This is a genomic window from Nocardia exalbida NBRC 100660, from assembly GCF_000308575.1.
Lineage (GTDB): Bacteria > Actinomycetota > Actinomycetes > Mycobacteriales > Mycobacteriaceae > Nocardia > Nocardia exalbida.
In genome coordinates this window covers 1-115343 of the sequence record NZ_BAFZ01000025.1, presented here as the reverse complement: position 1 = coordinate 115343, position 115343 = coordinate 1, and the positions used below count along the sequence as shown (strand labels likewise).

89 protein-coding genes, 2 pseudogenes and 1 riboswitch (1 of these 92 running past the window's edge) are annotated in these 115343 nt (G+C 68.6%); of the genes and pseudogenes, 37 read left to right on the top strand and 54 right to left on the bottom strand.

The genetic code is table 11. The features are described from left to right. The 6 genes from ON29_RS05395 to ON29_RS05370 all read left to right on the top strand — a co-directional run. Window positions 1-112, top strand: the end of a protein-coding gene (locus tag ON29_RS05395) for a RelB antitoxin-like protein (protein WP_040865017.1). The gene continues 305 nt to the left of window position 1, outside the view; 112 of the gene's 417 nt are visible here — the last part of the coding sequence; its start codon lies off the left edge, out of view; it ends in the stop codon at window positions 110-112. Continuing rightward, window positions 109-534: a hypothetical protein gene (locus ON29_RS05390; protein WP_040865016.1), complete on the top strand. Its 426-nt coding sequence runs from the start codon at window positions 109-111 to the stop codon at window positions 532-534. Before ON29_RS05395 ends, ON29_RS05390 begins: the two co-directional genes overlap by 4 nt. A gap of 205 nt (window positions 535-739) precedes the next feature. After that, entirely contained in the window at window positions 740-2413 is a 1674-nt protein-coding gene (locus ON29_RS05385) for a WXG100 family type VII secretion target (protein ID WP_040865015.1), read from the top strand. A 155-nt stretch (window positions 2414-2568) separates the two neighbouring features. After that, the gene (locus ON29_RS05380; RefSeq protein WP_157172659.1) at window positions 2569-3003 is read left to right on the top strand and encodes a YbaB/EbfC family nucleoid-associated protein; all 435 of its coding nucleotides are present in this window, start codon (window positions 2569-2571) and stop codon (window positions 3001-3003) included. Window positions 3004-3166: 163 nt separating this feature from the next. After that, window positions 3167-30517 (top strand): LuxR C-terminal-related transcriptional regulator, encoded by a 27351-nt coding sequence (locus ON29_RS05375; RefSeq protein ID WP_040865013.1) that lies wholly within the window; start codon window positions 3167-3169, stop codon window positions 30515-30517. Window positions 30518-30556: 39 nt separating this feature from the next. After that, complete coding sequence (locus tag ON29_RS05370) at window positions 30557-31336, top strand: hypothetical protein (protein WP_040865012.1); 780 nt, start codon at window positions 30557-30559, stop codon at window positions 31334-31336. A gap of 36 nt (window positions 31337-31372) precedes the next feature. On the opposite strand, the pseudogene ON29_RS05365 reads toward ON29_RS05370, so the two are convergent. After that, window positions 31373-31513: pseudogene (locus ON29_RS05365) on the bottom strand (DUF397 domain-containing protein); the annotation flags it as partial. Window positions 31514-31770: 257 nt separating this feature from the next. Then, window positions 31771-32454 carry a RadC family protein gene (radC, locus tag ON29_RS05360; RefSeq protein ID WP_040865011.1) on the bottom strand — a complete coding sequence of 228 codons (684 nt, stop codon included), beginning with the start codon at window positions 32452-32454 and terminating at the stop codon, window positions 31771-31773. A gap of 127 nt (window positions 32455-32581) precedes the next feature. Here radC and ON29_RS05355 point away from each other — a divergent pair, with 127 nt between their 5' ends. Further along, window positions 32582-32881, top strand: coding sequence for a DUF6881 domain-containing protein (locus ON29_RS05355; RefSeq protein WP_040865010.1), 300 nt, complete (start codon window positions 32582-32584; stop codon window positions 32879-32881). A 25-nt stretch (window positions 32882-32906) separates the two neighbouring features. Here ON29_RS05355 and ON29_RS05350 read toward each other — a convergent pair whose 3' ends face one another. Further along, window positions 32907-33104, bottom strand: coding sequence for a type II toxin-antitoxin system VapB family antitoxin (locus ON29_RS05350; RefSeq protein ID WP_040865009.1), 198 nt, complete (start codon window positions 33102-33104; stop codon window positions 32907-32909). A 107-nt stretch (window positions 33105-33211) separates the two neighbouring features. Between ON29_RS05350 and ON29_RS05345 the strand changes: the two genes are divergently transcribed. After that, window positions 33212-33745, top strand: coding sequence for a DUF4396 domain-containing protein (locus ON29_RS05345; protein WP_040865008.1), 534 nt, complete (start codon window positions 33212-33214; stop codon window positions 33743-33745). A 128-nt stretch (window positions 33746-33873) separates the two neighbouring features. Beyond that, a complete protein-coding gene (locus tag ON29_RS05340; protein WP_040865007.1) occupies window positions 33874-34770 on the top strand; it encodes a phenylalanine 4-monooxygenase in 897 nt (298 codons plus the stop codon). A 20-nt stretch (window positions 34771-34790) separates the two neighbouring features. Here ON29_RS05340 and ON29_RS05335 read toward each other — a convergent pair whose 3' ends face one another. Together ON29_RS05335 and ON29_RS05330 are read right to left on the bottom strand one after the other, a co-directional pair. After that, entirely contained in the window at window positions 34791-35402 is a 612-nt protein-coding gene (locus tag ON29_RS05335; RefSeq protein ID WP_040865006.1) for a TetR family transcriptional regulator, read from the bottom strand. Further along, a complete protein-coding gene (locus tag ON29_RS05330; protein ID WP_040865005.1) occupies window positions 35392-36906 on the bottom strand; it encodes an MFS transporter in 1515 nt (504 codons plus the stop codon). The genes ON29_RS05335 and ON29_RS05330 overlap by 11 nt, the downstream gene beginning before the upstream one ends. Window positions 36907-37035: 129 nt before the next feature. Here ON29_RS05330 and ON29_RS05325 point away from each other — a divergent pair, with 129 nt between their 5' ends. Then, window positions 37036-38337, top strand: a complete 1302-nt coding sequence (locus tag ON29_RS05325) for a D-alanyl-D-alanine carboxypeptidase family protein (protein ID WP_040865004.1) — start codon at window positions 37036-37038, stop codon at window positions 38335-38337. Between the two features lie 8 nt (window positions 38338-38345). Here ON29_RS05325 and yhjD read toward each other — a convergent pair whose 3' ends face one another. From yhjD to ON29_RS05310, 3 genes are all read right to left on the bottom strand, one after another. Beyond that, window positions 38346-39377 carry an inner membrane protein YhjD gene (gene yhjD / locus ON29_RS05320; RefSeq protein WP_083863256.1) on the bottom strand — a complete coding sequence of 344 codons (1032 nt, stop codon included), beginning with the start codon at window positions 39375-39377 and terminating at the stop codon, window positions 38346-38348. Between the two features lie 67 nt (window positions 39378-39444). After that, window positions 39445-40476 carry a tryptophan--tRNA ligase gene (trpS, locus tag ON29_RS05315; RefSeq protein ID WP_040865002.1) on the bottom strand — a complete coding sequence of 344 codons (1032 nt, stop codon included), beginning with the start codon at window positions 40474-40476 and terminating at the stop codon, window positions 39445-39447. Between the two features lie 21 nt (window positions 40477-40497). Continuing rightward, on the bottom strand, window positions 40498-41430 hold the full coding sequence (locus tag ON29_RS05310) for an oxygenase MpaB family protein (RefSeq protein ID WP_040865055.1): 933 nt from the start codon (window positions 41428-41430) through the stop codon (window positions 40498-40500). Between the two features lie 130 nt (window positions 41431-41560). Between ON29_RS05310 and ON29_RS05305 the strand changes: the two genes are divergently transcribed. After that, window positions 41561-42196, top strand: coding sequence for a TetR/AcrR family transcriptional regulator (locus ON29_RS05305; protein WP_040865001.1), 636 nt, complete (start codon window positions 41561-41563; stop codon window positions 42194-42196). A 9-nt stretch (window positions 42197-42205) separates the two neighbouring features. Here the strand turns inward: ON29_RS05305 and ON29_RS05300 are convergent, their stop codons facing one another. From ON29_RS05300 to ON29_RS05290, 3 genes are all read right to left on the bottom strand, one after another. Continuing rightward, the gene (locus ON29_RS05300; protein WP_040865000.1) at window positions 42206-42700 is read right to left on the bottom strand and encodes a barstar family protein; all 495 of its coding nucleotides are present in this window, start codon (window positions 42698-42700) and stop codon (window positions 42206-42208) included. Then, complete coding sequence (locus ON29_RS05295) at window positions 42700-43188, bottom strand: guanyl-specific ribonuclease (RefSeq protein ID WP_040864999.1); 489 nt, start codon at window positions 43186-43188, stop codon at window positions 42700-42702. The genes ON29_RS05300 and ON29_RS05295 overlap by 1 nt, the downstream gene beginning before the upstream one ends. A 153-nt stretch (window positions 43189-43341) precedes the next feature. Next, entirely contained in the window at window positions 43342-43590 is a 249-nt protein-coding gene (locus ON29_RS05290; protein ID WP_040864998.1) for a hypothetical protein, read from the bottom strand. A gap of 617 nt (window positions 43591-44207) precedes the next feature. Between ON29_RS05290 and ON29_RS05285 the strand changes: the two genes are divergently transcribed. From ON29_RS05285 to ON29_RS05275, 3 genes are read left to right on the top strand one after another with little or no spacing between them, the layout of a single operon-like run. Further along, window positions 44208-44483: a hypothetical protein gene (locus ON29_RS05285; RefSeq protein ID WP_240679458.1), complete on the top strand. Its 276-nt coding sequence runs from the start codon at window positions 44208-44210 to the stop codon at window positions 44481-44483. Beyond that, complete coding sequence (locus ON29_RS05280; protein WP_040864996.1) at window positions 44464-44973, top strand: DUF6879 family protein; 510 nt, start codon at window positions 44464-44466, stop codon at window positions 44971-44973. The genes ON29_RS05285 and ON29_RS05280 overlap by 20 nt, the downstream gene beginning before the upstream one ends. Next, complete coding sequence (locus ON29_RS05275; RefSeq protein ID WP_051174887.1) at window positions 44970-45812, top strand: helix-turn-helix domain-containing protein; 843 nt, start codon at window positions 44970-44972, stop codon at window positions 45810-45812. The genes ON29_RS05280 and ON29_RS05275 overlap by 4 nt, the downstream gene beginning before the upstream one ends. Window positions 45813-45865: 53 nt before the next feature. On the opposite strand, the pseudogene ON29_RS05270 reads toward ON29_RS05275, so the two are convergent. After that, window positions 45866-46651 (bottom strand): annotated as a pseudogene (locus ON29_RS05270) (exodeoxyribonuclease III); the annotation flags it as partial. A 54-nt stretch (window positions 46652-46705) separates the two neighbouring features. On the opposite strand from ON29_RS05270, the gene ephH reads away from it, so the two are divergent. Beyond that, entirely contained in the window at window positions 46706-47590 is an 885-nt protein-coding gene (gene ephH / locus ON29_RS05265) for an epoxide hydrolase EphH (protein WP_051174895.1), read from the top strand. Between the two features lie 502 nt (window positions 47591-48092). On the opposite strand, the gene ON29_RS05260 is transcribed toward ephH, so the two are convergent. The 5 genes from ON29_RS05260 to ON29_RS05240 all read right to left on the bottom strand — a co-directional run bounded on the left by ON29_RS05260 (window position 48093) and on the right by ON29_RS05240 (window position 53036). Next, complete coding sequence (locus ON29_RS05260) at window positions 48093-49349, bottom strand: acyl-CoA dehydrogenase family protein (protein ID WP_040864995.1); 1257 nt, start codon at window positions 49347-49349, stop codon at window positions 48093-48095. A gap of 26 nt (window positions 49350-49375) precedes the next feature. Then, complete coding sequence (locus tag ON29_RS05255) at window positions 49376-50251, bottom strand: SDR family oxidoreductase (RefSeq protein ID WP_040864994.1); 876 nt, start codon at window positions 50249-50251, stop codon at window positions 49376-49378. 74 nt (window positions 50252-50325) lie between these two features. Further along, window positions 50326-51195 (bottom strand): MaoC/PaaZ C-terminal domain-containing protein, encoded by an 870-nt coding sequence (locus tag ON29_RS05250; RefSeq protein ID WP_040864993.1) that lies wholly within the window; start codon window positions 51193-51195, stop codon window positions 50326-50328. Between the two features lie 145 nt (window positions 51196-51340). Then, window positions 51341-51778, bottom strand: coding sequence for a type II toxin-antitoxin system Rv0910 family toxin (locus ON29_RS05245; RefSeq protein WP_040864992.1), 438 nt, complete (start codon window positions 51776-51778; stop codon window positions 51341-51343). 40 nt (window positions 51779-51818) lie between these two features. Beyond that, entirely contained in the window at window positions 51819-53036 is a 1218-nt protein-coding gene (locus ON29_RS05240) for a lipid-transfer protein (RefSeq protein WP_040864991.1), read from the bottom strand. 330 nt (window positions 53037-53366) lie between these two features. Between ON29_RS05240 and ON29_RS05235 the strand changes: the two genes are divergently transcribed. Then, on the top strand, window positions 53367-54008 hold the full coding sequence (locus tag ON29_RS05235; protein WP_040864990.1) for a TetR/AcrR family transcriptional regulator: 642 nt from the start codon (window positions 53367-53369) through the stop codon (window positions 54006-54008). A 55-nt stretch (window positions 54009-54063) separates the two neighbouring features. Here ON29_RS05235 and ON29_RS05230 read toward each other — a convergent pair whose 3' ends face one another. The 4 genes from ON29_RS05230 to ON29_RS05215 all read right to left on the bottom strand — a co-directional run bounded on the left by ON29_RS05230 (window position 54064) and on the right by ON29_RS05215 (window position 59649). Next, window positions 54064-54831, bottom strand: a complete 768-nt coding sequence (locus ON29_RS05230) for a toxin glutamine deamidase domain-containing protein (protein ID WP_157172658.1) — start codon at window positions 54829-54831, stop codon at window positions 54064-54066. A 161-nt stretch (window positions 54832-54992) separates the two neighbouring features. Further along, a complete protein-coding gene (locus tag ON29_RS05225) occupies window positions 54993-56165 on the bottom strand; it encodes an MFS transporter (protein WP_051174894.1) in 1173 nt (390 codons plus the stop codon). A gap of 414 nt (window positions 56166-56579) precedes the next feature. Further along, window positions 56580-57797 (bottom strand): NADP-dependent isocitrate dehydrogenase, encoded by a 1218-nt coding sequence (locus ON29_RS05220; protein ID WP_040864988.1) that lies wholly within the window; start codon window positions 57795-57797, stop codon window positions 56580-56582. A 358-nt stretch (window positions 57798-58155) separates the two neighbouring features. Further along, window positions 58156-59649 carry an MFS transporter gene (locus ON29_RS05215; RefSeq protein ID WP_051174886.1) on the bottom strand — a complete coding sequence of 498 codons (1494 nt, stop codon included), beginning with the start codon at window positions 59647-59649 and terminating at the stop codon, window positions 58156-58158. A 133-nt stretch (window positions 59650-59782) separates the two neighbouring features. Here ON29_RS05215 and ON29_RS05210 point away from each other — a divergent pair, with 133 nt between their 5' ends. Beyond that, the gene (locus ON29_RS05210; RefSeq protein ID WP_083863250.1) at window positions 59783-60496 is read left to right on the top strand and encodes a TetR family transcriptional regulator; all 714 of its coding nucleotides are present in this window, start codon (window positions 59783-59785) and stop codon (window positions 60494-60496) included. Between the two features lie 52 nt (window positions 60497-60548). After that, window positions 60549-60659: riboswitch (SAM riboswitch) on the top strand. Window positions 60660-60860: 201 nt separating this feature from the next. Next, window positions 60861-62018 carry a homoserine O-acetyltransferase MetX gene (metX, locus tag ON29_RS05205; protein ID WP_083863249.1) on the top strand — a complete coding sequence of 386 codons (1158 nt, stop codon included), beginning with the start codon at window positions 60861-60863 and terminating at the stop codon, window positions 62016-62018. A 57-nt stretch (window positions 62019-62075) separates the two neighbouring features. Here metX and ON29_RS05200 read toward each other — a convergent pair whose 3' ends face one another. Beyond that, window positions 62076-62453 (bottom strand): winged helix-turn-helix transcriptional regulator, encoded by a 378-nt coding sequence (locus ON29_RS05200; protein ID WP_040864986.1) that lies wholly within the window; start codon window positions 62451-62453, stop codon window positions 62076-62078. A 69-nt stretch (window positions 62454-62522) separates the two neighbouring features. On the opposite strand from ON29_RS05200, the gene ON29_RS05195 reads away from it, so the two are divergent. Beyond that, on the top strand, window positions 62523-63170 hold the full coding sequence (locus ON29_RS05195) for a nitroreductase family protein (RefSeq protein WP_040864985.1): 648 nt from the start codon (window positions 62523-62525) through the stop codon (window positions 63168-63170). A gap of 41 nt (window positions 63171-63211) precedes the next feature. On the opposite strand, the gene ON29_RS05190 is transcribed toward ON29_RS05195, so the two are convergent. Then, window positions 63212-63457 (bottom strand): DUF3017 domain-containing protein, encoded by a 246-nt coding sequence (locus ON29_RS05190; protein ID WP_051174893.1) that lies wholly within the window; start codon window positions 63455-63457, stop codon window positions 63212-63214. A gap of 282 nt (window positions 63458-63739) precedes the next feature. Here ON29_RS05190 and ON29_RS05185 point away from each other — a divergent pair, with 282 nt between their 5' ends. Continuing rightward, on the top strand, window positions 63740-64378 hold the full coding sequence (locus ON29_RS05185) for a DUF4352 domain-containing protein (RefSeq protein WP_063825243.1): 639 nt from the start codon (window positions 63740-63742) through the stop codon (window positions 64376-64378). A gap of 385 nt (window positions 64379-64763) precedes the next feature. After that, entirely contained in the window at window positions 64764-65228 is a 465-nt protein-coding gene (locus ON29_RS05180) for a tRNA (cytidine(34)-2'-O)-methyltransferase (protein ID WP_040864984.1), read from the top strand. Window positions 65229-65274: 46 nt separating this feature from the next. Here ON29_RS05180 and ON29_RS05175 read toward each other — a convergent pair whose 3' ends face one another. The 4 genes from ON29_RS05175 to ON29_RS05160 form a co-directional block, all read right to left on the bottom strand. Beyond that, window positions 65275-65508, bottom strand: coding sequence for a DUF167 domain-containing protein (locus tag ON29_RS05175; RefSeq protein ID WP_040864983.1), 234 nt, complete (start codon window positions 65506-65508; stop codon window positions 65275-65277). Next, window positions 65465-66457: a DUF4349 domain-containing protein gene (locus ON29_RS05170; RefSeq protein ID WP_083863248.1), complete on the bottom strand. Its 993-nt coding sequence runs from the start codon at window positions 66455-66457 to the stop codon at window positions 65465-65467. The genes ON29_RS05175 and ON29_RS05170 overlap by 44 nt, the downstream gene beginning before the upstream one ends. An 87-nt stretch (window positions 66458-66544) precedes the next feature. Then, complete coding sequence (locus tag ON29_RS05165) at window positions 66545-69907, bottom strand: error-prone DNA polymerase (RefSeq protein WP_040864982.1); 3363 nt, start codon at window positions 69905-69907, stop codon at window positions 66545-66547. A 54-nt stretch (window positions 69908-69961) separates the two neighbouring features. Next, entirely contained in the window at window positions 69962-70417 is a 456-nt protein-coding gene (locus ON29_RS05160; protein WP_040864981.1) for a hypothetical protein, read from the bottom strand. Window positions 70418-70639: 222 nt separating this feature from the next. Here ON29_RS05160 and ON29_RS05155 point away from each other — a divergent pair, with 222 nt between their 5' ends. Then, window positions 70640-71608 carry an SDR family NAD(P)-dependent oxidoreductase gene (locus tag ON29_RS05155; protein ID WP_040864980.1) on the top strand — a complete coding sequence of 323 codons (969 nt, stop codon included), beginning with the start codon at window positions 70640-70642 and terminating at the stop codon, window positions 71606-71608. A gap of 3 nt (window positions 71609-71611) precedes the next feature. On the opposite strand, the gene ON29_RS05150 is transcribed toward ON29_RS05155, so the two are convergent. Further along, a complete protein-coding gene (locus tag ON29_RS05150; RefSeq protein WP_051174883.1) occupies window positions 71612-72367 on the bottom strand; it encodes an alpha/beta fold hydrolase in 756 nt (251 codons plus the stop codon). 183 nt (window positions 72368-72550) lie between these two features. On the opposite strand from ON29_RS05150, the gene ON29_RS05145 reads away from it, so the two are divergent. After that, entirely contained in the window at window positions 72551-73249 is a 699-nt protein-coding gene (locus ON29_RS05145) for a class I SAM-dependent DNA methyltransferase (protein ID WP_040864979.1), read from the top strand. Window positions 73250-73376: 127 nt separating this feature from the next. On the opposite strand, the gene ON29_RS05140 is transcribed toward ON29_RS05145, so the two are convergent. Beyond that, window positions 73377-74963 carry a DNA polymerase Y family protein gene (locus ON29_RS05140; protein WP_245548827.1) on the bottom strand — a complete coding sequence of 529 codons (1587 nt, stop codon included), beginning with the start codon at window positions 74961-74963 and terminating at the stop codon, window positions 73377-73379. A 34-nt stretch (window positions 74964-74997) separates the two neighbouring features. Then, window positions 74998-75684 carry a DnaE2-dependent mutagenesis accessory factor ImuA' gene (gene imuA' / locus ON29_RS05135; RefSeq protein ID WP_245548830.1) on the bottom strand — a complete coding sequence of 229 codons (687 nt, stop codon included), beginning with the start codon at window positions 75682-75684 and terminating at the stop codon, window positions 74998-75000. A 561-nt stretch (window positions 75685-76245) separates the two neighbouring features. Between imuA' and ON29_RS05130 the strand changes: the two genes are divergently transcribed. After that, the gene (locus tag ON29_RS05130; protein ID WP_040864977.1) at window positions 76246-77367 is read left to right on the top strand and encodes a serine/threonine-protein kinase; all 1122 of its coding nucleotides are present in this window, start codon (window positions 76246-76248) and stop codon (window positions 77365-77367) included. 33 nt (window positions 77368-77400) lie between these two features. Here ON29_RS05130 and ON29_RS05125 read toward each other — a convergent pair whose 3' ends face one another. Next, entirely contained in the window at window positions 77401-78036 is a 636-nt protein-coding gene (locus tag ON29_RS05125) for a response regulator (RefSeq protein WP_040865043.1), read from the bottom strand. A gap of 121 nt (window positions 78037-78157) precedes the next feature. Next, the gene (locus tag ON29_RS05120; protein ID WP_083863254.1) at window positions 78158-79486 is read right to left on the bottom strand and encodes a PspC domain-containing protein; all 1329 of its coding nucleotides are present in this window, start codon (window positions 79484-79486) and stop codon (window positions 78158-78160) included. Window positions 79487-79695: 209 nt separating this feature from the next. Between ON29_RS05120 and ON29_RS05115 the strand changes: the two genes are divergently transcribed. From ON29_RS05115 to ON29_RS37440, 3 genes are all read left to right on the top strand, one after another. Further along, entirely contained in the window at window positions 79696-81288 is a 1593-nt protein-coding gene (locus ON29_RS05115) for a PspC domain-containing protein (protein ID WP_040864976.1), read from the top strand. Then, window positions 81281-81493 (top strand): hypothetical protein, encoded by a 213-nt coding sequence (locus ON29_RS05110; RefSeq protein WP_040864975.1) that lies wholly within the window; start codon window positions 81281-81283, stop codon window positions 81491-81493. The genes ON29_RS05115 and ON29_RS05110 overlap by 8 nt, the downstream gene beginning before the upstream one ends. Before the next feature lie 95 nt (window positions 81494-81588). Continuing rightward, the gene (locus tag ON29_RS37440) at window positions 81589-81723 is read left to right on the top strand and encodes a hypothetical protein (RefSeq protein WP_281032503.1); all 135 of its coding nucleotides are present in this window, start codon (window positions 81589-81591) and stop codon (window positions 81721-81723) included. A 48-nt stretch (window positions 81724-81771) separates the two neighbouring features. Here ON29_RS37440 and guaA read toward each other — a convergent pair whose 3' ends face one another. Then, window positions 81772-83346 (bottom strand): glutamine-hydrolyzing GMP synthase, encoded by a 1575-nt coding sequence (gene guaA / locus ON29_RS05105; RefSeq protein ID WP_040864974.1) that lies wholly within the window; start codon window positions 83344-83346, stop codon window positions 81772-81774. Window positions 83347-83465: 119 nt separating this feature from the next. Here guaA and ON29_RS05100 point away from each other — a divergent pair, with 119 nt between their 5' ends. Further along, window positions 83466-84266, top strand: a complete 801-nt coding sequence (locus ON29_RS05100) for an alpha/beta fold hydrolase (protein ID WP_040864973.1) — start codon at window positions 83466-83468, stop codon at window positions 84264-84266. Window positions 84267-84511: 245 nt separating this feature from the next. Here the strand turns inward: ON29_RS05100 and ON29_RS05095 are convergent, their stop codons facing one another. After that, window positions 84512-85675 (bottom strand): GuaB3 family IMP dehydrogenase-related protein, encoded by a 1164-nt coding sequence (locus tag ON29_RS05095; protein WP_040864972.1) that lies wholly within the window; start codon window positions 85673-85675, stop codon window positions 84512-84514. Window positions 85676-85971: 296 nt separating this feature from the next. Next, window positions 85972-87516 carry an IMP dehydrogenase gene (gene guaB / locus ON29_RS05090; protein WP_281032502.1) on the bottom strand — a complete coding sequence of 515 codons (1545 nt, stop codon included), beginning with the start codon at window positions 87514-87516 and terminating at the stop codon, window positions 85972-85974. Between the two features lie 224 nt (window positions 87517-87740). Between guaB and ON29_RS05085 the strand changes: the two genes are divergently transcribed. Further along, window positions 87741-88154, top strand: a complete 414-nt coding sequence (locus ON29_RS05085) for a DUF5319 domain-containing protein (RefSeq protein WP_039795739.1) — start codon at window positions 87741-87743, stop codon at window positions 88152-88154. A 232-nt stretch (window positions 88155-88386) separates the two neighbouring features. Here ON29_RS05085 and ON29_RS05080 read toward each other — a convergent pair whose 3' ends face one another. From ON29_RS05080 to ON29_RS05070, 3 genes are all read right to left on the bottom strand, one after another. After that, complete coding sequence (locus ON29_RS05080) at window positions 88387-89565, bottom strand: anti-sigma-D factor RsdA (RefSeq protein WP_063825241.1); 1179 nt, start codon at window positions 89563-89565, stop codon at window positions 88387-88389. Continuing rightward, window positions 89558-90136 (bottom strand): sigma-70 family RNA polymerase sigma factor, encoded by a 579-nt coding sequence (locus ON29_RS05075; RefSeq protein ID WP_040864971.1) that lies wholly within the window; start codon window positions 90134-90136, stop codon window positions 89558-89560. Before ON29_RS05075 ends, ON29_RS05080 begins: the two co-directional genes overlap by 8 nt. Window positions 90137-90269: 133 nt before the next feature. Beyond that, the gene (locus tag ON29_RS05070) at window positions 90270-91151 is read right to left on the bottom strand and encodes a hypothetical protein (protein ID WP_040864970.1); all 882 of its coding nucleotides are present in this window, start codon (window positions 91149-91151) and stop codon (window positions 90270-90272) included. Between the two features lie 625 nt (window positions 91152-91776). On the opposite strand from ON29_RS05070, the gene ON29_RS05065 reads away from it, so the two are divergent. From ON29_RS05065 to ON29_RS05055, 3 genes are all read left to right on the top strand, one after another. Further along, window positions 91777-92070, top strand: a complete 294-nt coding sequence (locus ON29_RS05065; protein ID WP_040865039.1) for a WhiB family transcriptional regulator — start codon at window positions 91777-91779, stop codon at window positions 92068-92070. A 434-nt stretch (window positions 92071-92504) separates the two neighbouring features. Further along, window positions 92505-93080 carry a sigma-70 family RNA polymerase sigma factor gene (locus ON29_RS05060; RefSeq protein ID WP_040864969.1) on the top strand — a complete coding sequence of 192 codons (576 nt, stop codon included), beginning with the start codon at window positions 92505-92507 and terminating at the stop codon, window positions 93078-93080. A gap of 1 nt (window position 93081) precedes the next feature. Then, a complete protein-coding gene (locus tag ON29_RS05055) occupies window positions 93082-93333 on the top strand; it encodes an RskA family anti-sigma factor (protein WP_040864968.1) in 252 nt (83 codons plus the stop codon). Between the two features lie 212 nt (window positions 93334-93545). On the opposite strand, the gene groL is transcribed toward ON29_RS05055, so the two are convergent. After that, window positions 93546-95156, bottom strand: a complete 1611-nt coding sequence (groL, locus tag ON29_RS05050) for a chaperonin GroEL (protein ID WP_040864967.1) — start codon at window positions 95154-95156, stop codon at window positions 93546-93548. 219 nt (window positions 95157-95375) lie between these two features. Continuing rightward, complete coding sequence (gene groES, locus ON29_RS05045; protein WP_028479292.1) at window positions 95376-95678, bottom strand: co-chaperone GroES; 303 nt, start codon at window positions 95676-95678, stop codon at window positions 95376-95378. Window positions 95679-96263: 585 nt separating this feature from the next. Between groES and ON29_RS05040 the strand changes: the two genes are divergently transcribed. Then, window positions 96264-97784, top strand: a complete 1521-nt coding sequence (locus ON29_RS05040) for a DUF7159 family protein (protein WP_040864966.1) — start codon at window positions 96264-96266, stop codon at window positions 97782-97784. A 176-nt stretch (window positions 97785-97960) separates the two neighbouring features. On the opposite strand, the gene tsaD is transcribed toward ON29_RS05040, so the two are convergent. From tsaD to ON29_RS05005, 7 genes are all read right to left on the bottom strand, one after another. After that, window positions 97961-99004: a tRNA (adenosine(37)-N6)-threonylcarbamoyltransferase complex transferase subunit TsaD gene (tsaD, locus tag ON29_RS05035; protein WP_040864965.1), complete on the bottom strand. Its 1044-nt coding sequence runs from the start codon at window positions 99002-99004 to the stop codon at window positions 97961-97963. Further along, window positions 99001-99504, bottom strand: a complete 504-nt coding sequence (rimI, locus tag ON29_RS05030; RefSeq protein ID WP_040864964.1) for a ribosomal protein S18-alanine N-acetyltransferase — start codon at window positions 99502-99504, stop codon at window positions 99001-99003. The genes tsaD and rimI overlap by 4 nt, the downstream gene beginning before the upstream one ends. A 5-nt stretch (window positions 99505-99509) precedes the next feature. Next, window positions 99510-100226: a tRNA (adenosine(37)-N6)-threonylcarbamoyltransferase complex dimerization subunit type 1 TsaB gene (gene tsaB, locus ON29_RS05025; RefSeq protein ID WP_040864963.1), complete on the bottom strand. Its 717-nt coding sequence runs from the start codon at window positions 100224-100226 to the stop codon at window positions 99510-99512. Window positions 100227-100281: 55 nt separating this feature from the next. Further along, window positions 100282-100734 carry a tRNA (adenosine(37)-N6)-threonylcarbamoyltransferase complex ATPase subunit type 1 TsaE gene (gene tsaE, locus ON29_RS05020; RefSeq protein WP_040864962.1) on the bottom strand — a complete coding sequence of 151 codons (453 nt, stop codon included), beginning with the start codon at window positions 100732-100734 and terminating at the stop codon, window positions 100282-100284. Then, a complete protein-coding gene (locus ON29_RS05015) occupies window positions 100727-101791 on the bottom strand; it encodes an alpha/beta fold hydrolase (RefSeq protein WP_040864961.1) in 1065 nt (354 codons plus the stop codon). Before ON29_RS05015 ends, tsaE begins: the two co-directional genes overlap by 8 nt. Before the next feature lie 11 nt (window positions 101792-101802). Then, window positions 101803-102918: an alanine racemase gene (gene alr / locus ON29_RS05010; protein WP_040864960.1), complete on the bottom strand. Its 1116-nt coding sequence runs from the start codon at window positions 102916-102918 to the stop codon at window positions 101803-101805. Window positions 102919-103175: 257 nt separating this feature from the next. Then, on the bottom strand, window positions 103176-104621 hold the full coding sequence (locus tag ON29_RS05005) for an NAD(P)H-hydrate dehydratase (RefSeq protein WP_040864959.1): 1446 nt from the start codon (window positions 104619-104621) through the stop codon (window positions 103176-103178). A 42-nt stretch (window positions 104622-104663) separates the two neighbouring features. Here ON29_RS05005 and ON29_RS05000 point away from each other — a divergent pair, with 42 nt between their 5' ends. After that, complete coding sequence (locus tag ON29_RS05000; protein WP_051174881.1) at window positions 104664-105095, top strand: cupredoxin domain-containing protein; 432 nt, start codon at window positions 104664-104666, stop codon at window positions 105093-105095. Between the two features lie 68 nt (window positions 105096-105163). Here ON29_RS05000 and ON29_RS04995 read toward each other — a convergent pair whose 3' ends face one another. Beyond that, complete coding sequence (locus tag ON29_RS04995; protein WP_040864958.1) at window positions 105164-105655, bottom strand: MarR family winged helix-turn-helix transcriptional regulator; 492 nt, start codon at window positions 105653-105655, stop codon at window positions 105164-105166. 139 nt (window positions 105656-105794) lie between these two features. Between ON29_RS04995 and ON29_RS04990 the strand changes: the two genes are divergently transcribed. Next, window positions 105795-106982: an MFS transporter gene (locus ON29_RS04990; RefSeq protein WP_040864957.1), complete on the top strand. Its 1188-nt coding sequence runs from the start codon at window positions 105795-105797 to the stop codon at window positions 106980-106982. 49 nt (window positions 106983-107031) lie between these two features. On the opposite strand, the gene glmS is transcribed toward ON29_RS04990, so the two are convergent. After that, the gene (gene glmS, locus ON29_RS04985) at window positions 107032-108915 is read right to left on the bottom strand and encodes a glutamine--fructose-6-phosphate transaminase (isomerizing) (protein ID WP_040864956.1); all 1884 of its coding nucleotides are present in this window, start codon (window positions 108913-108915) and stop codon (window positions 107032-107034) included. A 36-nt stretch (window positions 108916-108951) separates the two neighbouring features. Between glmS and ON29_RS04980 the strand changes: the two genes are divergently transcribed. Further along, a complete protein-coding gene (locus ON29_RS04980) occupies window positions 108952-109812 on the top strand; it encodes a poly(ethylene terephthalate) hydrolase family protein (RefSeq protein ID WP_040864955.1) in 861 nt (286 codons plus the stop codon). Window positions 109813-109840: 28 nt separating this feature from the next. Here ON29_RS04980 and ON29_RS04975 read toward each other — a convergent pair whose 3' ends face one another. The 5 genes from ON29_RS04975 to ON29_RS04955 all read right to left on the bottom strand — a co-directional run bounded on the left by ON29_RS04975 (window position 109841) and on the right by ON29_RS04955 (window position 113149). Continuing rightward, window positions 109841-110191: a hypothetical protein gene (locus ON29_RS04975; RefSeq protein ID WP_040864954.1), complete on the bottom strand. Its 351-nt coding sequence runs from the start codon at window positions 110189-110191 to the stop codon at window positions 109841-109843. 47 nt (window positions 110192-110238) lie between these two features. Continuing rightward, the gene (locus ON29_RS36595) at window positions 110239-112056 is read right to left on the bottom strand and encodes a hypothetical protein (RefSeq protein ID WP_040864953.1); all 1818 of its coding nucleotides are present in this window, start codon (window positions 112054-112056) and stop codon (window positions 110239-110241) included. Between the two features lie 58 nt (window positions 112057-112114). Continuing rightward, window positions 112115-112426 carry a hypothetical protein gene (locus tag ON29_RS04965; RefSeq protein WP_157114143.1) on the bottom strand — a complete coding sequence of 104 codons (312 nt, stop codon included), beginning with the start codon at window positions 112424-112426 and terminating at the stop codon, window positions 112115-112117. 127 nt (window positions 112427-112553) lie between these two features. Next, window positions 112554-112862: a DUF6802 family protein gene (locus ON29_RS04960; RefSeq protein ID WP_040864951.1), complete on the bottom strand. Its 309-nt coding sequence runs from the start codon at window positions 112860-112862 to the stop codon at window positions 112554-112556. A gap of 95 nt (window positions 112863-112957) precedes the next feature. Further along, window positions 112958-113149 (bottom strand): PspC domain-containing protein, encoded by a 192-nt coding sequence (locus ON29_RS04955; protein WP_040864950.1) that lies wholly within the window; start codon window positions 113147-113149, stop codon window positions 112958-112960. 147 nt (window positions 113150-113296) lie between these two features. Between ON29_RS04955 and ON29_RS04950 the strand changes: the two genes are divergently transcribed. Next, on the top strand, window positions 113297-114952 hold the full coding sequence (locus tag ON29_RS04950) for an ABC-F family ATP-binding cassette domain-containing protein (protein WP_040865037.1): 1656 nt from the start codon (window positions 113297-113299) through the stop codon (window positions 114950-114952). Window positions 114953-115343 lie beyond the last annotated feature (391 nt).

The following is a 115343-nucleotide window of genomic DNA, read 5'->3' as shown; positions in this document are numbered from 1 at the left end:
AACCAGACTGCGGGATGCGCCGAACCATCGGGACAACTGGGGCCTCATTCAGCTGATCGGCCTCAGCGACGACGATCAACTTCGAGAATGGCTGGTCGGAGCCACGAAGTGACCTGGCCGCAGCCGACTCGCAAACGCCACGAACAGTTTTGCGAGATCGAGGGGTGGGAGCGGATACGGGACGCGCGAGGCCGCACTGGAGCGCACCACGTCACGTACGAATTGGGCCTACCGGATGGCAGGATTCTGCGCACACGCATCTCCCATCCAGTCCACCGCACAAGTTACGGCGCATCACTGTGGGCGCACATTCTGCGGGATCAACTCGACGTCACCGCGGATTCGTTCTGGGAGTGTGTCTTGAATGATGTGCTGCCGAACCGCGGTTTCCCAGAACTGCCCAAGGCATCGCTGCCCATCGATCTCGTGCACCTGCTGATTCATCGGGTGGGTCTCACCGAGGACGAAATCGCCCAGATGAGCAGGGAAGAAGCGATCGCTCGCATAGAGCGGTTCTGGACCGAAGGACGGTGATCCCACCTTTTCGAAGAAGGCTCCAGGCTGCGGCCGACGAGCCATCCGCCGCCCTCGGGCCACGTTCCCACCGACGGGAAAACCAGCGAACCTCGCTTATGCTTCGGCTCCGGCCGGCCTGGCGCGTGGCGGTTCGCCGATGCGTGACGTCCCGTTCAGCAGCCGACGACGGCCGGGCCGTCTCGATATCGACCCAGGGGGTTGCGTGGCCGAATCACTGTCGGTCGACCCGGCCCAGCTGCGCGAATCGGCGGCGGAGCTGCGGCAGGCGGCCGAAGACGCCGAACGGGTGGCGAACGAACTGAAGGCGGCACTCGCCGACGAGGGTGAGTTCTGGGGTGACGACGAAGCAGGCGAGACGTTCGCACACACCTATAGGCCCGGTGCCGACCGTACGTTGGAGGGGTTCGACGATCTCGTCGCGGACATTCGGGCGATGAGTTCCGCGATGAAGCATGCGGCCGATGCGTTCGAGGACGGGGACCACTACGGGCGGCAGAACATCCGGAACTCGGCCGACGATGGCATCCCGTACACGACCGCACCGAGCCAGAATCGGCCGGCGGGACCCATTCCGCAGGCGACGTCCAGCGAACCCCTCCGCCACACAAACGATTCCGCACGGCCGTCGGGCACGCCCGATCGCCCGGCGAACGGAGACTCCGCCCGTCCGCAGCCGGACGCCCCGAACGACCGCGGCAGTATCGATACACAGCAACCCCTGGCCTCCGGCCGGCAACCCGCAGCGTCCGGCGAGCAGCCCACGGAGTCCGGCCGGCAACCTCCGGAATCCGGACAGCCGGACGATTCGACGAGCAATTCCCCACAAACCGAATCGCCCGAGGACGAATCCGGCGACCAACCCCCGGCAACCGAGACCGGATCGCCGACGACGCCCGGTATCGGCACAGAGCGACAGGGAGCGCAGGCGAATACACCCACCGGGAAGCAGGCGGGTCCGCAGCCGACACCGAGCGGCCCTAACGACTCCGGCAAGCCGTCGGCGAATACGCCGTGGACGCGGAACGGGCCGGGCGCCCCTTGGGCGAAGGCTCCGAGCCCCTCGGGCGCGCCGGCGAACGAAACCCCGCCTCGGGTATCTCCTCCACGCACCCCGGACCGCCCGCCCGCGGGCAAGAAGCCGGAGCCGGCTCCGAAACGTCGCGAGCAGAAGCGGGCCCCGAAGCCCGCAGGCGTGCGTGCGCACCGAGCGACCGATGCCGAGGCCATGCGGATCGCTCGGGAGATGGCCGCTCGGCACAACATCGAGATCGTCGGATTCGACGCGGCGGGTATCGCCGCGGCGACGGTCCAGGACATCGCCGATGCTGTCGACACCGTCCTCCCGCGGATGCCGGCCGCGCTGCGCGGAATCGAGATCCGGGATGTGACGGGTTCGCTATCCGCCGTCGAGAATCGCAGTACGGCGAAGCGGTCGGGGGAGGTGGCGCCGTGGATCGTGCTGGCTCACACCGCTGTGCTCGATCCCAGGAGTTTGGCCGGCCGTTCCCGGGCGACGACCCGATCCGGTCCTGCGCGGCGACCGATGTATGCCGCGATCCTGCGGGAACTCGGCGCCGCGATCGACCTCATCGGCGGGTTCCGGGCACACAAGGAGGCGCAACGCGCGCTCATCACCGAATACGTGCGGATCAACGACCCCCGGGGCGAGACGCTGAGCCGGGTGGTCGCCGGCTACAAGCGATGGCGGGCGCAGCTCGGCGACAACTGCTTCGAACAGGGTCTGTTCCTTCCGGGCAGGGCGCTGGCCGAGGGATTCGCCGCGGTCGAATCGAGTGAGGACGCGGCCAACGGCCCGCAGAAGGTGCTGGGTCGGCTGCTGGTGACGATGTCGCGTGCGGCACTGCCGGACCGGTGATGAGACCCCCTGCCGCCTGAGCGGACGGCGTCTGGTTCTTCCCCTTCCCACCAGCGGTGAAAGTCGCCACGCACCTCTGGGTCATCATTGTGGGCACGTTCGGAGGTCCGCGGTCGTCGCTGCCCGCTGACGATTTCGAGTCGGAAGGTTGTGGCATGGATCGATGGGAGCGCGAAGGCCTACGCTCGGCCAACAGCGGCATGCGCAACCAGCTCGAACATCTCCTCGACTCCTTCGAACGTCAGCAGGGCCGGCTCACCGAGGTGTTCAGGGAATTGGAAAACGCTCGCACGCAGGCGAGTTCTCCCGACCAATCGGTAGAGGTGACCGTGGATGCCGCAGGCGTGCTGACGGACCTGCGCCTCACCGCCGCGGCGATGCGCCAGACACCGGAGCAGTTGAGCAGAGCGATCGTGGACGCTACTCGGGCCGCGGCGTGCCGGGCGCAGCAGCATGCCGAAGCCCTCGCCGCACCCCTCGACGACGACTTGAACGACCTGCCCGACCTGCCCGATATCTCCCCGGGTGCCCCCAGCCTCAACGAGATTCGCGCCTTCTTCCGCGGGGACAACGAAGGTTCCCCGAGATAGCACCTGGCCGCGTAGTGCAGACGATGCTGCGTACCTGCCGACAACCGGAGAGGAATTCCCCGCCGGCGGAAGGGCCTGGGATTCGGACGCGGCCGTGCGATGTCGGCAGCGGTAGCGTTCACGGAGCCGCTTGCCGGATACGCATCGATGAACGCGAGCGCACATGACGCTGCGTTTGCCGGACTGGCTCCCCCCGGCCGTAGTGATGTGTGTCGCCGGGCACTTCCCACTGGGCGACGAGGACGCGGAACGACGCGCCGCCGATGCCTGGTCGGATAAGGCCGAATGGTGTCGTGCGCAGGCCGAATATCACGAAGCCAAGGCAAGGCCGCCCGAGGGCTCACACGGCGAAACCGTCGCCGCGATCGCCGAGAAGCACCGGCACATGGCCGAACGCTTCCGACAGCAGGCCACCGATTGCGACAGCCTCGCCAGGCAGCTCTACGAGAGCGCCAACGCCACCGAGCTGCAGAAGATGGTCATCATCAGCATGGCCGTGATCCTGGCCATCCAGCTGGCCCGGTGCGCACTGATGTTCGCGGCGGGTGGTCCGATCCAGGCCGCCATAGCACAGATGGCGACCCGAACCGCGGCGCAGCGCGCGTGGATGAGATTCGTGGCATTCCTTTCCGGACGCGGTGCGGAACTGGCCGCGGAACGCGGCTCGATGGTGCTGCTGCGCAACGGAGTCGTGATCGGTGTAGCGCTGGGCGGCGGCACCCAAGCCGGCGCCCAGGCGATTCAGGTTGCCAAGGGTGACCGCGAACAGATGGATTGGAAATCGGTCGGCGTGGCAACGGCCGCCGGCGCTGTCGGTGGCCTTTTCGGCATGCTGTTCGGACTCTGGGCAGGCCCGAAGGTCGCCACCATCGGCGCGAACGCCAACAGCACCGCGGGACGGGTGGCCCTGCAGCTCGCCGGCACCACCATGGTCGGCGCCGGAGCCGGAGCCGTCGGCGCTGTCGGCGGCACCGCCGTCTCGCTTGTGCTGTCGGACCAGCCGTTCAGCCGCAAGGCGTTCACCGAGGGCCTGATCCCCGGTATGGGTAGCGGATTCATCGGCGCGGCGGCCTTCGCGGCCCAGGGGATGCGCGGCCGGGCACCACTTCCCGAGACGACTGCCGGCCCCGCTGCCGCACCGGATGTCACCCCGGCCGAACCGTCGCCTGGTTCGCTCGTCGACGCACTGCGCTCGCATGGCATAGTCACCGCTGACTTCGATCCGAACAACCCCTCGCCCACCCATCAGCAACAACAGATCGACAATCTTGTGGCGCTGCTGCGCCGAACCGGCGCCACCGTGGACGACGCGGCTCGTCCCCCGCTCCCCTTGAACAATGCCGATTGGCAGCCCGCGAATCTGTCGAATGCGTTGCCCGACAACCTCAACCCGGTCAAGTCGGCCAAGCCACCCTCCGGCGCCGTTGCCACACCGGCGGAGCCGGTCCCCGCAACCCCCGCAGGGACAACGCCGAAGGCTGACGGAGGCCATCAACTCCCCGACGTGTCGCCGCCGAAAGAGTACAAACCGCGCCCGGAGCAGCCCTTCTCCGTGCCGAACAACAGCATGGACTGGGAAGCGCCCGCAGGCATGCCCGGCGCCCTGATCGACAACGTCAATCCCGTCAAGACCGTCACCTACCCCGCAGCCGCCATAGCGTCCACCGTCAACCCGGTCGGCGTGCCGAGCGTCGGGACGGATCCGACATCGGCGGAGGCGCCCGGGCCACGGAACGGTCCTGCCGCACGACCGGATTCCGAGGCCGTCGGCGCCGCTGAGGCTCCTGTCGACGGGGAACTGCGTCCAGCACCCCACGACTCGGATAACAGCACCGCCGAGAATGCGGGCACAGCACGGCAGATCACCGAACATGATCACCCGGAGGCCGGGCCCGACCACTCGGTGCGGCCGCACCCCGCGGATACCGGCGAAGGCAGCGCTCGACCGGCCGATGCCGCGCCCGGCCACTCGGTGCGGCCACACCCCACGGATACCGGCGAAGGCAGCGCTCGGCCGGCCGATGCCGCGCCCGGGCAGGCTCACGGTAACCGGGTCGGCTCCGAAAACACCTCGTCGGCAACGCATTCCACGCCGGAGCACGCCGCGGTGCCGGACAACGCCGCCGCCACGGCCCGGCCGCACCCCGGCGGCCGGGACACGGCGAGCGAGGGGCAGGCCGGGCGAGGCCGCGCCGTCGCGGATGCCCGCGGCGCCGATCCGGCGGCCGGGCCGTCGTCATCGGTTCGGCAACGAGGTGTCGCAGCGGACGAGGACGCCGGTCCGCGCCCCGTCACGGCCGACCCGCACGACGCTTCGCAGCAACAGAGCCCGACCGTGTCGGCGACCGAGAGTGCGGGGGCACAGCGGGTTCCTGACGGCGCCACCGATCCCGAACCGGCCGTGCCCGAGCTGGTACCGGCTGCGGCGCACAAGGATTCGGCCGACGGCCTGTCATCGGACCACGACATGTCCCCGAGCATGACGATCACTACCGACCCGTCACCCGCTCCCAGACGCGGTGATTCCGGCCCGCGCTCCCCCGGCGGGGACAGGTTCGCGGACGCGGCCGGGCAGCGGCAGGCCGTGCAGCCGTCGGGCGGCCCGGCGCGACCGGCCGCAGGCGTCCAGCCCGGCACACCCGCCGCCGGTGGTTCGCCCGCTGCTGCCGGAGGCAATCGTCCGCCACGTGTGTCGGCCCCGAAGAATGCCGCCACGGAGCGCCCTCCGGCCGTCGAACCGGTCGAAGGAGCTCGCGGGCAGGCCCAGGACGGCCATGCCCCCTCCGGGTCGGCGGCCGCCCACGCCACCGACAATGACAACCGGAACACACCGCCCGCGGCCGCCGAGCCGGATTCGGAGCACGGTCGCACGGCCGACGGCGCCACCGGCGACGAGACCGCGCGAGCCACGCATCCGGAGGAGGCGAATACACCGGAGCACGCACGCGCGGCCGACGACAGCGCGAATGGGCAACACGCCAAGGGCAATCCCGATGTAGTCGACGAGGCGGGACCATCGCAACCGAAGCCCGGTGAGTCCGATACGAGCGGAGACGATGCCCTCGGCGGTCGTGCGGGCGACGATGGTGCGAGTGAGCAGCAAGCGAAGACGAAAACCGATAACCCCGACGACGCGGATACGCCACCACCCGAGTCCGAACACACTCGCGCACAGAATGATTCGGATGGGCCACTTGCAGTTCGCGATGAAGACCCCGCTGCGGACGGGCATGCGAGGGCGAGAGCCGAAGTAGAGCAGCGTATCGCCGCCGAGCGGCAGCAGAACGAGCTGGTGCGCGAACACCACCGGCAGCGTGTCGAAGCGGCGGCCGAGCGCGAACGGGCCGCCCATGCCGAGCTGCGGCGGCAGGAGAAGGCCGTACGGGTGGCGGAGGAGCACGAGCGGGCCACCCGCGTCGGCTTCGGCGACAAGATGCGCGATCTGGTCGGGCGGGGCACGGCGGAGGATCGGGTGGCCGTCGAAGCCGCGCGGGCCGCTCAGGAACAGCTCCGGCAGGCTCGGGCGACGTTGGCCGAGTGCCGGGACGCGTACGAGGCGGCGGTGGCCCAGCACGACGCCGCAGCCCAGGCCAGAGCCCGTGACCTGGTCGAAATCTCGGACAACGCGGGCGTTTCGCTGATGAACGACTACGAGGCCGGGGTGCTCACCGATCGCGACGCCGTGTTCGAGGTGGTTGCCCAGGAGCGGGTACGCACGGCCCTGGATGCCGGTCGCGCGATCGGGGAGTTGCGGGAGCCGGGCAGCACGGCCGACGGTACGAGCCCGTTCGCGAACGCGTCACCGGAGTCGCTGGCCGACACGATGGTGCGGGGATCCAGGGAGGAGCGCGTCGCGGCGATGACGGAATGGATTCGCCGTGGCGACGACCGGCATCGGCTGGTGCGTGAGACGCAGGCCGCGGCGTTCCTGCTGCTCGAGCACGGTCCGGTCGATATGAAGACCGGTGAGGGCAAGACCATCGTCATGGTGATGAAGAAGGTGTCCGACGCCATCGATCACGGCACCGCGCATGCGTGGACCAGTAGTGATCTGCTCGCCGGTGAGCTGGCCGGTGAGTTGCACGCATTCGTGGCGCGTCCGGAGTCGGATACCGGGATCGACGTGGTCCGGATGGATCAGGACGGTCCGCTGCCTGATCCGGTACCTGGCCGTAGCCGGATCGTCGTCGGCACGAAGGAGGACTACCTGTTCCGCGCGTTGAAGGTCGCGGATTCGATGATCAACGAGCTCGCGGCCGGTGGCATGTCGCACCAGGAGGTGACGGCACTGCGAGACTTCCTCAACACGAAACCGTCGATCGATCTGATCAAGGAAAGGCTGGATACCGCGGCATCCGACCACGGTCTCGACCTCCGGTACGACCCGTTCCCGGCGGGCAAGCTCACCGTCGACGAATTCGACACCATCTTCGACGGCAATTCCGAATGCGTACTCTCCCCCGGGGCGGCGGAGGAGGCCACACCCGAGGTGGTCGCCGAACTGCAGGGGATCTGGGATCGGCTGACGACCGCGGAGCGCGAACACGGGTTGACGGCAGCGGATTTCAAGAGGCCGGAGAACACCCGGGGAATGTGGGCCGCGGAAACGACCCCGGCGGCGGTCGCCAAGCTGGAGAAGGTGGCGGGTGGACCGGTCACCGGCTCGGAGCTGAAGCTGTACGCCGATGCCGCCAACGCCCGCTGGGGGCTGGAGAAGGGCACACACTACATAACCCGGGCGGACGAAGGCGAGGGCGCGAAGATCGGCATCCTCGCGCACGAAACCAACGACAAGGCGATGTGGGACAGGACCAAGTCGACCGAGGTGCGCTGGCAGGACGTCGGTCAGTTCGTCGACCTCAAGGAAGGGCTGCCGGTCCGGGCGAATCAGGAACATTCGCTGCGCATGTCGGATCAGCAGTTGATCGGCAGCAAATTGCTGTTCGAGCCGTCTGGTTTGTCCGGGACCATGAAGGGCGTCGAGGGCATCACCTACGACCTGTACGGCGTGGGGCCGGTGCCGGAGCTTCCGACGTTCTATACATCGCAACGGGTCGTGGAACCGCCGAAATTCTACGAGAACACCCATTCGAAACTCACTCAGCTGGCCCGTGACATCGTGCGGGACGCACATGTTGTCGACGGGGAGCAAACGGGCCGTGCGCAGTGGGTCGTGTGCATGGACAACGGCGAAATCCGGGGTGATCCGGACGCCGGGCGGATCGGACTGATCGACCTGCTCCGCACCGCGGCGAAGGACGAACACGGCGCGGACTTCGAGCTGAAATTCGAGGTGGTCGATGCGGATTTCTACGCCGAGCACGGCGGTAGCAATGCCGACGCCGAGGCCCTGGTCAGGCAGAAGATCGAGGAATTCGGGGACAAGGGCACCATCTATATCACCAACAAGGACGGAGGCCGCGGCGCCGACCCGACACCGTCGCAGGAGGTGATCGATCTCGGCGGTGTCGACGTCAAGGTCAGCGGCGGGCCGTCGTACTCCGAGCGGGTGAACGACCAGGTCGATGGTCGTGGCGCCCGTGGCGGATCCGGCGACGACCGGGAGCACGGCGGCACCCCGGGTTCGGCGGTGCACTACGTCTCCCCCGAGGACTTTCTTGGCCGGGTCACCGACCACGGCGTCACACAGCAGATCGTCCAGTACACGGAAGCCGTCAAGGCCCACCGGGCCGCCCAGGAACAGCACGAAGCCCTCAACACCGAGGCGACGCGCATCGAACTCAACAGGACCGAAACGGCGCTGCGAAACGCCGAGTCCGATCTCTGGAAGCATGCCGTCCCGGCGATGAAGGACGCCGTCGAGCAGCATCAGCTCGCCTCCAAGTACGCGAGCGCCAACCAAGCCAACGCCCCACCCACGGACGCACATGGCACCGCGCCCCAGCAACCCCAGCAACCCCCTCCCCGATCCGCAGGGACCACGGCTCCGCATGCGACCGCGCACACACCTGCCGCCACTCACAACGGCACCCCCGCCCCGACCGTCGCCGGCCTCGCCGCCGAGGCGGCATCCAACCTGGCTTCCGGTAACCCACCGGTCGCACCCGGCCTGCGTGACGAGCACGGCGACAGCACCCTCCGCCACCTCCTGCGGGTGCTGGACGCACCCGGCGGACAGGCGGCCGCGCCGTTGCTGCCGATCGCGCAGGCCGTCCGCGACGCGGCATTCGATCAGGTCGAGTCGCAAGGGATCCCCATCGGCGCCGACGTCGCCGACCACGTGCGCGAGACCGCACGAAATCTTCTGCACACCAGCCTGAATCAACTCGATCCGGCGCAGCGCCAACTCGTCACCGACGCCGGGACGGTGCTGCAGCAAGGACACCGGCTCGAAGACGCGCACACCGCGGCCGTCGCCCAGTTGGTCGCGCAGGTGCCGACCGCCCAGCCCGTCATGGCGGCCGCTGCGGGCACCACCGTCCCGTTCGACCAGCTGCCTCCCGGCGACCGCACCGACACGCTGCAGCGGGCGCAGCAGGGCGACCGGTCCGCCGCGCAGGCCTTGGACCGCCATTTCGGCCCAGCCACCGCCCAGGCCATGTGTGCCGTACTCAGCGGGGATTCGGAGCACGGCACCCCACCCACGCGGATCCAGCTCCTGGCGCACGCCGTCGCCCGGGCCACACTCGGCGCCGCCGACGCCGGTGGCTGGCAAGTCCCCCCGGGCATCGACATCGGCGACTGGCTGCTCAGCGAAGCGCGAAACACGTGGCTCGACAGCCTCAATCACCTGAATCCCGCCGTACGCCGACTCGTCAACGAAGCGCTCGATCCCAGATCCCGCAGCGACGACCTCACCGACGCTCAGGTCACCCTCTTCGGATGGGTCGCGCAGGAGATCGCAGTGCGGGCGGCCGATTCGACGGCCCGGCAACGGGAACCCTCGGCCGTGAACCGCGACCGTGCGGACTCCGCGCGGACGGCCGAGGCCGATCGAAAGACCAAGCAGGCCATTGCCCGGAAGTTGTTCGAGAAGTTCGACATCGAGGTGCTCGGTCTGGACAAGCCGGAGATCTCCGTCGACACGGCTCTGTCGATCAGGAATGCGATTGTCGACGGTTTCGCGGCAGGGCAGGAGATCAAGCTCGACGTCGTACTGGTCGCCGCCATGGCCGGCAATACCGGTGCCTGTATCTGGACTCCAGAAGGCATCGAAAAGGACGCCCCGACCTTCATGGTCCTGAACGAGAACCTCTTCGGTGACCCGGAGAGATTCCGGAACACCATGCGGAAGGAGGTGCAGGCAGGCCGCCTGATGGCCCCGACCGGCGATCCAGCGTACGACGCCGTCAGTCACGAGATGGGCCATCTGCAGGATCGAGCCGCGCGGAAGGGGCTCTACGACGAGAAGCCGATTGCCCACCTACGAGACGGAGCCGTCCAGGGGAAGGACTACGAAGACTCCAAAGAGGCACGGGCATTCGGATTCCTGTACACGCATTTCGCCGAGTTCAAAAAGGCCGGCATGCTGGCGCCGGACCTCGATTTCGACGATTGGCTGGGGCAGCTCGATTCGTACAGCCGCGTCAAGCAGACGCGGCGCGATGGAGACCGCCTGTTCGCAGCATTCGACATCTGGTTGAACGAATTCAAGAGTCGAGCGGCTTTCGATGAATGGCTACGACAGTCCGGACTCTCCCGGAGAGACGATGGCGGGGCTGCCAGCGCGCGGCGGCGGACCCACCAGGGTCCATGGGATGCGGAAACCGAAGACACGGGCTGGGTCGACCTGAAGTCCGTATACGACGCCTGGCTCGACCAACTCGACAGCGATACCCGTAGCCGGATCGTTGCGGGCGAGGAATACAACCGAATACGTGCGGGCGAAGAGGCGCAGGGGCCGGAAATGGGCACCTACGAGCCCAAAATGGGTGACCTCGCGGTATTCAATCCGGCGGAAGCACTGGCCGAGGCGAACAATGCGTTCGGCAGGACCGCACCCGCCGAACGCACACATCCCGCCTACGTCCTGCAGGCTCTGCTTCGTGACATTCCGTATTTCCAGGTGTTGCAGGAAGCCGAACAGCGCAATGCCCTGGTGCAGGCGGACTATCGCGGTCCGGTCCCGGCTGCATCGGAGTTCGGCACGAGCATCGCCTCGAACGGCCCGTCCGCATCCCTGGCCGCGAGATGGCGCGCTATGTCCCCCACCGCGCGCGCCGACTACGCGGAACAGCAAATCGCATATTTGAATCCGGACACCGGTTTCGTGCTCGACGAGTTGGACCGGCTCCAGGCGGAGCATCGCGCCACGGTCACATCGACCCCGGACGGCACCGCGCAGAAGCCCGAACCGCGACCTGACGACAGGTGGGCGTTGCCACCGGAGTTCTGGCAGCAGCACAGTCGGTCCCACGCGCGGGCAGCTGTCCCGGCCCCGATCCACCTCGGCGACCCCGACAATGTGCAGCCGGACCCGACGCAACCCGTTCCGGACTTGCCTCGCTCAGCCCAGACGTCGGGGCGTGCTGCTTTCGACAGCTTCCGGGGGCAGATCTTGGCGATCTACGTCGCCGGCCCGTCGATCGAACGGAGCGATGCGGTAGCTCGCGCCCTGGCCGATGCCGACCCCGAGGATCTGCGGCGCGCTCTCCGCGAGGCCGGGCTCGACCCGAACCAGCAGCGGGTACTGCGCCAGTTCTGGCCGGGCCAGTCGGACCGGACAGCCGCAGCGGTGCTACCGGATCCCGGCGAGGACATGGACCCTCTGCTATGGGCTGCGATTCGCAGATTCGCCTCGGCAGTCGCTCGCGTCCGGACATCCGGGGAATCTCCCGAACGGGTTGTTACCCAGCCAGATCAGACCGAATCCGACGCTCCGATCCCCGACAGAGGCGGGCTGACCCCCCGGGAGCTCGAGGTGTTGCGCCTGAGTGCGCGCGGCCTGTTGTACCCCGAAATCGGCCCGCTTATGGGCATCTCGCACAAAACCGTCCAGAGTTATGCCCGCCGTGCGTGCGCCAAACTCCGCTGCCCGAGCCTGATTCCCGCGGTCCTCGCGGCAGATCGGGAGGGATGGCTGGACGAACCATCCGGCCCGCACATCGACGTCGAATTCTCTCCGGACGAGGTCGCCATTCTCCAGCTGGCGGCGAACGGCCTGGACAATCGCGAAATCGCTACCGAGCTGGCGACGACGCGGTATCGAGTGCGGACGTTCATGGCCGCGCTCCCCGGCCGGTTGGGTGTCGAGGGCAGGCTGCCCGGTCTGCTGGCGGCACAGCGGCAGGGGGCCTTCCAGCCCGGCGATCCCCACTCCGCGGCAACGCGGAAGCACGTCGACTTGTCTCCCCGCGAACGCGAGGTTCTCGACCTGGTTGCGGCCGGTCTCACGGATCAGGCGATCGGTGACCAGCTGGGAGTTACCGCGACTACGGCACGGGGCTATCGGGTCCATATCCAGGCCAAGCTGGGCACCTCGGATCACGAGGAACTCGCCGCCCGGGCGCGTAGCCTCCAGTCGCCTCGCGCAGAGGCGAGGACCGTCGAACTGAGCGAAGTCGAGGCGCTCCTGCTCCACCTGGTCACCGAGGGAGCGCCACCCGACGCCCTCGCCACCGCACTCGGCATGCCGGAGAGCCGGTTGGATCCCTTGCTGGTGCAACTGGCCGACAAGCTCGGTGCGCGCGGCCGGATTCGGGTGTCGGCGCGGCGACGAGAACCGTCATCGCAGCGCGAGAGGCTCGAGGCGCTCGCCGAGTCGCTGCCGGGGACGAGCCATGATCCGGCAGCGGTGTCCTGGACCACGGTGCGCGCCTTCCGATCTCGGATCGCCACCCGCCCCTCCGAACTGACCGGGCGTGAACCCGAGGTGCTACGGCTGGCCGCACAAGGCTTGTCGCTCAATGCGATCGCTCGCACGTTGGGCGGATCGCACGCCACGGTGATCAATGAACTCGACAGCATCGCGGTGAAGCTCGGAACCCCTGATCGGGCCGTGCTCCTGATGGCGGCGCAGCGGGCATGGTCGGCCGACCACCCGGAATCGATACCCGAACCAACGGCCGACGTCGGTCTGACACCGCAGGAAACCAGGGTCCTGCGCCTGGTGGCCCAGCGGTTCACGAACCCGGCTATCGCGGCAGAGCTGAGCATCTCGGTGCCGTTAATGAAATACATCCGGCGCGGCCTACGCGCCAAACTCGGTATCGACGACACCGCCGGGCTGGTCGCCTGGGCACTGCACAGCGGTCTCGCCGTCGACGATCCCGCCGACGCCCCGGACCCGGAGTTGCAAGCGAGCGTCACGGACGCTCTGCGGCGGGCAACGGCGACGGATACCGGCGACGACCGAGACGAGTCGACACCCGGCTCCCACGAGGCCTCGCCCATCCCCGCCGACACCGACGGATCCGGCGAGGCACAATCGGCCAAGCCCGCCGAAGCGGCCTCGGACCCGGCCCAGATCGCGCTGGCCGAGCACCTCGGGCTGCCACCCGGTGCGGTGACGCGGGGAGCTGTACGTCAGGCCCTCGCCCTCGTCGCGGAACAGACACAGGCCATGCCCGCCGCCGTGACCGTCGACGCTCAGGCGCTGAGTCGATGGATCCGGTTCCAGCTCGAACTGCACGCGGATCAGGAAGCGGCCACTCACGAGGGGGCGCTCGCCGAGCTGGAGCGGCGCGACGGCGAAGAATCCGGTCTCCGGGATGCGGCCGATCCTGAGGCCGATCCGTTGGACCAGAACGGTTTCGACAACCGGCGCCGGGCCCTCGACCAAGAATTGCGGGCACTGCTGGGGTCGCAAGACCTGAGCCCACCCCAGCCGATGACCACGGGCGAGGTGCTGGCCGAGCTGTACTGGATCACGAGCCTGACGGACTCGCCGGAGCTGGAACACCTCGTCGCCGCGAGTGAGGCCTTCCTGTGCGCCACTCTCGAACCGCCGGCGGCAGTCCCGCTGGACACGGTCCAGATCCACACGCTGCGCAACCAACTGGCGCAGCAGGTGGGCGTCGCCGACGACGAACTGACCCGCACGCACGCCGAAGTGCTGGCCGCCGACGAGAACGTTGCGCCACAGACGCGCCGTCTGGCGGAGCGCTACCTCTCCCTGCGCCGGATCGAAGCCGCGCAGAAAGCCACGCGGGCCGATATCGCCCGGCTGGCGGGTGTGGGCGAGTCGTATGTCAGCAGTGTGTTCAACGGACGGTTCGGCGCGAAAAAGCCGTGGCACGGCGAGACTACGCAACGCGTCCTGGCTGCGGCTCACCGGTTGGGTGTACCGCCGGACCGCGCGGACATCGCGGCCCTCACCGATCCGAACTTCGTGACGCGTCGCGTTCGCCCGGCACGTTGGGTCGGTGACGAGTTCGTTCCGGCGCGGATCAAGCCGCAGCCATCTCGCGAGACGTTGGCCGAAGCGGCGGGCACGGCCAAGGCCACGGTCCGTGATGTGGTGAAAGGTTCGGGCACGCCCGATGACATGCGGCTGGTGCGCGGTGCGGCCGACGAGATCGGGTTCTGGTATCACCCGGACGGCCCGATGGGGACGGTCGACGCGATCACACTGTCGGAGGGCGAATTCCACGTTCTGCGATTGATCGCCGACGGCATCGCCGAAGATTCCCTCGCCGCCCTGCTCGGGATGACGCCGGACCAGTCGAACCGGCTGCTCGTCCGACTGGCCGAGCGGGTGGGACTCGAGGGGCCCGTCCGCATGCCCACGGACGCACGATCGAGCGGTTTGCCCGACGGCGCCGTGCCGTCGTCCCCAAAGCAGACCGGTCTGTCACCTCAGCAGGTCCGGACTCTGCGACTGGTGGCGGCGGACATGCCGTATACCCCCATCACGGGCACGGTCCCCGCGGACACCGTTCAAGCCTTCCGTTCCGCCCTCGCGGAGCGGCACCCCACCGCACTCACCGGCAGGGAAAGGGAAGTACTCGCGCTACTCGCCGAGGGCCTGACTTCCGGACAGATCGCGACCAGGCTGGGATTGTCCCGCAACACGGTGAACGGGTACATCGCGCGCGCGGAAATCAAGCTGCATACCGACGGCCTGCGTCGTACCGTGCGGGCGGCACAACAGGCAGAGCGATCACAAGCGGCCAGTGAACAGCAGCCGACCAGCGATCGTGAGGCGACATCCGGCACCCGCATCGATCCTGTCGCGATCGATCTCGGCGATTCCGACGAGCCGGACACCGCTGTGCAGCGCGCGCGGCAGGGGGATACGACGGCGTTCAACGAGCTGCGCGAGCGATACGGCCGGGCCTCACTCCGGGAAGTGCTTGCCCGGTTCGGGGTTCCGGCTTCGCCGGTCGGCCGCGACTTGCGGCCGCTCCTGCAGGTGGCACAGGAGCTCAACCGCATGGCATTTCGGATCGCGGAGGCGCACCGATGGCGTGCCGACGCGGGCACGGATCCCAGCGAATGGCTGCACAGCATCGTGAGAGGTCTGGTAGACGGCTGGTTCGAACTGAATGCCACGCAGCGCAAACACGTCACCGAGGCGGTGGACGCAATGCGGCGTGGTGCAGCGATCAATTTGGTGCAAAGAGGTGCGCTCAACAGATTGGTCGACGCCGGCGAGCAGGTTATAACAGACGCCGAAACGCACGCGACCGACACGTCACAGCAGACGGATAGTGGGCTCACCAACCGTCAGTTCACGGTGCTCGAGTTGATGGCCGCGGGAATGACCAGCCCTGAGATCGCGGAGGAGCTGGGGTTGTCCCCGGGGACCGTGAGCATCTACGCGACCCAGGTTCGCCAAAAACTCGGTGCCCGTACCCGGGCGGAAGCGGTGTACATCGCACTGAGCACAGGCATCCTCCCCGGCGGTCCCCGCGCCGACGGCGAGACACGTGGTCGCGAAGATCTCCCACTGACCAGTCGCGAAATCCATGTACTCGGGCGGATCGCGAACGGAGACACCAGCGACGACGTCGCTCAAGACCTGGAGATCTCTCCGAGAAGCGTGGACCGGTTGGTGAGTCGAGTCGGCCGCAAGCTGGGCGCGCGCAACCGTCCGGAAATCGTGGCTGCCGCCGTGAGAACCGGCGACCTCCCGCTCGCCGACCCTGCCGACGCCGTCCCGGGCACCGGCCGAATATGGCTGGCCGATTACGAAACCAACGTGGTCACGCGGATCGCGAACGGTGAGACCAGCAAAGACATCGCGCAGGCGCTGGGCATGTCCTCGCTCACCGTGGACGAGTACCTGATGCGTGTCTGCCGAAAACTCCGCGTGCACAACCGGGCGGCGATGATAGCCGTCGCCATCCGCACCGGACTCCTGCCTGGGACCACCCGAACCGCTGTGGAAGTTCCCGAATCGACCGCCGCCGATATCGATCTGCTCGCGCGGATCGCGAACGGCGATACGAACGCCGATATCGCGGAGGACCTCCAGATTTCGCCGAGCGCGGTCGACAAGGCGCTCGCCCGTATTCGCGAGAAACTCGGCACCCGTAACCGGCCGCAGACGGTGGCAGTGGCTATCCGTGCCGGCATCCTGCCCGGCGCAGACACGGTCGAAGCGGCTCCCGCCCCTCCCGCAAACCCGGCGGAACTGAGGGAACAGTACGGGCTCGACACGTTCGGACACGTGCTATCGCTGCTCGGGGTATCAGCGAGGGGCGGGCGGCGAAGCGAACGGCTTGCGCGCGCCGTGCAGCTGGCATTGGAGATCAATGACGATGTATTCCGGCTCTCGGACTCGAGATCGGACGGCGACGTCGCTCGACGGTTGCGCGAAGTTGCGCGAGAACTACTGGAGCAAAGATGGTTCCGCCCTCTCCGCGCGAAGATGCTGGCAGTGCTGCGTTCCGATGGCATCACCGAATCAGACCCCAGGTACAGCCGCCTCGCCGAGTTGACCGTCACCGAACTCCGGGATTACCTCGACCAGATCGGTGTCACGACGCGATGGGTGTTTCTCGAGCTGGCGGACGGTCTGCATCACGGCCGGGACATAGGTTCGTTGTCGCGGCAGGAAAAGAACAGCGTGCTGCGGATCGCAAAAATAACGCGTGCGGAGGAAGTCTCGCCACCGCTGCTGGACGCCTCGCCGCACACCGTCTCCGGAGCCTCGCGGACCGGTGAGGAGGAACCCGAACCGGCGACCGCGACCGATCACACCACCTCTGATACAACGCATCCCGGCATGACCGAACACGAGATCGCCGTGCTCGCCCTCGTTGCCAAAGGTCGTTCCCACCGCGACATCGCCACCATGCTGGCACTTTCGGATCGCCAGGTCGGCGCAGCCGTCCGTTCGATCGCAGTGAAGTTGGAGACCCCTCACTGGGCGGAAATGCTGGAGGTGGCCCGGCGCAGAGGGATCGATGTATATGCCGACAGCCCGGCCACTCCAGGGCGTGACCGGCCCCGCGACGACGCTGCCGCCCGATTCAACGCCTACCGCTCCGCACTGGCGCATGCCTTGGCGGCAAGGACCGGCGAGCTGGGTTCTGCCGCGGTGCTGGCCGAGGCCACCGCCGAACAGATCGCGCAAGCCAGTCGCCAGCTATCCTCCGCCGAGCGGGAAATTCTGGCGGAACTCCGCTCGAGACAACCAATTCCGCGCGATTCGGCCGTCCGTCCGGCCGTCGCCGCAGCTCGACGTCTGACTTCGATTCTCGTCGTCGAGCAACACACGTTGGACATCCAACTTGCACAGGTGCTCGCCGAAGCTACCCCCGACCAACTGGAGGAAGCACTCGGCACGCTCACGGACCGGCAACGGAAGATCATCCGCGCTGTCTTCACGCGCAGGCTGTCCGTCGAAACCATGGTGTCCGGGCTCGGCTATCGGGATGAGGCGACAGCCAAGTCGTTCGTGATGAACACAGTCCGGCAACTCGGCGAGCACCTGGCCGGAATACCCGTCTCCGCACCGCTGAGTGACGCACACTCGGGTGGCGCGATGCCATTCGGGTCCGAGCGGCATATGGCTGGACGCAGCGCAGTCGCCCAGGCACCACCCGGCGAAACCGCCTTCGAGCGCGGTCGTCGTGAGGCCGAGGAGGAACGAAGGGCCGCCGCCTCAGGTATCAGCGAAGCCGAAATCGACCTGCTCAACCAGCTTTTGTCCCGTCTGGATCTACTCGCCCCCACCACCGATAGCGCGTCCGGCCCCGATCCTGTCGCGATCGACCTCGGTGATTCCGACGCACTCGACCCGGAATCGGTGGAATCCCGGGCAGGCAGGCACGGCGTCACCGAATCCTCCACGCAACGGTCGAGCCGGGATTCGGCAAGTGGGATCGACGAAGAAGCGACGGCCGCAACGCATACCCCCGCGGATGTGACCGCAGCCCTGCGGAACAGTCTCCCCGGCGCGGTCAAGCAGGTACTCGACCAGATCGATGTCGAACTGCGATCGATGACCGACACCGAGCGCCGCGACGCCGCCGACCGAGCCGACCTCACCCGGCTCCCCGGCTGGGTGGTCGACCGCCTCGCCCACGAAGCCAAGGCTCAGGAGCTCGCTCGCGGCACAACCACCCCCGAGCAGCGCGCCGAATGGCAAGACCGGGCAGCGCGATTCGACCACGAACTCGCTCATATCCTCGGTTTGCCCGAGCCGGGAACCGGATGGACCGACCGCATCAGCAGCGATCCGCTGCACCACCTCCGCGCACTCGCGCGGCGCCCGGACGCCCCCGCCGAACTCCGTCACCTCGTCGACACCGCCACCCGACGCCTGAATCTCGAGGACGTCGCCGCGGCCGTCGAACCGCTGCACCGGGCGCTGGCCGACTGGCCCATCGCCGAACACACCGACCGGGCCGCCGCCATCGCCTGGGAACTCGCGTCGCAAGCCCGCGCCGACGGCGGCGGGACACCCGAAATCTCCGCAGCCATCCATGGACAACCAGGTCAACGGTGGATCGAGATCCACGTCAGCGACGACGGCCGCACCCTGCCTGCGCGCGAGAGCGGTGACCGGCCCGGGTGGCGCGCCGTCGACCTCCTCGACACGCACACCGAAACCTGGGGATGGGTGCTCCCTCGCAACAGCGGAAAACAGATCTGGTTCAAGCTTTTCGAAACCGCCGACACCAGCGACCCCTCGCAACCACCCCACGAACTCATCCTCGATCTGCCCATACCGCAGGACTACTTGCAACAGGGCCCGGGCCTCGCGCGGCGAGCAGTACGACAGCGCTTGCGGCAGGCCGGCCACCCTGATCCCTACGACCTGACCGTCCTCGTATCCGACCTCGTCCAAAACGTCTACCGCTATGCCGACCAAGGCGACGCCCGGGTACGAATCCGGCTCGACGGAGACACAATTCGCATCGGGATCACCGATACCAGCCGTGGCCTACCCGCACGACAAGAGGCAACCACCCAGGGCACCGTCAGCGCCGCCGCCTTCACCGATGACCAAGCCGCCGAATGGGCGGAAACCGGGATCGTCGCCGACACCCACGGCTTCTTCCTCGGCATGCTCGAAGCGATGGCCTCGGCGTGGGGCGTGACCCTGGAACGCGCCGGCGGCAAGACCATCTGGTTCGAAGTGCCGATGCCGCCACCTACGGCACCCGACACCACCACCGATCAACCACCGATCACACCCGCATCCGATCCGGACACCCCCGCATCGATCGGCATCGACCGCAGCGCCGGCGACCGGACCGGACTCGGCCAGGACCCTTCGACCATTAGCTCGGACCCCGATCCCACCCACCCGAACGATGGGACGCGGAACCGGTCGACCTCACCCACCGACACCGACGGCCAGCGCCCGCCCACGCCCGGCAACCGAATCGACCCGGTCGCACTCGCCCTCGAACCCGACGAACCGGAAACGCCCGAATCGACGGCTTCTACCCACCGGGCACCGACCGACCCGAACGAACACGCCCCCGCCCCGCTACCAACAACCCGGGAACTGGTCACGGATCAGGGAAAACTGAAGATTTTGCGGCAGGAAGTCGACGCACTGCGGCGGCAACTGCTCGAACTCAGCAACGGGCGCGCGGATCTGTCGAGCGCAGCAGCGGTGGACAGGCTGCTCGGGGCGCTGCTGCAACTCGAGCGAGAAGACAAGCTGAACCCGCGCCAGGCCCGCGCACTCCCGCTGGTCGAGGAATATCGCGAAAAGTCCGGTCTCCTCGACGACGCCGAGCGAGTCCGCGGCGAATACCGAGAACACAAAGCCAATGCCGCTCGCCGGACCGATCAGCCGGAAGACGCCAGGCCGACCACCTCCCGCGGACCCGACCCCGTCGCTATCGACCTCGACCCCGACGAAAACGCGCCCGCGGACCGGCAGGACAATGCGGAATCCGATGACACCGAACAGCTGCGGACGCTGCGTGCCGCGGTCGCCGCGAGACTGGCAGGCACGGCGGAGACTTCGAACGATCCCGTGCTGAATCGCGCCCCCGCTCTGATCGATGAACTGGTGGCCGCGCGGAGCCGACCGGATGCGCAGGTCCCGGCGGATCGGCTGCGGTTGCTGGAGCAGTTCGCGCACCAGATGTCGGCATGGTTGGCCGGCGCGGACGAAGCCGCCGAGGCGAACGCCGCCTACGAGCAGGGGCTGCGGGAAGGGACGCCGGCCGTCCTGGGGGCCCGGCAGGACGCCGCGGAGATCCGGCTCGGATCGGCTCTCGCCGCCGTCGCGGAGGTCTGGGCACAGACCCGCCCCGGAACAGACACGCCGATCATGACCCGACCCGCGGACCATCTCCGACCAGGAGAGACGGAACGGCTGCGCGACGTGGCCGAAACGATCTTCGTGGAGATGGTGGCCGCGGGGGCAGCGGTCGATGCGGTGAGCACCACCGACCGCCAACAGCTCGACGAGGCCACGCAGCGCTATAACGCGCTGCGAGATATGTCGCAGTGGCTCGAGGAACTGCTGACCTTCGCGGAGCAATGGGATACGACACGGATAGGCCGGGAGCGCCTCTCGTTCTTGCTCGACCACTTCCGCGCGACCTCAGAACTGCTGGCGGCGACCGTCATTCGCGATACCGCGGCCAGCGCCCTGGCCGGTGCCACCGATCGAGAACGACGACGCGCGCAAGCCGCCGAGAACTACGGCATGGCCGACCGCGCGGTCCGCAATATCGCGGAGATGCTGGGCGAACCGCGGCATCGCGTGACGGCCACTCCCCCGGCGGCGCAACCCGGCGCACCCGTCGTCTGGCCCGGCGCGGACGGACAACCCGACTTCATCGCACAGACCCAGCCCTCGCAGCACCATCTCACCGAGCCCGGCCTCGTCGAGTCGGCGTCGCCCGATCGAACCCCCGAGGACCGCGCAGCGCAGCCCGGATCGAAACACGCACGGGGACACCACGTCGATGAACCCCGCGGCTCCGAGGAAACCGCACCGCGGCGCTATGTCGAACAGAACCTGACGGTGGAGGATCTGGGTTCGGTCGCGGCAGCGAGCGATCGGGGCCTGCACGCGCACAACGAGGACGCCTTCGCCCTGATCCGAGTCAGTGTCGGTGGCGAAGAGGCCACCGCACTGATCGTGAACGACGGTCTCTCCCGGCCGAAGGGCGGTCACCGCGCCTCCGCGGCCGCCAGGGCAGCCGCCCACGATTTCGTGGTCGCGGCACTGCGGCGGGCCGACCGCGACGGCCGGATCGATCCGGTGGCCGTAGTCGAGGGCGCCGTGGCCGCCGCCCAGGAGGCGGTACTCGCCTTGCCTCCGGAGTCTCCCGCGGACAACCCGCCCGCCACCACGATCGTGGTCGCGCTGATGGAGTCGGGACGGCTCACCGTCGACTGGGTGGGCGACAGCCGCGCGTACTGGATTCCGCTGGACGGCAGCCCGCCGATACAGCTGACCAGGGACGACTCGAAGGTCCAGGATGTGCTGGACGTCTTCGAGGACACCACTCGTGAAGAAGCCGAACACTCGCCGATCGGCGGCCCGGGTCTCACCCACAACCTGGGCCGGTCTCTGGACGGGCTGAAACCGCGCGAGAAGACCCGAGACATACGCGGCAACGGGGTCGTCCTGGCGCTGACGGACGGTGTGTGGGAACCGATCAGCCCCGACGACCCCGAACCCGTCGCGGCCATCGTCCTGCGGTCGCTCGCCGAAGCCCCGGGCGATCTCGGCGCCGTCACCCGCGCACTGGTACGGGCAGGCATCGAAGCGGGCACAGCCGACGACGTGACCGCCGCGGCGGGATTCCTGTCGGCCGCGAACATCGACACCCCCGCGGATACGGCGACGGACCACGACGGGCCCGCGACCCCGGCCGATGGCGGCGCCGACCCCGTCGCGATCGACCTCGATCCGGAGGAACCTGACACACCGGCGGACCAATCAGCGCAGGGCACCGCGACGCCCGGCGCCACCCCGTGGGCTCGGCCCGCGCAGAGCGAGACACCGCGGGGAACGTCGGCGCTCGATATGAGCGTTTCGCGGCCCGGTTCTCTGCTGCATCGAGTCCAAGAGGCGGAGCTGGCCCGGTACCTCTACGGTCGGCCGGAGGTCAAGACTGCGGCGGTGGCGGTGCTGGACCGGCTGGAGACGGTGATCAAGGGCCTGTTCCAGGACGTGCTCGAGGATCTGCCCCCGACGGAGCGAGACGAGCGGATCCGAGCGGTTTTCGACGCGTCCGCGAGGCCGCGGTGGGGCGGCATGGTGCTGCCGTCGGTGCCGATGGACGAGCTGAAGCGCGACGGAAACCTGCGCGAACTGTTGTCGGCCATGCTCAACGCCATGATTCGCAACGCCGAGCTGGGCGAAGCGGGCGCGGGTCTGACATTGGACCAGGGCATCGCCCGGTACATGAATCAGACGCGGGAGTGGCGACGGAGCAAAGCGCGCGAACTGGGGCTGGACTTCGACGCGCTGGAGGCGGTTCGCGCGGCCGTCCTCGGGGACAAGCAGCCCGGAGAACCGGTCACCTGGAAAGACCTCAATCCGGTCGAGTATGTGCGCAGGCACGACGACGTGGCCGATCGGGCCTACGCGGAGTACGAGCGGCGAAATGCGGCATTCCCCGCACGAAATTCGGACACGCCGCATCTCATTCCAACCTCCCGGGATGCCGCCGCGCTGGGTATGCCGCTGTCGCTGCGCGAATTCGCCGCACTGCCGGAGCGGAGAGTGCTGCGGATCGGCAAACTCGACCTCGGGGGCAGCATGGCGATTCCCCGTCTCGACGACGGGCGCGTCGATACCGCCCGCTTGGAAGCCCAGCTGCGAGAACACGACGACTCTGTCGCCCATGTCGCGCCCAGGTATTTGCTCGACCCGCGCGGACATCGAATCGTCGACTCCGAGGGTTGCCGCATCGCATCGATCAGCGTCTACCACGATGAGGGCACTGTCGGTCCGGAGGAAGCCTTCGCCCTCGACCACAACGAACGGGTCATTCAGCTCCCGTGGCGACCGGGTTACGTCTACGTCGACCCCGATACCAGCAACGACGACATCCGCAGGCTGGCCGAACGGCAAATTTCCTCGAACGCAGGCATTTCCGGCACCGCCACCCGGATGCTCGCCCGCTTCGACTGGCTGCGACCGCCCGGCGTCTCCCGGCACGATTTCATTGCGGCGTTGATCGCCTTCATGCTTCCCCACCAGCACACGGTGTACGAGATCGTGCGAGGCTTCGAGATGGCGGGCGAGCGGATGGGCGACGACGCGGAGTCGATGTACCGCACGATCATCGAACAGTTCGGCCCCGGGCGGCTGTCCGACCGCCCGCCGCATGCCGAGCGGAGTGATACCGAACGGCAGCCGGCCCGGACACCGTGGCAGCCATCCGAATCCCCATCCACCGCTCGGCCGGATCCGGCCGCATCGGATCCTCGAACAGACGGCTGGACACCCTGGAAGGACAGAGCGTCCCTCGCCGAGGCCGCGCGCAACGCAGGCAGCACATGGAAAGAGGTGGTGCCACAAGCTCTGTCGGGCCCTCAGGCGCGGCCGACCACCGCGCGCACCAATTCGTTCGACGAATGGATCCAGGAGCTTCGGGACCTGGGAATCGACACCGAACAGATCACGTCGGATCTGACCGAAATCTGGGACCACCTGCGCCTGGACCCGAAAGCCCACGCGACGATTTCGCTCCGCTACGCCCCGCCGGACATGCCTGAACGGGAACTCGTGTCCGCCATCGCGCACGAGGTGCGAGGACTCATCGAGACATCGGCGCTGGGACACATCGTCGAGCAAGGAGTACCTCATAACGTACGCGTCGCTTACCAGAACGTGGCCGGGACGCTCGAACTCGCCCGAATCGGGTCGACCCGACAAGAGTTCCGGGTGCTCACGCGGCTTGTGCAAGGCAAGACCTATAAAGAAACCGCAGCGGAACTCGAAATAACGCCGTGGGCGGTGCAGAGACACGCCACGTCGATCTACGCCAAATTCGGCATCGGGGGGCGCAACGAGCTGGAAGCAGCGATCCGAGCCCGCCACGCCGGCAGCACCGCCGCGGCCGCCCCGAGCAATCCGGCCGCGCCGACCGAGACCGCCGATCAGACACCGCAGAACGACAAATCAGCGCGCCGCCCCGGTGGCATCGACCCCGTAGCGATCGACCTCGACGATCCGGACGAGCCCGCCGAGGGGCTCGCCCCCGCCCACCGCGCCCGGCCCGATTTCCCGCACCGCAAACACCCGGTGAAGCTCCCTGGCCGACCCGAGGACGTCGGCGGGGACGCGGTATCGCGGTTGAGCCCGGCGGAGGTCGGTATATGGCTGCGCGACGAACTGCGCCGACTGACGAACAATCCCGACGTCGAGGTCCACGAATTCGACCGGCCCGATCTCGACCCGGAGACTATCCGTGAGATCGCCCGGGCTCTGGTCGACATGGCCACGCAGCACCCGCAGGTCGATATCGGCATCATCGACATCGGCCGGCTCTCGCCGAAGACGGGCGCGGCGGCGATGTCGAAGACCGATCCCGTCACCGGTCTCGTCACAACCGAATACATGACATTCAACGTCGACCTGGCCACGAGTCCGGACAAACTCCATCGGTGGATTCAGGACCGAATCGCCTCTGGGAAAGCGCATCCCAGCATGGCACGCCGTCCCGCGTATGCGATCGTCGTGCACGAGTTCGGCCACATGCTCGACTACGCGGGACGGACGGATGCTCGATACCGTGCCGAAGACATGCTGTTCGATCACTACAAGGCAAATCGCCTGGGAGAGAACACTTACGCGGCGTTCACAGCCTGGCTGCGCCGCTACCTGACCGTCTACAGCTTCGACAAGAACCGCTATTTCAATCCGACCGAGGCGTTGGCCGAGGCCTTCGTCGATGTCGTGCTCAACGGCCGCGACAGGGTCAGCGAGCCGGTGGGGCTGCTCTATGACCTGCTGGTGGACTCCGTCGCCGCACCCCGGACAACGGCCGACAGCGGCGAGGTGGACCACTCACCGGCTCCCGAGCCCGAGCAGGAGGTCACGCAGGTCATCGGCCAGATGCGCGACCTGGAGAGTGCGCTCGGGCAACTGGCCGACGGCGCCGGAATGATCGACCTGCCCGTGCTGCTTCGCATCCGCGCCGAATTGGACGCCCTCGTGGACGACCGGCTGGCAGCCCGCCCGGATACCGCGCGGCGGCACGATCAGACGATTGCCACGCTGCGGGATTTGACCTCTCGTTCGGACCTCGCCGAGAGCGATATTCGAACGCTCGCCGAGATCGTTCCGATGAAACGCAGCCGAATGTCAGGGTTGTTGCCCGGGGCGAATGATCGCTACGTCCAAGCGCTGCTTTCGGCCGCCCGTTCGCTGCTCGCGGATCTCGACGCCGACCGGCCCCCGCGCGTGATCGTGGACATGGCTATCAGCGAATTCTTCCATGGCCTCCGTGCCGCGGTCGATGATGTGACGCGAAAGTTGTACTCGGGCAGTGGCTCCGCGTGGACCGTACAGCGCTTGCTCGACAACAGCCGTTCGATGCTGTCCGCTGCCGAGGCCGCTCGGCAGGCCATCACCGACGCGTGGCGCCGCATCCCTGAGGATCGGCTGCTGCCGCTGTTGTCGGAACTCGCCCGAGGCCGGCTCAGCCGAGATGACGTCATCGATGCCGTCATCGCCAGATTCCCCGCACCGCCGGGTGTGTCGGGCGGCGCGCGGGAAGCACTGCGCCGGGCAGAGAATGCGGTGTTGCGCAGTTACACCGAAGCCGCGGTACGCGGGTACGTGTTCGGGGAGCAAGACGCGCGGACGATAACGGCCTTCGAAGAGGCCACAGCGAGGGTGCGCGCCGCGGTGGGACTGTCAGCGACCGATCGGGACCTGTCCGCCGAGGTGCGCGACGCCGTCGCGATCCGGCCCGACTCTCCGAACACCGCACATCCGTCGACGCACACAGGAACGACCCCGGGCAACAGCGCAGACCCCGTCGCGATCGACCTCGGCGACAGCGAGCACGAACCCGAACCACTGATCGACAACGCCGGACCCGAGCCGCATCGGTCCGAGACTGATACGCCGGGGGATCCGGAACAGCAGCCGGGAGCAGACGGCAGCGCGACGCCGGGGCGGTCCAGCGACATACCAACAAAACACTTCCGAATGCAGCTGGAACAGCTTGTCGCGCAGGGACGTACAGAGCAGGCGGTAGTCATGCTTCGAGAACGGTTCGCGCGCAACGTATTCCCTTGGATACAGGCGAATCTGCGAACACCGAGAGTAGCTCGGGAAGTCTTCGACGAGGCGTGTGCACATGCGGTGGCACAGTTCGGCCGGATCGGGCAGCGCGACGTCGAGGAATGGGTTGTCCTCAACGCCAGAAATCTCATGGCCCAGCATCGTGAGATCGCCGAAATGTGGCACCGTATCGGAGATTTCGTGGCCCGCGGTGCGCGGTTGCGCGCTTCGGATCCACTGGCCACTGTGTTGGCCGCGGCGGATACCGTGCGGGTGCGCCAGCACATGCGCGCGCTCACCTCGACCCAGCAGCAGGCGCTACGCCGATTCGCGTCGAGGCGTTCGGGTCGCGATGCACAGTTCGAGATGCCCGGCGACCCGGCCGCCGAGTCCCTCGTGCTGTGGCATGCGGTCTGCGAACTGGCCACTGCGGTTGCCGACGAGGGCGGCGTGCAGGCATCACTCCCGGACGAACCGAGGCCGCAGCGTGCGAAATCCAGCAGCACCCCCGGGCCGACCCCCGCGCCCCGGGCCGAACCTGGAAACGCTTCGCCCATATCGGACTCTCGTGCAGAGCGGACGGACACTGCTGCCCCGCCGGATATCCCCGCCGAACCGACGGCCGCGGAGCTGGTGGTGGCGCTGGCCCGGAACGCAAACGCCCGGCTCCTGCCACCGATCGTTCGGGAGGCACTGAACACCGACCGGCTGGCGCTGCAGGGCTGCATCGAACAACTTGCCCCGTCGCAGCGACGGATTCTCCAACTTCGCTTCGGACTCGAGATGTCACCCGACCGGACCGCGGATTTGCTGGATCGCAGCCCAGGGGCAGTCCGCACCGCACAGCACGCCACCTTCGCTCGTCTCGCTCGCCTGTTGCAGGAGCATGCGGGCAATCAAGCCTCGGCGGTGGTCGAGGAGGCCCGGGAACAAGATCCCGACGCATTCCACCGCTGTCTGGCCGCCCTCGGTGAGAAGCAGCGTGCCGTCGTCAGGGACCGGCTCGTACTCGGGCATGCCGGTCCCGAACTGGCCGAAGCGCACGGAAGGGACCACCGCAGTATCTTTTATCGTGGCATTCAACGTCTTTCGGCGCTGCTGCTCGGCGATGCCCAAGCGCGTCCAGGGGCAGAAGCCGATCGGGAACTGGTTGAGCAGACCACGCAGGAAGCACTCATACTCGCCCTCCCCGGACTCACCAACGACACGCATCGCCAGACGCTGATATTGCGGTTCGTGCGCAGCCTGCCACGCGCGGAGGCCGCGGAGGCGGCCGGCGTCGGTGGTCATGCGTTCGAGATGCGGGAGTTCCGCGCGATCCGTGCCGTCGCCGGACTACTGCGCACAACCACCGACGTACCGGCAACGACCGAGCCGCCGCCACGCTCGGCGGTGCTGTCCGATCGCGAGACAGAGATCCTCCGAATGCTCTCGGCGGACATGTACTCCACGGAGATCGCCGCAGCGCTGGCGATCACTCCGGCAGCCGTCCGCACGCACGCCCAACACATCTACCGCAAGCTTCGGGTAGGCAACCGGGCACAGCTCGCGCAGGCGGCACGGTCCGCCGGAATAGATCTCCGCTTCCCCAACGAGCAACCGGAAGCAGCCGAGAGCGACGACCGTCCGGCAACGAGATCCACGGCATCGGAGGCGACTCCGCCATCATCCGGCAACCACATCGACCCTGTGGCCATCTACCTCGACGACGGCGATGAGTCCGAGCTGAGGACAGCCTCATCCTCGGGGACGAGCCGATCCACCTACGACACAATGCCATTGCCGGAAATTCCGCTCGAGCCTGCGGACGACATCGAACTGGTATGGCCTGAGGTGGATTCGCGCGGCTGGTTCATGGTGCCCGGAACGGCACCCGACAAGCAGCCTTATCACACCAGCGACCCCGAAATCGGCGACCCTTTCATCCTGCTCGCCAGCGGAAGGTTCGTAACCGCCGACGCGTCGCACGAGGATCTGCTCAGCGCACTCCTCGCGCGGGGCGTATCGCTGGATGAGATCAGCGGCTTCGGATGGTGGCGGGTCGGCGGCCGGGTGAAGGGTCTCGATGCGTTCAGCCAAGGTTTCGAGGAATGGAACGGGGATCCGATGAACCCCGCGCAGGTCCTCGACGCCTTGGAGAACAGCGGAGCCGATCTCGGCGTGTGTGAATTCGACGCACAGTTCGGTTCCGAGCACCAGGGCCTGATGTGGCGAGACGCGGCTGCCGAGATGCCTGTCGGGCAGATACTCAGCTACGAAGGCGACGCGTACAAGCTGCTGTCCGGCTACTCGTCCGCCGACGACGGCGCGGGTAACCGTGTTGTCTTCTGGACCGACCTTGTCGCCTGGGACGCTACCGCCGAGGGCCAGTCGTTCACCATCCGGGTCAACGCGGCCCGAAGTGAACCCGCCGAGTTCACGATCACCGTGCGCCCCGACGGTGGCTCTGTCACAGCGCATTACACTGCCGTCCGGTTCGGACAGGATCGAGCGCGAGCAGCGGCCGCGTCGTCGGTCGTGCACGACAAGTTCACCTCCTGGCTCACCGAATCCGGCGCGTCCTGGGCGATGGGCAGCGAAACGGCTCCGACCGAGGATATTTCCGTCGCGGCCACCCGACCCGCGACAGTGGCGGAGTCGGCCCAACGGTCCGAGCGAATCATTCGTGCCGAGCCGGAGGGCCGATACAGCCCGAACGCGGCCTCGGAAGCCGCGTCCTGGCTGGCCGGACAGCTCGACGGCTGGCCCACCGAACGAGTGAACCTCGCGTGCGCCGAACTCACGGCCATGGTGACCGACGCCGCCGAACACCGCCGCGGCAGGATCCATCTGGTGGTGCAGACAACCGATGACCGGCTGCGCGTGACGCTGCTCGACACGCACGCCGCCTCGATGCCGCGGAACGCGCGAGGCGGTATCCCGACCCGCTCCGGTCTCGCCGTCCTCCCCGGACGCGCTGTGGCAGCGGATGATCCGACGCCGATACGCTCCGGCGTCGAGCTGTTCAAACGCCATGAGCACGGCTGGCACCAAGCCGTATGGTTCGAACTGCGTAAGCCTCACCCGGACCGGTCCGCACCGACGAACAACCCGCCGGTCGGCAACCGCACCGACCCAGTCGCAATCGACTTGCTCCCCGAGCCCCAGCCGGACGGCCCGGCGGGTGACGGGCATCGAGCCGACGCGGATGCACTGCAAGCGAGGCTGGAGTGGTTCCGGCGCAATGCTGCCGAAGGCGATGTGGCCCTCACGCGCATCCGGAACGGCATGGGCCGGGTGCATCTGGCCCATGACCCGACGGGAAATCGGGCGGACGAGATCATCGACGCGTTCCGGGAATACACCAAATTCGCCGGGCCCAACATGCCATTACGCGCCATGGGCCGAAACCTGACGCCGCAACAGCGAATCGAACTAGCACGACGGGAGGTGACTCGGGAGGAGGTGCTCGCGGCCGGAGTCGGCCTCGGCTGGCCGGAAGCTCGGTTCCGGGAGGAAGCCGGCATCATTGCCGCTCAGATCAACCGGATGGACTGGGCATTCCGGAACGCCCTTCCATCCACCGGGCCGGTCACCATGATCCGAAAGCTGGACGATCTCGTGCGGGTCTTCGGTCGCACCGACAACTTGCTCGGTCACCGATCGATCAACTCCGGTTACACGTCGCTTTCCCTGGGGGATGACGTGTTCGCGGACCACGATGTCGAGGTCATCGTCTACGCGGATACCGGATCGGCGCTGATCGCCGTGGAGTCGGTTTCGGCAATGGACACCGCGGGCGAGGGTGAGTACCGCGAACGAGAAATCATCGCCCCGCGTGGATCGACTCTCGTACTGCTCACCGAGCCAACCGCAGTCGACGGCAAAATAAGACTCGAAGCCGAACTCGTCACCGGGTTGCACGAGGATGCAGCCTCTCCAGACCCCACCCGGTAGGAGAAGCGCAGCGAGGGCCGAGCGCTGGGGCAGAGGCTCGTGGCCCACCTGCCCGATCGCTCGCTGTCGAGCCACGGCAGCGGAAACACCCGCGATAACAGGAAGACCCCCGGCAACGGCATCGACCCTGTTGCGATCGACCTCGGCGACGAAGACGCCGACAATTCTGCCGAAGGTCCGCTGACCGACGCTCCTGTGCATCCGCTCGACGGCGCTCAGGTGGTACGGCTGATCCTCGACAGCCAGTCGGTACCGGTGCAATGGCAACCGGCCGCGCAACTGCCGGATAGTGTGCTGCTCGCCTCGGCCGCCGAGCAGGATGTCGACCTCGACGCGATCCGTCGCGGTTGGGAAGCACTCCAGGAGGACTATCCGGAATCGGGGTGGCGTATCGGCGGAGGGCTGTTGTTCCGTGGCGACACGCGTCCGCGCAGCGTCCTGTGGGCGGACGGGTTCCGCCCGCTGTCACAGCGCGACGGCAGGGTTGTCTACACGACGGTGCGGGTGAATCGAGCGGCTGATCACAGCCAATCGGTGATGATGGACGACGAGACCTCGGAGTTGACCCTCGTCCATCAGATCTACGTCATCGACGCGCCCGGCGGATTCGGAGTGGTGGAGAAAGGCGGCGTCATCTCCGTGCACTGGCCGGGTGGCCTGCGCAGCGACCGCGTCATGGGCTGTTTCGAGATTCCCGCGCATATCTGGCGAGGCGATTTCGCCGCCCAGGCCGACGAGTTACCGCGGTACTGGCGCCCCAACCCCGGATACTCGCGGGACGTGCCCACCGATACAGGGAAAACACCCGGCACCCCCTGAGACATCGGTACCCCGACTGGGGTTGCGCAACTGCCGTCAGCAGTCGAAGCCGTCGCGGCGCGCCGCGGCGGTGAAAGCCGCCCACACCCGCGAGGAGAAGACCAGCGCGGTGCCGCAGGGGTTCTTCGAATCACGCACCCCCACAAGCTCGTTGGAGAAGAACGCGACTTCGACACATACACCACCCCCGGCTCACCCCGACCCGCCATGCCGGATTTTCCTTTGAATTTCGGATAACCGCAGGAAGAAACCCACCCGGCACTGTCGCCGCACGGCAGATCAAATGGTCCGGCAAGTCACCTGCTCCTGATCAGCAACTCTCGAAACTGTGCGTTGTCGACGAGACAACCGAGTGGATCAGGCCGCAGTTTTCACGATGGCCCGGTGCATCGTGCAGCCGTGCCTGCCAGTCGCCAGGCGTAGTCGCGGAGCGTTCACCTTTCAGCCGCTTGCCACCCCGGGGCGCTGGCCCATCTCTCCCCGGCGAGCACGACGTGGTCGAGAAAGCGCAGACCTACGGTTCGCGCCGCTTCGGTAAGGAGGGTGGTGGTGCGGCGGTCGTCGGGGCTGGGGGTGGGGTCGCCGGAGGGGTGATTGTGGACGATGGCGAAGGCTCGGCCGTCGTGGCGCAGGACGGTGTTGAGGATTTCCCGGACCGGAACGGCTACTTGGTCGATGGCTCCTTCGGCGACGAAGACCTTTTGACGCAGGCGGTTCTGCGCGTCGCACACGAGGACGAGCAGGCGCTCGACTCTGGACCCGGCGAAATGCGGGCGCGCGGCGGCAGCCACGTCGGCGGGGCTGGTCAGCCGGATCGAGATGTCCGGCCTACTGCGTGCTCGCGCGCCGAGGTGGAAAGCGGCGATGATGGCGGCGGCCTTCGCGATGCCGACGCCGGCTCGGCGCGACAACTCCTCCGGGCGCGCCGACGACAGCCCGGCGAGCCCGCCGTGCTCGACCAAGAGTTCCACCGCGAGGTCCAGCGCGCTCGCGCCGCGCCTGCCCTGCCCCAGCAGCAGGGCCAGCAACTCCGCGTCGCTCAGCGCGTGCGGACCGAGTGCCAGCAACCGCTCACGCGGCCGCTGCGTCACCGGCACGTCGACTAGAGAGACCGCCATGACTCCCACCCCTCGGTCACGCCAACAGTGCCCGGGATTCTGCCAGGGGCCACCGACACATCACGCATATGCTGGCTGGTGTGCGGTTCGGTAGCCGAGGGGTCACGAACTGGGGAGCTGATGTGCGATGTGGTATCTGAAGGCGCAATGGCACCACGACTTCGATGACGAGCCGGTCGAGCTGTTCAGCGAGATCGGCGACGACGGTTTCGAGGTGCGCAAGGTCGAGGTGTTCCGCGACGGGCACGCCGACTGGGCCGATTCCGGCAGCGGCACCGGTACGACCGAGCTGGGGCAGATTCCGGTTCCGACCCCGGAGGAAATCAATGCCGAGACCGAGTTCACCGCGCTCCAGATCGACGCTCACGAGTTCGAGGCGGTCTGGCAGCGCGCTCTCGACGAGCAGCGGCCCGTATCGCCCAGGTAGCCGAAAGGGCGTCCGCGGAAAGCGCCTAGCGGTCCACCACCGCGACGTCCGGTAGCCCGACGAACGCCTTCGCGGCCAGCCGTTGCAGATTGTGCAGCTGACGCTCGTGCACGACGATCCGGCGCAAGGCCTCGTTGATGGTGGCGTAGCTCGTCGACGTGCCCATGATGGCGGCGGCCGCGGCGAGCAAGTCCTGGTCGAGATCGATCCGCACGGATTTCATGCGCCCTCCTTCGTACTTTCGCCATCTTGCGGCATAACCCGGGTTCATGTCCGGCAAATCACGAACTACGGGTTGCACTAATACCCTACGGGGGTATAGTTCCTCGCATGGAACACAGGCACGACCCGTCGGACGAGCACACCTCGCACACCGCGCACGCGACGAAGGACGCCGGTCAGCACACCGCGCACCACTCCCCCGCAACCTGGCGGATGGCGGCCATGGCCACGCTGCACTGCCTCACCGGCTGCGCCATCGGCGAGATCCTCGGCATGGTGATCGGCACCGCGCTGGGCTGGAACAACGCCTCGACGATGGTGCTGGCCATCGTGCTGGCGTTCGTGTTCGGTTACGCGTTCACCATGCGCGGCGTGCTACGGGCGGGCCTGCCGTTGGCGGCCGCCGTCGGCACCGCGCTGGCAGCCGACACGGTGTCCATCACGGTCATGGAGATCGTGGACAACGCCGTGATCCTGGTGGTCCCGGGGGCGATGGACGCCCACCTGGACACCGTGCTGTTCTGGACCACGCTCGCCCTCGCCTTCGCCGTGGCGTTCGTGGTGACCACGCCGGTCAACAAGTGGCTGATCGGACGCGGCAAAGGCCACGCGGTGGTGCACGCACTGCACGGCGCGCACTGATCAGAACGACGCCCTATTCGCGCCTTCCACTCCCGGATTTGCCCGGAATAAGCCCGTTCGGCTAGGCAGATTGTCCAGCTGAACGGGCTTTTGTTGTCGCCGGGTCCCGGTGGTGCTTGCATCGAGATATGTTCACCGAGGCGCAGTTGTACTCGCCGGTGACCCGCACCGGCGACGGCGACGTGACCGTGCACCTGAGCGACCAGCACCCCGGCGTGCACGATCCGGCATACCGGGCCCGGCGCAACGCCATCGCCGCGCTGGCGCTGGACTACGCGCCGGGCAAGCCGCTGCCCCACATCGCCTATACCGACGAGGAGCAGCGGGTCTGGCAGATCGTGTCGGCCGAGCTCGCCCGCAAACATCGCAGCCATGCCAGCGCGGAGGTACTCGCGGCCGCCGAGGCGCTGTCCTTGCCCACCGATCACATCCCGCAACTGGACGAGGTCTCCGCCGCGCTGGCACCGCTGACCGGATTCCGCTACGCACCGGCCGCGGGCCTGGTGCCGCTGCGCGAGTTCTTCGGCTCCTTCGCGGATCGGATCTTCCACTCCACGCAGTACATCCGGCATCATTCCGCGCCGCTGTACACCCCCGAACCGGACGCCATCCACGAGATCATCGGGCATGCCAACCAGATCGCGAGCCCCCGCTTCGCGGCAATCTACGCGACGGTCGGCGCGGCGGTCGCGCGGCTGAGCACCGACCGCGCATTGAAATTCCTGGCCGACGTCTTCTGGTTCTCGATGGAATTCGGCGTCGTCCGGGAACACGGGGAGATCCGCTGCTACGGCGCGGGCCTGCTGTCGTCCTACGGCGAGATCGAGGAGTTCCGGCACGCCGAACTGCGCCCGCTCGACATCGCCCAGATGGGTACCGCGACCTACGACATCACCCACTACCAGCCGATTCTCTACTGCGCGGACTCGATCGCCGAGATCGAGGACGTGATCGGCGGCTTCTTCGCGACCATGGACGACGACACCCCGGATCGGTTCCGGCAGGCCAGCACCGCCGGGGCATAGGCCGGTCCGGGGCTCGGCCGTCAGGGCCGGCGATCCGGCCCGAGCGGGAGTCCGGCGTCCAGGAAATCCATCGTGCGCGCGATGTTGTCGAGGTTCATCGGCGCCATCGCTTGGACCGCCAGCCCGGCGCCCGTCATCGCGCCTGCCGCCACTCGCACCTCGAAGTCGTCGGGCGAGCGGCCGAGGTGATCGGCCAGCAATCCGGACAGCAGATCGATGCTGCGCATCATCTCCAAGCCGATCGCGGAGCGCAGTTCCGGCACGTGGAACAGCAGCGCTTGGCGCTCCTGCTCGAACGCCAGCTCGGCGGCGGGCAGGTTGGCGAAGACCTCGCGCACCGCCTCGCGGAAGGCGGCCATCGGGCGGACGTCGCGCGGCTGACGGCGCAGCGCCTCGATGATCACCGGATCGAGATCGTCGGCCAGTACCAGCTGTTCCTTGGACGGGAAGTAGCGGAAGAAGGTGCTCGGCGAGACATCGGCGGCCGCGGCGATCTGCTCGACGGTCGTCTCGCCGTACCCCTGCTCGCGGAACAGCCGGAAAGCCTCGAGGCGAATCGTCCGCCGGGTCCGTTCCTTCTTCCGCTCGCGCAGACCTCGCGCCGTCCCGTTCGCGGGTAGCTCAACCGACATGAATCGATTCTGCCGCACCCGGCTCCCGCGCCCGGTCGGGTTGCCGCACGCGGATGAACGTCGCCGTGAGCACGGCCGCCAGCAGGCACAGCGCGGCGCAGGCCCAGAGCATCGCGCTCATGCCACCGAGGAAGGCGACCTGCACCTGGTGCAGCATCGACTGATCACCCAGGCGCCGCGCCGTGGCGACGCCCGCGTTCACGCCGTCGTCGATCGGTTCGCGGTTCAGCGCGCCGAGCTCGGACCGATACCGGGTGGCCAGCACGGTGCCGAGCACCGCGACGCCGATGGTGCCGCCTGCCTGACGCAGCGCCTGCAACAGCGCGGAACCGGAGCCGGAGCGCTCCGCGTCCAGTTCGCCCATCGCCATGCCCATCGCGGCGGGCATGACCAAACCCATCCCCGCGCCCAGCAGCGTCAGCCACAGGGCGGTGAAGCCGTAGCCGCTGTCCACGGTGGTGAGCGCGCCCAGCACCAGGGAACCGGCCAAGACGGTGAACCCGGCGGTGATCACGACGCGGATGCCCAGTTTCGGCAGCACCTTGTCGACCAACCTGCTGCCGACCAGCAACCCGCCGATCAGCGGAAGCAACCGCAGGCCGCTGCCGAGCGCGTCCACGCCGAGCACCGCCTGGAAGTACTGCGGAACGGTGAAGAACATGCCGAACATGGCGAAGTTCACCACGATGGAAAACCCCGTGCCCCAGCGGAATCCGTCGGCGGCGAACAGGCCGAGATCGACCAGCGGATGCGTCGTCCTGCGTTGCCAGGCCAGGAAAGCGCCGAACAGGAGCACACCCGCCGCGACGATGCCCCAAGCCACACCGTCGCCCCAGCCTTTCTCCCCGATGCGGATGAAGCCATACGTCAGTCCGAGCATGCCCGCGGCCGACAGCACCACCCCGGGCAGGTCGAGCCGGAAGCGTCGCGTGCTGCGCGATTCCGGTACCAACGCGGCGACGGCGAGCGCGCCGATCACGACCATCGGCACGTTGATCAGGAACACCGAACCCCACCAGAAGTTGCGCAGCAGCCAGCCGCCCACGATCGGGCCCAGCGGAAGACCGATCGCGGTGGAGGTGATCCAGATCGTGAGCGCCCGCTGGAGATCGGCCGGTTCGGGGAACATCGCGGGCAGCACCGACATCGACAGCGGCATCATCACCGCCGCCGCGAGCCCGAGGACGACGCGCGCCGCGATGAGCTCGCCGGGCGAGGTGGCCACGGCGCAGGCGACGGACGCGACACCGAACAGCACCAAGGCGGCCAGCAGGAACTTCTTGCGGCCGTAGCGGTCGCCGAGCGCGCCCGCGGGCAGCATCACCGCGGCCAGCGCCAGCGTGTAGGCGCTGCTGAACCATTGCAGCGCGGCGGTATTCGCGTTCAGGTCGACCGCGAGCGTGGGCAGCGCCACGGTCAGCACGGTGACATCGAGCCCGATGGTCAGCATCGCCACGGCCAGCGCGCCGAGGGCGAGCCAGCGGCGGGTCGAGTCATTCTTCATGACGCCTCCGAAAGTGGTAGATACAACTTTTTGATAGTAGCTGTCATTTGGTAGTAGATGTCAATATTGGTGCCCGGAGGGCTGAGTGTGTGCGGCCGATCACCGACTCGCTCGCTAGGCTCGTCGGCGATGAAGATCACTCGCCGTGCCCTGCTCTGCGTGGGCGCCGTGCTGGCCGTCGCCGCGATCGCAACGACGGCCGCGCCGTCCCTCGCCGAGCCCAGCACCTCTACGCCGTTCACCACCCCGAACACCGACGGCTGCCCGCAGAAGACGGTGCCGCCCGCGCCGATCGACGCCTCCGAGGTGCCCGCGCCCGGACAGTCGGCTCCCGCACCGCTGCCGATCCCTTCCCCGCCGATCGGCGGGCCCCGCCTCGGCGAGTGCGGGGTCGTGCTTCCCAAAGCCGCACCGCCTGCCCCGCAGGAGATTTCGGCGACGGCCTGGTTGGTGGCGGATCTGGACACCGGCGAAGTGCTCGCGGCGAAGGACCCGCACGGGCGCTACCGGCCCGCCAGCACGATCAAAGTGCTGCTGGCCACGCTGGCGCTGCGCACGCTGAATCTCGACAAGGTGGTGGTCGGCACGCAGGCCGACGCCGATGCCGACGGCACCCGGGTGGGCATCGGCCCCGGCGGCCGCTACACGAACCGGCAGCTCATGCAGGCGTTGATCATGGCCTCGGGCAACGACGCCGCGCATGCCATCGCCACGCAGCTGGGCGGCGACGCCGCGACCGTCGCGAAGATGAACGACCTCGCGAAATCATTGCGCGCCATGGACACTCGCACGGCCACACCGTCCGGGCTGGACGGGCCCGGGATGAGCACTTCGGCCTATGACCTCGCCGTGCTGTTCCGCGAGGCCATGACCATCCCGCTGTTCGCGGAGCTGATCCACACCGAGCAGGCCGACTTCCCTGGCTACCCCGCCGACCCGGCGGTTCCCGGCGACACCGACCGCCCCGGCTACCCGATCGGCAACGACAACCAACTGCTCTACAACTACGACGGCGCCCTCGGCGGAAAAACCGGCTTCACCGACGACGCGCGCCAGACCTTCGTCGCCGCCGCCCAGCGCAACGGCCGCAGGCTCGCCGTCACCCTGCTCAAGGCCGACGTGCGGCCGATCCGGCCGTGGGAACAGGCCGCCCGCCTGCTCGACTACGGATTCGCGTTGCCCCGCGGCGCCTCGATCGGCAACTTGCCCGGCGCGGTGGTAGCCCAGCGCGACCAGAGCGCGGTCACCCTGGCCGCGCCGCCCACGGCGGGCAGCGACCGGGCCACGCCTTCGGTGCCGGGCAGCGACCCGTCAGCCATGCCCGCGGCCGAGGACCGCCGCACCGGCGCCAGGACCATGCTGATCATCGGCGGTGTCCTCTTGGTCGCCGCGCTGCTGCTCGGCGCACGTCAGGCCAACCGGCGACGCTGATCGAACGTTCACCGACGGCCCGGCAACCTGCGCAATCCGGAAAGCGCGAGTGCCGCGAGCGCGCCCGCACCGAAGTAGGTGGCACCCACGCCCACCGATATATCGCGTGCGCTGACCCGCGGCGCGATCACGGCGGGTCCGGGTGCGGGAATCTCCGCTTCCGGCTCGTTCTCCGCGGCGGTGGCGGCCCATGCGGTGGCGAACAGGACGATGCGATAGGTGATGTAACTGAACACCATCAGGCCGATGATCGAGCCGAAGGTGGCGCCCGCCGGGCTGCTCAGCACCGATCGCAGATAGATCGACGCGACGATTTTGAACACTTCGAACACCAGCGCGGCCAGCGCGGCCGCCTTGACGGCGCTGGCCAGCGTCACCGGCTCCCGAGGCAACCTCGCGATGACCCACGCGAACACCGCCCAGGAGGCGAGGAACCCGAGCAAGGTCGACGACAGCCACAGCAGCACGCCCGCCCCGGGCGCTTCGCCGAGGCCGAGGCTTTCGAGTAGCCGCGAACCGAGGGTGCTCGAGGCCAGCGCCGACAACCCCAGCGATACCGCGAAGGCGAGACCGAGACCGACGAGTGCCCCCAGATCGGAGAGCTTGGTCATCAGCCAATTGCCGTCCGGAGACTTCTGCTCCCACTGCTCGGTGAGCGCGGCCCGCAGGTTGGACATCCAGCCCAGCCCGCTGTAGACGCCGGTGAACAGACCCAGGACACCGACCGTGCCCCGCGACTCGACCGCCTGATCGACCAGGTCGTTCACTTGGGTGCCGAACGAGCCCGGAATGTTCTCGATGATCTTGGCGCGCAACTCCTCGAGCAGATCCGGATTGCTGGACAAGACCAGGCCCGCGACCGAGAAAGCGATCATCAGCAGCGGGAACAGCGACAGCACAGTGAAATACGTGATGCCCGCCGCGTAGTAGTCACCCCGTTGCCGCTGGTAGCGCCCCGCCGCACGGACCAGATGGTCCAGCCACGGCTGTCCCTGGACCCGGCGTTCGATCCCGGCCTTGACATTGTCGATCACCTGCACCATTCGCCCCTTCGACCAAGAGACCTCGCACGACGCCTGACGGGGCGCACGAAGGTGAAGTAGCCGTTCAGCGACTCAGCAAACCGACCCGGTCGTAGACCTGTGCGAGGGTGTTGCCGGCGATCTCTCGCGCACGCTCGGCCCCGGCGGCGAGTATGCGGTCGAGCTCACCTTGATCCGACATGTACTCTTGCACCTTCGCACGCAACGGCGTGACGAATTCGACCAGCGCGTCGGCCACGTCGGCTTTCAGCTCGCCGTAACCCTTCCCCTCGAAATCCTTCTCCAGCGTGACGATCGGCGCGCCGGTGAGCGAACTCAGGATCACCAGCAGGTTGCTGACGCCCGGCTTGCGTTCCGGGTCGTAGCGGATCTCGCGTTCGGTGTCGGTGACCGCGGACTTCACCTTCTTCGCGGTGACCTTCGGGTCGTCGAGCAGATTGATCAGGCCCGCGTCGGTGGAGGCGGACTTGCTCATCTTGGCGGTGGGATCCTGCAAGTCGTAGATCTTCGCCGTGCCCTTGACGATGTGCGCTTCCGGCACCACGAACGTCTTCTTGAACCGGCTATTGAAGCGCTGGGCCAGGTTTCGGGTCAGCTCCAGATGCTGGCGCTGGTCCTCGCCGACCGGCACCTGATGGGCGCGGTAGAGCAGGATGTCGGCGGCCATCAGCACCGGGTAGGTGAACAGGCCCACGGTCGCGTTCTCCGCACCCTGCTTCACCGACTTGTCCTTGAACTGGGTCATCCGGCCGGCCTCGCCGAAACCGGTGAGACAGCTGAGCACCCAGGCCAGCTCGGCATGCTCGGGCACCTGGCTCTGCACGAACAGGGTGGACTTCTTCGGGTCGATGCCGAGTGCGAGCAGCTGGGCGGCGGCGGCCTTCGTGCGCGCCTTCAGCTCCTTGGGATCCTGCGGCACGGTGATCGCGTGCATGTTCGGGATGAAATACAGCGCGTCGTAGTCGTCCTGCATGGTCACCCAGTACTGCAGCGCGCCAAGGTAGTTCCCGAGATGAAACGAGGAGCTGGTCGGCTGGATCCCGGAAAGAACCCGCTGCTTGCGTTCGGCGGCCGGGCTGGGCGCAGGACTGGACATACTCCGATCTTCCCATGCGGCTCAAGCGGAATTTCGCTGCACCCAGTTGCGCGCGTCCACCCCCGGCATACTCGGCCGTCCGCCGCTGACCAGTTCGTGTTCGCGCTGGGACAGCCTCTTGTAGACCGGCGCGCTCGGCCCGGCGAGCGTGCCACGCAACACCGGTGGCACCAGCGGAACCGATATGTGCGCGGTGCGGACCGCCCGGGACAGCCCCTGGTAGGCGACCTCCTCGGCCACGCCCCACCGCATCCCGTACATCCGGCGGATCCGCGGCGGCAGGCTGCCCTGCACCAGCAGGTAGAACGCGGAGGTGACCTGCTGCAACGGCACGCCCTGCGCGTAGGGGACGCGCTGTCCGGCCAGGTAGGAGCCGACCAACCGCGCCTCGTCGGTGAGGAACAGCTCGTCGGAGGCCAGGTAGCCGTCGAAGTACGCGCGGAACTCGCGGTAGCTGCCCGGCGCCGCGTCCGCGGGCATGCCGAACAGCTCGCCCCAGCGCACGTAGTCCTGGTAGAGCCCCTCGCGCTCGCCCTCGGTCATGGTGCGCACCAGCAGGTCGTACATCACCTCGGCCGAGTCGAAGGTGAAGGCCATCGTCATGAACATCAGGTGCGGATCGAGCGCGGAGTACCCGGTGCCCGCGGGGTGGTGGGCTCCGGCATCCTCCGGCAGCGCGCCACGCACGCTGACGTGCCGTTTCCTGGTGAACGCCAGGGCGCGGTCGGCCTCGGACCTGCTGCCGAGGAAGACCGCCTCGAACAGGCGGCCGGTCAGCGCGAGCCGGGTGTAGGGCGTCATCCGATGCTCGGTGTTCTCCGCTGTGCCGACATAGAGCAGCGGGTGCACCGCGCCGATCACCAGTGCGCGCAAGCCGTAGGTCAGACCCACCGCGCGCTTGCTCATCACCCGCCGGACCATCGAGTGGTCACTGAAATAGCCGGGCTCGGACATCGTTGCCTCCTCGTCGAGCGCATCTGGCAACAGCATCCCCCAGAATTCGCATTTCTGGCAAGACTCTCTGCCAGAATGTTGCCTTGTCGGCACCCGGCGTGGGCTCCAGCGCACCTGTAAGAATCGAGGGGTGACGGCGCAACGGACGTACGGGGGCATCTCCGCCGAGGAGCGCCGGGCGCAGCGGCGTGCGGCGCTGCTGGAGGCAGCTCTGGAGATCATCGGCACGGAAGGGCTCGAGAAGCTGACCGTGTCGGGGCTGTGCGCGCGGGCCGGCCTCAACGAGCGGTACTACTACGAGAACTTCGACAGCCGTGACAGCGTGCTCATCGCCCTGACCGACGGAATCGCGGAGGAACTGGCGGCGGCCATCCTCGCCGCGGTGCGCACCGCCGCGCCGGACACGCGCGCGACCGCGCACGCCGCGATCACCGCGGGCGTGCACCTGCTCACCGACGACCCGCGCAAGGCGAAAGCAGCCCTGATCGCGGGCATGGCGACACCGGAGCTACGCGCCCGCACCACCGAGACGGTGCGCGCGTTCGCGCACATGGTGGCCTCGGAGGGCACCGACTTCTACCGGATGTCCGATTCGGCCCCGGCCTCCGCGATCGACTTCCGCGCCCTGTACCTGGTCGGCGGGCTGGTGCAGACGCTGACCGCCTGGTTGCAAGGCGATCTGAACCTCACCCGCGACGAATTGATCGAGCACACGGTCGACGTGTTCGTCCTGCTCGGCGAGGACCTGGCGGAAAAACTGCGGTAACGGTCCCGCTCACAGCCGCAGGGACACGTCCTCGAGGTCGGGCGCGTCGCCTTGCAGGACGACCCGGAAGAGCACGTCGCGCCGCGACCAGTAGGCCGCGCAGTCGCGCATGGCCTCGGCGAACCAGTCACGCTCGATCGGCTCGTCGGCGAGCAACCCGGCCGAGTCACGCACCACGGCAACGTATCCGGCCCCTTCACCGAGGAAATCATCCAGATCACGCAGGCATTCGTCGAACGCGTCCTTGTTCTCGCCGAAGTAGTACGGGAATTGGAACGCGGCGGCGAACTCGTCGAAGAGTCGGGCGGTGGTGGGCATCTTCGCGCCACGCAGCTCGCGCACCAGGTAACCGGGGGGCGCCTTGTCCCGCACACCGCTGAACTCGGCGGCATCGACGGCGAGGGCGCCGAACGTGACACGCGGCGGGGCGAGTTCCGACCTCGGCGGCGCGTCGTCCACGTCGGGACGGGCAAGGAACCGCGACAGCGTGACGGTCTTTGTCATCAGCGCATCCTCGTGAAGGTCTTGTAGTGGTCACCGGTGTACCAGGCCGAGCCGTCGCTGCCGGTGACGATGCGTTCGGCGTCGCGGGATCGGCCGGACTGCTTGGGATTGACGTCCCATTCCTGATAGGTGATCGGCTTGCCGGAACCGTCCGCGGCGGGCAGGTTGCCGCCGCGGTTCTGCCATCGCTCGCCCCCCTTGGTGCCCGGGGCATTCGCCGAGCCAGGCCACCGGCCCGCGTCGATCTCCCGCAGCGTGACGTACGCGCGCTCCGGCACGCCGGACGCCTGGGTGACCGGCGACGCGCTGTCTCCGCCCCGCGGGACGGCGGCGGTTGGCGTCACCGTGACGGTCGCGACGGTGGTCGCGCGGCTCGCCGGAGTCGATGTGGTGGTATCGCCGCCGTCGTACAACGCGAGCACCGCAGCCAACACCACCAAAGCCACCGCGCAGAGCAGTCCGAGGCCGCGCTTGATCGACCGGTTCATCGGTACTGCACCGTGACGGGCGCGTGGTCGGACCTACGAGAGTCACCCTGGAACAGTGAAGGAACCGGAATACAGACCCCGTTACGCCCCTTGCTGGTGGCGCGGCTATCCGTCATGACTGACGAATCTACGTCACCTGCCCCACAGTTGGGCTCACTCGTCTGGCGTGTACTCGGCGTACCGCCCCGACTTGGGGAAGGTGACTACCGCCAACTCCTCCGCAGCTTTGGGCAGTGCGGCTATGGCCCGGTGGTCGGGACCGAGATACGGGTTCACTTCCTCGGCGATCTTCTGCAACCGATCACGGACCACCACCGAAAGCTCTCGGAGCAGCTTCCCGGGGAACTCCGGCGGGTTATCAGGAAAGTCCGATCTTGCGCCGGGGTCACGTTCCGGAATCATCTATGAACCGCCTTCACGTTCGATTCGTTGCTGAATCGCCCGTACGGACTTCTCTTTCGGTATCCGCTGAGGCCAGAACACCACCGCGAAGAAGGCGACCAGCGGGACAGCGAACGCCACGAACAACCCCATCACGCGGACTCCGTCTCGTCGTCCACCAAACCGAGTCGTTCCGCTTCACCACGGCCGAACGTCCGAGCTTCGTTACACGACTCCCCGGGGTGATGGAACTCGACATACACGCCCGGCTCTGCGTCTTCGGTGTCATCCCACCGTTCGAACACACCACCGGGGAACGGGTAAAGCGCTGCGCCCCTGCGTTGTTGGTCTCCGTCTGCGGTCATTTCAACCCCTGTAGTAGGCCAGTGGTAGGCACCCCGTGACCGGTTGGCGTCACATGTCACGGGGGCCGACTCCGACGGTACGAACCGTCTACCGAGCCGGTCCACGATCGTGCTCAATCGTGCACGAGTCAAAGATTTCCAGTGCTTACCTGGTATCTCTGAGCCACAATCGGATCTGTACGTGCAATCTCGTGCACGACATAATCCGGAGGTACACAGATGCCGTTACGTTTCCTAGGCAAAGGCGGAAGCACCAACAATGGATGCCCTACCTTGCTGGCGAACGACCCCGGCGGGTACGTCGTCCAAGCATGGAAGACAGACCGGGCCGACACCGTCGAGTTGCCACACCTGCTACTCGGGTTCTTGGAACCGGATACGTTCATCGGTGCGACGTTGACCGACACCGGCCGGGGAACATTTCGGCTCACCGGTCGGCCGGTCACCGAACCGGAACTACTCGCACAGCTCGACATTGCCGACGACGAAACCGCTATCGAGGTTCCGAAGCTAGAAAGGACGTTCTACGGTGCTGCTAGTGCCCGATGAAGGGTTCCCGGACCTACTCCGGACCTGCAAGCGGGAAGCGTTTCACCTCGAAGTGCTCGACTCGTACGCCGAACCGAACGAGCATGAACCGTTCCGGCGATTCCTGGCAGACGAGCCGGATGACTACGCATGGTTCCAGCCGTGGACCGAGCTAGTACAGGAGGCGACCAGCCGGGGCGTAGCGGTTACACGGGTACGAATCGTCACCGAACCCCACACCGACTACACCCGGTTCGCGCTTGCCGTGGCAGCGCTCAACGTACGGGCAGGCGAAGACATTCGATATCTGCCCCGGCATCGTGCCGGGGAAGTCCCTTCGGATGACTATTGGCTACTTGATGACGAAACAGTGGTCTTCTCAGCGTTCGGGGAGTCCGGAGGTTGGTCCGGTGCGGTAACCAGCGACCCGCACATTGCCGCGTACTGTCGCGGGCTCCGAGTCCGGTTCTGGTCTCTCGCCACTCCGTTTCCGGAGTACGTCACACAGTGACCGGTTCCGTTGACCAGCAGCGCGAATATCTCGGGGCGCAACTCCGGGGTATTCGTGTTGCCGCTGGGTTGTCCGGTGCGGAGTTGGCACGCCGTAGCGGATGGGACGCCAGCAAGGTCTCCAAGATCGAATACGGACGGATACGGCCGTCTCTGGAGGACATCTCGGCGTACTGCCGACACTGCAACGCGGGTGACCAACTAGCAGACCTCCACGCGGCGCGGCAGAGCATAGATACCGCGTACCTCGAATGGCGGAAGATTCTCGGTACCGGAACGAAGCGCAGGCAGCAAGCGTCGATCAAGTGGGAATCCGAAGCTCGGATCATCCGATCGTTTGAACCGGTCTTGGTTCCCGGTCTTCTACAGACCGCCGACTACGCGGCGGGCATCCTGCGGAAGGTAATCGAGTTCCAGCAGATTCCGAACGATCTGGACGCGGGTGTATCCAAGCGGATGCAGCGGCAACAAGTCTTGTATCAGCGGGATCACTTGTTCCACTTCGTCCTTGGTGAACAAGCGTTGTACACCACCGTTGGCGACGATCAGACGATGGTCGGCCAGCTCGACCGGCTCTTAGCTGTCCAAGGTATGCCACGTGTGACGCTCGGAATCGTGCCGATGCTGGCACCGTTCGAGACGGCTACCACGTCGTTTCTGATGTTCGATTCGAGTCGTGTCCTGGTCGAAAACATCACGGCAGAGCTGTCGATCACGCAGCCGCGAGAGATCGCGGTATATCACCGGACGTTCGATGTTCTGGCCGGTCAGTCCGTGACCGGTGAAGCAGCACGGGAGCTGATCCGCAAGGCGCTGGATGCTCGTACGCCCCGCCCGTGACCGTGACCGTGTAGGGGGTATTCGTTGGTCAGCGGTGCGGGAACCTTCTCCGCGAACTCCACCGTGACCGGAGCATGGTCAGACCAACGCTCGGCGTACGTCGCCGCACGCTCCACCCGTGCCGACACAGCGCGGGAGGCGACCCCCTCTCTTGCGTAAACCGCGTCGATGCGCCAACCGCTGTCGTTGTCGAACGCGCGGCCCCGGTAGGACCACCAGCTGTACGGGCCGTCGACCCCGGGATGCAGGTGGCGCACCACGTCGACGTAGCCCGCGGCCAGCAGGTCATCGATCCACGCCCGCTCCTGCGGCAGGAAGCCGGCCGACTTCAGGTTGCCTTTCCAGTTCTTCAAGTCCCGCTCGGTGTGCGCGATGTTCCAGTCCCCGGCGACCACGAAGTCCCCGGTTCGCGCGGTGAGATAGGCGCCGAGTTCGGCCATGAAGCGGTACTTCTCGTCTTGGCGCACCGTGCCCGCGTCGCCGGAGTGCACGTAGACGCTGGCCACGGTGACGTCCTCGAAGTCGGCCTCCAGATAGCGTCCCGCGGCGGCGAACTCGCTGCTGCCGAAGCCGACTCGCACGGCGCAGGGCGTCCGCCGGGACAGGATGCCGACACCGGCGCGGCCCTTCGACTCCGGCTCGGCGTGCGACAGTTGCCATCCCGCGTCGAGCGCGGGAGCCAGCGCGGCCCGGACCTGCGCGTCGGTCGCGCGGGTCTCCTGCACGCACACGACGTCGGCTTCGGTGACCGCGAGCCAGGCGAGCAGCCCCTTGCCCGCGGCGGCGCGGACACCGTTCACGTTCACTGTCGAGATATACGGCACCTCACGACCGTACAATGCTGGTCAGATGAAGTCCCCCCGGACACTGCCGTCCAGGAAGGGGTGAAGACGATGTCGTCCGATACCTCCCAGTCCTCCTCCGCCGCCGCGCGCGGCTCCACCCCGGCGAAACAGCCACAGCCGATCAAGGCACTGCATGTAGGTTCCGGCGATCCCCTGCTGTTGCTGCACGGATTCATGATGTCGCCGCACTGCTGGGAGCAGACCGCCGCGCGGCTGTCGACGCACTGCGAAGTGTTCGCGCCCGCGTTCGCGGGGCACTGGGGCGGTGCGCCCACCGAGGGCCCGGCGGTGAACGTCTCGACGCTGGCCGACGGGATCTGTGATCAGCTCGACGAACTGGGCTGGCGCACCTGCCATATCGCGGGCAACTCCCTCGGCGGGCTGGTCGGCGTCGAACTCGCCCGCCGCGGACGCGCCCGCACCTTGACGCTCATCGCGCCCGCGGGCGGCTGGCACGCGCCCTCGCTGACCCAGTGGCGGATCAACCTGAAATTCCTCTCGCTGGTGCCGATCGTCCAGATCGGCAAGCGCCTGGGCGGATTCGCGATCGGCAACCCCCTCGCCCAGCGGATCGCGCTGCTCGCACTGAGCAAGCAGGCCTCCGCGGTCTCCCGCCGCGACGCCGCCGCCGCCCTCGCCGCCGCACTGCACTGCCCGGCGATGGTGCCGATGATCCTCGGCGCGATGCGAGCGCCGGCCCAGGAGGACCTGTCCTCCCTGCGGACGCCGGTCCGGCTGCTGCTCGCGGAGTACGACCGGGTCATCCCCAACCGCGTCTACGCACGCCGCTACCTGAAGGAACTGCCCGAATCCGCCGACCGCATCCTGGTCAACGGCGTCGGCCACGTGCCGATGCTGGAAGCGCCCGACCGCATCGCCACCCTCATCGCCGAGCACGTGTACGCCAGCCGCACGCGGTTGCGCGCTGTGTAGTTTTTCCAGCGCCTTCGGCGCTGGGTGTTCGCGGCCCCTTTGTGGCTCGCGACCGGGAGTCGGGGTTGAGCTGGGCTCGTTGACGATCGAGCTCTCGATAGCGGGCCCGCGGCTCGTGGGGCGGGTGGGCAGTGCCAGTTCGCTTCGGTCGAGACCCCTGGTTGGGGTCAACTGGACGCGTCGGCAGCTCAGGGCCACATGCACACGGTCAGAGCGGCCCGACTCGATTGCCGGCAGGGTCGCGCCTCGAAGACACGAGCCCCGGACAGGACACGGTGAAGGTCGCCCGGCTCGACCGGCGGTAGGGCCGATGTGGTCGTGCGCAGCAGTGTTCATAGGACTGAAGGCGGCCGAGCCGTGATCACACGGCGGCCGTCGAATGACCGCCGTCCGCCCGTGCGCTGAGACGGCAGACAGCCCGGTCACAAACGGCCGAAGCTCGGCTGTTTCGCTCGAATCCATGAGCGCCGAGCAAGTTGCCGAGCGAGTCGGCCGCTCGAAACTACTGCGCCAGAAGGCCCTTCGCGATGTGGGTCACCTGGATCTCGTTGCTGCCCGCGTAGATCATCAGCGACTTGGCGTCGCGCGCGAGTTGCTCCACGTGGTACTCGGTCATGTAGCCGTTGCCGCCGAAGAGCTGGACCGCTTCCATCGCCACCTCGGTGGCCGCCTCGGAGGCGTACAGCTTCATCGCGGAGGCCTCGGCCAGGGTCGGGGGTTTGCCCGCGCGGCCCCGCTCCAGCGTGTTGAACACCATGTTCTGCACGTTGATCCGCGCGATCTCCATCTTCGCCAGCTTCAGCTGGACGAGTTGGAAGCGCCCGATTTCCTGGCCCCAGAGTTTGCGGCTCTTGGCGTACTCCAGGCACAGTCGATGACACTCGTTGATGATGCCCAGCGCCATGAAGGCCACGCCGATGCGCTCGGCGGTGAAGCTGGACCGGGCGCTGTCGCGGCCGTCGCCGCCCTTGTGCTCCTCGGTCTCGCCGAGCAGCCGGTCGCGGCCGACGCGCACGTTGTCGAAGAACAGTTCACCGGTCGGGGAGGAATGCAGGCCCATCTTCTTAAACGGCTTGCCCTGGGTGAGGCCTGGCATGCCCTTGTCGAGCACGAAGGTGAGCACCTTGCGGTCGCGCTTGTCACCGCCCGCGCCGTCGTCCAGCTTCGCGTAGACGATCATCACGTCGGCGAAGGGACCGTTGGTGATGAAGGTCTTCTGCCCGTTGAGCAGGTAGTCCTCCCCGTCGCGCTTGACGTAGGTCTTCATGCCGCCGAACGCGTCGGAACCGGAGTCCGGTTCGGTGATCGCCCAGGACGCCACCTTCCGCATGGTGACGATGTCCTCCAGCCAGCGCTGCTTCTGCGCCGGCGTGCCGCGCGACATGATGGTGGTGGCGCCGAGACCGATGCTCACGCCCATCGCGGTGACCAGGCCCATGCACACCCCGGACAGCTCACCGATGAGCACCGCCATCAGCGATTCCTGTCCGGCGAACGGGCTCGAGCCGGAGGCCTTCTTCTCCGGCTTCGGCTCCCCCGCCGCCACGGCGGCCTGCCGCGCCTCCTGCTTGGCAAGCATCTTCTGCACGGCCTCGCCGCCCATCACGTCGATCCCGAACTCGCGGAACAACTTCCGGATGACGGGGTACGGCGGCAGTTCGCCGCTGTCGAGCGCGTCCAGGTTGGGGCGGATCTCCTTGTCGATGAACCCCCGGACGGCATCGCGGATCATCACATCGGTCTCGGACCATTCGAACATCGTCGTTCTCCTCACATTCCCCGGGATCAGGGCAGCCGGGCGGCGATGTCGTCGATCAGCCACGGACCCTCGGTCTCGATGGTCTTCACATCGTGCCAACCCGCCAGCTCGGAGATCGCGCCGCCCTGCACCGCGAACACCTTGCCGGTGATCGGGCACGTCTCGGCGGCCAGGTACGCGACCAGCGGCGCGATATTGGCCGGGGCGAAGGCGTCGAACCCGCCCTCGGACGACTCCGCCTCGGCCGCCAGCATCTCGCCCATACCGGGAGTGGCCAGGGTGAGCCGGGTGCGCGCGATCGGCGCGATCGCGTTGACCCGCACGCCGTAGCGGGCCAGTTCGTCGGCGGCCACCAGGGTCAGGGCGGCGATCGCGGCCTTGGCCGCGCCGTAATTTGCCTGGCCCGGGTTGGGCAGGGTGGTACCGGACGCCGATGCGGTGTTGATCACCGCGGCATCGGGCTGATTGCCCGCCTTGGACTGCTGCTTCCAATACGCGGCGGCATGGTGCAGCACCGCGGCGTGCCCCTTTAGATGCACGGCGATCACCGCGTCCCACTGCGCTTCGGACATGCCCGCGATGAAGGCGTCGCGCAGGATGCCCGCGTTGTTGACCACGACGTCGAGGCCGCCGAACTCGGTGACCGCCTGTTCCACCAGCTTCTGCGCGCCGTCCCAGGTGGCGACGTCGTCGGTATTGGCCACCGCCCTGCCGCCCGCGGCGACGATCTCGCGCGCCACATCCTGGGCGGGACCGCTGTCGGTCCCCTCGCCCGCGTTGCTGCCGCCGAGGTCGTTGACGACCACCGCGGCGCCCTCCTTCGCGAACAGCAGTGCGTGCTCGCGGCCGATGCCGCGGCCCGCACCGGTGATGACGGCGACCCGTCCGTCCAGTACGCCCATGTGTTGTCTCCTGAAGTCGCGCCGAATCCGGCGATGGGAAAGAACGCGGCGGAATTCGTGCCGCCGCTGGAGGATCAGTCGGCGATCTCGGCCAGTCCGTCGCTGAGCACGACATCGTCGCCGCGCACGGTCTCGAAGGCGTAGCGGGTGATCCCGTCGGAGGAGCCTGCCTTCCAGATGCGGGTCTCCAGCTCGTCACCGGGGAAGACCAGCTTGGCGAAGCGCACCGCGAACCGCCGGAGCCTATGCACATCCGACTCCGCGACCTCCGTGAGCACCGCCCAGGACGCGAACGCCATGGTGCACAACCCGTGCGCGATGATGCCGGGCAGTCCGGCATCCTTGGCAACCTGTTCGTCCAGGTGCAGCGGCACCGGATCACCGGAAGCCGGTGCGTAACGGAAGGTCTGGTCATGGTCCACGTGCTGCGCCACCACGGCGACCGGATCCTGCTCGCGCAGCCGTTCGTCGAACTTGTGCGCCGGAGCGGCCGCGCCGACCGTCGCGCCCGCGTCGATATTGCGGAAGAAGGCGGTCAGGTATTGGTCGTTGACCGGTTCGCCCGCGTCGGTGCGGCATTCGATGCGGATGGTGATGGTGGTCCCGTTCGGTCGGCTGGTGTAGCCGATCGCCTTGGCGCGCGACACCAGCCGGTCGCCGGGCCGGATCGCGCGGTGGAAGTGGAAATCCTGCTCCCCGTGCACGACCCGGCCGAAGATGTCCATCGGCGCGACATCGATGACGGGCATCATCATGGCCTCGAAGACCGGGACGATCGCGAACACCGGCGCGGCCACCGTACCGGCCAGATGCGCGGCGATCGGATCGTTCGTCGCGGCCGCGTACTCCGCCACGCGTGCGGCGGTGACCTCGAAACGCTCCTCGTCGGACCAGGTTTCCAAACCACTGTCGTCGAACTCGGCGATGCGGGCGGTGGTACTCATGCCGACTCCTCTCCGGCACGAGCGGGGCCCTGCGTGGTCACGCTCCGCTGCCGCCTCCGGGCCTGACCGCTCATGCCGTGTCCGATTCGGCATGAGCGGGGGCCCTGCGTGGTCACGCTCCGCTGCCGCCTCCGGGCCTGACCGCTCATGCCGCTGCGGCCAAGGCGTCGAGTTGTTCGAGTGATCGGTCCAGCTGTTTGACGCCGTCCTTCTCCACCGCTTTGCCGAGCGCGCCCTTGATCAGGGCGCCCTCGAAGTCACCGGACACCAGGATGCTGCTTCCCTCGCCGTTGGGCCGGATATCGAAGGTGAACTCGGTCTTCACCCCGGCCATGCCGGTGCCGCCGAGGGTCAGCTTGTGCGGCGCGTCCACCGAGACGATGGTCCACTCCAGCTTGTTCGCCATGCCGAGCATCACGATCTTGGCGACCAGCTTGACGCCCTCGGTGAGCACAGCGGGCGGCTCCTCCATGAAGCGCTCGTGGATGGTGAACCATTTGTCCCAGGTCTGCGGGTCGGAGACGACCGCCCACAGAGCTTCCGGGGCGGCGTTGACGTCCTTGGTGGCTTCGATGTGTCCCATGTGTCGACTCCTCGTCGAGTTCGTCCGCGGCCGGGCCGCGTCAGCGATCGGCGCGCTGGTAGGCGGTGACGACGGCAGCGCCGCCGAGGCCGATGTTGTGTTGCAGGGCGGCGGTGACGCCGTCCACCTGCCGCTTGTCCGCGGCGCCGCGCAGCTGCCAGGTCAGCTCCGAGCACTGGGCGAGCCCCGTCGCGCCGAGCGGATGCCCCTTCGAGATCAGGCCGCCGGAGGGGTTGACCACCCATTTGCCGCCGTAGGTGGTCTGACCGTCGTCGACCAGCTGTCCCGCCTCGCCCTCGCCGCACAGCCCGAGCGCTTCGTAGAGCAGCAGTTCGTTGGCCGAGAAGCAGTCGTGCAACTCGATGACCTGGAAGTCCTCCGGGCCGAGCCCCGCCTGCTGGTAGACCTTCCGCGCGGCCTGGACGTTCATGTCGTAGCCGATCAGGTTCTTGGCGGTCTCGTCGAAGGTCGAGGCGAAGTCGGTGGTCATCGCCTGGCCGACGATCTCCACCGCCTGCCCGGCGAGGTCGTGGGCGTCGACGAAGTCCTCACCGGCGAGGATGACCGCACCGGACCCGTCGGAGGTCGGCGAGCATTGCAGCTTGGTGAGCGGGTCGTAGATCATCCGCGAGGCGAGGATGTCGTCGAGGGTGTACTCGTCCTGGAACTGCGAGAACGGGTTGTTCACCGAGTGCTTGTGGTTCTTGTAGCCGATCTTGGCGAAATGCTCTGCGGTGGTGCCGTACTGCTTCATGTGCTCGCGCCCCGCGGCGCCGAACATCCACGGCGCCACCGGGAACAGCACCTCGGAGATCTCCGCCAGCGCCATGATGTGCTTGGCCATGGGCTGCTCGCGGTCGTCCCAGGTGGATCCGAGCGAGCCGGGCTGCATCTTCTCGAAGCCGAGCGCCAGCGTGCATTCCGCCAGACCGCCCCGGATCGCCTGCGCGGCAAGGTAGAGCGCCGTCGAGCCGGTGGAGCAGTTGTTGTTCACGTTGACCACCGGGATGCCGGTCATGCCGAGTTCGTAGACGGCACGCTGCCCGGAGGTGGATTCGCCGTAGACATAACCGACGTAGGCCTGTTCCACCAGGTTGTAGTCGATTCCCGCGTCGGCGAGCGCCTTGGTTCCGGATTCCCGGGCCATGTCCGGGTAGTCCCACGCGCGGGTGGTGCCGTCGGCTTCCTCGACCATGCGGCGGCCCGGCTTCTCGAACTTCGTCATCCCGACACCGACCACGTAGACCTTGTTCGCCATCGAACTCCTCAGTTTGTACGTACGCCGCGAGGCGGCCGAACGAGTGAAAACAAACATACAAGGTTGTATGTAAGTGGGCAAGAGATTTGTGCGGCAGCGCAAGCTCCATGCCGGTAACCAGCTGATTGCGTCTCACCTGCTACATACAGTGAGACATGCATGTTCTCTGATTACCGGGCTGGATCGATCTGATCAGATAATCGCCGGTGGATCGATGACCATGACGGTCGCGCGGGCGGAGCAGGCGCGCATCGGACGATTTCCGAGCCAGGGCGCATCCCCTCGGCCGACCAGAACATACAGCAGTGTATGTAAGTGTAAGATCGAGCGATGGCCAGGAGCGTAGTCGTGAAGCAGCAGCGCCGGACGCAGGAGCAGCGCAGCACCGAGATGCGCACCCGCCTGCTGGACGCGACGGTGGACTGCCTGGTCGAGTACGGATACTCCGGCACCACGACGCCACGGGTGGCCGAACGCGCGGGGGTGACTCGCGGAGCCCAAGTGCATCACTTCGGCTCGAAAACCGATCTCGTGGTGGCCGCGATCAGTCATCTGGCGCAGTTGCGCGCCGAGACCGCCATGCGGGAGATGTCGCGGGTCGAAGCCGGCGACGATCCGGTGACGGCGGCGCTGGAGTTCCTGTGGGACCTGCACCAGGGTCCGCTGTTCATCGCGACCGTCGAACTGTGGGTGGCGGGGCGCACCGATCCGGTGCTGGCCGCGGCGATGGAGAAGGTCGAGCCGTTCGTCAACAACGCCGTCCTGCTGGCGGTCGCCCGTTTCGTGCCGGACGACGTGCGCCGCAAGGAGGCGCGCGACTTCATCTACACGGCCATGGACGCGCTGCGCGGCATCCTGATCTCGAATTTCGTCGATCCGGACGACGAACGCGCCCGGCGCCGCTGGCGCCGCGCCTCGGCGCACCTGCACGAGATCGCGGGCCGCGCGCTCGCCCGCCGCCCCGCCGAATAGTCCTCAGCGGCGAGTCCGGATTCCGCTGCTTCCACCGGCGCCCGCCCGCGCGTTGTCAGGCGCGGTTGTCGAACGTCGGGAACACGACGTAATAGTCGCCGTCGGGAACGATGTTGTCCTCCGTCACGATGCCGGTTTGGCCGTCGAGATAGTAGATGTCTCCGTCGATGTTGGCGACGTTGTAGTGATGACCGAAGGCATCGGAGTACCGGTTGCCCGACATGATCGCGTTGTGCCCGGATTCCTGCAGGTTCTCGGATATCGCTTCATGGATCTCGCGATGGCTGTCGCCGTGGAAACGTTCTGTCGAGGGCTCGATGAACTTCTGGGCACCGCTCGGCCCGGCGACGGCGGGACGTCCGGCCAGGATGTCGCGCACCGCCCAAGAGCATTCCATGCAGTTGCCCGCCGTCCGTGACCTCGTCGGGTTGACCAGCAGCAGCAGTTCACGCACCTCGGCGAGGGTCGGCGGCCGGTCGATGATCCGGGACAAGATCGTGGCCTGGGCCGCGTGGGCTCGCCGCATGGCATCCGCCTCCACCGGCGTCGGCTGATGGGCGTTGCGAATCAACCGGGACACCCCGGCCGGGCGTATCTCGGCGAGTGGGATCGCGGTCGATCCGGTCGCCCCAGCGGGCGTCGCCCCGGTCCGCGCAGGGCCGATCCCCGCGATCGCTGCCGCGCCTTCCCTATCGGCTCGGTCGAACTCTTGCGCCCCCGTGCGCAAGGTCTCGCCTTTCTCCCGGTAGAACTGGCCCAGTGCCTCGCCCGCGGTGCGGCGCCCACCATCGGAGTCCGCCGGAGTTCCGAGCAGCCCCCTCAACTTTCGGCGTACCTCATCGAAGGCCGCGGACAGCGGACCCTTCATCCCGACTTCGGCGAACCGTGGGAATTCATACGGCCACGGTCCAACGGGCGGCTTACAGTCCCCTTACCGTTATCTTGTCACCGCTCGCGCCCGTCACCGGATGACGAGCGAAAGCGCTACTGCGGCACTGCCACCGTGCCGCCCGCTGTTCGGTCCCGCGATTTCCGCGCGGTCCAGACCGTCACCGCGAACAGCAACACGCCGGTCGCGGCCAAGGCGGCGCCGACCACGGCCGGGGCCGTGTAACCCAGGCCCGCGGCGATGACCAGGCCGCCGAGCCAGGCTCCGGCGGCGTTGGCGATGTTCAGAGCGGCGTGGTTGAGGGCGGCGGCGAGGGTCTGGGCATCCGCCGCGACATCCATCAGACGCGTTTGCAGCCCGGGCGCCAGCGCGGCCCCGGATGCGCCGACCAGCAACGCGCCGAAGGCCGCGGTATAGGGGTTGTGCGCGGCGGCGACGAATCCAGCGAGGATGACGGTCATCGCGACCATCGACACCGAGATGGCACGGTCCACGCCGCGGTCGGCGAGCACACCGCCGACGATGTTTCCGATCACCATGCCCACGCCGAACAGCATCAACACCAGGGGGACCGCCCCGGCCCGCAGACCGGCGACGTCGGTGAGCGTGGTCGCGATGTAGGTGTAGACGGCGAACATGCCGCCGAACCCGACCGCGCCGACCAGCAACGTCAACAGCACCTGCGGACGCCGCAGCGCGCCGAGTTCGGTGATCGGATCGGTCATGGTGATGCCGGTGAGTACCGGCACGAAACGCAGCAGCGCGGCCACGGTGCAGACACCGATCAAGGCGACCACCACGAACGCGTCGCGCCAGCCGAGATGCTGCCCGAGCCAGGTAGCTGCGGGAACGCCGACGACGTTGGCGGCGCTCAACCCCAGCATAACCGCCGCAACCGCTTTGGCCCGCTGTCCCGCCGGGGCGAGAGTGGCCGCGGCCAGCGAGGCGACGCCGAAGTAGGCGCCGTGTGGCAATCCCGACACGAACCGCGCCGCGACCAGCGTCTCGAACGAGGGTGCCACCACGGACGCCGCGTTGCCAACCGTGAACGCCGCCATGAGCGCGATGAGCAGCCGCTTGCGTGCCACCCGCGCGCACAGCGCCGCGATCAACGGCGCGCCGATCACCACGCCGAGCGCGTAGGCCGATACCGCGTGCCCCGCGGTGGGCTCGGAGACGTGCATATCCGAGGCGATGTCCGGCAGCAAACCCATGGTGACGAATTCGGTCGTCCCGATCCCGAATCCACCGAGGGCCAGTGCCAGCATGGCCGGTACATGCCAAGCGGTTCGTCCGGGTGGGGCGGCGGTGCTGGTCGTCACGGGGCTGGTCACGTGTTCATGTAACCGGTCCCGGCCCGTATCCGCTTCCCGGGCGAACGTGAGTTCGCCCACCGTGACGTCGATGAACGACGCTTGTCGACCCCGCGAATCGTCCTGAACCGCTACACCCGTCGCGCATCCCCCGCTGCTGCGGCTGTTCGAGGCGGAGGTCGAACGCGGCAACGGGGCGGCCGGCTTCACCCGGGCGCTGGTGGGCGAAACAGTGCGGGCACCCGTTCCACCGGTGGGTGGGGCGGGTGCCCGATGTTCAGCCCGGCGCTGGGTGAGCACCCAGCGCCGGAGTCGGCCGAGCGATACGGCTCGGCCCCGCGGTTCGGCGCCTTGTCGGCGCCCGCGAACTCAGCGCAGTGCGCGAGCCAGGTTGGCGTCCAGGGCGCCGAGGAATTCCTCGGTGCTCAGGTAGCCCTGGTCCCCGCCGACGAGCAGCGCGAGGTCCTTGGTCATCTGGCCGCCCTCGACGGTCTTGATGACCACGTCCTCGAGGGTCTGCGCGAAGCCGATGACCTCCGGGGTGTTGTCCAGCTTGCCGCGGTGCTCGAGCCCTCGGGTCCAGGCGAAGATGGACGCGATCGGGTTGGTCGAGGTCGGCTTGCCCTGCTGGTGCTGGCGGTAGTGCCGGGTGACGGTGCCGTGCGCGGCCTCGGCCTCACAGGTCTGCCCGTCCGGGGTGAGCAGCACCGACGTCATCAGGCCGAGCGAACCGAAGCCCTGGGCCACGGTGTCGGACTGCACGTCGCCGTCGTAGTTCTTGCACGCCCAGACGTAGCCGCCCTCCCACTTCATGGAGGAGGCCACCATGTCGTCGATGAGGCGGTGCTCGTAGGTCAGGCCCGCGGCGTCGAACTGGCTCTTGAACTCGGCGTCGAAGATGTCCTGGAAGGTGTCCTTGAACATGCCGTCGTAGGCCTTCAGGATGGTGTTCTTCGTCGACATGTACACCGGGTAGTTCTGCTGCAGGCCGTAGTTGAACGACGCCCGCGCGAAATCCTCGATGGACTTGCGGAAGTTGTACATGCCCATGACGACGCCGCCGTCCTCGGGCATCTTCACGACCTCGTGCACGATCGGCTCGCTGCCGTCGTCCGGGGTGAAGGTCAAGGTGACGGTGCCGCCCTGGAACACCTTGAAGTCGGTGGCGCGGTACTGGTCGCCGAACGCGTGGCGGCCGATGATGATCGGCTTGGTCCAGCCGGGAACGAGCCGGGGAACGTTCGAGATGATGATCGGGGCACGGAAGATGGTGCCGCCCAGAATGTTGCGAATGGTGCCGTTGGGCGAACGCCACATCTTCTTGAGGCCGAATTCCTTGACCCGCGCCTCGTCCGGGGTGATGGTGGCGCACTTCACACCGACACCGTGCCGCTTGATGGCTTCGGCGGCGTCGACGGTGACCTGGTCGTCTGTCTTGTCGCGGTACTCGATGCCCAGGTCGTAATACTCCAGGTTCACATCGAGATAGGGGTGGATCAGCTTGTCCTTGATGAACTGCCAGATGATCCGGGTCATCTCGTCGCCGTCGAGTTCTACGACGGTGCCTTCAACCTTGATCTTGGACATGGATCTTCGTGTCCTCCTAGGATGGTGCCCTCATTGCACGGCCAGGCGAACACGCTTGTGAGCGGACCCCAGCTGTTCCAACAGACAACGTATATGTCCCGCGTTGTCGGCGAGACGTGTGGTGCAAACAAGACGAGCGTACTGCTGCCCGAGTCCTCACCGCACGGGCAGCCCCCGGAGTGAGCTGCGCCACCTTTGTTACCGATTGGTAGGTCTGCGACGGCTTCGAGCACCGCGAAGGGCGTCCACGCAACCGTCGTCGCCATGATCCGCCTTCCGTCCGAGCCCGGCAACCATCCGGCACACGACGAGGTCCGCGCGGCCTCACCGGCGTCGCGCGGACCTCGTTCGCGGTGGATCAGACCCCGACCGGGATCCGGGCCCCCTCCTCGGAACCTTCGATCAGGTTCTCCGGCCGGTCCCGGATCATCAGCGCGATGATCGGGACGGCCGCGAGGAAGAACCCGGCGCCGACGTAGAAGGCCACGTCGTAGCTGTGGATCGCGGCCCGCGCGGCCAGGTTGTCGATGCCCGGGTTGTCCTGCGCGAAGGACTTCGCGACCTGCACCGAGATCGTGGTCAGCAGCGCCGTCCCGACCGCGCCGCCGACCTGCTGCGCCGCGTTCAGCAGCGCGGAGGCGACACCGGAGTCCGCTTCCTCGACCTGATGCAGCGCGACCGTCTGCATGCCGACGAACAACGGGCCCATCCCGAGCGCGATGAGCACCTGCGCGGGCAGCACGCCGGCCAGGAAGCTGTCGCCATAGCTCAGCTGGGCCAGCAGCAGCAGGCCGATGACGCCCAGCACGGCGCCGGCCAGCATCAGCGGACGCGGGCCGAGCTTCGGCAGCAGAGCGCTGGTGACACCCGCCGAGATCGCGATGCCCGCCGGGAAGGGCAGGAACGCGAAGCCCGCCTTCAGCGCGGAGTAGCCGAGCGTGATCTGGAAGTAGAAACTCAGGAACAGGAACATCGCGAACATCGCGATCGGGATGAGCAGCGCGGCGAGGAAGGCGCCGCCGCGGTTGATCTCACCCGGGATGTGCAGTGGCAGCAGCGGGTTCGAGGAGCGCCGTTCGATCGCCACGAAGGCGACGAGCAGAGCCAGTCCGGCGACGAGCAGCCCCAAGGTGCTGCCCGCCAGCCAGCCGTCGTCGGCGGCGCGGCTGAAGCCGTAGACGATGGCGATCAGGCCGAGCGTCACCGTGACGGCACCGGGCACGTCATAACCCCCGCTGCGCGGCGCAGGCACGTCCTTCGCCACCCATGCCAGCGCCCCGACCAGCGCGAGCAGCGCGATCGGCGTGTTGACCAGCAGGCACCAGCGCCACGAGGCGTACTCGGTGAGCGCGCCGCCCGCGATCAGGCCGAGCGCCGCGCCGCCCGCGGAAATGCCCGCGAACACGCCGAACGCGGTTGCCCGCTCTCCGGGCTCGGTGAAGGTCACCGACAGCAGCGAGAGCGCGGCCGGGGCCAGCAGCGCGGCGAACGCGCCCTGCAACGCGCGCCCGGCGAACAGTTCCGCGCCGGTTTGAGCGAGCCCGGCCAGCGCCGAAGCGCCCGCGAAGCCGATCAGGCCGACGATGAAGATCCGGCGGCGGCCGAGGTAGTCGGCCAGCCTGCCGCCCAGCAGCAGCAAGCCGCCGAAGATCAGCGTGTAAGCGGTGAGCATCCATTGCCGGTTGCCGTCGCTGATGTCGAGATCACGCTGCGCGAACGGCAGCGAGATGGTCACGATGGTGGCGTCCAGCACCACCATGAGCTGGGCCAATGCGATCACGGTCAGCGCGAGCCAGCGCGCTGAAGCGGCCGATTTCCGCGGCGCGTGCGCCGCTGTCCCGGGTTCCGTCACGGTCGTCTCCTCGTCCTTCGATGTCGGAGACCATCCTGTCATCGAGCGACATTTGTCGTCAAGAGAAAAGTGTCGTAGTACGACATTTGACCGTTAAGGACAGGAAAACAACAGGTTGCGTTACCATGGGGTCATGCTCGAGTCATCGACGCCGATGGGCGCGAGCGCTGCGGCCGACCGCGCCGCGAGCGCCCCCGCGACCCCAGGGCTGCGCGAACGCAAGAAGCAGCAGACGAGGTTGCGCATCATCGCGGCCGCCCTGGATCTGTGCGACACGCAGGGCTTCGACGCGACCACGATCGAGCAGATCGCCAATGTGGCGGACGTCTCGCCGCGCACGATCAACCGTTATTTCGAGAGCAAAGAGGACATCGTCCTCGGGCCGGTCCAGGATTTCGGGCGCACGATCGCCGAGACGCTGCGCGAGCAGCCACGCACGGGCAACGAACTACAGGCGCTGCTCGCGGCCTTCCTGCACGTGGTCGATCAAGCCGCCGAGGGTGGCGAGGCCGACCCGTTGTCGTTCCGGCAGTTCCAGAAGATGCAACGGATCCTGCGCAGCAGCCCTTCGGTCAGCGCGCGCAGCACGGAACTCGCCGACGACAAGAACACGGCGATCGCGGCGGTGGTCGCCGAGCGCCTCGGCACCGAACCGGACGCGCGCGCGGTGCGGCTACTCGTCGGCACCTGGCAACTGATCGGCCACATCGGCATGGAGTGCTCCGACGATGCGTTCCTCGACGAGGACCTTGCGACCGCGACCAGGGCCGGGCGCACCGCGTTCACCGAGGCGTACGACGAATTCGTACGCACCTGCTGCGGGGCGGCGACCGTCTCGGACCAGTGAGTTCGGCGGAGGATTTCGGACGCCGACCGCCCGCCGGTTATGATGCCGGGCAGGTTATGAGTACCAGCGTCAAGCCCCGGCTCGCTGGTCGGCAACCCTCCAACCGCGGTGGGGTGCTCCGGGTGATGACCTGGCTCCCGAGAGTCGGGAGCAAGCGCGTAACAGGAGGTCGCCGGCATGTGTTGTTGTTCGTTACCCACACACCGCTAACCCTTGCTGTACCGGCGAACACCTTTTGGGAGCAAACCATGAGTGAATTCACCGCGCCCGGGACCGAGCGGGACCCGGCAGCGCCGTACAGCCGCGTGGCCGCCACCGTGGACATTCCGGGCGATCTACGCGCCGGCTTCGCGACGGCGGCGACGTGACCGTGAGCACCGAACCGAGCACGCGGACCTCCGGCAACGTCCTGCCGCCCCCGGATGGACAGCTCGGCACCATCGCCATCGGGGACGTGCGACTGGAGAACGGCGCGGTCATCCCGGACGTCCACCTCGCGGTGCAGCGCTGGGGTGAACTCTCCCCCGGACTGGACAACATCGTGCTGGTCGAGCACGCGCTGACCGGCGACTCGCACGTCGTCGGCAAGCCCGACGACGTGCACGAGATGCCCGGCTGGTGGGACGGCATGGTCGGCCCGGGTGCTCCGCTGGACACCGACGAATGGTGTGTGATCGCGACGAACGTGCTCGGCGGCTGCAAGGGCAGCACCGGGCCGTCGAGTCCCGCGCCGGACGGGAAGCCTTGGGGCGCAAGGTTTCCCGAGATCTCCATTCGCGATCAGGTGACCGCCGAGGCCGCTCTGCTCGACGTGCTCGGTGTCGAGCGGCTCGCCGCCGTTGTCGGCGGGTCGATGGGCGGCATGCGGGTGCTGGAGTGGATGGTCGGCGCACCGGAGCGGGTCGCCGCGGCGCTGGTGCTCGCGGTCGGCGCCCGCGCCACCGCCGACCAGATCGGTACCCAGACCACCCAGATCGCGGCGATCAAGGCCGATCCGGACTGGCAGGGCGGCGACTATCACGGCACCGGCCGCGCCCCGCTGACGGGCATGGCCCTGGCCCGGCGGATCGCACACCTGACCTACCGCACCGAATTCGAGCTCGACCACCGGTTCGAGAACAAGCCCCAGGGCGACGAGGACCCGCGACACGGCGGCCGCTACGCGGTGCAGAGCTACCTGGACCACCAGGCCGAAAAGCTGTGCAAGCGCTTCGATCCCGCCACCTACGTGCTGCTGACCGAGGCGATGAACCGGCACGACGTCGGCCGGGGCCGGGGCGGCATCGAGGCGGCGCTCGCGGCGACGCCGGTGCCGTGCGTGGTCGGCGGCGTCGACTCCGACCGGCTGTACCCGCTGCGGACCCAGCAGGAACTCGCCGATCTGCTGCCCGGTTGCGACGGACTGGAAGTCGTGCACTCCCGCGACGGGCACGACGGATTCCTCACCGAGGCGGCGGCGGTCTCGAAGCTGCTGACCGAGACCATGCGACTAGCCCGGGCGGGTGTGCGACCCGAACGCTGAAGGTCCGCCGCGCCGAAGCGTCCGCGCGCGACGTTCCGAGCACTGTCCGCCCCGCGCTCAGAGCGCCGCGCCTCGTCGCGCCGCCTCGATCCGGTTGATGTTGCTCTCGATCCAATCCCGCAGCGCCGCGATCGGCGTGCGCAGGCTGTGGCCGAGGTCGGTGAGGGTGTAGTCGACCCGGGGCGGGACCGTCGGATGCACTGTGCGCGTGACGAATCCGTCCGCCTCCAATTGCCGCAGAGTTTGCGTCAGCATCTTCTGGGAGATGCCCTCGATGCGGTTGCGCAGATCGGTGTAGCGCATGGTGCCGTCCGCGAGTGCGTCGATGATCAGCACCGTCCATTTGCCCGCGATGTGGTCGAGAACCTCCCGCGTAGGGCACTTCGCGGAGTACACGTCCGCGGGGAGACCGGAACCTTCGAGGTATGTGGGCACCTTTCGGAGTGTAGCGCACTATTTAGTGCCTTCTTCCTATTCGAGTGTCACTCTCCGATAGTAAGAATCATGGAAACGCAGACGCTTTCGGTCGCCGAAGCCATTCGAACCCGCCGCACCGTCCGGCATTACCGGGCCGATCCGGTAGCGCCGGAGCTGCTCGAAGAACTCCTCGACCTGACCATGCAGGCCCCGAGCGCCTGGAACATGCAGGACCGGTCGGTCGTCGTGGTGACCGGCGAAGCCGGCCGCCGGGCCCTGCACGAAGCCGCGTTCGGCCAGCCCCAACCGCTCGAGGCGCCGGTGGTGCTGGTCTTCCTCGCCGATGTCGACGCCTGGCGCGCGGGCAATGCCGATATCGCCGAACTCGCCGGCCGCAGCGGCGCGTGGAACGCCGACTTCACCGCCATGTTCGACACCCGCGCGGAGTATCACGCGCTCGAACGGCACGGCCTGCTGCGGGAGAACGCGGTGAAGAACGCGATGATCGCGGCCACCTACGCGATGCTGGCGGCCACCGGCCTCGGACTGGCCTCGGCCCCGATGAACGGGTGGGACGCCGAACTGGTGAAGCATGCCGTCGGCGTCGGCGATCGCGCCGATCTGGCTGTCGCGGTCCTGGTCACGGTCGGTTACAGCGACACCGTTCCGCCTCATCCCGGCCGCCGTCCGCGCGAGCGGACGGTTTTCGCCGAGCGATACGCGGCCGCCCGCTGACCCCGCTGGGCGACCCGGCGGGGGCGCCCCTTCCCGAGCGGTCAGCCGACGCCGAGCGTGTTGATCGTGGCCGCCAGGAACAGGATGCTCGAGCCGAGCAGCGTCAGCGCGCCCACATCGAAGGGCTTGCTGCGCACCGCGAGCAGCCCGACCCGCGCGGTCGGCAGGCACAGCCGGAACGCCGCCGCCAACAGCGTCGCACCACCGAAGAAGAACGCCCCGCGCCGCCACCGATCGGACGCGACGAACACCACCGCCACCACGATGACCAGCGTCACAACCACCATCGGCAGCTGGGAGCGCAGAAACTGCGCCCCCGCACTGCGGCGCCCGGAGATAGGCGCGTCGGCATCGGTCACCCCCCGATTCTTGCAGACCCGCCGTTCCGGGCCCGCCGGAGGTCTCTGAGCCCGGAGAAACGCCAAGCGATCCGGACGAATCCCACCAACGCGCAGGTTAGGGGCTAAAACCGTCCGCCGTTCCCTATCCCGGCGATGGCCGGGACTGATAGAACTCCTCGGAATCGTCCGGGGGGTCAGAGCCTCCCGGCTCATCAGGAAAGGTCCACGATGGTCCAACAGCCACCACCTCCGCCCTACGGGCAGAATCAGCCTTCTTACCCGTACCCGCCCCAGCCGCCGCGGAAACGCCGGATCTGGCCATGGGTTCTGATCGGGGGGCTAATTCTGCTGTGCGGTGGCTGCTTCGGCATTGTCAGCCTTGCCGCCAACGACACCAAGGACTCTGCGTCGAGCACCGGCAACCACGCGGCCGCATCAGGCGGACCGGCGGCCCCTGCAAAATCCGATGCGGCACCCTTGGGCACGGAAGTCCGCGATGGGAAGTTCGGCTTCGTGGTGACCGGTGTAGAGGCGGGTGTGCCGTCGGTCGGAACGAATCCATATTTGAAGAAGGATGCTCAGGGCAAATTCGTCCTGGTTCGGGTGACGGTCACCAACACCGGAAACAAGCCGCAAACCTACTTCGGCCAGAACCAAAAGCTGATCGACAGCCAGGGACGACAGTTCACTAACGATACGACCGCCGAAATCAACGTGAACGACAGCGGGGTGATCGGAGCCGAGATCAATCCCGGCAACAAGTTGAACGTCGTCTTGGTCTTCGATGTCTCGCCCGACGCGGAACCAGCCCAGATCGAGTTCCACGATTCTGCGTTCTCCGGAGGGGCGCGGGCGTCTCTGCGGTGACGGATGACGCGAGGGGCTCCCCTTCCGGCAAGGGAGGGGAATCTCCCCAGTTCGCGGTCTGATCCACGGTCACTCGGATGGATGCCCACCTGATCGACTGGCACCCGTGTTCCATCCGATGTTCCACGAGCCGAGGATCACCACTCGCGGAACGTCGGCCGCACCGCGAAAGGCCGGACTATCCAGCGGCAGGCAAGGGTAGTGCGTAGGCAACGGAAACGCGGGTCGGGCCTTCTACCGAGGCCACGTTCCTGGAATCCATCGCCAACGACGAAATCGAGGCCATCGATCTCACCCGGACAGATCTGTTGCGGATGGCCGAGTTGGTGCGAAAGCTGCCCGACTGATCGTCGGTCGCTCTCGCCAACCTGATTGACTGGCACCCGTGTTCCATCTGATGTTCCACGAGCCGTGCATTCCGCCGAATACCGGCAACGCGATCCGGTTGGTCGCGGGGGCCGGGTGCCATCTGCATCTGATCGAGCCGTTGGGGTTCGATCTGTCGGAGCCGAAGTTGCGCCGGGCGGGGTTGGATTACCACGATCTGGCGTCGGTGACGGTGCATGCGAATCTGGCGGCGGCGTGGGAGGCGTTGCGGCCGGAGCGGGTCTTCGCGTTCACGACGCAGGCCACCACTCGGTTCACGGAGGTGGCCTACCGCGAGAACGACGTGCTGCTGTTCGGCACCGAGCCCACCGGCCTGCCCGCGGAGGTGCTGGCGGACCCGCACGTCACCGACCGGCTGCGCATCCCGATGGTGCCCGGCCGTCGCTCCATGAACCTCTCCAATGCTGCCGCCGTCACCGTCTACGAAGCCTGGCGTCAACTCGGATTCCCCGGCGGTGTCTGATCCGCTCCGTCCATCTTCTGTGCGGAACCCACAGCGAGACAGCGTGTCAGGGTAGGTCGATCTCGAATCGTTTGAAGCGCGATGTCGCGCCCGCCGCCAGCCGGACGGCGGACTTGGCGACTCCGAAGTGTTCGGCGAGCAACTCGATGGCCGCCTTGTTGGCTTTGCCCTCGACGGCCGGAGCCCGCACGTACAGGTGCAGGCTGCCGTCGTCGAGGGTTTCCACCAGCGGGCCCTTACGGCTGTTCGGTTTGATCGTCGCCCTGACCACCGTCGGCACGCTTGCCTCCTGCGCTGGTTTCCGCGCCCTCGGCGGCGCTGCTCGCGGACTTCGCGGGCGCTGATTCTCCCGCACCCGAGGCGGGCTTCCGGCGGCGGCGCACCAGGCGCACGATGCCCCACAGCACGGCGGCCGCCACCGCCAGGAAGCCGAGCCACGGAATCGCCTTGCCGCTGAACACGACCGCGTCCCGCAGCCAGTCCACCAGGGAGTTCCAGCCCGCGACGATGCCGTCCCAGAAGCTGTCGGGGTCGTCGCCGGGCTTGTTCTTATCGGTGGTGATCTCGATGGTCAGCGTGGACAGGGCGACCTGGTCGTCGAGCCGCCGCTTCTGCGCGGTGAGGCTGTCCAGTTCGCCCTGGCGGCTGGACAGCGCCTGTTCGGCGGCGAGCAGGTCGGAGGTGCTGGTGGCGCCCGCGATGAGCGCGCGCAGCCGCTCGACCGAGGCTTGCAGCGCCTTGATCCGCGCGTCCAGGTCCTCCCACTGCATGGTGACGTCGTCGCGGTTGGTGGTGACCCGGGTGACCAGCCCGACCCCGCCGAGGCCCGCGATGAACGCGTCGGTCTTGTCCGCGGGCAGCCGGACGACGAGCGTGGCGCTGGGCTCGGTGTCGTCGGTGCCGGGCTGCTCGGTGCGGCTGTCGACCCGGCCGCCGGCGGCGCGCACCTGGTCGATGATCGCGCCCGCGGCGGCGACGGGCGCGCCCGCGGTGATCTCGACGCTGCCGGTGACCACTTCCTTGCGTAGGGACACGGGCTCGCCGCCGGAGTTGTTGTCCCGCTTCGGGGGCGCCAGTTCGTGTGCTCCCGGCGGCACGAGCGCGGGGGCGGCGGGCCCGGTGATCGCCGTCGACGTCCGGTCTCGAGCGGGCTGGGGGTTATCGGCACCGCAGCCGGCGAGCAGACTCAACCCCAGCACGCCGACACACAGCACAGCAAGCTTCCTCATGCCTGGCACAGTAGCCCTTTGCGCTGCGCGAACAGCCCCGCATAACCGTTTCCTAGAACGCTTCTAATACTTCTTTAATGCACCGGCTCAACGGAAGTCGCGCGACTTGGACGCCATCCGCAGATCCATGCGCTGTAGATGTTCGGCGACCACGCTGACCACGCCCTCGGCATTCTGCACCCGGCCGCGGATGAGCAGAGCGGCTGCGCCCTGGGCGAGACGCCGGTACCGCCGCCACAGCCCCAGCGAGCAGACGATGTTCACCATGCCGGTTTCGTCTTCCAGATTGAGGAAGGTGACGCCCTCGGCGGTGGCGGGACGCTGCCGGTGCGTCACCGCGCCGCCCACCAGCACCCGCGAGCCGTCGGGCACGGCGAGCAGGCCGGAGGCCGGTATCACGCCGAGCGTGTCGAGGTGCGGGCGCAGGAACTCCGTCGGATAACTGCCCGGCGAGACGCCCGTGGCCCATACGTCGGCGGCGGCCAGTTCCAGATCGCTCATCCCGGGCAGGGCGGGCGCGGTGGTGGCCGCGCCGGTACCGGGCAACCGGTCCGGGCGCTCGCCCGCGGCAGCGCCCGCCGCCCAGAGCGCTTCGCGGCGGGTGCTGCCGAGGCTGCCGAGCGCGCCCGCCGTGGCGAGCGATTCCGCCTGGGCGACAGTGAGTTCCACCCGCCCGGTCAGGTCGAGGAAGGACGTGTAGGGCCGCTCGCCCCTGGCGGTGACGATGCGTTCGGCGAGGTCGTCGCCGATCTGGCGGATCGCGGCGAGACCGAGGCGCACCTCGGTGCCCTTCGCCTCGAGGGTGGGCTCGGCCCTGCTGGCGTTGACGTCGGGGCCGTGCACCGCGACCGCGTGCCTGCGCGCGTCGGCGACCAGCGACTGCGGCGAGTAGAACCCCATCGGCTGGGCGCGCAGCAGACCCGCGCAGAAGGCGGCGGGATGATGCAGTTTGAACCAGGCCGAGTAGTACACGATCGCGGCGAAGCTCTGCGAATGACTCTCGGGGAAGCCGAAATTCGCGAAGGCGTAGAGCTTCTCGTAGATGCGGTCGGCGACTTCGCCGGTGATGCCGTGACGCTCGCGCATGCCCTGGTAGAGCCGCGCCTCGAGGCGCTTCATGCGTTCCGGTGACCGCTTGGAGCCCATGGCGCGGCGCAGTTGATCGGCTTCGACAGCGGTGAATCCGGCGACGTCGACGGCCATCTGCATGAGCTGCTCCTGGAACAGCGGCACGCCGAGCGTGCGTTCCAGCGCGTTCTTCAGCGCCGGATGGTCGTAGACGACGTCCTCCACACCGTTGCGCCTGCGGATGTAGGGATGCACCGAACCGCCCTGGATCGGGCCGGGACGGATCAGCGCCACCTCCACCACCAGGTCGTAGAAGCTGCGCGGCCGCAGCCGGGGCAGGGTGGCCATCTGCGCACGCGACTCGACCTGGAAGACGCCGACCGAGTCCGCGCGCGAGAGCATCTCGTAGACCTCGGGTTCGGCCAGGTCGAGCGAGTGCAGCTCGACGGTCTCGCCTTTGTGCTCGCGCACCAGGTCGATCATGTAGTGCAGTGCGGAGAGCATGCCGAGGCCGAGCATGTCGAACTTCACCAGATCGATGCCGGCGCAATCGTCCTTGTCCCACTGCAAGACGCTGCGGCCGGGCATGCGCGCCCACTCCACCGGGCAGACGTCGGCGATCGGCCGGTCGCAGATCACCATGCCGCCGGAGTGGATGCCGAGATGCCGCGGCAACCCCTCGATATCGGCGGCCAGTTCCAGGACCTCGGCGGGGATGTCGGTGTTCGTCTCGGCGCCGACCCCGGTCCAGCGGCTCACCCGCTTGCTCCACGCGTCCTGCTGACCGGGCGAAAAACCCAGCGCCCGCGCGGCATCGCGCACCGCGGACTTGCCGCGATAGGTGATCACGTTGGCCACCTGCGCGGCGTACTCGCGGCCGTACTTGCGGTAGACGTGCTGGATCGCCTCTTCGCGGCGGTCGGATTCGATGTCGACATCGATATCCGGCGGACCGTCGCGCTCCGGGGAGAGAAAGCGCTCGAACAGCAACTGGTTGCACACCGGGTCGACATTGGTGATGCCGATCGCGTAGCAGACCGCGGAGTTGGCCGCCGAGCCGCGACCCTGACAGAGGATGTCGTTGTTCTTGCAGAAGCTGACGATGTCGTGCACCACCAGGAAGTAGCCGGGGAATTCCAGCTTGCCGATCACCGCGAGTTCGTGCTCGATCTGCCGGTATGCCTCCGGGTTCTCCTCCGGCGGCCCGTAGCGCGCCGCGGCGCCCGCCATGGTGAGTTCGCGCAACCAGGACTGCTCGTCGTGTCCGGCGGGCACGTCGAAGGGCGGCAGGTGCGGGGCGATCAGCTTCAGGTCGAAGGCGCATTCGCGAGCCAGTGCCGCCGCGTTCGCCACCGCCTGCGGGCAGTCGGCGAACAACCGCGCCATCTCCGCCCCGGACCGCAGGTGCGCGCCGCCCACCGGGGCCAGCCAGCCCGCGATCTCGTCCAGGCTCTGCCTGGCCCGGATCGCCGCCAGCGCCATGGCTCGGCGACGCTGGCCAGGCGCGGCGAAATGCGCCCCGGTGGTGGCGAGCACGGGCAGGCCGAGACGATCGGCCAAGGCGATGAGGTGAGCGTTGCGCTCATCGTCCTCCGGGACGCCGTGATGGGTGAGTTCCACGCTCACCCGGTCGGTTCCGAAGCGCTCGGTCAGGTCACGCAGCGCCGCTTCCGCGCGCTCGAGCCGGGTGCCGCCGCTGCGTAAGTCGAGCTCGAGCGCCTGGCGCAGGTGGCCCTTCCGGCACCCGGTCAAGATGTGCCAGTGCCCATCGGCCGCCGCGGTGAGCGTGTCGAGGTCGTAGCGCAGGATGCCTTTCTCTCCGGCGGCCATGTGCGCGGCGGCGATCTCGCGGGAGAGCCTGCGGTAGCCCTCCTGGCCACGAGCCAGCACCAGCAGGTGCGGCCCGGCCGGGTCCGGCGCGCCGGTGCGCGGCGCCGAGTCGGGTGCGGCGGCGTGCCCGCGCGCGGTGCCGGGAACGTGGGGTTCGGATGCCGTGCCGAGCGACAGTTCGGCTCCGAAGACAGTGGGCATCCCCCACTCCTTGGCCGCCTCGGCGAAGCGGACGGTGCCGTAGAAGCCGTCGTGATCGGTGAGCGCGATCGCCGCCAAGCCGAGCCGCACCGCCTCCTCCACCAGCTCCTCCGGATGGCTGGCGCCGTCCAGGAAGCTGTAGGCCGAATGCGCGTGCAGCTCCGCGTACGGGACCGGCGGTTCCGCGGCGCGCAGCACCGGCTCGGGCCGGTACTCGCCGCGCTTGCGCGACCACGCCGGGCTGTCGCCGCCGTCGCCCTGGACCACCGCATCGGGATTCGTCCGTCCGGAGCGCCCGGACAGCACCCGCTCCATCTCCGCCCAGCTGGGCGGACCGTTTCCCCAGCCCACAACTCACCTCCTCGTCTCGAACATACATTCGATTCAGGTCGATGTACAGGCTGGTCAGGCCACCGAAAGACGTTCGACGGAACCGGCGGCGAGGGCGGCTTCGACACCGCTCAAGCGAGTCCGGATGAGCGCGCCGTAGGCATCGGAGGCCAGGACGTCGAGATGCCCGCGCGCGATGGCCAATTGCATCCTGGCCACTTCGAACTCGCCGACCCGGCGGTGACTGTCGGCCAGGTTCAGATAGAGCGACGGCAAGAAACCGCGCAGACCTTCGTCCAGCGGCACGCCGGGAGCGAACACCGCGGCCAGCGCGCGCTGATCCCAGCGCAGTGCCTCGGCGGCCTCCTCCTGGAGGTCGGCGAGATGGTGGGCGACCACGCAGCGTTGCAGCGCTCCACCGTGTTCGCCGAGTTCACCCCAGAGCTTTTCCAACGCCCGCCGCCCCGCCGCCGGGTCGACGCCACCGAGCCGCACCGCGGCAAACACCTCCGCCATCCGATCGTCCGACATGCGCAGAGTATCGCACATATGTTCGAACGTTTCGACAGTTGCTCGAACGTTTCGCACACCCGGAAAAACCCCGCACCCGTGCGGTTCTCGAAGACGCCGAGCCGCGCCGGGCGACACGCCGCCGCCATCGGGCCTGGCGCTCGCGACTGTGACCACGGCCACTTGGCAGGGAACTTACTTCAGAGTAAGTTTCATTTCGACCACACCTGCAAAGGAGCAGCGATGACCGACGCATCCGCCGAACCCGCCCGGCGCGGGCGCCGCAACCGCGACCTCACCGGACGGCACGTTCTCATCACGGGGGCGTCCTCCGGAATCGGCCGGGCGGCGGCGCTGGCGGTCGCGGGCAAGGGCGCCACGGTGTTCCTGCTCGCGCGCCGGGGCGAGGAACTCACCGCCGTCGTCGACGAGATCAGGGCGGCGGGCGGCTCGGCCTACGGATACTCCTGCGACGTCACCGATTCCGACTCCGTGGACCAGGTGCTCGAGACCGTCCTGGCCGAGCACGGCCACGTCGACATGCTGGTGAACAACGCGGGCCGTTCGATCCGCCGTGCCATCCACCGCTCCACCGATCGGATGCACGACTTCGAACGCACCATGGCCGTCAACTACTTCGGCGCGCTGCGGCTGACGCTGGCCCTGCTGCCGCAGATGCGGGAACGCAAGTTCGGGCACATCGTCAATATCAGCAGCGCGGGCGTGCAGGTGGCCACGCCGCGGTTCTCCGCATATCTGGCCAGCAAGGCGGCGTTGGACAAGTTCACCGAGGTGGCGGCCGTCGAGACCATGGCCGACGGCGTCACGTTCACCACCATCCACATGCCGCTGGTGCGCACGCCGATGATCACCCCGAGCGGCGACCAGGGCCCCGCCGAGTCGCCCGAGTGGGCGGCCGCGACCATCGTGCGGGCGCTGACCGAACGCCCCAAGCGCATCGACGTGCCGCTGGGCACCATCGCCGAATACGGCGCGCTGCTCACCCCGAAGATCCGCGACCGTGTCCTGCACCGCTACTACCGCGCTCTGCCCGACTCCCCCGCGGCCAAGGGCGAGCCGACCGAGCCCGACGACGAACAGGTCGTACCCGTCGACTCGCTTCCCGTGCGACGGCCCAGTTCGGCCGCGCGGCGCGTCACGGGCACGGCCTTGCGCCGGGCCGCCCGATTGGTGCCCGGTACGCATTGGTGAACCTCAGCCGGCCAGGAACGGCCGGACGGTCGCGGCGAACTCCTGGTAGCGGTCGCGATGGATGCTGTGGCCGCAGGTGAAGGTGGTCACGGTGCAGTCGGCGAGGCCGGCTCGCAGGTCGGCGAGTTTGTCCGGATCCACCATGCCGCCCGGTCCGCCGCACAACACCAGGGTGGGTGCGATGATGTCGGAGAGCCGGTCCCACCATTCCGGGTTCGGCTTGCGGAACTGCTCCAGCGCCGTCTTCGTCATGGCACGGTCGAACGCGACCACCGCGCGCGGGTGGCGCACCAGGCTGGATGTGGCGTGCCACAACTCGGGCACGGTGGGAAACCGGCGGGTCAGGCGCATTTCCTCGACGCCGGATCGCAGCGGAAGCGGGCACTCCTCCATGACCAGCCGCCGCGCCAGCTCCGGTCGTTCCTGCGCGACGCGCGACACCGCGTAACCGCCGAGCGAATGCCCGACCAGATCCACCGCGGGCAGCTCCAGATGTTCGCAGAGGCGCAGCAGATCATCGCCGAACTCGTCGAAGAGGTAGGAATCGGTATGTGAGCTACGACCGTGTCCGCGCAGATCGGGAATGATCACTCGGCGCCCGGATTGCACCAGCACACGCGCGAATCGGTCCCACGTGTGCCCGTCGCCGCCCATGCCGTGCACCAGCAGTACAGGGATGTCGCTGACGGCGCCCACCCCCGAATCGCGATAGGCGATCCGCACGTTTCCGAATGTCACCTGGTCCAGCGTCAGATCCACGACCAACGAGGATACCGGCAGTCATGCACTCCCCCTGCGTCATGTAGCGCGGATCACCGCCGGAAGAGGTGTAGTACGGGACCTGGGCTTCCTGAAGCTCGCGAAGACTCATGCGAATCAAGGTGTTTCGACTCGCTCGATAAATGGCTGGTGCGAGAGCGAGCCCGGAACAATACTCACCGCATGCCCTCCTTCGCCGACTTCGACCGCCGCGACTACCGCACCGTCGATGTCGCCACGGGATACGACGGATGGGCGCCCACCTACGAGCAGACGGTCCTGGACGAAATGGATCTCGTTCTGCTCGGGCGATTGCGGTTGGACCTCGGCCGGGTGCGGCGCGCGGCGGATCTGGGCTGCGGCACCGGGCGCACCGGAACGTGGCTGCGGGACAACGGGTCGACGCACATCGACGGGGTCGACGTGAGCGAGGGAATGCTGGCGCTGGCCGCCGAACGCGGCGCCCACACCACGCTGACCCGCGCGGATGTGCGGGACACGGGTCTGCCGGGCGGCGCCTACGACCTGGTGATCGCGTCGCTGATCGACGAGCACCTACCCGAACTCGCGCCGTTCTACGCGGAGGCGTGGCGCCTGGCCGCACCGGGCGCCCGGTGCGTATTGGTCAGCTACCACCCGCAGTTCATCATGGTGTCGGGAATGCCGACGCACTACACCGACCCTTCCGGCGAACCGGTGGCGATCAGCACCCATCTGCACTTGATCAGCGAGCACCTGTCGGCCGGCCTGGCCGCCGGATGGGTCCTCACCGAGGTGGCCGAGGCACTGGTGGACGACGCGTTCCTGGCCCGCAAGCCGAAATGGGCTGCCCTGCGCGGACATCCGTTCACGTTGGCGACGGTGTGGTCGCGGCCGGAGTGAACCAGCCGCCGGACCCGGGTGCGGTGACGGCGGCAGCGCCTGGTCTCCGACGCCGATTCCGTTCCGGGCCAAGCCGGTACCGGCCGAGAGCAACCCGAGGTCGGCGGGCGGGTAACTGTTGTGGCCCTCAGTCGTAAAGTCCCTCGGCGCGCCAGGTTTCGGCGCGGTAGACCAGCAGCAGCACTCGGCTGGGGGCGGGAGCGTCGTCGAGTTGGACCTGGGCGCGGGCGGTGAGTTCCGCGTCGTCCGCATCGGGCGCCCACCAGCGTTCGTCCACCGGCCACGGGCCCGCCCAGCCGGTCAGCCGCCACTGTTTGCTCCCCCAGCGCAGCAGTGCCGGCTCGGCGTCGAACATGGCGCGGTCGGTGACCTTGACGGGCGCGCCGTCGGCGGTTTCGAGTCGCACCAGCGGACGGTTCAGCAGAAGTACGGCGGGGGCGGGCTCGGGCAGCCGGCCCGGCCATGGTTGCGCGGGGTCGGCCGCGGGGACGAGTTCGTCACCCAGCGTGACCATGGTGATTCGTTCCGCGGGCCCGCGTCCGCCGCTCAGCACGCCGACCCGCACCGCTTCCCCGCCCAGCAACCCTTGCACCCGGATGAGCGCGCGCCGGGCTCGCTCGTCCTCTTCCCCGGCCCCGCCCCACAGCCCGAGTTGCAGCGCGCCCGCCGTGACCACCTCGACAGGTTCCAGCCGCAGCACGGTGATGGGCGCGGTGGGCCGCGCGCCGTCGCGCCGGGTGAGCCAGCCGTCCAGCTGCCAGCGCACCCGGTCCGCCGTGTCCTCCGGGGTGAGCGGCTCGGCGCAGCGCCAGATCCGCGCGAGATCCTCCCCCGCCGCGGTTTCCGCGTGTACCGAGAGCCTGGTGCAGGCCAGTCCGGCCTCCGCGAGCGCGCTGTGCAGCCGGGTGGCGAGCAGGCGACCGGCGAAGGCGGCCGCGTCGACCCGCTCGATCGGCGGATCACAGCGATACTCCACCACCAGATCCGGCGGCGGCTGCCGGGCGGACGGCGGACGCTCCGGCTGGGCCCTGGCGCATCGGTGCGCGAGCACGGCGTCGGTCCCGAACCGGGAGGCGACCTCCGCCGCGGAGAGCGCGGCGAAATCACCGATCCGGCGCAGACCCAAGCGGTGCAGCAGATCGACCAGATCGGCGCGTTCCGGGGCGGCCAGGCTGGGCTCCACCGCGAGTTCCCCGATCGGCAGCGGCGCGAGAAACCGCGCACCCGCCCCCACCGGCACGATCGCGGCCCGCCGGGCGGCGATCACCGCCGTGGACAACTCGTCGGCGATCCCGATCTGCGCTTCCGCCCCGGCCGCGGCCACCGCGTCGACCAGGCGCTCGGCCGCCGCCTCCTCGGACCCGAAGAATCGCGCCGCACCGCGCGCGGCGAGCACGAGCAGTCCGGGGCGCAGTACCTCCACACCGGGCACCGTCGCGGCCACCGCCGCGACCAGCGGTTCGAACAGCCGCGCGTCCCGGTCCTGATCCTGCTGCGCGAGGAACAGCTCGGGGCACCGCGCCTGCGCCTCTCGGCGCTTCAGGCCGCGGCGCACCCCTTCGGCTCGGGCGATCGCCGAACAGGCCACCACCCGGTTGGCGAACAGCACCGCCACCGGCCGCGTCGCGGGCAGTCCCGCCGACGCCGCCGCGGCGACCGCGGGCCAGTCCGGGCACCACAGGGCGAGCACCCGCTTCGACCCGGGCCGGATCACGGCGACGAACGACTTTCGTCCCCCACGGGTGCACTCACGAGACCGCCTCCTGCGTGTCGGCGACTTCGGCTGTCCGGGCGGATTTCTCGCGCAGCACCCATTCCACGCGCCCCGCATTCGGGCACAGATCCAGCCGTCCGCGCCGCGGCGGTCCCGCCTTGCCACGCACCTCGACCGTCAAGCCGAGCGAACGCAAGCGCCCGCGCCCGCGGCCGAGTCCGGCATAACCCGCGATGCGGGCGTCGAGCTGGAGGGACGCGCCGGGCCAGCGACCGTCGGCGACCACGAGGGTGGCGCCCTTGTTGCGGGCGCGGGCCGCGATCACCCGGCTGCGAGCGGGCGCGACGGCGCCGCCGCCGAGTCCGAGCACGACCAGATCGAGCCCGTCGAGCAGCACCGCGGCCACCTCCACCGGATCGGGACCGGGGTCGGCGATCACGGCCAGCCGCCGCAGCTGCGCCCCCATCTCCACCGCGGCGAGCAGACCGAGCCGGGGCATGCCCACCACCGCGGCATGCCCACCGCCCTCGGTCACCGCGGCGAGCAGACCGGCCAGCAGCGAACTCGCCCCCGTGTACGCCACCACGGAACCCTTGGGCAGGCCACCATCGGGCAACAGGGGCGCGAGCGCCGCAGGCACCGGCAATGCCGCGCGGCGCGATTCGGCGCCGAGCGGGACCCGCTGCGCCGTGGATTCACCACGCCCCGGCACCGCGGCCATGCGTCTGCGCAGTTCAGCCAGGGAGGGAGCATCTTCCCGCCCACCATCGCGCCGCAGCGCTCCCCGATTCACCCCTCCCTGCGATATCGCATCCGAACCCATCTCAACCACCCACTTCCCACGATGGACCCGAGGCGAAGCATGGCGGAACCGCCCTCGCTTTCGAGCGCAGCACCGATTCAGCTATCGATTGATATCGAATATACGTTCGATACCGACACAGTAGAAACCGACCCCTGGGTTTCGTCAAGAGCGGAGGCCTTCGTGTCGCGCCGTCCCCGCCGAGGTGAAAGTGCCCGGCTCGGCAAACCGGCCCCCGCAACCACCGCCATGGGCCGGAAATCCGCGATCCCTTCCGAGCGACGTGATTCTCGATGCGAGGAGCGAACCCGGCGCCCGCCCGGCTACGACGCGACGGCACCCATTCATCGGTATGGTGTGTGGCACGCATCCCGACCGAGCGTCAGCGAGCGGGCGCGGCACATGGCCGTGCCCCGTGTCTCGCCCTATGCGCGAACACGAATCAGGCCAGCTAGCCTCATTTTCCGCTACCCTGCACCCGTGACCGAACGCGCTCGTCCCACTGTCGGCCCCCAATATCTCGTCGCAGGCCGCTATCGCCTCCAGTCGAAGCTGGGCGGCGGCGGCATGGGCGCGGTCTGGCTGGCGCACGATCGCCTGCTCGACCGGGACGTCGCGATCAAGCAGGTGCTCACCACGGCCGGGCTCGGTGAGGCAGAAGCGGAGGCGGTCCGCAACCAGATCCTGCACGAGGGCCGGGTCGCCGCGAAACTCTCGCACGACCACGCGATCGCCGTGTACGACGTGGTGCTCGAGGCCGGTGAGCCCTGGTTGGTGATGGAACACCTACCCTCCCGCAGCGTCGCGAAGGCGCTCGCGCTGGTCGACACGCTGCCGCCGATCGAGGTCGCGCAGATCGGCGCCCAGGTCGCCGACGCGCTCGCCGCCGCGCACGCGGTCGGCATCGTGCACCGGGATATCAAGCCGGGCAACATCCTCGTCGCCGACCGCGGCCCCGGCGTGGGTATGGCGAAACTCAGCGACTTCGGTATCTCCCGTGGCGCGGGCGATCTGTCCGACGAACCGGACGGCGTGATCACCGGCACCCCCTCCTATCTGCCCCCCGAGGTGGCGCGCGGAGCCCAGCCGACCAAGGCCAGCGACGTGTTCTCCCTGGGCGCCACGCTCTACACCGCGATCGAAGGGCAGCCGCCGTTCGGCTTCGACGAGGACAGCGATGTCATCGTGCATCGCGCCGCCATGGCGCAGATCATCCCGCCGACCCGCAGCGGTGTGCTCACCCAGGCCCTGCTGCACATGATGGAGCCCGCGCCGCAGCGCCGCCCGACCATGGCCGAGGCGCGGGACGAGATACTCACCGCCGCTTTCGGTCCCGGCACCGGGCCGCACATTCTCGGCGCGCCCGTCCGTACCGAGGACGGAACCATCCCCTCCTGGGCCGCGCGCAATTCGGCGTCCGGGATCCGCAGCCCGCACTCCACCCCGCTGCCCCGCCCGCACCGCAACCACGTGGGCGCGACCGCGGCCGCTACCCCGCAGCGCGCCAGGAATCCCCAGCCGAACAATGCCCCTCTGGCCATCGCCGTGGGACTGCTGATCGGCCTGATCATCATCATCGGGATCATCGTCGCGGTCCTTTGACGTCGCCGCACCGCACCGGCAGGCGCGCGGCCGTCAGTCGATGCGGCGGCGGTGGGCCCAGCGGGTCAGGGCGTTGCGGTTGGACTGCTGGGTCTTGCGCAGCACGTTGGAGGCGTGCGTCTCCACGGTTTTGACGGAGATGAACAGGGATTCGGCGATCTCACGGTAGGTGTAGCCGCGCGCGAGCAGGCGCAACACCTCCAACTCGCGCGGGGTCAGCGAGTCGAGTTCGGGATCCAGGGGTGGTTCGGGTACCGGGGACCTTCCGGTGAACGAGTCCAGCACGAAGCCTGCCAGGCGCGGGCTGAAGACCGCATCGCCGCCCGCCACCCGGCGGATGCCGTCGGCCAGCTCGGATCCCGAAATCGTCTTCGTCACATACCCTCTGGCCCCCGCCCGGATCACCGCGATCACGTCCTCCGCCGCATCGGACACGCTCAGCGCCAGGCACACCGGCCCCGGCTCGATGCCGGCCAGCACCGCCACCCCGCCGCCGTCGGGCATGTGCACGTCGAGCAGGACGACGTCCGGGCGCTCGGCGTTGATCCCGGCCACCGCCTCCGCCACCCCACCGGCCTCCCCGACCACCTCCATGTCCGCCTCCCGGCTCAACTCCGCACGCACACCCGACCGGAAAACGGCGTGATCATCGACGAGAAAGACCCGCACGGCCACCTACTTCTCCTAACCGACCCTTGACCCCCAACCGGTACCACACTCCTCCCCCGCGCGCTCCTCGCGCACTCCACGGCAGCTGTGCGGACCCCGCGGGTCCGCGGGAAATGGCCGACTAGCGGACGACCCCCGCGGCGGGGGTGGGCTCTTCATCGTGGGCGGGGCAGCCGGAATCGGTGCGCGGCATGATGATCCGTACCTCGGTGCCACGGCCCGGCCTCGACAGGATGTCCACCTGACCGCCGCGACGCTCGATCCGGCCGCGAATTGATTTGGCCAGGCCCCGGCGATCCTCCGGCACGGACGCGAGGTCGAAGCCGGAGCCGCGGTCACGCACGAAGACGCTCACCTGATGCGGCTCGACCTCGGCGAACAGATCGATCTCCGGGACGCCCGCGTGCTTCGCGGCATTGACCAGCGCTTCCCTGCTCGCGCCGAGCAGCGCGGTGAAGTGCTCCTTCGGCAGACCGGATCCGGAACCGTCGATGTCCATCGACACATCGCCGACGGTCACCGGCGCCACCTTCACGCCGTGCTGGTCCTCCACCTCGCCCGCGATGGTCCGCAGGGCCGCGGCCAAGCTCGACTGCGCGGGACCGGAATCCTCGAACAACCATTTCCGCAGTTCCCGCTCCTGGCTGCGGGCCAGCCGCAGCACCTCCTGCGGGTCGTCGGCCTGGCGCTGGATGAGCGCGAGCGTCTGGAGGACGGAATCGTGCAGATGCGAGGCGATCTCCTCGCGTTCCTCGTTGCGGATGCGGGCGGCGCGCTCGGCGTTCAGCGCGCGCATCATGCGCAGCCACAGCGGAACCGTCAGCAGTCCGGCGCCGACCAGCGTGACCGCCACCGCGAGCAGCGCCGAGCCGAGCGAACTGAGATCGATCCGCGCAAGCACCACCACCCCGAGGCCCGCCACGATCAGCGTCGCACCGGCGACGATCCGGGACCAGGTGATGACCGAGGGCCGTGCGGGCAGCCCGAGCAGCGAACGCGGCCCGTCCACGTCGTACTCCCGCCACACCAGCGCCGCGCCGACCGCCACCACGATGATCGGCGCGATCACCTTCGCCGCCGTCCCGCTGAACACCCATGACACCGCGACCGCGAGCCCGAGCCCGAGCATGGCCAGCCCGATCGCCTGCCGCCGCTCGGCACCGGAAGGTTTCGCCTGGTCCGACCCACCGGGCGTGAAGATCCACAGCAGCCCGTATGCGGCGATGCCCGCCCCGGCCAGCGCGCACAGCAGCACGAACGCCATCCGCACCTTGAACACGTCGACGCCCAGATGGTCGGCCAGACCGCCCGCCACGCCGCCGACGACCCGGCCACCCGAGCGGCGGAACATCCGCGCCTGCGGCGGCCCGGGGACCGGCGCGGGCGCGGAGCCCAGTCCGCGCGCAGCGTCGAACCCCCGAGTGTCGAACGCGGGAACAGACGGGTACATGTCTTCGATACTGCCCGACAACGCAGCTGCCAGCCATCCGGATTCACCCTGATCTCGAGCGGCGACACCCGCGCCGACCAGCGCAGAAGCGGCCGGATCAGCGAAACTCGGCATAGCTGAACAATTGCTCCATCAGTGGATCGGTCCAAAGTGTTCAGGCCGTTTTTCAGGGTTCCCCCCGATGCGCCGATTCCGCGGGTCGGCACACCATGGGAGACATGACGAAAACGAGCTTCGGCGACCAGGTCCAGCAGATATGGCAGACCCGGCCGGTCCGATTGCCGCGACAGGGGCCTATCGCGGGCGTCGCGGCGGGGTTCGCGCGGCGCTACGAGATCGATCCGGTGCTGGTTCGCGTCGCGTTCGTCGTCTCGACGATCTTCGGCGGCGCGGGCCTGGTGCTCTACCTGCTGGCCTGGCTGCTGCTGAGCGCGGCGGGCGACCCGGCGTCCGCGGCCGAATCGCTGGTCGGCAAGGGCCACAGCTCGCAGTCGCAGACCAAGACCATCGTGCTGATCGTGGCGCTGGCCATCGCGGTCAGCACGATGGGCCCGGTCGGTGTCGGTCTCGGCGGATCCGGCCTGATCAGCCTCGCGCTGATGCTGGCCGGGTGGTGGATGCTGCATCTGCGCACACCCAACCCGCCACCGGGAACCACCGAGGCGTTCGGCGGATTCGCCCCGGACGGCGGGATCACCGCCACCGGCTACCCTGGCGCGGTCTTCCCGCAGGGGGCGACCCGGACCGTCGGTGACCTGTACGTGCCGCCGACCTCGGTGTACACGCCGTACACCAAGCTGCCGGAGACATACGTCCCCGAGACGCCCGTGCCCGCCGCGAATGGCGATGCGGCAACGGTCCCGCTGCACAAGCCCGCCACCGAGGAGCAAGCCGCCGACCCCGCGACCGTGGTGCTGGACAAGCCGGCGGCGCCGCCCACCGGAGGGGCCACCGATGCCGGACCGGGGTCGTCCACGGGCGAGCGAACCGAATCGGACGCGGCCGTCGGCGACCGAGCCGAATCGGATCCGGCTGCCATCGGCCATGTCGGTCCTATGCCCTCGGTCGGCGACAAGACCGAGCTTCCGACGCCCCGCCCCGCCGCCGCTCACCCCGCGATCATCGGCGGCCCGACCCCACCCTCCTGGGACCCGCTCGGCGTCGCCCCACTCGCCTGGGACCTCCCCGACCCCGCCCCGGGCCGCACGGTCGTCGCTCCGCCGCAGAAGCGTCCGCGCTCGCGCCTGACGCCGGTGGTGCTCGGCCTGGCCATCCTGGCGGCGGCGGGCGCGGGTGCGGCGGCCGCCTCGGGCGTGGAATGGATGACGCCCGGCCGGATCGCCGCCGCGGCGCTGGCCGTGATCGGTCTGGGCCTGGTGCTCGGCGCGTTCCTACGACGCGGTTACGGGTTGCTCGTGCTCACCGCGCCGCTCGCGGGATTCGTGCTGCTCGCCTCCGCCGTCGGTCCGGTCGAGTTCGATCAGGCCGCGATGGGCAACCACACCTGGGCGCCCGCATCCGTCGCGGAACTGGCCTCGAACTACCAGGTGACCATGGGCTCGGGCACGCTTGATCTGCGGTCGGTGAAACTGACCGAGAACCGCACCGTGGACGTCGACGTGCGGATGGGCGAAGCCCGCGTCCTGCTTCCGGCGGACATGACCGTCCGCACCCACTGCGCAGCGACCATGGCCGAGGCCCTCTGCACCGACGGCATCAGCGGTCCGAATACTCTCGGCGCGCCGGTGCTCGAACTGAACGTCGACGTCCGCGCCGGAAACGTGGAGGTGCGACGTGGCTGAGACCGAGCGCGAAAAGACGACCGATTCCCGCCGCGGCCCCGCCGCCTCGCTGCTCATCGCGGGTTTGCTGTCCATCGCGATCAGCGTGTGGGCATTCGTCGGCCCGGCGTCCTGGCCCGCGGCCAGCATGATCCCGATCGGCTGGATCGTCGTGATCGCCGCGATCGTCATCGGCATCCTGCTGGTGATCTCTCCCCGCAAATGACCGCGCGGCCCGTCCAACCGGACGGGCCGTGCCCCGTTCATCCCCAGCGATCATCCGGGCCGGACCCCCTCGTTGTCGCACGACAGGAGAATCGAATGAACCCCGACGAACCCACCGATCCGGCGCGTCCCACCGCGCGGACCACACCGCCGGATCCCCGCCCAGGCAGCGCCAACGGTGCGCTGCTGGGGCACCTGATTCTGCACAGCGCCTTCCACCGCCCCCGCTGACCTCCTCGGTGCCGGCGAGCGGCTACCGCCGGGTGGACAGCCCGGAGATCACTCCCACTCGATGGTGCCCGGCGGCTTGCTGGTCACGTCCAGGACCACGCGGTTGACCTCCGGCACCTCGTTGGTGATCCGGGTGGAGATGCGTTCGAGCACCTCGTAGGGCAGCCGGGTCCAGTCGGCGGTCATGGCGTCCTCGCTGGAGACGGGGCGCAGCACGATCGGGTGACCGTAGGTGCGGCCGTCACCCTGGACGCCGACGCTGCGGACATCCGCGAGCAGCACGACCGGGCACTGCCAGATCTGTCCGTCCAGACCGGCCGCGGTCAATTCCTCGCGGGCGATGGCATCGGCCTGGCGCAGCGTCTCCAGCCGATCCGCGGTGACCTCACCGACGATCCGGATGGCGAGACCGGGCCCGGGGAAGGGTTGACGGGCCACGATTTCCTCCGGCAGCCCGAGTTCGCGGCCGACCGCGCGCACCTCGTCCTTGAACAGCAACCGCAGCGGTTCGACGAGTTCGAACTCCAGGTCGTCGGGCAGGCCGCCGACATTGTGATGGCTTTTGATGTTCGCGGTGCCGGTGCCGCCGCCGGACTCCACGACGTCCGGGTAGAGCGTGCCCTGCACCAGGAACTCGACCTTCGGCGTCGCGCCGTCGGCCTCGCCCTGCTCGAGCACCGCCTCGCCCACCGCGTCCTCGAAGGACCGGATGAACTCCCGGCCGATGGTCTTGCGCTTCTCCTCGGGATCGGTCACGCCCTTCAACTCGCCGAGGAATTTGTCGACCGCGTCGACGGTCACCAGCTTGGCGCCGGTCGCGGCGACGAAATCCTGCTGCACCTGCTCGCGCTCCCCCGCGCGCAACAGACCGTGGTCGACGAACACGCAGGTCAGCCGGTCGCCGATGGCGCGCTGCACCAGGGCGGCGGCGACGGCGCTGTCCACCCCGCCGGACAACCCGCAGATCGCGTGCCGGTCACCGATCTGCTCGCGCACCGAGGCGACCAGCGAGTCGGCGATGTTCGCCGGAGTCCAGGTGGAGGGGATGCCGGCGAGCTCGTGCAGGAACCGGCTCAGTACCTGCTGGCCGTGCGGCGAATGCAGCACCTCCGGGTGGTACTGCACACCGGCCAGGCGGCGCGCGCGGTCCTCGAACGCGGCGACCGGAGCGCCCGCGGTGGTGCCGGTGACCTCGAAGCCCTCCGGCGCATCGGTGACCGCGTCGCCGTGGCTCATCCACACCGGCTGAATGGTGGGCAGGCCGCCGTGCAGCAAACCGCCATCGATGTTGAGTTCGGTGCGTCCGTATTCGCGAGTGCCGGTGTGCGCGACCGTGCCACCGAGTGCCTGGGCCATCGCCTGGAAGCCGTAGCAGATGCCGAAGACCGGCAGCCCCAGCTCGAACAACCGCGGGTCCAGCTGCGGCGCGCCCTCGGCGTACACGCTGGCCGGGCCGCCGGAGAGGATCACCGCGAGCGGCTGCTTGTCGGCGATCTCCTCCACCGTCGCGGTATGCGGAACCACCTCCGAGAACACGCTCGACTCGCGAACCCGCCGCGCGATCAGCTGGGCGTACTGTGCTCCGAAGTCGACGACGAGGACCGGTCTCTGGGTTTGTGCCACCCACCCAGTTTAGTGAGCGGCGAAACGAGCGAATCATCGGCACAGTGCCCTCGCGCGGGAGGCGAGCCGACCGCCCGAATCGTCACCCGTGGCCGGGCCGGCTGGTTATCCTTCTGCTCGTGCCCTTCGCCCGCGCGATCGATGCCGACATCCATTACGAGGACAGCGGCGGGGACGGCCCGGTGGTACTGCTGGCGCACGAGTTCTTCATGGACCGCACCATGTTCGCCGCCCAAATGGCCGCGCTCGCACCGGAGTTCCGGATCGTCTCCTGGGATGCCCGCGGCCACGGCCGCACCAGGGACGAGGGCCTACCCTTCACCTACTGGACCGCGGCCCGCGACGCGCTGACCATCCTCGATCATCTCGGCGCCGAACAGGCCGTCATCGGCGGCACCGCCCAGGGCGGCTTCACCGCGCTGCGCACCGCCTTGATCGCGCCGGAACGCGTCTCCGCGCTGATCCTGATCAGCACCGAAGCGCACGGCCCCACCCCGCAGCAGTCCACCGCCACCCAGAAATTCCTCGAAGAGTGGTACGACGACGGCTCCCGCGAACGGGCCGTGCACCAGCTGGCTTCCTGGCTGATCGGCGACGACGAGTGGTACCGCCAGATCTGGACCCAGCGCTGGCTGGTGCGCGACCGTCGCGGCATCGAGGTCGCGGCCGGCTGCCTGCTCAGCCGGGATTCGGTGCTGGATCGCCTGCGCGAAATCGCTTGTCCCGCTCTGGTGATCCACCCCACCCACAGCGGTATGGACCGCGAACGCGCCCAGGAACTGGCCCACGGTCTGTCCGGCGCCACGTTCATCGAGATCGCGGACGCCCGGCTGGCGGTGACGATGACCCACCCCGAGCCGGTGAACCACGCGATCCAGCAATTCCTGCGCGCACGAACGAAACCCACGCGAGTGCGGTGAACCCCGCCCACACAGGAGCATCTCACGAGAGCAGTGCGCAAACGGCACGGCGACCAACCCTGGCCGACTTCCCGGCCCCTCCGTGATCACCGGAGAAGCGAGTCTTACGAGCGCCGTTCGCGGCCCGGTTCGTGTTCCAGCGGTCGAAGCGCATGCGCCGAAGGCGCGAGTCTCGATCGCTGGAACGCGAGCCATCGAGGGGCCGCGAACACGCAGCGCCGCAGGCGCTGCACATCGAACAGAGCTCAGGCGCGCACGCTGAGGCCGACCCGCTGGAATTCCTTCAGATCCGAGTAACCGGCCTTGGCCATCGAACGACGCAGTCCGCCAACGAGGTTCAGCGATCCGAACGGATCGTCGGACGGCCCGAACAGCACCCGCTCCAGGCTCGGGCGCACCGTGTCACCGACCGGCTCGCCACCGAGATCCCACGGATCGTCGACGTGCAGCAGCGACCCGCGCGGAACCGAAGGGTGCGCGGCCGCCGACGGCCAGTACCAGCCGCGGCCCGGCGCCTCCGCCGCCACGGCGAGCGGAACTCCGAGCATGGCGGCGTCCGCGCCGCACGCGATCGCCTTGGCCAGCTGCCCCGAGGTGGCGACGTCGCCGTCCGCGATGACGTGCACGTAGCGGCCGCCGGTCTCGTCCAGGTAGTCGCGGCGCGCGGCGGCGGCATCCGCGATCGCGGTGGCCATCGGCACGCCGATGCCCAGCACCTCGCCGGTGGTCGTCGCCCCGGGGTAGGAGCCGTAGCCGACGATGACACCCGCCGCCCCGGTGCGCATCAGGTGCAGCGCGGTGCGGTGATCGCTCACGCCGCCCGCGACCACGGGCACGTCCAACTCGGCGATGAAGGTCTTCAGATTCAACGGCTCACCGTCGCCGACATGCTCGGCGGAGATGATCGTGCCGTGCACCACGAGCAGGTCGATGCCCGCCTGCAGCAGCGCCGGGGTGAGCGTGCGCGCGTTCTGCGGGCTCACCCGCACCGCCACGGTGACACCGGCGGCGCGGACCTGCGCGACCGCGGCGGCGAGCAGGTCCGGCTGCATCGGCGCGGCGTGCAGTTCCTGCAGCAACGCCACGGCGCGCTCGTAGCCGCCCTTGCCGACCAGCTCGAGCAGCTGGTCGACCTTCGCACCGACATCGGCGTGCCGCGCCCACAGACCCTCGCCGTTGATCACGCCGAGCCCGCCGAGGCGGCCGAGCTCGATGGCGAACTCCGGCGATACCAGCGCGTCGGTGGGATGCGCGAGAAACGGGATCTCGAAACGGTAGGCGTCCAGCTGCCAGGACAGCGACACCTGCTTCGACGAGCGGGTCCGGCGCGAGGGGACGATGTCGACGTCGTCCAGCTCATAGGTACGCCGGGCGGTCCGGCCCATGCCGATCTCCACCATGTCGCGCACGCGAAATCTCCTTGTCTAATTTGCAGCGCCTGCGGCGCTGCGTGTTCGCGGACCCCTCATGGCTCGCGTCCGAGCGGGCGAGACTCGCGACTTCGTCGCATGCGCTTCGCCCACTCGGGCACGAGCCGGCCCGCGAACGGCGCTCGTAAGACTCGCGCCTCCAGTGGTCATTTGCGGGGGCAGGCGGGCAGCATGAAACGCACCGCCGGCCACCGCCCAGCCTGCTCACCGCCACAGCCGGTCAGCCGGCTCTTATCATGCACGGACCGGTTGGTCCTGTACATGAACCTAGTGGGCTAACCGCGTCCCGTGTAGTTAGGGGCCTCGACGGTCATGGTGATGTCGTGCGGATGGCTCTCCTTGAGGCCCGCCGCGGTGATCTGCACGAACTGGGCCTCCTGCAGATGCGCGATCGACTGGGAGCCGGTGTAGCCCATGGCAGCGCGCAAGCCGCCGACCAGCTGATGGATCACCTGGTTGACCGGGCCGCGGAACGGCACCCTGCCCTCGATGCCCTCGGGGACCAGCTTGTCCTCGGCCAGTACGTCGTCCTGGAAGTAGCGGTCCTTGGAGAACGACTTGGCCTGGCCGCGACCCTGCATGGCGCCCAGCGAGCCCATGCCGCGGTAGCTCTTGAACTGCTTGCCACCGACCAGGATCAACTCGCCCGGCGACTCGGCGGTTCCCGCGAGCAGCGAGCCGAGCATCACGGTGGACGCGCCGGCGGCGATGGCCTTGGCGATGTCGCCGGAGAACTGGATGCCGCCGTCTGCGATCACCGGGACGCCCGCGGGCTTGCACGCGGCGACCGCCTCCAGGATCGCGGTGATCTGCGGCGCGCCGACGCCCGCGACGACGCGGGTGGTGCAGATGGAGCCGGGGCCGACGCCCACCTTGACCGCGTCCGCACCCGCTTCGACCAGGGCCGCCGCGCCCGCACGGGTGGCCACGTTGCCGCCGACCACCTGAATGCGATCGCCGACCTCGGTCTTGACCTTGGTCACCATCTGCAGCACCTGCGCCTGGTGACCGTGCGCGGTGTCCACCACCAGCACGTCGACGCCCGCGTCGGCCAGCGTCATGGCACGCGACCACGCGTCCTCACCGACACCGACCGCGGCGCCGACCAACAGGCGGCCGTCACGGTCCTTGGTGGCGTCGGGGTACTGATCGGTCTTGACGAAGTCCTTGACGGTGATCAGGCCGCGCAGGCGTCCGTTGCCGTCGACGATCGGCAGCTTCTCCACCTTGTGCCTGCGCAGCAGCCCCAGCGCGGCCTCGGCGGTCACGCCCTCCTGCGCGGTGATCAGCGGAGCCTTCGTCATCACGTCGGCGACGCGGCGGTTCTGGTCCACCTCGAACCGCATGTCGCGGTTGGTGATGATGCCCACAAGCGCACCGGTCTCGTCCACCACCGGAAGGCCGGAGATGCGGAACCTCGCGCACATGGCGTCGACCTCGGCGAGGGTGTCGTTCGGGCGGCAGGTCACCGGGTCGGTGACCATGCCCGCCTCCGACCTCTTGACCGTCTCCACCTGGGCGGCCTGGTCGGCTGCCGAGAGGTTGCGGTGCAACACGCCCATGCCGCCCGCGCGGGCCATGGCGATCGCCATCCGCGCCTCGGTCACCGTGTCCATGGCCGAACTGACCAGCGGGGTCCGCAAGCGGATCTCCCTGGTGAGCCTGCTGGAGGTCTCCACTGAACTGGGGATGAGATCCGAGGCGGCAGGCAGCAACAGCACATCATCGAATGTGAGGCCGAGCATGGCGATCTTGTTCGGATCGTCGCCACCCGTAGGAGGGCGGACTGCGAGTCGTTCGCCCGGTACGGGATTACTCATTCGGATCGACCCCTCCTGGACGTCGATAGCGACCGGCGCAGGCACAACCTGCGCCGTGACGGCTGATGGGATGGACGTGGTTCGGCGGCGGTGCGGTCGGGACCCGCCGTAGCCTGTGCTCCATGGTATCTGTCCGGTGAACTCGCCGACGAAGTGAGCCCACCACCGAAACTGGCGGGCCGCATCGCTGGCGCAGACCACCCTGTTCTGCGTACCGTGGGGATGTGCGTGACCATCTACCACCTGGCTTGCCGCCGGATCCGTTCGCCGGAGACCCCTCCGACCCGTCCGCCGCGCTCGACGCCATCGAGCCCGGCGAACCGCTGGATCCCCACGAGCGCCTTGCGGTCGAGGAGGATCTCGCCGACCTCGCGGTGTACGAGGCGCTGCTGGCCCACCGCGGCATCCGCGGTCTCGTGGTCAGCTGCGAAGACTGCAGGCAGGACCATTACCACGACTGGGACATGTTGCGCGCCAACTTGCTTCAGTTGCTGGTCGACGGCACGGTCCGCCCGCACGAGCCCGCCTACGACCCGACGCCGGAAGCGTACGTCACCTGGGACTACTGCCGGGGCTACGCGGACGCCTCGATGAACGAGGCTTTTCACGGCGACGGGTTCGACGGATTCGACGGCTGAGACCGCCCCCACCGATACGCGCGCGGGCCTCTCGAGGCTCGCGTACCTCGCCCTTGCCGATGTGATTCTCGACGCACACACTCACTTCGGCCAGCGGACATCGAGGCCCCGTCGCGGGCCGACACGCCGATGACTCATGGCCCGATGGGCCGCCCTACAGACCGGCGCCGCAAAGACAAAAAACCGACCGCCTGCCCGGCGATCGGTTCTTGCCTTGCGGTTACTTCGTCTATCAGCGACCGGGCGGCACGAACGACCCCGGGTTGGGGATGACGGGCACGCTGAAGGTCGGCGGCTGATTGTTGTTGCCGTTCGTACCGGTGTTGCCCTGTGTGGGAGCGGTGGGCGGCTGCTGCGGCTGCGGCGCCGACGGGTTACCGGTGTCCGCCGTGGGCCCACCCGTAGGCGGCGGCTTGACCTCCGTGACCGGCGGCTCCTGCGGAACCGTCGGTTCCACGGTCGCCGGCGGCTGGGTGGTCACCGGCGGCACCGTGGTCACCGGCGGCACCGTGGTCGGCGCGCCGCCGCCATTCGAAGTTCCGCCGCCGTTCGATGTCCCGCCCCCGTTCGGAGCGGTGGCATCGACCGTGGTCGAAGGCTTCGTCGAATCGCCCGGCTGCTGCTGCACGATCGTGGACGTCCCGCCGGTCGACTGGTTGGGCTTCGTGGTCGCGCTGGTGCCGGGGGTAGCGCGCGGATCGGTGGTCTTGGGCACCGTCGACTCGAGCTGGTCGGCCAGTTCCGGTTCCACCTTGCGCAGTTCCGCGAGCAACCGCTCCCACTGCGCCATCAGGTCGGCGCGCTTATCCGGATCGCTGACCTGCGCGGCGTTCTCCTTGGCCCGCTCCAAGCGCACCTTCGCCTCGGAGGGATTCTGCGTGACCAGCGTCGACGCCTCGTTCAGATCGTTGCCCGCACGCTGCACCACGGTGGTCTGGGCCTGTTCGCTGAACACGACCTCCTTGACCCGCCACAGCGGATCACCCGGCTCCGCGTTGTACGAGAACGCCGTCATGCCGCCGAAGACCAAGGCCAGCGCGGCCGCGGCACCCATGATCGGGCGCAGAAGCCTCAGTCGCCCGCCGGTGGGCGCCCCGATGCGAACCTGCCGCGCGCCGATCTCCTGGTTCACCGCGGCCACGATCGCATCCAGGTCCGGTTCGGCCGGCATCGCGGGTGCGATCAGTTCCGCTCGCCAATCCGCGAGCAACGTCGCGAGCTGATACTCCTCGGCGCTGTCGGTGTGCACCGGACCATCGCTGGCGATGGCGTCGATCAGAGCATCGTCGCGGCGTACCGCGGCGATGTCGACCGGGCCGGTGTCCCCGGACGCCTCGGCGTAGGGACCGCTGTTTCGCGATCCAAGCCGCGCCTTCCAGTCACCCCGACCGCGCTCGCCATCCCTAGCCATACATTTCACCTGCCCTCGCCACTTGTGACTTGAGTTTCGCGAGTGCCCTGTGTTGGGCCACCCGGATCGCACCCGCCGTACTGCCCACGGCGACTGCGGTTTCTTCCGCTGACAAACCCATGACCAAGCGCAGGATCAAGATCTCTCGGTGCTTCTCGGGAAGCGTCGCGAGCAAACGGTTCATCTGTCTGCTCGTCTCTGATTCGAGAGCTCGTTGTTCCGGTCCCTGGTCGGTGGATATGACATCTGGTACTTCGGCCATCGCCTCCGCCTTGTTACGGGCGGCATTGCGATGAGCGTCGGCGACCTTGTGCGAAGCGATCCCGTAAACAAAGGCCATGAAGGGCCTGCCCTGGTCTTGATACCTGGGCAAGGCTGTCATCACAGCCAGGCAAACCTCCTGCGCAACGTCGTCCGCGGAGAGCTGCCCACGCTCCGCGGCTCCGATCCGCGCGCGGCAGTAGCGCACCACCAGCGGGCGGATCATCTCCAGTACCTGAGCTAAAGCGGATCTGTCGCCCTGCGCAGCGGCAGCGACGGCGAGGTCCAACTCTTCGCCCGTGTGCGTCATCGTCAGAGATATTCCTGGCGTTACAAGTGGCACGGTCCGGTGACGACCAGTGCTTCCACCGAAGGGGCGGAACGGATCTAACAATAGCGACCCGATGGCCGGAACTTGGCAACACGGTGGACTCCGTGATCACCTAGCGGCCACCCAGCGGGCGCAACGCTCCGCCGGCACGGGCGATGACCGCGGCGCACTCGGCCGCCTCGGCCGCCGCATCCGGTGCGCCGGAACCGGCGCGGAGCATGGCACACGCCCAGCGCAACGGCAGCAGTCCGTGTTCGCGGCACTGCTCGGCGACGTCCTCGGCGGAAAAACCGGATCGTCCGCGCGCGTCGCGGGCCACGTCGGCCGCGGCGACCAGCAGGCGCGACTTGACCCGGTGCCGCACCGACGGGGATCGGTCGGCCAGCTCGAGCGCGGTCGCCGCGTGCGCCGCCGCCGTCTCGAAATCACCTGCTGCCAGGGCGGTTTCGGCGGACACCCAGCCCAGGCGGATCGCCGGACGCCAACCGGCACCGTACTGCCGTGCCGCCGACGCGCTGCGCCGCAGCAGCCGATCGGCCAGCGCGAGCCGCCCGGTCCCGAGCGCGTCGGCGGCGAGTCCGGTGAGCGCGTCACAGATCGCGTCGGCGCGGCTGGGACGGTAACCGCCCGTCTCCTCCGAAGAACCCCCGGAGCCGGCTTCCGCCCGCGCGCCGGTGGTGAGGATCAGCGCGGCGGCCCGCCCGTCGAACGCCGCCGCACGCTCGTGCCTGCCGAGTTGGCGCAGAAAAGAGCCCTCGGTACTTCCCGCCAGTGAGAGGAGGACGGGGTCGGTGCTGTGGTTGCATACCCTTCGCAATTCGGCACGCGCCGCGGCATAGCGCCCCTGGCCGCCGAGGACCACGGCGCGATACCACCCGCCGAGTGCGTCCGAGGCGGGCGGCAACTCGGCGGCAGCGCGCCCCGGATCGGCGCCGAAGGCGGCCTCGGCGAGGACCGCGACGTGAGGATCTCCGAGCGGAGCGGGCGCGAACACGGGCGCACTCTATCCTGTGCGGCACGCGGGCCGGGACGACGAAAGGTGAGCGACCACGGACAGGCCGGCACCCGGCATTTCCGCCGCCGAGCCGATGTTTCCATTAGGTAAATCTAGCCCCGGCAATCGCCGAGCGGCCGCGCCGGGAATTCATGCGCGTTTCGCGTAATTAACCTGTCCGCCCCGTTTCCGCCATCTTCGGATCCGCGGGTCCCGAACCCCCTCGGCCGCGGGAGCGGCGGCCGTCATGCGCGCACCATCCGCTCCGAAGTGGCCCCACACCGCAAAAAGCGGCTCTACCTGCGCAAATCTGATCGTACACGACACATGCAGGCACAACGGGCCTCCGGCCAACCGAACAGTATCGCCGGAACCAACGCGAAAAGTAAACAGTTCGGAGGTTAAATTTCACAGCGCGAGATTTGGAAAAGTGCTGCGCCGAACTATTGACGGAATTTCGCGGCTGGACCTAACGTAGCTCATCGCCACAGACGGCGCCGCGCGAAATTGCAGCGACCGCGAGGGGCGAGCCCGGGCACCTTCGCCGACACGGCGTCGTGGCCCACAACTGTTGCAGGACAACTGCTCGACAATGCTGACGAGCTCGCACCACGAGGAGTTCACCATGCCCATGCCGACCCACCTCCCGGGACCCAACGCCGATGTCTGGGATTGGCAGATGCGAGGATCGTGCCGCGGGCAGGATTCCGCGGTGTTCTTCCATCCCGATGGCGAGCGTGGCCGAGCCCGCACCGCGCGCGAGATGCGTGCCAAGGAGATCTGCCGCACCTGCCCGGTGCTCATGCAATGCCGCACCCACGCGCTGAAAGTCAGCGAGCCCTATGGCATCTGGGGCGGCATGTCGGAAACCGAGCGCGAGATGCACGCGCGGCGCAACCGCCGCCGCATGGCCGTCTGAATCAATCCTCTCCCATCCACGCGCCACCGGGCGTCGAATTCCTAGCAAATAACGGGCCACTGCAACATGCTCCGGTCGAGCCGCTCACGCGACACGGTGATCGGTTCAGCGCCGGAGGCCGGCGCGTGGGTTCCGATCGTCACCATCGATCGGCCGGCCGCCGAGCGAAGGCCGGGAACCGTGCCTCCGCCGGTTCCGGCACGGTGCGACAGTGCTCGGCGTGTCACGGCGTGTCTCCTTCCGAGATATCCGGCGTGTCGGCGCTTTTCGCAACGCGGCGCCCGTTCCGCGCCGGGCTTGTGGGCACCCCACCGGAAGGGAGGTCATAGCGGCACGCTACGGTAGTGACCGATGACACAGAATGGAGCGTTGTGACAACGCGGCCGCCAGCCGCAGAGGGCGACTCGTTCCGAAGAGAAGCCTTCCCACCCACGGTGGATTCTGCGGTTACGGCACGCGCAGCCGAAAGTATCGAGCTCGCCGCGCTTCTGCATCGATGCGGCCGAGCCGACCAGGAAGCATTCGCCGAACTGTACGACCGGACGTGCGCGCGCGTCTTCGGTCTGGTGTTGCGCGTTCTGCACGATCCTGGATACGCGGAGGAGACCACACAGGAGGTCTATCTGCAGATCTGGCGGATGGCATCGAGCTTCGACCCGGCGAAGGGTTCCGCGGTGACGTGGTTGATGACGCTCGCCCACCGGCGCGCCGTCGACCGGGTCCGCGCCGAACAGGCCCACACCCAGCGCGAGGTCGCCTACGGGATACGGGTGCTCGGCAACGAATTCGACGAGGTCACCGAAGAGGTCGAGCGCAGGCTCGACCAACAGGCCGTCCTGGCCGGTCTCGCCACACTCACCGAAACCCAGCGGGAAGCCATCTCGCTCGCCTACTACGGTGGGCGCACCTATGCGGAGGTAGCCACCTACCTCGACGTAGGGTTACCTACGGTTAAGTCCCGGATTCGGGACGGATTGACACGACTGAAGAAAAGTTTGGGGGTGACGTGAGATGAACGAACGCCAGATCGATCTCGCGCACACCGTCGCGCTCGGATCGATCGACGACGAAGACCATCAAGAGGTGCAGGAACTGTTCGACAGCGAGGACCCCGTGCTACGCGCGGAGTTCATCCGGGAAGTCAGAGACACCAAAGAAGCGCTCTCCGCTCTCGCCACCGCCACGGCGGCCGCTCCGCCGCCCGCGCTGCGTGCTCGCCTACTCGCGGCCATCGCCGCAGAACAGCCGCCGGTCGCCAGCTGAACCCGGCGTCGCGCCAGGCATTCCCGCTCCACGCGTACGGGCCCGACGGTCCGGACCATCCGCCGACCCTTCCGGTCCCGCGGCAGACAGCGTGTCGAGCTTCGGAACCTCCTCGGTATCACCGGTAGTCGCGTCCCGTGCCGCAAGAACCGGCAAGGCCCCCGAACCGCGCGGTTCGGGGGCCTTGCCGGTTGTCCTGCCCGACGGCCGGTTCAGTGCGAGTGGCCGTGGTGACCGTGCTCGTTCTGCTCCTCGGCGGGCTTGTCGACCACGGCGCTCTCGGTGGTGAGCACCATGCGCGCGACCGACGCCGCGTTCACGACGGCCGAACGGGTCACCTTCACCGGGTCGACGACGCCGTCGGTGAGCAGGTCGCCGTAGGTGAGCGTGGCGGCGTTGAAGCCCTCCTTGCCCTCGGCCACCTTGCTGACCACCACCGCGCCGTCCAGGCCCGCGTTGGTGGCGATCCAGTACAGCGGCGCCCGCAGCGCGGTGCGGACCACCTCGACGCCGACGGCTTCGTCACCGGACAGCGAGTCGCGCAGCTCGACGAGCTTGCTCGCGGCCTGCACCAGCGCGGTGCCGCCACCGGGCACGATGCCTTCCTCCACGGCGGCCTTGGCGGCGCTCACCGCGTCCTCGACGCGGTACTTGCGCTCCTTGAGCGCGGTCTCGGTGGCCGCACCGACCTTGATCACCGCGACGCCACCGGCCAGCTTGGCCAGCCGCTCCTCGAGCTTCTCGCGATCCCAGTCGGAATCGGTGGACTCGATCTCGCGGCGCAGCTGCGCGACACGCGCCTCCACGTCCGCCGCGGAACCGGCGCCGTCGATGATCGTGGTGTCGTCCTTGGTCACCACGACGCGACGCACCTTGCCGAGCACGTCCAGGCCCGCCTCGCGCAGCGTGATGCCCAGATCCGGGTTCACCACGGTGCCACCGGTGACCACCGCCAGGTCGTCGAGGAACGCCTTGCGGCGGTCGCCGAAGAACGGCGCCTTCACCGCGACGGCCTTGATCGTCTTGCGGATCGCGTTGACCACCAGGGTCGACAGCGCCTCGCCCTCCACGTCCTCGGCGATGATCAGGACGGGCTTGGCGCTCTCCGCGATCTTCTCCAGCAGCGGCAGGAAGTCCGGCAGCGAGCTGATCTTCTCGCGGTGCAGCAGGACGAACGCGTCCTCCAGGACGGCCTGCTGACTGTCGGGGTCGGTGATGAAATACGGCGACAGGTAGCCCTTGTCGAACTGCACGCCCTCGGTGACGACCAGTTCGGTCTGCAGCGTCGAGGACTCCTCGACGGTGACGACGCCGTCCTTGCCGACGGTGGTCAGCGCCTTGCCGACCATCTCGCCGATCTCCTCGTCGCGCGAGGACACCGTCGCGACCTGCGCGATGGCCTGCTCACCGGAGACCGGGGTGGCCAGCGCGAGCAGCGCCTCGGAGACCGCGTCGGCGGCCTTGGCGATGCCGGAGCCGATCGCGATCGGGTTCGCGCCCGCGGCAACGTTCTTCAGCCCGGCGCGAACCAGCGCCTGGGCCAGCACGGTGGCGGTGGTGGTGCCGTCGCCCGCGACATCGTTGGTCTTGGTGGCGACGCTCTTGACCAGCTGCGCGCCGAGGTTCTCGAACGGGTCCTCGAGCTCGATGTCGCGCGCGATGGTGACGCCGTCGTTGGTGACGGTCGGGCCGCCGAAGGACTTCGCGAGCACGACGTGCCGTCCGCGCGGGCCCAGGGTGACCTTGACCGCGTCGGCGAGCTTGTCGACACCGCGTTCCAGAGCCCGGCGAGCCTTCTCGTCGAACTCGATCTGCTTTGCCATGGGAATTCGCTCCTGTAGTGGATTGCGGCGCTCCGGAGCCCATCGCTCGCACCGCGTGTCCGATGAGCGGTGCTCCCGGGGCCCTCCGTGGTTACGCAGGCTGCCGCCTACGGGCCCGTCGCTCGCACCGCGTGTTTCAGTGCCGGGGTGTCGGCGCCGAACGCGTTCCGCCCCGGGTCACGAGAGACACCGGGGCGGAACGCATGCGTGCCCGATCGGCTACTTGGTGACGACGGCCAGCACGTCGCGCGCCGACAGGATGAGGTACTCCTCGCCCTGGTACTTGATCTCGGTGCCGCCGTACTTGCTGTAGATGACGGTGTCACCCTCCTGGACATCCAGCGGGATGCGCTTCTCGCCCTCGTCGTCCCACCGGCCGGGACCGACGGCGACAACGGTGCCCTCTTGCGGCTTTTCCTTCGCCGTGTCGGGGATGACCAGGCCGGAGGCCGTCGTCGTCTCGGCCTCGTTGGCCTGGACGAGGATCTTGTCCTCGAGCGGCTTGATGTTCACGCTCGCCACGTTGAGCCCTCCACTTTCAGGGGATTCGGTCGTCCGGAACCGTTGTTCCGGACGCGTCGGTTGGTCACGATGCTGACCCTGCGCATAGCCCCGTCGTCGCGGGTGCCGGGACCCCTGCCCAGTGGTCAAGCTGCTGGCACAAGCACTACACACAGTGCCGACTAGCACTCTATACATGAGAGTGCCAGCGCTCAAGGCTGAGCGGTGCCAACTTTGCCGCGGCACGCCCGAGAAGCTGCGGGCTTGGCGATAAGTTCGGGGAAACAGTAACGTTCGGATAACGGATTGTGACACTATTGACGACGGCTGCGGTCCGGCCGCCGGTTCGTCGCCGAACAGGCGGCGGATCGGCGACCCAGGGGTACCACAGCGTCGCCGAGACTCGCAGCGCCGCAGCACGATCGTTGCACCACCAGCTTCACCAGAGAGCAAGACACACGTGATCCATGGCCGGTCCCCGCGACCCACCCGGACGAGGGGCCGGTTCGTTTCCCGGTCCGGGTCGCGCGTCATCCATACGGCGGTCCGGCAGTTGATTCGAGATGGTCGGCGACACCATGACCATCCGCTCGAAGGGAGGTGAACATGCGAACATCCCTCGGCATCTCGGCCGGGGCCGAGGTCGTGTGCTCGGCGTTGGTCTCCACCGCGCCGAACGGCATGCAGAGCTTCGATTACCGCGTCGTCTCCGCCGACGCGGCCCATTCCGATCTCGGCGACCTGGTGGCGTCCTCGATCGAGTTGATGACCACGCAGCTGCCGACCACGCAGCCGCCGCGCGAGATCATCCGTCCGGTCGGCCGGTTCGCGGGTGGTCCACGCGATTTCGAGCCGATGACCGGTCAGCCGCCCACCAGCGTCGCGGTCGCCTACCGCACCAAGGAGCAGGCGCAGATCATCCGCTCGGCCACCGGCAAACAGCGTGAGCTGCGGCTGATCCCGGAGGGCACCGCCGCGCTGACGTACCTGCGGCACACCGGCCTGCTGGACCGTTACGACACCGTCGCCATCATCGATCTCGGCGCCTCGGGGCTCAGCGTCACCGTCGCCGACCGGGCCGAGGGCTCCCTGCTCCGTTCCGATCGCACCGCGACCGTCAGCGGCAAGGCGATCGATGACCTGATCTACCAGCATCTGGTGGACATGCACTTCGCCAGGCGCGGTACCCGCCCGAACCGCGGCATGCTCACCAACCGGGGCCGCGCGGCGAAGGAGCACCTGTCCATCGCGCCCGCGGTCACCATCGACCACGTCGCCGGGCGTCCGCTGAAGCTGACCAGGGCCGACTTCGAAGAGTTGATCGCCGACCTGCTGCGCGATCTCACCCGCTTCGTCACGACGGCGTTCGCCCGGTCGCCCCGGCAACCGCAGGCGGTCGCGGTCATCGGCGGCGGTGCCAACATCCCCGCCGTGCTCGACACCCTCACCGCCGCGCTGGAGGTCCCGGTGTTCACCGTGCCGGACCCGGAGGCGGTGACCGCGAAAGGCGCGGCCCTGGTCGCCGATTCGGTGCAGCCCTCGGTGTTCCCGGTCGGCGCGCTGGGCGGCGACGCGCCCGCGGGCACGGTCACCAAGGTGTTCGGCACCCTGGCCGGTGCGATCGTGGTCGTCGGGCTGATCGTCGGGTACGGGGTCAAGACGTTCTCCCCCACCGCGGACGACGAGGTCTCTCCCGCGGGGACCACGAGCAGCGCTTCCCAGCTGCCGAACCCGACATCCACACCGCTCCCGACCGCGGCGGCCGGTACGCACGACCGCACGCCGGACAGCACCGGCGTCGGGCCGACCACCACGGAACACGGGCCGCAGAGCAGTACCGGCGGTTCGACGGCCACGCAGGTGATTCCGCCCACGCAGCCCACGCTGCGCCCGGATCCGAACCTTCCGCCGATCCCGTTCCCCGAACTGCTCGGTCCGCTGTTCGGCAATCCGCATGCCGCGCCGGGCAGTTCGCCGCAGTCGAGCCGGACCTTCGGGCCCGTGGCGCCCAGCGCGACGACGCCCGGCACGAGTCCGGCCCAGGCGCCCGCGTGGTCGAGCCTGCCGTTGCCGCCCCGGGGTCATTCGGGGTCCTCGTCCGATCCGGGACTCCTGGCGCCGAACTGATCTCCACAGTCGTGCGCCCGGCCGCTCGTCTCCCGTCGTCGGCCGACCGACATCTGGCGCTGTCCAGCGAGCCCGCGGACGGCATCCGTGCGCTGATATCGGCCCCGCCGAGCGATCCCGGAGATCGCAGCGCAACCCGTCGGCCGCGATCCGGCCGGTCACCGAGTACGAGCAGGTCAGCGAACCATACTGACCGACACCGGCAGACCGGGGTCGGTGGCGACCGTCAGCGGCGAAGGGGCCGCGCCACCCGCGATGACATGCGCGCCGAGGGCGGCGATCATCACGCCGTTGTCCGTGCACAACCGGGGCTTGGGCACCCGCAGCGTCAAACCTGCCGCAGTGCAGCGTTCTTCGGCCATCGAACGGATCCGCGAGTTGGCCGTGGCTCCGCCGCCGAGCACCAGCGTGCCGACGCCGACATCCTGAGCCGCCCGAATCGCTTTCATGGTGAGCACATCCGCGACCGACTCCTGGAACGACGCCGCGATGTCGGGGATCGGCAGATCGTCCGCGGCCACGCCGTCGCGCTGCGCCGCCTCCACGTACCGGGCCACCGCGGTTTTGAGGCCCGAGAAGGAGAAGTCGTAGCGCGGGTCGCGCGGCCCGGTCATGCCACGGGGAAACGCGATGGCGCGCGGATCACCGGTCGCCGCGGCGGCGTCCAGCGCGGGACCGCCGGGGAAACCCAGCCCGAGCAGGCGCGCCACCTTGTCGAACGCCTCGCCCGCCGCGTCGTCGACGGTGCTGCCCAGCTCCACGATCGGCTCGGACAGATCCGTGACGTGCAGCAGGTGGGTGTGCCCGCCCGACACCAGCAGCGCGACGCACGGCGGCATCGGCCCGTGTTCCAGGGTGTCCACCGCGACGTGCCCGCCGAGATGGTTCAGCGCGTAGAAGGGCACATCCCACGCCGCCGCATACGCTTTCGCGGCGGCGACGCCGACCAGCAGCGCACCGGCCAAGCCCGGGCCGATGGTCACCGCCAGCGCGTCCGGTTTCGCGATACCCGCCGCCGACAGCGCGCGGCGCATGGCGGGGACGATCGCCTCGAGATGTGCGCGCGAGGCGATCTCCGGGACTACGCCGCCGAAGCGCGCGTGCTGGTCGACGCTGGAGGCGACCTCGTCGGCGAGCAATTCGCAGGTGCCGTCGGGGTTCCTGCGGACGATGCCGACTCCGGTTTCGTCGCAGGAGCTTTCGATGCCCATGATGATCACGACAGCACCTCGTCCGGTGTCCGCCAGCGATCCTCGCTGGTCAGCGCGGGTCTACGCATCGTGTACGCGTCCGCGCCACTGGGGTGGTAGTAGTTCTTGCGCAATCCGATGATGTGGAAGCCGTGCTTGGCGTACAGCGCGATCGCGGGCGCGTTGTCGGTGCGGACCTCCAGGAACACCGGTCCGCCACGCCTGCCCGCCTCGGCGAGCAGCGCCTCCAGCAGGAGTGTGCCGACGCCGGCGCGATGGCAGCGGGGATCGACACCGATGGTGTGCACCTCGGCCTCGGGGTGTTCGGCGTCACCCAGCAGGGCGATACCCGCGTAGCCGACCATTCGCCCGTCCTCGTCGCGCGCGGTGATGTAGCGGTTGTGCCGGCCGGCCAGCTCGGACTGGAACGCCACGGCGGCCCACGGGTCGTCCTCCGGGAACAGCAACTGCTCCAGTTCCACGCAGCGTGTGATGTCGTCGGCCACCATCGGCTCGATCCGGAACGCCATCAGCCTCACGCTCCCGTCCGGTCGAGTCGGCGGTAGGCGTTCTCGACCGCGTCCGGCCTGCGCAGGTACAGCGGAACCAGCGGCTCCGGCACGCTGCGCGAGAGCAGCTCGGGGGCGGCCACGCGCACCAAACCGGCGGGCGAGGGCGTTTCGGCGGGGAGCACAGGAAGATCGAAGAAGTCGACGTGCGAGGCGGATCCGGCGATCGCCGTGGCCTGACCCTCGTCCAATTCCGAGGGCTTGCACACCTCGGGTCCGGCCACGCGCGCGCCCTCCCGGTACCGCGCCCAGTACACCTCGCGCCGCCGCGCGTCGGTCACCACGAGCAGTTCGGCCTCGGGCGGGAGCTCGACGGGGGGTGGCACGGCCGGGTCGACGGCCGCGTCGGCGGCGATCGCGTCGAGGCTGCACACGCCGTACACCGGGATGCCGAGCGCGTCACCGAACGCGGCCGCGGTGGCCATGCCGACGCGCAGGCCGGTGAACGGACCCGGCCCGACGCCGACGACGATCGCGTCGATGTCGGTCCTGGAACGACCTGCCTCGGTGAGGCATTCGAGAATCTGCGGGGTGAGCACCTCGGCATGGGCGCGGGGGTCGACCCGCACCCGGTAGGCGATGGTGCGCGCCCGGACGGGGTCCGCCGCGCCGGCGCCCTGCTCCAGGTCCACCAGTCCCGCTGTGACGGCGGGTGTCGCGGTGTCGACGGCTAGTACAAGCATGATTGGGCCAACGATACCGGGTGGTAGGAGGCACCGACGCAGAGCTACCTGAGAGCTAACCCACCCATTCCCAGATGGCGGTGCGCACATCCGAATCCGGCTCGCGCGACAGCAGCACGCGCAGGTGCCGCTCCGCGAGGTGCTCCACCACGCCGCGGCCCCACTCCACCACGACCACCGCCTGATGCAGATCGGTGTCCAGGTCCAGGGCGTCCAGCTCGTCGAGGTCGCCGCCGAGCCGGTAGGCGTCCACGTGGACCAGGGGCACCGACGGTCCGTCCGCGCGCTGCCCCGCGCGGTGCTGGCGGGCGATGATGAACGTCGGCGAGCTGACCCGGCCCTGCACGCCGAGCCCCGCGGCGATGCCACGGGTGAGCGCGGTCTTGCCCGCCCCGAGCGGACCGTCGAGCACCACCAGATCACCGGCGCGCAGATCCGCGGCCAGTTCCCGGCCGAGCGCCTCGGTGTCGGCGACGGTGGGCAGGATTCGTTGCCGTGGTTCAGCCACCGGCCACCTCCGAGCCCGACGGGTCGACCGCGCCCGCCCGCACCAGCAATCGATCCAGCGCGGCGTTGACGATATCCGGGTACTGCATATGCGGCATGTGCGCCGCGCCTTCCAGCCGGATCAGCTCGCTGCCGGGCAGCGCGGCGGCCAGGGCACGCGAATTGCGGAACGGGATCACCAGGTCGCGCCCGCCGCCGAGCACCAGGGCCGGTGTGCCCGCCAGCGCGGGTAGCGCCGCGGACTCGTCGTGCACCTCGATCGCCTGGAGGAACTTCACGATGGTCTCCATGGGCGTCTGGTCGATCATCAGCGTCGTGAAGCGCGACAGCGTGGGGCTCACCGGGCCGTGGAACGAGCTGACGTGCAGGATCGGGGTGATCACGTGCCGCACGGTGACGCGGCCCGCCTGCACCAGGGCGGGCGCGATGTGCACGGCCAGGCGAAAGCCGTCGATCGCGGGATTGCGCAACAGCTGCCCGACACCCGCGGCGGTCACACCGGCGGCAGTGGTCGACAGCAGTGCGATCCCGATCACTCTGGCCGCGAACAGGTCCGGGAATCGCGCGGCCGCGGCCAGAATCGCCATCCCGCCCAGCGAATGGCCGACCAGTACCACCGGACCGGCCGGAGCGGTGGCGCGCAGGACGGCGGCGAGATCGCAGCCGAGCTGGGCGACGGTACAGCTCGCGGCACTCGGCACGCCGGAACGACCGTGTCCGCGCAGATCGAACAGCACCATGCGAATCCGTGCGCCCCACCGCTTTTCCAGGTCACGCCGCTGAAAGTGGAAAGACGCCATGGTGTTGCAGAAGCCGTGCACGAAGATCACCGTCACCGGCGCGTCGTCGGGGCCGCAGGTTCGCGTGGCCAGGGGCACACCGTCGTCGGCGAGCACCGTTCCGGCGCGGTCGGCGTCGATCAGCCCGAAATTCTCGTCGCGGTAGTCGTCGCCCCGGGCGGGCCACAGCACCCGCGCACCGGCGCGCCGAAGGGCATGGGCGCCGGCCAGCGCACCGACGACACCCACCGTGGCCAGCCCGCCGCGCAGCGGGGTCATCCGGAAGCGGCTCACCGCACGGCACCGGTGTAGCGGCGGGTGACCCTGCCGCGCGGCGAGCACACCACTTCGTAGTGGATGGTGCCGAGCAGATCCGCCCAGTCCTGGGCATGTGGTCGCGCACCGAAGAGGACTGCGGTATCGCCTTCCTGAACGCCCGCCGCGTTGTCACCGAGATCGACGACGAACTGGTCCATGCACACCCGCCCCACGTTCCTGCGCGGCGCCCCGCCCAGCCAGACGTCGAATCGTCCGCTCAACGGGCGGAACACGCCGTCGGCGTAACCGGCGGGAATCAGCGCGACGGTGGTGTCGTGCGGCGCGATCCACTGGTGCCCGTAGGAGACCCCTTCGCCTGCGGCCACCCGCTTGACCAGGACGACCCGGGCCTGGAACGTCATCGCGGGCCGCAAGCCGAAATCGTCGTCCGGAATCGGGGACAGGCCGTACATGGCGATGCCGGGCCGGACCAGGTCGAAGGCCAGGTCCGGACGGGTGAGGGTGGCCGCGGAGTTGGCGATGTGCACCAGCTCCGGCTCCAGGCCGTGCTCCTTGGCGGTGGCGATCGCGTCCAGGAACCGGGCGCGCTGCACGTCGTTGTTGGGGTGCCCGGGTTCGTCGGCGTGCGCGAGATGGGAGAAGATCGCGCGGAAGCGCACCGCCTCCTCATCGACCAGCGCGCGCAGCGCGGTCAGGACTTCCGGGTATTCGGCCGGCGACACACCGTTGCGGTTCAGGCCGGTGTCCACCTTCAGCGTCACCGTCGCCGGACGACCGGTGCCACGGACAGCGGCCTCGACCGCCCGCAGATGGGCCTGTGAGGACACTCCGATCTCGACGTCGGCGGCCACCGCGGCCGCGAAGTCGGTGTCCGCGCTGTGCAGCCAGCACAGGATGGGCGCGGTGATACCGGCCGCACGCAACTGCACCGCCTCGGCCACCGTCGTCACACCCAGTTCCGCCGCACCCGCGGCCAGCGCGGCCCGGCCGACCTCGACCGCGCCGTGGTTGTAGCCGTCGGCCTTCACCACTGCCATCACCGCGGCGTCGCCCGCGTGTTCGCGCAGGATTCGCACGTTGTGGGCGATGGCGTCCAGGTCGATGACCGTTTCGACTTGCGCATTCACGGCAGTCCGTTCCGCCTCTCCGGGGATTCAGGCCGTACCAGTCGGGTGGTACAGGATTCGCGTTCAGGTCCCGCGTCCGGTGCCACCTGGGTTCTGGGCGTACCCGGCGAGTTACCCATGTGCTCTCGAGATCAGTCGTTGCGTTGGTTCCGGTCGAGTCTATGGGCGCGCTCGGTTCCGGTTCCACTCGGTTGACGCGCCGGTCGTCCCCTGTGATCGTCGCCATGAATGACAGCGATCACCGACGACGGCGCGGCTCAAGAGGGGTGGGCGAGGCCGCGCAGGACGCCGATCGCGGGCCGGACGTGCGCGGCCAGGACGCTTGCCGAGATGGGGGTTCCGGCGGGCGCGTGCTCGTGGGCGGCCGAGTTGGCGGCCGACGCGTGCACTCGGGCTGCCGCCGCGGCCGACCAGGCGGGGTCACGGCCTGCCGCCAACAGCGTCCCGATGATGCCCGAGAGCACGTCGCCCGCGCCCGCGGTGGCCGCCCACGAGCCGCCCGCTTCGTTGACCAGCACGGGGCGGCCCGGGGCGGCGACCAGCGTGGCGCGGCCCTTCAACAGCACGGTGACCTGCCAGGAATCGGCGAGGCCGCGCACCGCGCCGACCCGGTCCGGGCCGACCTCGTTCCCGGTGAGCCGGGCGAACTCGCCCGCGTGCGGGGTCAGGACGGTCGGGGCCGCGCGATCGCGCACCAGTTCCGGCGCGGCGGCCAGCAGGGTCAGCCCGTCGGCGTCGATCACCACCGGAAGGTCGGTGGCCAGGATCTCGCGAAGGCGTTGCCCGGCGTCGTCGTCGGTGCCCGCGCCGGGACCGAAGACCCAGGACTGGACGCGCCCGGTGGCGGCGAACTGCTGGGTGGCGATCACTTCGGGAAAGTGGTGCAACACCTCGGCCGCCGCGGTTCCGGCATACCGCACCATCCCCGACGTCGCGGCGACGGCAGCACCCGCGCACAGCACCGCGGCGCCCGGATACGTCGCGCTGCCCGCGCAGACACCGGTCACGCCTTGCGTGTACTTGTCGTCGGCCGGGCCGGGCACCGGCCACGCGGCGCCGATCGAAGCGGGTTCCAGTGCGACGAGACCCGCTTCCGGAAGACGTAAGCCGATCGGAATCAACTCGATTCGGCCACACTGCGGCGCGGCGAGGGCGTGCACCGGTTTGTACGCGCCGAAGGCGACCGTGACGTCGGCGCGGACGGCGGGGCCCTCGATCGCCCCGGTATCCGGGGCGACGCCGCTGGGCAGGTCGGCCGCGACGATCGGAGCCTGCAGCGCCGCAACGATTTCCGCGGCACGCGGCCGCAGCGGGCCGCGACCTGAAATGCCGACGATGCCGTCGATCACCAGGTCCGGATCGCCGGTGTCGTCGGCCACTCGACCACCGGCTTTGCGCAGCGCCGCAAGCCCTTCGGCGTGCGCCCGCTCCGGGTCGAGCAGGACGGCGGTGACGGCGACACCGCGACGGCGCAACTGCGCTCCGGCCCAGAGCGCGTCGCCGCCGTTGTCGCCGGATCCGACAAGCAGGGTCACCGCCCGTCCCGCGACACCGCCGGTACGCTCCCGCAGTTCCCCCGCCACCACCGTGGCCAGGCCGTGCGCCGCGCGCCGCATGGGCACGCCGTCCGGCACCCGGGTGAACAGCTCGGCCTCCGCCGCGCGCACCTCGTCTACGGTGAAATAGCCCCGCTGCGTGGACATCGCCGCTCCCTCCGTCGGTGTGGCCTACTACGCTTGGCCATCATGCCAAGCGTTCGCCGCCGCAATGGGACCGTCCGCGTCGTCACGGGAGTCGCCCTGGCCGGCGCGCTGCTGCTGTCCGGATGCGGCGGCGACGAATCCGGTTCGGCCGCCACCACCACGAGGAAACCGGCTCGGCCGGCCACCACCACCGCTCAGCAGACCGGTGAGCGCAAGCCCGCCGCCGCCACCGTCGCGGTGGACGACATGAAATTCTCCCCCGCCGAGGTCACCGTCGAGGTCGGCGACACGGTCACCTGGAAATTCGGCGACAAGGTGCCGCACACCGTGCAGGGCATCGGTGACAAGGCGATGGGCATCAACAGCCCGATCATCGACAAAGGCGAGTGGAGCTACACCTTCACCGCGCCCGGCGTCTACCGCTACCTCTGCTCGCTGCACCCGGAGATGCGCGGGACCATCACCGTCGGATAACCCGCGGATGCGCAGCGCACCGGATTCGGGCCCGGCGGGCTGAGCTCGGTACACCAATCGCCTCCGGCTCACACCGGGCGGTAGTCCCGGGGCCGGGCGCCGCGGGCGGAACTGGTGTTCAGCGCCTCGACCGCGGCCACCAGCGGCGCGAGTTCCGGGTTGGCGGCCGCTTGACCGAGAGCGCCGGCGAGGGCGGCGTCGTGCGTGGGCCGGGCCTGCTCGAGCAGGTCCAAGCCCGCCGCCGTTACGTCGGTGTAGATGCCGCGGCGGTCGTCCGGGCAGAGGTACCGCTGGAGCAGGCCGCGATCCTCGAGCCGGGAGACCAGCCGGGTAGTGGCGCTCTGGCTCAGCACCACGGCTTCGGCGACCTGGTTCATCCGCAGGTGCCCGCCCGCCCCGTCGTGCTGACGGCTCAGGACGACCAGCAGGGAGTATTCGCGAACGCTCAGGTCATGGCCGGATTGCAGGGCCCGCTCGATGTGCGCCTCGATCCGGTCGTGCAGCAGCGAGAGTGCGTACCAACCATCGGCGAGGCCGGTCAGAGCGGCATCCGCGGTCATCGGCGTTTCCTTCGCGTCAGGGGATCAGGCCTCCAGGATAGCCAGACTTCACAATAGCCCGCGCTTGCAATTAAAGCGCGTCTGCAATTATTGTCGACGCCTGTAAGGATCTGACGCAACATCATGTGGAGGCTCCCCCATGCCCCTCGCCCTTCTCGCCCTGACCCTCGGGGCATTCGGCATCGGGACGACGGAATTCGTCGTCGTCGGCCTGCTGCCCGACATCGCCGACAGCTACGCGGTGTCCATCCCCACCGCCGGTCTGCTGGTAACCGGATACGCGCTCGGTGTCGTGGCGGGTGCGCCGCTGATGACCGGCCTCGGCACCCGGGTTTCACGCAAACGCATGCTGCTCGGCATGCTCACGCTGCTCGTCCTCGGCAACATCGTGTCCGCCGCCGCGCCGACTTTCGCGCTGATGCTCACCGGGCGGATCGTTGCCTCGCTCGCCCACGGCGCGTTCTTCGGAATCGGTGCCGTGGTTGCCGGAACCCTGGTCAGCGCCGACCGGCGCGCCGGCGCCATCGCGATCATGTTCACCGGGCTCACCGTCGCCACCGTGGTCGGTGTACCGCTGGGCACGCTGCTCGGACAGCATTTCGGCTGGCGGCTGACCTTCTTGTTCGTCGCGCTGATCGGGCTGATCGGCTTGCTGGGCGTCGCGGCGCTGGTGCCGCAACAGCCCGCCGCTGCGAACGCCCGGCTACGCACCGAACTGGCGGTGTTCCGCAATCCCCAGGTGCTGCTGGCAATGGCGATGACGGTGCTCGGCTTCGGCGGAGTATTCGCCGCGATCACCTACCTGGCGCCGATGATGACCGAGGTGACCGGTTACGCGGAGAGTTCGGTGACCTGGCTGCTCGTGCTGTTCGGCCTCGGCTTCTTCGCGGGCAATCTGATCGGCGGCAAATTCGCCGACCGCCACCTGATGCCGATGCTGTACATCACCCTCGGCGGGCTCGCGATCGTTCTCGCGCTGTTCACCGTCACCGCCCACGACAAGATCGCCGCCGCCGTCACGGTCGTGCTGATCGGCGCCCTCGGATTCGCGACCGTCCCGCCGCTGCAGAAGCGCGTCCTCGACCAAGCGGCGGGCGCGCCCACCCTGGCCTCCGCGGTCAATATCGGCGCGTTCAATCTCGGCAACGCGGTATCGGCCTGGCTCGGCGGCGTGGTGATCGCCGCGGGCCTCGGCTACACCGCCCCCAACTGGGTCGGCGTCGGGTTGGTCCTGGTCGCGCTGGTTCTCGCGGTCGTGTCCGGATACCTCGAGCGCCGCGCTGAGCCCACCGTCCCAGAGGAACCCTTGGTCGCCGTGCGGGCATAGCCGAGACGGCGAGCAGTGGCCGCGCACTCGACAGTGCGCGGCCACCGGACTATTCCACGGTGACGGACTTGGCCAAGTTACGCGGCTTGTCGACGTCGTAGCCGCGCGCCTGCGCCACCTCGGCGGCGAAGATCTGCAGCGGGACCGTCGACAACAGCGGCTGGAACAGCGTCGGCGCGCTGGGGATCTCGATGAGGTCGTCGGCGAACGGGCGCACCGTGTCGTCGCCTTCCTCCGCGATCACGATGGTGCGCGCGCCGCGCGCCTGGATCTCCCGGATGTTGCTCAGCAGCTTCGAGTGCAGCACCGCGCGCCCCTTCGGCGACGGCATCACCACGATCACCGGGAGACCGTCCTCGATCAGCGCGATCGGTCCGTGCTTGAGTTCACCCGCCGCGAATCCCTCGGCGTGCATGTAGGCCAGCTCTTTGAGCTTGAGCGCGCCCTCCAATGCCACCGGGTAGCCGACGTGACGTCCCAAGAACAGCACGGTCGGCACCTGGGCCAGTTCCCGCGCGATGGTCCGCACCTGCGGCGCGGTCTCCAGCACGCGTTCCACCAGCTTCGGCATCGCCTCGAGTTCGGCGAACTCGCGGGCCACCTCGTCCGGGTACTTGGTGCCGCGCGCCTGCGCCAAGGCCAGCCCGACCAGGTAGTTCGCGGTCACCTGGGCCAGGAACGCCTTGGTGGAGGCGACGCCGATCTCCGGCCCGGCCCTGGTGTAGAGGACCGCGTCGGACTCGCGGGGAATCTGCGCGCCGTTGGTATTGCAGATCGCGAGGACGCGGGCCTTCTGCTCTTTCGCGTGGCGCACCGCCTCCAGCGTGTCGGCGGTCTCGCCGGACTGGGAGATCGCCACCACCAGCGTCGAGCGGTCCAGCACCGGATCGCGGTAGCGGAACTCGCTGGCCAGCTCGACCTCGACGGGCAGTCGAGTCCAGTGCTCGATGGCGTACTTCGCCAGCAGGCCGGAGTGATACGCGCTGCCGCACGCGACGACGAACACCTTGTCGAAATCGCGCAGCTCCTGGTCGGCGAGACGCTGCTCGTCCAGCACGATCCGGCCCCCGCCGTCGCGATCGGTGCTGAAATGCCCCATCAGGGTGTCCGCGACCGCGGCGGGCTGCTCCTCGATCTCCTTGAGCATGAAGTAGTCGTGGCCGCCCTTCTCGGCGGCCGCCAGGTCCCAGTCGATCGTGAACGGGCGGGTGCGCGCACGCGCGTCCTCCCCCGCGAAATCGGTGACCCGGTAGCTGTCCACGGTGATCACGACGGCTTGGTCCTGGCCGAGTTCGACCGCCTCGCGGGTGTGCTCGATGAACGCAGTGACGTCGGAGGCGATGAACATCTCGCCCTTGCCGACGCCCACCACCAGTGGCGTGGAGCGGCGCGCGGCCACGATCGTGTCCGGGTGGTCGGCGTGCGTGAAGACCAGGGTGAACGCGCCCTCCAGCCGGCGCAGCACCGACAGCGCGCTGGCCGCGAAATCACCGGCGGTCGGGCCGTCGGCGTACGCGCGGGCCACCAGGTGCACGGCGACCTCGGTGTCGGTGTCGCTGTGCAACTCGACCCCGGCGTCCTCCAGCTCGCGCCGCAGCGGAGCGAAGTTCTCGATGATGCCGTTGTGCACCACGGCGACCTTGCCGCTGTCGTCCCGGTGCGGGTGCGCGTTGCGGTCGGTCGGCGCGCCGTGCGTGGCCCAGCGGGTGTGCCCGATGCCCGTGGTGCCCACGAAACGATCGATGCCGGTTTCGGAGAGCTGGGCCTCCAGATTCGCCAGGCGACCGGCCTTGCGTTCCACCGCCAGCGCGCCCGCGCCGTCCAGGATCGCCACACCCGCGGAGTCGTAACCGCGATATTCCATGCGGCGCAACGCGTCAACGACGACGCCGAGCGCGTCTCGGTACCCGACGTACCCCACGATTCCGCACATGGCTCACCACACTACTTATCGGATAACGTTCACGTCGTGTCGGCGTCTGTGAAATCGCTAATGAGCACCCTGACCAGCCGCGGCCCGCACCGCGTGTTGCGTGGCAACCTGGCCGTCGCCGGCCAGCCGGGGGTGGTGTTCACCCCCGAGGCGGGGCGGAATCTACCTGCCGTCGCGTTCGGGCACGGCTGGCTGACCGGGGTCGCCCACTACCGCACCCTGCTCGAACACCTCGCTTCCTGGGGCATCGTGGCGGCCGCCCCCGACACCGAGCGCGGGCCGATTCCGTCACACCTGGGGCTGGCCGCCGACTTGCTCACCACGCTCGACATCTGCACCGGCGTGCGGCTCGGCGACGGCGAGATCAGCGTGCATCCGGAGCGCCTTGCCCTGGCCGGGCACGGCATGGGCGCGGGCGCCGCCGTCATCGCCGCGGGGCGGCGCGATGTCGCCACCCTCGTGGCGCTGTTCCCCGCGCCGACGGCGCCCGCCGCCGAGGCCGTCGCGCCCGAACTGGACATTCCGGCGTTGATCCTGGCCGGCGCGACCGACATCACCTCGGTGAGTTCCAACGCCATCCCGCTGGCCACCGCGTGGGGCGGCCCCGCCATCCTGCGCGCCATCGACAAGGCCTCGCACAACGGCATCATCGAGGGCAGGCGCGTGCTCGCCGCAGTGGGCGCGGGCAAGCACGAAGCGAAGACCGCCCGCACCACCCGCGCCCTGCTGGCCGGTTACCTGCTCGCCACGCTCGCAGGCGACAAGACCTATCGCGCCTTCGCGGAACTCGAAGAGGTCATCCCGCACACCACAGTCGTCGACCCCGATGCGCCGCAAGAGGAAGAGGCGGCGCCGAAGCTCAAGGTCGGCCAGCTCGCCGCCCTGCTGCGCCGGTAGCAGTGCCCACGGTCGCCGGAGTACCTGGTCAGATCAGCCAGCTCTTGCGTCTGTAGAACGCGGCTTCCTCGTCCTCCTCGTCGACCGGAGTCACCATCTGACCGGCCCGGCGTGCGGCCATCGATCGTGCGATGGCCGCACGCTGCTCCCGTGCCTCCTCTTGCAGCCGTTGCTGCGCCTCCGCCTCGGCGGCGGCCTTGCCCAGCTCGTCGGCGTGCGTCGTCCAGAACTCGTCCATGTCGGCGGTCAGGCGATCGGCGAGCTCTCGGCCGGTCGCCGCGGTCTGCTCGTTGATCGCCTGGATCTCGTCGAGCAGCAGCGACATGCGGCGCTGGTTCTCGGCGGCGAGTTGCCTCGCTTCCTCGGCGTAGTTCACCATGCTGCGCCTCCTCGCTCATCGGGTGTGCGGACTCGGCCCGGCCGGGCTCACAACGGGCCCGCCTCGGCGAAATCCGCGTCCAGCGGCCCGGCTTCGGCGAGTTCCGCGCCGGTGTCCGCCGGCGCGTCCGGTTCCGGCATCGGCTTCGGATAGTGTTCGCCGTCCTCCTCGCGCCGGGTGACCGGTGGGGTTCCGCTCGGCACACCGATCCGACCGTCGTCGGTTTCCGGCGCCGGGGCCGAGTCGGGCGCATTCGCTTTCTCCCGGGCCTCCGGCACAGGAGCCTGCTCTTGCTTCTGGTTCTCCGGCGTCGGGGCATCCGGTGCCGAGGGCTGCGCGTTCTCCGGCTCGGTCGTGGAGATGACCGGTACGCCTTGCTCGTTCAGCTCGACGGTGAACTCCTGTTCCTTGCCGGTGGCATCGGAGAGGAGAAGCCGCAACTGACCATCCGGGCCCATCTCGAACTTCACATGCTTTCCACCGATATCGAACTCCGCCTCGGGCCCGGAATCCTCGTTTCCCTCTTCGTCTTTCTCGCCGTCGGCTTCTGTAGTCTGCGGATCGACGCTCTGCATGAGCTTTTCGATCGCGTCGTCCACTCCGCTTTCGATGAGGCCACTCAGGGCTGACAGTCCCTGGTTCACCGCCTGGCCGAGACCGGTTGCCAATGGGGACAATTCCTGGGCCACCTGGCTGAGTGCGGCAAGTCCGTCCAGCGACGGCAACCTTGGCGCGGGCGTAACCGGGGTGCTCGGCGTGACAGGGGTGCTCGGCGCAACCGGGGTGCTCGGCGTGACAGGGGTGCTCGGCGCAACCGGGGTGCTCGGCGTGACAGGGGTGCTCGGCGTGCCGGGGGTGCTCGGCGTGGCCGGTGTGGCCGATGCGGGGACATCACTCGGTGTGGTGCTCGCCGGGATCGTGCCAGCGGGCGTGCCGGACGGCCCGGGAGCATTCGTTTCGTGGGGCTTGTCCTGGTTGACCGGTGTTTCCGGCTGTGGATTCGTCGGACCTTCCGGCCGAGGGTAGGCCCGTTCGGTGACCTGCGCCAACGCGTCGGTCAGGTTCTTGTACTGGTCCTTGAACAGGCGATCGACCTCGGCGCAGACGTCGATGTAGGACGCCAATTTCCGATCGAAATCCGGTTTGAAGGTCTTGGTCAGCCACTCGTCGGTGACGCTGCGCACCCGATCGCCGTACGCGCCCGTGAGCAGATTCCTGCTGTCGGAGTTGATGAAGCCGAGCACGCTTTTGTTGATCTTGTCCTCCGGCACCGCGAGTGCCGGGAAGATGCGGCCGAGGTCGCGCACCTGCTCGGCGTCGATCCATTCCCGCGCATTGTGCACCTCGACGATGACCTTCACGTCGTCCGGAGTCTTACCGTCGATCTTCACCACTTTGCCGCCGCCCACCGGGCCCTCCAGCAACTCCCGGGTGGCGAACGCCTTCGCGGCCACCGCCGAGCGCAGCGAACTCGCCATATCGGCGATCACCGTCATGGCCGCCCGGGCATGCTGCCGGTCCTCGTCGGCCAGGACCGACTGTTTGCCGAGCATGTCGAGCGCGGCGGCGGCAACGGTTCCCTGCCACAACTCGGGCAGTCGACGGGTGTAACCCTGCTGCGCGTCCCATTGCCGATCGACCTCCGCCAGAGCGACTTTCAGCGTCTCACCCGCCTGCTCCAGCTTCTCCAACCGCGTGCCGCGCTGCTCGTCGTACATCGCCAGCAGCTTGCCCAGGTCACCGCGCCCCCCGTTGCCGCCGAACGCCGCCTCGTACAGCGGCATGAACTCGATCCAGTACCGCAGCCCCGCGCTGCCCTCGTCCAAGAGGGCGTCGATCGCCTTGCCCTGCCAGGAAACCGTCATGATCCCGACTCCTCGAATGTGTGGTGTTGCCGGTGCGAACACGTGTCATTCGGCGGTCTCATGTGTTGTTCGTCTCGGAGGCACGCTGCTGGTCGGTCTCGGCGTAGGCCACCACGGCGGCCCCGAGCGCGTCAGCGGTGGCGGTGGTGGCGTCGCTCCAGTTCCGCAGCCACGCGCTGATCCGCTCCAGTCCTTGCTGCACCGCGATGCCCTGCGGCGCATAGTTCCGGCCCGCCTCGTCACCGGTGCCGAACCGGTGATCGGCGACTCGCTTCGCCTGGTCGCGGACCGCGTCCGCCGATCTCCGATAGTCACTGCCCAGCGCACCGAGCTCCCCCGTGCGGACACCGACCATTTCCGACCCGCCCACGAATCCCCTCCGTCCTCGTAGTGTCATTGCGCCGGTGCGAATCTCGTTCGCACCGAGTCCCGCCGTACTTCCTTCGACGCAACGCGCAGACACTCGGTTCCCCCGAATTCCGCTTTCGCGGAGATGGTCAGCCGCCGATTCTGCCCCGGTCGGTGCGAACCCACTCGGAGGTGCCGTCCGGGTGGCGGTGGAATTCCCATGCGGCGTAGTCGCCGTCCTTCTCCACCACGGTGACGTGGTCGGCGAAGCCGTCGTGGTCGTAGTCGGTCCAGACCTGCATCGCCTCGTCACCGGTCGTGGTGATGGTGTCGAGACTGCCGTCGCCATCGATGTCCTGGGTCGGATGCTGCAATTCGATGGCGCCCAGTCCGCCGAGCGACGAGGACGCGTCGATGCCGGGTATATCCAAACCGGGAATTTCGCTCGAGGTGATCATGATTCCTCCTCAGCAGGACTCGTTCGGTGGCGCGTGCCGCACAAGCGGCATCGTTCCATCCTGACACCCTCGCGCGCTCGACGCAGCCCCCTGGGTCACTTCTTCGGCATCAGCAGCCACAGCACCAGGTAGAGGATGAACTGCGGGCCGGGCAGCAGGCACGACACCACGAACAGCAGCCGGACGACGTTGGCGTTCCAGCCGAGGTACTCGGCGATGCCACCGCAGACGCCTGCGATCCACTTGTCGTGGGCGGAGCGGGTGAAACGGCGGGTGGGGGCGGTCATTGGTCTTCCCTCTCGTGCGGTGATCGCTACGACCTCCACTGTGCCCGCCACCGCGGGCCCCGCCATCGGCCCCGCGGCCGATTCCCACCCTGATTTCTCCCGGGGCCGACCTCAGGGTGCGACCCCGAGCACGGCAGACTCGTGCTGGTGAGCACCACTCTGCATGCCCGCGGCCTGTCGGCCGGTCACGGCGAGCGCACCCTGTTCGCCGACCTCGATCTGACCCTCGCGCCGGGCGACGTGATCGGGCTGGTCGGCGTGAACGGCGCGGGCAAGTCGACGCTGCTGCGCATGCTCGCCGACCGGCGCGCGCCGACCGGCAGCATCACGCTCAGTCCCCCGGACGCGACGGTCGGTTACCTGGCCCAGGAGGCGCAGCGGATCCCCGGCGAGACCGTTCTGGAATTCCTCGCCCGCCGAACCGGAGTCGGCGAGGCACAGCGGGTGATGGACGCCGCGGCCGAGCGCCTCGCCGACGGCGGGCCGGACGAGTACTCCCCCGCGCTGGAACGCTGGCTTGCCCTCGGCGGAGCCGACCTGGACCAGCGCGCCCACGAGGTCGCCGCCGATCTCGGTCTCGCCGAAAGCCTGCCCGGCGGCCTGGACACGCCGATGACCGGGCTGTCCGGTGGCCAGGCGGCCCGCGCAGGCTTGGCCTCGGTGCTGCTGTCGCGCTTCGACATCCTGCTGCTGGACGAGCCGACCAACGACCTGGACCTGGACGGCCTGGCCCGGCTGGAGCAGTTCGTCGAGGGCGTGCGTGTCCCGCTGATGGTGATCAGTCACGACCGCGAGTTCCTGGCGCGCACCGTGAATCGCGTCGTCGAGTTGGACCTCGCCCAGCAGCAGGTCGGGTTGTACGACGGCGGTTACGAGTCGTATCTGATGGAACGCGAGATCGCCCGGCAGCACGCGCGCGAGGCCTACGAGGAGTACGCCGACACCAAAGCGGGCTTGGAGTCCCGCGCGCAGATGCAGCGCAACTGGCTCGAGCACGGCGTCCGCAACGCACGCCGCAAGGCGCGCGACCCCAGGAAGATGGACTCGGACAAGGCGGGCCGCAAGATGCGTGCCGAATCCACCGAGAAACAGGCCGCCAAGGCCAGGCAGACCCAGCGCCGCATCGAACGACTCGATGTGGTGGAGGAACCGCGCAAGGAGTGGGACCTGCGCATGAGCATCGCCGCCGCCCCGCGCAGCGGCTCGGTGGTCGCGACGCTGTCCGGGGCGAAGGTCACCCGCGGCGACTTCACGCTGGGCCCGATCACCACCCAGGTCGACTGGGCGGATCGCATCGTTCTCACCGGGGCGAACGGCTCCGGGAAGTCCACCCTGCTGGCACTGTTGCTGGGAAAGCTCCGGCCGGACAGCGGGACCGCGAGCCTGGGCTCCGGCGTGGAGATCGGCGAGGTGGACCAAGCGCGCGGGCTGTTTCGCGGAACCACCGCGCTGGCCGACACTTTCGGCACCGAGCTGCCGGATCTGCCGGAGGCGGAGGCACGCACACTGCTGGCGAAATTCGGCCTGCGCGGCCCGCACGTGCTGCGCCCATGCGACACCCTCTCCCCCGGCGAACGCACCCGCGCCGCCCTCGCCCTGCTCCAGGCCCGCGGGGTGAACCTGCTCGTGCTGGACGAGCCGACCAACCACCTGGACCTCCCCGCCATCGAACAGCTGGAGCAGGCCGTCGAATCCTTCACCGGCACACTGATACTCGTCACCCACGACCGCCGCATGCTGGACACCGTCCGCGCGACCCGCCGCTGGCACATGACCGCGGGCACGCTCACCGAAACAGTCTGACCCCGAACGCGCCTCGCCGCGACGCAGTATCCACCGAGCCGTGCCGGTCGCGGCCCGGCTCACCTTCGCGCCGCCGCCACGTCCCCGCCTGATCACCGGTCATCAGTACGACCGGTGACCACAACGAACCGCGTGCACGATGCCCAAAACTCACGCCCCTACGCGCCCAGCACACCCCAACTCCCGGTTTCGAGCGAAGCCAGACCGAGCATCCGCAGTCCGCGAACCGGCTCACGTCCGCCACGTCGGCCACTGATCACCGGCCGACGGGACAACCGCCCACCACAACGAACCGCGTGCACGAGGTCCATGCCTCGCGCCCCTACGTACCCAGCGCACCCCAACTCCCGGTTTCGAGCGAAGCCAGACCGAGCATCCGCAATCCGCGAAC

Excerpts from the sequence above, each read along its gene's own strand:
- ON29_RS05380 (WP_157172659.1), top strand. The coding sequence starts at position 2,569 with ATGGATCGATGGGAGCGCGAAGGCCTACGCTCGGCCAACAGCGGCATG.
- ON29_RS05375 (WP_040865013.1), top strand. The coding sequence starts at position 3,167 with ATGACGCTGCGTTTGCCGGACTGGCTCCCCCCGGCCGTAGTGATGTGT.
- radC (WP_040865011.1), bottom strand. The coding sequence starts at position 32,454 with ATGGCGGTCTCTCTAGTCGACGTGCCGGTGACGCAGCGGCCGCGTGAG.
- ON29_RS05355 (WP_040865010.1), top strand. The coding sequence starts at position 32,582 with ATGTGGTATCTGAAGGCGCAATGGCACCACGACTTCGATGACGAGCCG.
- ON29_RS05350 (WP_040865009.1), bottom strand. The coding sequence starts at position 33,104 with ATGAAATCCGTGCGGATCGATCTCGACCAGGACTTGCTCGCCGCGGCC.
- ON29_RS05345 (WP_040865008.1), top strand. The coding sequence starts at position 33,212 with ATGGAACACAGGCACGACCCGTCGGACGAGCACACCTCGCACACCGCG.
- ON29_RS05340 (WP_040865007.1), top strand. The coding sequence starts at position 33,874 with ATGTTCACCGAGGCGCAGTTGTACTCGCCGGTGACCCGCACCGGCGAC.
- ON29_RS05335 (WP_040865006.1), bottom strand. The coding sequence starts at position 35,402 with ATGTCGGTTGAGCTACCCGCGAACGGGACGGCGCGAGGTCTGCGCGAG.
- ON29_RS05330 (WP_040865005.1), bottom strand. The coding sequence starts at position 36,906 with ATGAAGAATGACTCGACCCGCCGCTGGCTCGCCCTCGGCGCGCTGGCC.
- ON29_RS05325 (WP_040865004.1), top strand. The coding sequence starts at position 37,036 with ATGAAGATCACTCGCCGTGCCCTGCTCTGCGTGGGCGCCGTGCTGGCC.
- trpS (WP_040865002.1), bottom strand. The coding sequence starts at position 40,476 with ATGTCCAGTCCTGCGCCCAGCCCGGCCGCCGAACGCAAGCAGCGGGTT.
- ON29_RS05310 (WP_040865055.1), bottom strand. The coding sequence starts at position 41,430 with ATGTCCGAGCCCGGCTATTTCAGTGACCACTCGATGGTCCGGCGGGTG.
- ON29_RS05300 (WP_040865000.1), bottom strand. The coding sequence starts at position 42,700 with ATGACAAAGACCGTCACGCTGTCGCGGTTCCTTGCCCGTCCCGACGTG.
- ON29_RS05295 (WP_040864999.1), bottom strand. The coding sequence starts at position 43,188 with ATGAACCGGTCGATCAAGCGCGGCCTCGGACTGCTCTGCGCGGTGGCT.
- ON29_RS05290 (WP_040864998.1), bottom strand. The coding sequence starts at position 43,590 with ATGATTCCGGAACGTGACCCCGGCGCAAGATCGGACTTTCCTGATAAC.
- ephH (WP_051174895.1), top strand. The coding sequence starts at position 46,706 with ATGTCGTCCGATACCTCCCAGTCCTCCTCCGCCGCCGCGCGCGGCTCC.
- ON29_RS05260 (WP_040864995.1), bottom strand. The coding sequence starts at position 49,349 with ATGTTCGAATGGTCCGAGACCGATGTGATGATCCGCGATGCCGTCCGG.
- ON29_RS05255 (WP_040864994.1), bottom strand. The coding sequence starts at position 50,251 with ATGGGCGTACTGGACGGACGGGTCGCCGTCATCACCGGTGCGGGCCGC.
- ON29_RS05250 (WP_040864993.1), bottom strand. The coding sequence starts at position 51,195 with ATGAGTACCACCGCCCGCATCGCCGAGTTCGACGACAGTGGTTTGGAA.
- ON29_RS05245 (WP_040864992.1), bottom strand. The coding sequence starts at position 51,778 with ATGGGACACATCGAAGCCACCAAGGACGTCAACGCCGCCCCGGAAGCT.
- ON29_RS05240 (WP_040864991.1), bottom strand. The coding sequence starts at position 53,036 with ATGGCGAACAAGGTCTACGTGGTCGGTGTCGGGATGACGAAGTTCGAG.
- ON29_RS05235 (WP_040864990.1), top strand. The coding sequence starts at position 53,367 with ATGGCCAGGAGCGTAGTCGTGAAGCAGCAGCGCCGGACGCAGGAGCAG.
- ON29_RS05225 (WP_051174894.1), bottom strand. The coding sequence starts at position 56,165 with ATGCTGGCACTGGCCCTCGGTGGATTCGGGATCGGGACGACCGAATTC.
- ON29_RS05220 (WP_040864988.1), bottom strand. The coding sequence starts at position 57,797 with ATGTCCAAGATCAAGGTTGAAGGCACCGTCGTAGAACTCGACGGCGAC.
- ON29_RS05210 (WP_083863250.1), top strand. The coding sequence starts at position 59,783 with ATGCTCGAGTCATCGACGCCGATGGGCGCGAGCGCTGCGGCCGACCGC.
- ON29_RS05195 (WP_040864985.1), top strand. The coding sequence starts at position 62,523 with ATGGAAACGCAGACGCTTTCGGTCGCCGAAGCCATTCGAACCCGCCGC.
- ON29_RS05190 (WP_051174893.1), bottom strand. The coding sequence starts at position 63,457 with ATGGTGGTTGTGACGCTGGTCATCGTGGTGGCGGTGGTGTTCGTCGCG.
- ON29_RS05185 (WP_063825243.1), top strand. The coding sequence starts at position 63,740 with ATGGTCCAACAGCCACCACCTCCGCCCTACGGGCAGAATCAGCCTTCT.
- ON29_RS05170 (WP_083863248.1), bottom strand. The coding sequence starts at position 66,457 with ATGAGGAAGCTTGCTGTGCTGTGTGTCGGCGTGCTGGGGTTGAGTCTG.
- ON29_RS05160 (WP_040864981.1), bottom strand. The coding sequence starts at position 70,417 with ATGTCGGACGATCGGATGGCGGAGGTGTTTGCCGCGGTGCGGCTCGGT.
- ON29_RS05155 (WP_040864980.1), top strand. The coding sequence starts at position 70,640 with ATGACCGACGCATCCGCCGAACCCGCCCGGCGCGGGCGCCGCAACCGC.
- ON29_RS05145 (WP_040864979.1), top strand. The coding sequence starts at position 72,551 with ATGCCCTCCTTCGCCGACTTCGACCGCCGCGACTACCGCACCGTCGAT.
- imuA' (WP_245548830.1), bottom strand. The coding sequence starts at position 75,684 with ATGGCCGCGGTGCCGGGGCGTGGTGAATCCACGGCGCAGCGGGTCCCG.
- ON29_RS05120 (WP_083863254.1), bottom strand. The coding sequence starts at position 79,486 with ATGTACCCGTCTGTTCCCGCGTTCGACACTCGGGGGTTCGACGCTGCG.
- ON29_RS05115 (WP_040864976.1), top strand. The coding sequence starts at position 79,696 with ATGGGAGACATGACGAAAACGAGCTTCGGCGACCAGGTCCAGCAGATA.
- ON29_RS37440 (WP_281032503.1), top strand. The coding sequence starts at position 81,589 with ATGAACCCCGACGAACCCACCGATCCGGCGCGTCCCACCGCGCGGACC.
- guaB (WP_281032502.1), bottom strand. The coding sequence starts at position 87,516 with ATGAGTAATCCCGTACCGGGCGAACGACTCGCAGTCCGCCCTCCTACG.
- ON29_RS05080 (WP_063825241.1), bottom strand. The coding sequence starts at position 89,565 with ATGGCTAGGGATGGCGAGCGCGGTCGGGGTGACTGGAAGGCGCGGCTT.
- ON29_RS05075 (WP_040864971.1), bottom strand. The coding sequence starts at position 90,136 with ATGACGCACACGGGCGAAGAGTTGGACCTCGCCGTCGCTGCCGCTGCG.
- ON29_RS05065 (WP_040865039.1), top strand. The coding sequence starts at position 91,777 with ATGCCCATGCCGACCCACCTCCCGGGACCCAACGCCGATGTCTGGGAT.
- ON29_RS05055 (WP_040864968.1), top strand. The coding sequence starts at position 93,082 with ATGAACGAACGCCAGATCGATCTCGCGCACACCGTCGCGCTCGGATCG.
- groL (WP_040864967.1), bottom strand. The coding sequence starts at position 95,156 with ATGGCAAAGCAGATCGAGTTCGACGAGAAGGCTCGCCGGGCTCTGGAA.
- ON29_RS05040 (WP_040864966.1), top strand. The coding sequence starts at position 96,264 with ATGCGAACATCCCTCGGCATCTCGGCCGGGGCCGAGGTCGTGTGCTCG.
- rimI (WP_040864964.1), bottom strand. The coding sequence starts at position 99,504 with ATGGCGTTCCGGATCGAGCCGATGGTGGCCGACGACATCACACGCTGC.
- tsaB (WP_040864963.1), bottom strand. The coding sequence starts at position 100,226 with ATGCTTGTACTAGCCGTCGACACCGCGACACCCGCCGTCACAGCGGGA.
- ON29_RS05015 (WP_040864961.1), bottom strand. The coding sequence starts at position 101,791 with ATGACCCCGCTGCGCGGCGGGCTGGCCACGGTGGGTGTCGTCGGTGCG.
- ON29_RS05005 (WP_040864959.1), bottom strand. The coding sequence starts at position 104,621 with ATGTCCACGCAGCGGGGCTATTTCACCGTAGACGAGGTGCGCGCGGCG.
- ON29_RS05000 (WP_051174881.1), top strand. The coding sequence starts at position 104,664 with ATGCCAAGCGTTCGCCGCCGCAATGGGACCGTCCGCGTCGTCACGGGA.
- ON29_RS04995 (WP_040864958.1), bottom strand. The coding sequence starts at position 105,655 with ATGACCGCGGATGCCGCTCTGACCGGCCTCGCCGATGGTTGGTACGCA.
- ON29_RS04990 (WP_040864957.1), top strand. The coding sequence starts at position 105,795 with ATGCCCCTCGCCCTTCTCGCCCTGACCCTCGGGGCATTCGGCATCGGG.
- glmS (WP_040864956.1), bottom strand. The coding sequence starts at position 108,915 with ATGTGCGGAATCGTGGGGTACGTCGGGTACCGAGACGCGCTCGGCGTC.
- ON29_RS04975 (WP_040864954.1), bottom strand. The coding sequence starts at position 110,191 with ATGGTGAACTACGCCGAGGAAGCGAGGCAACTCGCCGCCGAGAACCAG.
- ON29_RS36595 (WP_040864953.1), bottom strand. The coding sequence starts at position 112,056 with ATGACGGTTTCCTGGCAGGGCAAGGCGATCGACGCCCTCTTGGACGAG.
- ON29_RS04960 (WP_040864951.1), bottom strand. The coding sequence starts at position 112,862 with ATGATCACCTCGAGCGAAATTCCCGGTTTGGATATACCCGGCATCGAC.
- ON29_RS04955 (WP_040864950.1), bottom strand. The coding sequence starts at position 113,149 with ATGACCGCCCCCACCCGCCGTTTCACCCGCTCCGCCCACGACAAGTGG.